Origin of the sequence: Lentzea sokolovensis, assembly GCF_033949975.1 — a bacterium.
GTDB classification, from domain to species: Bacteria; Actinomycetota; Actinomycetes; order Mycobacteriales; family Pseudonocardiaceae; genus Lentzea; species Lentzea sokolovensis.
This window is the reverse complement of the sequence record NZ_JAXAVU010000006.1, coordinates 56,965-166,888: the sequence shown is the minus strand read 5'-3', so window position 1 is coordinate 166,888 and position 109,924 is coordinate 56,965. Positions and strand designations below refer to the sequence as shown.

Sequence of the window (109,924 nt, the reverse complement as noted above, 5' to 3'; positions counted from 1 at the left end):
TAGGTCGTTCTGCCTCGAACCAAAACTAGTGCAGGTTTGAACGACCTCATGATTTCGACAGGATTCCAACAGCGAGTCCTTAGGTTCGCTGGTCCCGCTACTTCTTGAGCGTCAGGCCGGTGCCCTCCGCGTTGGTCAGGATCAGCGAGGAGCGGTTGATCTTGTAGGTGGCCTCTCCCTTGCCCAGCGCCTCCGTGACGGCCGTCTCCACCTCGTTCACCTCGCCGCATCCCTTGTCGGTGATGGGCCCGAGCTCGACCTTGATCGTCTGGCCGGCGAGTTCGTACGGCAGTTCGCTGCCGTTGAAGTTGCAGCCGGTGTCCACGGCCACGGTGCCGTTCTTGAACGAGATCGTGGCCTTCACGCCCGCGGGCACGGACGAGACGGCGTCGCGCGTGACGAGTCCGTCGACGGTCCAGGTGCCCTCCAGGGTGGCGGGCTGTTCCGTCGCGAACACGATCTCCGTGTCCGAGCCGGTGAGCACCAGGTTGGTGCCGTCGAGCTTCCAGGACGGTGTCGCGCGGAGCAGGTTCGACAGCCACTCGTCCTGTTGGTGCAGCTCGGGTTTGGGGCAGCCCATCGCGGTCATGGCGAGGTCGGAGACGGAGAGCTTGCCGTCGTCGAGCTTCACCGGGCTCTGCATCTGGTTGCAGCCGGCACTCGCTATCACCCTGCCGTCGTCGGTGAATCTCAGTTCCACCCGCGTGCCCTCGACCATGGCGCGCGGCTGGCCCTGTTCGGTGACGGAGGACGAGACGTACACCTTGCCCCGCAGGTTCGCGCCCTGCCCCGCGGAGGGGCTCGTGCAGGCGGTGGCGGCCAGCATCAGGACGGCGAGGGCGATTCGGGTGCTCATGCGAGTAGGACGGAACGTCGTGGCCCTGTGGTTGCCCGAAGGCCGGGAGCGGGATTCCCGCGCCCGGCCAACGGAAGATTCGATGTCACGGGGACAGCGACTCAGCGAAGTCGTAGAGACTCTTGATGTCGTTGTCGAAGTACGGCCCATCCATCTGGCTCGCGTCGGCGTGCCGGTGGCTGACCACACTGTTGATGTAGCCCAGCCCGTTCTGGTCGTTGTACTCCTGCAGCCACGGTCCGCCGGACGATCCGCCGGTCATGTTGCACCAGGCCCGCACCTGCTGGCTGTGGCCGTTCCAGGTCGTGCCCTGGCAGAAGTACTGCAGCTCACCGGTGAACGGCGCACCCGCGGGGTAGCCGAGGATCGTGACGGACACCGAGTAGCCCCAGTTCCAGCGCAACCCGTTGCCGCCCACGACGTTCGCGATCGAGCTGCCGCCGAGGGTCTGCATGATGACGATGCCCATGTCCTCGTCACTGTTGCTGGAGTTGATCCAGGCAGTGCGAGCCGTGAGCTGGTAGGCACTCCACGTGCCGAAGGGGCGCGCGCCGTTGCGGTAGCGAGGCACGAACACCCAGTTGCTCATCCACTGGCCTCCGGCACCGCCGTGCACGCAGTGCCCCGCCGTCTGGACCAGCTTCCTCTTGGCACTGCTCACGGTCGCGCCGGAGCAGACGTAGTTCAGGCCGTTGGCCGGGTTGGTGAAGTACACCTTTCCGACTGTCGCCGACTCGTTGAGCATCGTCCCGATGCCCTGCGCCTGCTCGGCCTTGACCTTCACCGAGGGTGCGACCCCTTCGATGCTGCCCGCACGACCCGAGGGCTGGTGTGGGGAAGCGGCCTGAACCGTGGCGGGAGCCTGAGCAGGGATCGCGGTGGCCATGCGCTCCGGAGTCCAGTACGCCTCGGCCGCGGCGGCCGACTGGATCTTGTTGTCGGAGGTTCTGGCCAGGCTGGCAGCGCTGCCGTTCGGTGCCGCCTGCGCGGTCGGCACGAGCACGGAAGCAGCCAGCAAAAATCCGAACGCTAATGAAACAGTTCTTTTCGCTCTCATTCGAAATACCTCACTAAACGAGGTTCACTTGCGGCTTTTCGAACGTAGCGATGCCTCTGACCTGGTGTCCAGCCATATTTTGAAGTTGCTCTGTTCAGCCCCGCCCCCATTCCATGCCTGCCAGAAAAAGGTCCATCCGGGCCATTTCTTCGACCGATGTGCCGGATTGGAAAGCGCTATCCAGGCAGTCGATCTTGAACTTGGGGGTTGACAGACCGCACGCTCGTCGCTGTACTTAACCCAGTGGTTAGATAACCAAGTGGTTAGGTACGAGATGGACCAGCTGAGCGCTACCTTCGCCGCACTGGCGGACCCGACCCGCCGGGCGATCCTCGCGCGGCTCACCGAGGGCCCGGCAACGGTGAAGGAGCTCTCCGAGCCGTTCGACATCAGCGGCCCGGCGATCTCCAAACACCTGCGAGTGCTGGAGAAGGCAGGCCTGATCACCCGCGGCAGGGAAGCCCAGTGGCGTCCCTGCCAACTCGACGCGACACCTCTTCGGGAGGTCACCGTGTGGGCTGACAACTACCGCCGCTTCTGGGATGCGAGCTACTCGCGCCTGGACGCACTCTTGACCGAGATGAAGGAGAACGAGAAATGACCACCGTGAAGTTCGGCACGACCGTCACCCTCCCGTCCGACACCGAGATCGCGATGTCGCGTTCGTTCGACGCGCCCGCTTCGTTGGTGTGGAAGGCTTTCACGACCCCCGAACTGCTGCGGCGCTGGTTGCTCGGCCCCGACGGCTGGGACATGCCGATCTGCGAGGTCGACCTGCGCGTGGGCGGTCAGTGGCGCTACGGCTGGGCGCAGCCGGACGGCTCCGGGGCGTTCGAGATGCACGGCGAGTACACCGAGGTCACGCCTCATTCGCGGATCGTCAACACGGAGATCTTCGAGGACAACCCTCCGGCCGTCTCGACGGTGGAGTTCGTGGAGGTGGACGGTCAGACGACGATGACCACCACGATGCGACTGGTGTCGCAGGAGGCCCGGGACGCGGTGCTGGCGACCGGCATGGCAGACGGCGCTGGCCGCAGCTACGAGCGGCTGGGCGAGGTCCTGGCCACGCTGTGACCTGTTCTGCGGAGTAGTGCGGGCAGCGATCTGGGCGATGCTCCGCGTGACCGGTCACGCGGAGGGCTGCCACGAGCCCCGGCTGACCTGGAACAGGGACGCGTCCGCACGTTCCCGATGCTCGACGAGAGCTCGATCATGAGCATGTTCGGGTTCCCAGCAGGGCCACGTGAGGTCGAGGCGGCGGGAATCGTCCACAGTGGTCGTTCTGCCGGCAACCCTTTGCCCGGCTTGAGGTTGGCGGACCGTAATCACCTTTGGTGACAACGGTTCCCCCGGTCGGGGCCCTTGGTCGTGGTTACGTTCGGGCACATGGGACGTTTCCTCGTGGCTCTGACCATCGTGCTCGGCTTCGCCGTGCTGTCCGCTCCGCTCGCCCACGCCGCTCCGGGCTCACGCTGGGACGTTGTGCCGTGCGCGTCCGGCTCGAAGGCCCTGTGGCTGCCGCGCGTCGACAAGTTCGGCACCGATCTGTCGTGCACGACCGAGGAGGCGCGTTCCGCGGCGGTGAAGGCGGCCGTGGACAGCGGGAGTCCGACTCGGATGATGAACGTCGCCATCGCGTTCGCGCAGCAACTCGCCGACAAGTCACTCACGCCGGAGTCGCCCTGCGTGCTCGGCGCGAAGGGGGCGGTGGGCGAGGCGATCGGCACCTGCGTGGCCGCCTGAGTCAGCGATCTTATCGGTGGTGTCCGGCACCATGCGTTTCAGGACACCACTTCCGGGGGGATTGCTGTGATCGTGCGAGGTTCGGGCGACCTGCCGGACGCCGACGTCGAGGCACTGGTGAACGCGGTGAACTGCGTCGGTGTGATGGGCAAGGGGCTGGCGCTGCAGTTCAAGCAGCGCCACCCCGCCTACTTCTCGGCGTACGCGGCGGCCTGTGCCGCCGAGGACGTGCGACTGGGGCGCGTGCACGTGGTTTCGCTGGACCGGCACTTCATCAGCTTCCCGACCAAGGGGCACTTCCGGTCGCGGTCGAAGCTGTCCGACGTGGCCGACGGGCTGGACGATCTGGCTCGCGTGATCGGCGAAATCGGAATCCGGTCCGTGGCGGTGCCGCCACTCGGAGCCGGGCTGGGCGGGCTCCCGTGGGATGACGTGCAGGCGTTGATCGAGGAGAAGCTCGGACGGCTGGACGCGACCATCGTGGTCTACAGCCCGGAAAGTGCCGCGCGACTTCGTCTCCAGCTCCTGCTCACCCCACGAACGCTGATCGGCCTGGAGGACGAGCCTCCAGGCCGATCGCAGAGTCGCTGACCTAGCCGTTCAGCACGGCGCGCGACATCACGACGCGCTGGACCTGGTTCGTGCCCTCGTAGATCTGCGTGATCTTCGCGTCCCGCATCATCCGCTCGACCGGGAAGTCGCGCGTGTAGCCGGCGCCGCCGAAGAGCTGCACGGCGTCCGTGGTGACCTCCATGGCCACGTCGGAGGCGAAGCACTTGGCCGCTGCGGTGATGAAGCCGATGTTCGGCTCGCCGCGTTCTGCCTTGGCGGCGGCGACGTAGACCATGTGGCGGGCCGCCTCGATCTTCATCGCCATGTCGGCGAGCATGAACTGGACGCCCTGGAAGTCCGAAATGGACTTTCCGAACTGCTTGCGGTCCTTGACGTACGCGACCGCGGCCTCAAGTGCGCCCTGCGCGATGCCCACGGCCTGCGCGCCGATCGTCGGGCGAGTGTGGTCCAACGTCTTCAAAGCCGTCTTGAGGCCCGTGCCCGGCTCGCCGATGATTCGGTTCGCGGGGATGGTGCAGTTCTCGAAGTAGATCTCGCGGGTCGGCGAGCCCTTGATGCCGAGCTTGCGCTCCTTCGGGCCCACCGAGAAGCCCTCGTCGTCCTTGTGCACGACGAACGCCGAGATGCCGGCGGACTTCTTCGCGGCGTTGGGGTCCGTCACGGCCATGACGGTGTACCAGGTGGACTCGCCGGCGTTGGTGATCCAGCACTTGGTGCCGTTGAGCACCCAGTGGTCGCCGTCGAGCAGAGCCCTGGTCCGCATCGACGCCGTGTCGGAGCCTGCCTCGCGCTCGGACAGCGCGTAGGAAGCCATGGCCTCGCCTGAGGCGATGGACGGCATGACGAGCTGCTTCAGTTCCTCGGACGCCGAGAGGAGGATCGGCATGGTGCCGAGCTTGTTCACCGCCGGGATCAGCGAGGACGACGCGCAGACGCGGGCCACTTCCTCGATGACGATGCAGGTGGCGACGGAGTCCGCGCCCTGGCCGTCGTAGGTCTCCGGCACGTGGACGGCCGCGAAGCCTGCCTTGACCAGGGCGTTGTGGGCCTCTACCGGGAAGCGCTCGTTCTCGTCGACCTCGGCCGCGTACGGCTTGATCTCCTTCTCGGCGAGCGAGCGGACGGCCTCTCGCAGCGCCTCGTGCTCCTCGGCGAGCTGATAGGTGCCGAAGCTCGGGTTCACCTTGTTACCTCCCAGTAGCGAGTACTCGTGCACGATGTTAGCGCCCGTTCACGTCGGGCGCCGCTGTGCTGTTGAGCACTCAGAGGGACTTCTGCAGCGCCGCGTCCTTGTCTAGTACGAGCTGCTCGAGTTCTGCCTGGAAGCGGGCCATGCGTTCCTGCAGTGCGACGTCCGAGGCGGCCAGCACGCGGACGGCCAGCAGGCCCGCGTTGCGCGCACCACCGACTGAGACGGTGGCGACCGGGACGCCCGCGGGCATCTGCACGATCGAGAGCAGCGAGTCCATGCCGTCGAGGTACTTCAGCGGGACGGGCACACCGATGACCGGGAGCACCGTGGCGGAGGCGACCATGCCGGGCAGGTGGGCGGCGCCGCCGGCACCCGCGATGATCACGCGCAGACCACGTGAGGCGGCCGAACCGGCGTAGTCGAGCATGCGCTGCGGGGTGCGGTGGGCGGAGACGACGCTCACCTCGAACGGCACGTCGAACTCGGCGAGCGCCTCGGTGGCCGCCTTCATCACCGGCCAGTCCGAGTCGCTGCCCATGATCACGCCAACCTGAGTCACTCCGCACTCCGCTTCTCGCCGTGAATGTCGTATCCGTCTGACCAAATGCCCGTGGACAGCCACTGAGCGGCAAGCTGCGCGCGGTGGCGGACCTCGGTCATGTCGTTGCCGAGGAACGTCACGTGCCCGACCTTGCGGCCCGGCCGTTCCTCCTTGCCGTACAGGTGCACGTGCGCGTCCGGGAACCGGGCGAACAGGTGGTGCACGCGCTCGTCCGGGCCCATCGCAGGGACATCGGAAGCCCCGAGGACGTTCGCCATCACGACGGCCGGCGCCATCAGGTCGGTGCGGCCCAGCGGGTAGTCCAGGACGGCGCGCAGGTGCTGTTCGAACTGCGACGTGCGTGCGCCCTCGATCGACCAGTGACCTGAGTTGTGCGGGCGCATCGCGAGCTCGTTCACGACCACACCGTCCGCGGTCTCGAACAGCTCGACGGCCAGCACGCCCACGACGCCCAGCGCGTCGGCGACCTTCAGCGCCAGCTCCTGGGCCTCGGCGCCGTCCAGGGCGGGGGCAGGCGCGAGGACCTCGACGCAGATGCCGTCGGACTGCACGGTCTCGACGACCGGCCACGCCGCGCCCTGCCCGAACGGCGAGCGCGCCACGACGGCCGCCAGTTCGCGGCGCATCGGCACGCACTGCTCGACCATCAGCGGCGTCCCGGCCTCCAGCAGCTCGGGAACGACGCGCTCGGCGCTCTGCGGGGTGTTCAGCATCCACACGCCGCGCCCGTCGTAGCCGCCGCGGATCGCCTTCAGCACGCACGGCCAGCCGTGGGCCGCGCCGAACCTCTGCACGTCGCGAACCTCGTGCACCTCGGCGAACGGCGGCACCGGCAGCCCCAGCTCGGCCAGCCGCACCCGCATCTTGAGCTTGTCCTGCGCGTACTGCAGCGCGTCCGGACCGGGGTGCACCTTCACGCCCTCGGCGACGAGCGCGCGCAGGTGCTCCTGCGGCACGTGCTCGTGGTCGAACGTGACGACCTCGCAGCCCTTCGCGAACGCGTGCAACGCGTCGAGGTCGGTGTGCGTGCCGAGCACCACGTCCCGCGCGACGAGGGCGGCGGGGTCGTTCTCGGAGACTGCGAGCACGCGCAGCGACTGTCCCAGCGGGATCGCGGCCTGGTGCGTCATGCGGGCGAGCTGCCCGCCGCCGATCATTCCGACGACGGGGAGACGGGTACGAGAGTCCACGGTTCAGGCATTCTACCTGCGCTTCTTTCGCGCTATCCCTCGGTCTTGACGGTGGCGGTCCCGGACGTGGCCTGGTCGCCCGGCGCGGGTTCGGAAACGCGTTCGGGTGCGGGATCCGAGGCCTCGCCGGTCTCGGCGTCCGGATCGGCGTCCGGGTCCGGGTCAGCGTCCGGGTCAGCGTCCAGGTCCTGGTCAGCGTCCGGCTCCGGCGTCACGGTGGTCTCCGGGGCCGGAAGGTCCGGCGTGGGCTCGGGCACCGGCGGACCGAGGCGGCGGTGTGCACGGGAGGGCTTCCACCCACCGCCGTTGCGCATCAGCCGGAAGAGCACGGCCAGCAAGCCCGCCGTGATCAGCGCGCACACCAGGAACTCGGCGATCTGGAACCACACCAGGCGCTCGATCGGCTGGTAATCGACGTACGTGCCGATGGCGGCGTTCGTACGGCGCATGCAGCTGGTCTCGTTGACGGGCGTCATGCAGTCGTCCCGGGCGGGCACCGGTTGCAGGTCGGACCCGGCGTAGCCGTGGCCGAGCTCCAAGCCTCGTTCGGGCACTACCGGCGTGTCCTCCCAACGGGCGATCACGCGTGCCGGTGGCCAGTAGAAGGAACGCACCCACACGGCCAGAATGATGCGCACGACCACGAAGAGCACGGTCGTCACCGCGATAGCCGTCACGACGTTCCTGCTCAACAGACCGATGAGCACGCCGATCGCGAGCCCGAGCGCGGCGTAACCGATCTGCACGAGCGAGTTGGCTTCGAAACTGTTCCACGTCCGCACGGAACCGAAGTAGCCGTCGCCGTTACCGATGAGCGCCGCCAGCAGCACGGCCAGGCCACCGAGCACGATCAGCTTGCCGCGCAACCACTGCACGGGCGTGACGTCCTGACCCCACGCCACGAAGTAGGTGCGTTCCTCCAGTTCGCGGGCGATCAGCGGAGCACCCCAGAACGCGCCGACCAACGCACCGAACGCGGTCTGCACGATCAAGGCGTAGAAGCCGCCGAGTGGCATCGAGGACTCGGCGAACTTGAGCGCCTCGATCGACCACAGGTTCCAGATGGCGATCAGCGCGACGGTCCCGACGCCGGCGATGGCCCAGCGGTGCTGGCGCCAGGTCAGCCAGATGAGTGATTTCAGGTTCACAGGTCACGCTCCAGGTGCGCCACGACCAGCTCCTCCAGCGTCACGTACCGGGCTGTCCAGGGTTCGTCGATCCGCTGGCCGCCCGATCTCACCAGGAACGACGACTGCGCCCTGCCGTGCTTCGCCAGCACCACGTGCCCCTCCACGGGCGACTTCGAGGCGTGCGGACCGGTGTAGAGGACGTGCTCTTCCAGCAGTTCGTCGGCATCGCCGTCCACCAGCAGCCGGCCGCGCGACAGCACCAGCAACCGGTCGGCCACACCCGCGATCTCCCCCACGGCGTGCGTGGAGAAGATCAGCGTCATGCCCTTGTCGTTGACCTCGGTCAGCAACTCCCGCATGACCTTCCGGCGCGCCAGCGGATCCAGTTCGGCCAGCGGCTCGTCCAGCATCAGGACGTCCGGGCGGGACCCCAGCGCCAGCGCGAGCACCACGTGCGTGCGCTCACCACCGGACAGGTCCTCGATCTGGAGCTTGCGCGGGATCCGGAACCGGTTGAGCCACTGCTCGGCCCGGTCGTGGTCCCAGACGGTGTTCATGCGCCGGCCGAACTCCAGCACGTCCGCGACCCTGAACGACTTGTACATGGGCTTGTGCTGGGGCACGTACGCCACCCGGCCCGCGATCGACGTGTGGCCCGATTCCGGCATCAGGTGCCCGGCCAGCACGTTGAGCAGCGTCGTCTTGCCGGAGCCGTTGGCTCCCACCATCGCCGTGACGCTGCCCGGCGGTAGTTCGAACGAGACGTCCCGTAAAGCCCATTTCGACACTTCGGCCGCAACGACGCTCATTGCGCTCCCCCACTCAGCACTTCGCGCACCAGCGCGTCGATGTCCTCGTCCTCCAACCCGGCGGAGCGTGCCTCCGCGACCCATGCGGCGAGCTTGGCGCGCAACGGGTCCAGGTCCTCGGGGGCGGCGGACCCCAGGGACCCTGTCACGAAGGTGCCGGAGCCCTGACGGGCTTCGACGAGGCCGGCGAGTTCGAGCTCGCGGTAGGCCTTGAGCACGGTGTTCGCGTTCACGCCGCTCGTGGCGACGACGTCGCGAACCGTCGGCAGCCGATCACCCGGCTGCAACCAGCCGAGCCTCAGGGCCTCCCTGACCTGCCTGCCCAGTTGCAGGTAGGCGGGAAGACCACTGCCGCGGTCAACGTGGAACTCGACCACGCACGCTCCCAGATTGTTCTAGTGAACTAGCACAATAGAACACTTCTCGGAGCGTTGGGAAGCCACCCCCGGTGGGGACACGGGGAGGCCGTGGGCGCGGGACAGGGGGGTCAGCGCCCAAGCGAGGTGAGGAGCGCACGCGCCTCGGCGTGCGTGTCCGGCAGTTGCTCGACCCAGACCTTGGCTGGTCCGACCGGCCGGACGTGCGGGTCGTCGGCGAGCCGGTCGGCCGCCAGGACTCTGAGGTTCGACACTCTTCGCGCCAGCAGTTCGTCACGGCGAACGAGCACCGCGGCCACGCACGGCCCGAGGGTCGCCAACGTCTCGCCACCGTCGAAAACGGTGCGCAACGCGTCGGACGCGAGCGTCATCGCGACCACACGGGACCAGCCAGAGGCCCGGTGCACGTCTAGGCGCAGCATGACCAGCGCGTAGTCGAGCGAGGCGACGGGCGTCTCCCGGTACACCTCGCCGAGCCTCGTGCGCAGGTACGCGGCGGTCGCCAGCCCGGTCAGAGGGTCCTCGGCCGCGCACTCGCCGGCCTGCTTCGTCACCACGTCCGCCCATCCCAGCGCTGTCATGCGCAACATCCGTGCGGGGAGCGAGTCGACGTCCGGTGACACGACGTGCGACACGGCGGTCAGCACGGCGTGCAACGCGGCCAGGTCCAGCAGCGTCTCGCTCAGGCCCGCTCCCGCCTCGGCACGAGCCCGGCCCAGCCGGACCAGCGCGTCGCCGGGGTCGGTGTTCTCCAGCATCGCCGCGCACACGTCGTCGACCTCGGCGAGCGGCCAGTCTGCGGGGAACGCCCAGCCTGCGGCCATGGTGGCGGTCCGCCACCTCGACTTCAGCAGGCGTTCCGCTTGTGCGACACCCACCCGGTCTCCCTTCAGCTCACCCGATTCCAGGTGGGAGACGCAGCCGTCGCTCGTTCGTGACGCAACCCGCGCGGGGGATTGAGATGACTCTGTCAGGCGCCGTAAGTCACACTGAGCGCCGCGAGGGAGGGAAACGAAGACTGTGGCAATCGTTCCTGCAGACGTCCAGGGACCCAGCGACGCCGAACTGATCGACTCAGTGCGTGGCGGGACCATCGACGCCTACGGCCAGTTGTACGAACGCCACGTCTCGGCGGCCTACAACCTCGCCCGCCAGTTGGCCCGCTCCCAGGCGGAGGCCGACGACCTCGTCTCCGAGGCGTTCGCGAAGGTGCTGGACACGCTCCGTGCCGGGCGCGGACCCGACTCGGCGTTCCGCGCGTACCTGCTCACGGCGCTGCGGCACACCGCGTACGACAAGACGCGCCGCGACAAGAAGATCGACCTCACCGAGGACATGACCGACGTCGCGCCGGCGGTGCAGTTCAGCGACACCGCGGTGGCCGGGCTCGAGAAGTCGATGGCCGCCCGCGCGTTCGCCGCACTGCCCGAACGCTGGCAGATGGTGCTGTGGCACACCGAGATCGAGGGCCAGTCGCCCGCCGAGGTCGCCCCGCTGCTCGGGCTGTCGGCCAACGGCGTGTCCGCGCTCGCCTACCGCGCCCGTGAGGGCCTCAAGCAGCAGTACCTGCAGATGCACCTGACCGACACGGAGGCGGAGCGCTGCCGCGCGACCGTCGACCGGCTCGGCGCCTGGACCCGCGCGGGCCTGTCCAAGCGCGAGGCGACCCAGGTCGAGGCGCACCTCGACGAGTGCGGCCGGTGCCGCGCGCTGGCCGCCGAACTCGCGGACGTCAACGGCGCGCTGCGGATCTTCGTCGCCCCGCTGGTGCTGGGCATCGGCGCCACGACGTACCTGATCGCCGCCGGCACCACGACGGCCGTCGTCGGCGCCGGAGCGGCCGCGGGTGGTGCGGGCGCCGTGGGTGCCGCGATCCCCCGCCAGCTCGTCACGGTCGGTGGATCCGCTGCCGCCGTGGCCGCCGCTGTGGCGATCGCGCTGGCCGCGGCCGGCGGAGAACAGCAGGCGCCCGTGGTCCAGGCCGTCGAGCCGCCGCCCTCGCAGACTCAGGTCCAGCCGCCGCGGCCGGTGCCGCCGGCCCCCGTTCCGCCCGCTCCCACGCCCCAGCCGCCGCAGCCCACGACGGAGCCGCCGCCCCCGGTGCCTCCGCCCGCGCCGCCGGCACCGGCTCCCGAGCCCCCGGCCCCCGAACCACCCGCTCCCACGCCGCCGTCGCTCACGCCGACCACGCCGAGCGGGTACACGCTGACGCCCGGCGAGGAGCCCAAGGACTTCCCGATCTCCATCCTGAACACCGGCGGCACCGCGGCACCGCCCGCGAGCATGGTGCTGAACCTGCCGCCGGGCGTCGTCTCGACCGGCGGGCCCGCGTCGTTCGGCGCCGCGCGCCTGCTGCAGCCGGACGGCGCGGCCGACCAGAGCGTGAACTGCCCCGCGGGCACCGGCACGATCACGTGCGTGACGCCGCAGGGCATCGCGCCCGGCGGGCAGGCGACGTTCCACTTCCTGCTGCGCGCGACCGACAGCGCCGTGCCCGGCACCATCACCGGCGTCATCAGCGCGGGTGCGGCGATCTCCGTCAACGTCAACGTCGCGGTCAACGTGCCGCCGGTGAACGACGACCTCGAACTCTCCGTGAAGACGTGGCAGGACGAGGTGTTCTGGGACCCGCGCGCGGACGTCGAGGTCCGCAACACGGGTCCGCGCGCCGGCACGTTGAAGCTGGACGTGTCGACGTCGGAGAACCTCGTGCTCTACACGCCGTACCGCGAGTGCACTTCGGCCGGCAAGACGACGCTCCGATGTGTCACCGACCTCGACAAGGGCGGCCGGTACCGGATGTCCCTCTGGGCGTTCGGGCATCGCGGCGGGAACATCACCGTCACGGCCACGCTGGGCAACGTGACGAAGTCCGTGACCGTGCCGGTCAAGGCCTGGCCGGACCCGCCGGGCGAGGAACCGCCGAACCCGCCGACGTCCACGACGACGACGCCTCCTCCGACGACCACCACGACAACGCAGCCCACGAAACCGACCGAGCCGACGCGGCCGACCGAGCCCTCGCCGACCAAGCCGACGGAACCCACGGTCCCCACGAAGCCGACCGAGCCGACGGTGACCTCGCCGTCGATCACGGTGCCGACGCTGCCGGACCCGTCCGAGACGCCGCCACCCCCGTCGTCGACCACGCCGCCACCGACCTCGGAGCCGTGCGACCCGTGGCCGGGACTGCTGCCGCCGCTGATCCCCGACCTGCTCGGGCGGCCGTGTCCCGCGCCGCGAAGTTGATCAAAAGTTGATCTTTGGTCGTCACTGAACGTGCAGGTCACGTGCCTCTGAGTGGCAGAAGATAACACCCGGAGGCAGTGGCCGTTACCTTGATCCGTAAGCTGGGCAGGTGCTGCCAGTCGTTCGCCGTGCCATGAGCCGGTTGCCGGAACCACTCCAGTTCCTGCTTCACAAGCACCGCGAGATCATCAGGTTCGCCCTGGTCGGCGGCACGACGTTCCTGATCGACAACGGCGTCTGGTACGCGCTCAAGCTCACCGTGCTGACCGACAAGGTCGTCACGGCGAAGGTCATCGGCGTGCTGGTGGCGATCATCGCCTCGTACGTGCTGTCCCGCGAGTGGTCGTTCCACACCCGAGGCGGTCGCGAACGCCACCACGAGGCCGCGCTGTTCTTCCTCGTCAGCGGTCTGGGTGTGGGGATCAACATCCTGCCGCTGTGGCTGTCGCGGCACCTGTTCGGCCTCCAGGCCCCGTTCGTCTCGGTCATGACCGAGGAGATCGCGGACTTCGTCTCGGGCTCGATCATCGGCATGCTGCTCGCCACCGGGTTCAAGTTCTGGGCGATGCGGCGCTGGGTGTTCCCGGACGCCGACGCGCGGCCGGACCGGCGCGTTCACCCGATCTCCGTAGACTCGTCGCGTGTCCCTAGCCGAAACAGTGGTCTCGCGGTTTCCGGAACCGATCCGGTCGATCGCGCTGAAGCATCGTGAACTAGTCAAGTTCGCCCTGGTCGGGGGCACCTGCTTCGTGATCGACACCGTCCTGTTCTTCGGGATCAAGACGGTCGTCCTGCCGAACAACCCGGTGACCGCGAAGATCATCGCGACCCTGGTCGCCACGATCGTGTCGTACATCCTGAACAGGGAGTGGTCGTTCCGCACCCGCGGCGGCCGCGAGCGTCACCACGAGGCGCTGCTGTTCTTCCTGGTCAACGGCATCGGCATCGTGCTGAACTCCGCACCGCTGTACATCGCGCGGTACGCGTTCCACCTGCAGGAGCCGCACGTGTCGCGACTCACCGAGGAGATCTCGGACTTCCTGAGCGCGCAGATCATCGGCACGCTCATCGCGATGGCCTTCCGCTGGTACGGCTACAAGAACTGGGTCTTCCCCGAGGAGAACGGCCGCAAGAAGCGGTCGATCGAGGACGAGAAGGAGCTCGGCCACTCCTAACGCGGAGTGCCCGGCGTCTTCCACGAGATGCCCACCACGTCCTGAGCCTTCGGCACCGGCAGGAACACGGCGAACGTCGCCGGCCGTGCCGTGGACAGTTCCAACCGGCCGCCGTCCGCGTCGACCAGCGCCCGTGCGAGCGCCAGCCCCACACCGGTCGAGCCGCCGCCGGAGACGCCGCGCTCGAAGATGTGCGCCGCCAGGTCGTCCGGCACGCCCGAGCCACCGTCGCTGACCTCGACCACGACCGTGCCCTCTTCGCTGCGCGCGGTGACCATGACGGACCCCTCGCCGTGACGCAGGGCGTTGTCCAGCAGCACCCCGATGGCCTCGCGCAGGCGGGCGGGGGTGGCGCGGGCCAGCAGGCCGTCCGGGACGCGGACGCGCAACGCCCTGCCCTGGCTCCTGACCTGCTCGCGCCACTCCTCGGCGATCAGGTTCAGCGCGGGCCGCAGTTCCAGCGGTTCGGCGCCGACGGCTCGGGCCGCACGGGCGGCGGCGAGGAGCTCGTCCAGCACGGCGGCGAGGCGTTCTGCCTGTTCCAGGGCCGCGCGGGCCTCGGCGGCCGTGTCGGGTTCCGGGTGCTCCGCCAGGGCTTCCAGCCGTAGCTGGAGGGCCGTGAGACGGCTGCGGAGCTGGTGGGAGACGTCGCCGACCAGCTCGCGTTCGCGCTGGACCAGGCGGGCGAGGGCCGTGGCGGAAGTGTCGAGGGCTTCGGAGACGGCGTCGAGCTCCTCGATGTTGTAGCGCTGCTCGTCGGCGCGGAAGTCGCCCGCGCCCAGCCTGGACGCGCGGGCGGCCACGTGGCCCAGCGGGCGGGCAAGAGTTTGCGCCGTCACCAGGGCCACGACGGTGCCGGTGCCCACCGAGAGCGCCAGCAGGAGCAGCACCAGTCCCGCCACCTGGGCCTGCTGCGTGTGCATCGGCCCGGAGGGGATCTCCAGGCGGACGGTGCCCTGCTGGGCGATCGTCAGTTCGACGGCCAGCGGGTCGTCGCCCGGCGAGGGTCCCGTGGCCTTGGTGACGCCTGCCGAGACGACCGTGAGGCGGCCGTCGGTCGGTATGGCGACCCGGACGGCGTCGATGTCGATGCTCTGCTGCTTGGCGAGCTGGTCGTCCAGCGTCGTCGCGATCTGCTGGGCTCGTTCGGTGAGGCTGCCGCGGGCGGTGTCCTCGACGAGTTGGAGCGCGGTGTAGCCGAGCGGGAGGCCGAGCACGAAACCCGTGACGGCGACGGCGAGCAGAATCGCCCGCAGGATCCGGCGGCGCATCAGTCGGCGTTGAAGCGGAAGCCGCGGCCACGGACGGTCGCGATGCGCTTCTCCGCCGAGTTCGGGGTGCCGTCGCTGAGCTTCCTGCGCAGCCACGACATGTGCATGTCGAGCGTCTTGCTGCCCTTGAGATCAGGGTCGTTCCAGACCTCGGACAGGATCTCGTCGCGGCTCACGACCTGCCCCGCGCGTTGGATCAGCACCTTGAGCAGCTCGAACTCCTTGTTCGCCAGCTGGATCTCGCCGCCGTCGACCGTGACGCGGCGGGCGGCCAGGTCGACGCGGACGCCGTTGACCTCCAGCGTCCCCGGCGCGCGGCGGCGCAGCAGGGCCCGGATGCGGGCCATCAGCTCGGCCAGGCGGAACGGCTTGGCGACGTAGTCGTCCGCGCCCGCGTCGAGCCCGACGACGAAGTCGACCTCGTCGGCTCGCGCGGTGAGCATCAGCACGGGCACGCTCCTGCCGCTCTGCCGCAACCTCCGGCACACCTCCAACCCGTCCATGCCCGGCAGGCCGAGGTCCAGCACCAGGAGGTCGATGCCCCCGGCGATGGCGGCTTCGAAGGCCTTTGGCCCGTCGCCCACGACCTGCACCGAATAGCCCTCCCGCATCAAGGCGCGGGAGAGAGGTTCCGCGATGGCCGGATCGTCCTCGGCCAGCAACACCACGCTCACGGGGCTCAGCGTATTCGTGGAACGATCGCCGCGTGTCACGCCACGATGCTGATCTCGAACTCGCCCTCCGACTCGCCGACGCCGCCGACGCGATCACCGCGACCAGGTTCCGCGCTCACGACCTCGCCGTGGAGCGCAAGCCGGACCGCACGCCCGTCACCGATGCCGACGTCGCGGTGGAGGACGCGGTCCGTGCCGTGCTCGCCTCCGAGCGTCCCGACGACGTCGTGATGGGCGAAGAACGCGGCGGCACGCTGGACGCGGCGCGCGTCTGGGTGCTCGACCCGATCGACGGCACCAAGAACTTCCTGCGCGGCGTGCCGATCTGGGCGACGCTGATCGCCCTGGTCGAGGATGGCGTCCCGGTCGTGGGCGTCGTGTCCGCGCCCGCCATGGGCCGCCGCTGGTGGGCCGCCGCCGGTGGGGGCGCCTTCGCGTCGGACGCGTCCGGTGAGCGCGCGATCTCCGTGTCCGGCGTGCGTTCCCTGGAGGACGCCTACGTGTCCACAACGGACATCAAGTCGTGGGTCGAGTACCACTCTCGCGAGGCCTGGCTGCGTTTGGTGGACGCGACCTGGGAGAGCCGCGCGTTCGGTGACTTCTACCAGCACTGCCTGGTCGCCGAGGGCGCGATCGACCTCGCGCCCGAGTGCGTGGCGAACCCGTGGGACATCGCCCCGTTCCAGGTGCTGGTGACCGAGGCGGGTGGCCGTTTCACCTCACTGGACGGTGAGGAGCGCTACGACGGCGGCAGTGTGCTGACGTCGAACGGCCACCTGCACGAGGCGGCGCTCAAGCTGTTGGAACGGTAAGACTTCCGCGCGCGACCTGGGCCCAGGCGAGACGGCCGAAGAGGTAGTGGCACGCCACGCTCTCGTCGTCGAACCGGGCCCAGTCGTAGCGGTTGCCCTGCTCCTGCCAGAACACCTCGTGCCCGGTCTCGTCACTGAGCAGGCACCAGCGCTGGTCCGTCTCCTCGCCGATGCTGACGACGTCGTCCGGCACGCCGATCCTGGTCAGCCACTCGGGCAGCGACTCGACGTTCATGCGGTGATCTCCGTGAGGTAGCCGAGCGCGACGAGGTCCGCGACGGGGTAGGTGGTGCGGTACCGGCTCGCCCCGCCGGGCTGGCCGAACCAGGGCGCGCTGATCGTGCGGTGCACGGGCAGGTCCTTGGTGACGCGGTAGCGCCGGTAGCCCTCGTCCGCTGCCTGGGGCGGCAGCGAGCGCTGGGCGAACGGGGTGCCCGCCGCGCTCAGGACGCGGCCCTCCGGGGTGCCGAACCTGTCCAGTTCGGCGCCTTCCTTCAGGATCTCGGCCTGGCTGTCCTCGTAGCCGCCCTCACGTTCGAGGGGCCAGCGCGGGGTGCCGTTCTCGTGCTGGAACAGGCTTTCCCAGTCGCGTTCGTGCATGCCCGCGAGCGGGTCGTGGCCCTCCAGGAGCTCCTGCACGATCGGGTGATCTTTGCCGAGGCCGCCGGACTGCGTCGACGGCCTCGGGGCGGACGTGTCGACCCGCTGCGGGTGGTCGTCGGGGGCGAACCTCGGGACGACCTGCTCGTCGGCCTGCGGGGGCGGCGGGAGCTGGCGAGCCGGCTTCCTGGCCAGGCGCGGGGCTCGGCCCGCACTCAGGAAGATCGCCATGAACCAGCTGCCGGCGGCCGCCGCGGTGTAGGTGTGGCCGATGATCTCGCCGGCGACACCGGTGGCCAGGGCCTGGTTCTCCCGGTTTTCGAGGCGGTCGCTCAGTGCGTGCGAGACCGGGTGGCCGCCGGGGTCGACGGTCGCCAGCGGTCCCGAGGTGACGGTCTCGCGCGTTCCCGTGCCGGTTCCGGCGCCAGTCGCCCCGAGGTCGACGTCCGCGCCCGGAGCGGCCGGGGTGGCGATGGTGTCGCCGACCTTCTGCGGGCCGAAGCCCGTCTCGGGATCGAAGTCGACGGACTCCGAGTCGTGGAACAGCGCGTCCTTGGCCGCCTGGTCCTTGGCCAGCGCGTCCTTGGTGACCGCGGAGGCCTGGCCGGGCTGGTTGCCGGACTGGCTCTGGCTCGGTCCCTGGTTGCCGGACTGGGCCGGTCCCTGGGTGCCGATCTGGTTCTGCGCCTGGCCTGGCTGGTTGCCGAACTGGCCGCTCAGCGCCTGAGCCGGCGCACCGGTCTTGCCCGCGACGCCCTGCGGCGCACCCGCCTTGGCCTCGCCGACCTTGGCTTCACCGGACTTGAGCTCGGCGGCCTTCGCGTCGGCTGCCTTGGCGTCGGCGGACTTGGCGGCCTGCTGGGCGGCCTGGCCCTGCTGACCTGCCTGTCCCTGCTGCGCGGGGACCTGCGCGGCGCCCTGTCCCGCGACGGCGCCGACCTGGGAGGCCGCCGCCGGAACACCACCGGCAGCGCCGCCCACGGCACCACCGACAGCACCCACGGCACCACCGATCGGGCCGCCGGCCGGGGCCGCGCCCATCGCCGGGCCCGCGGGAGCAGCGGCCGGGGCGGCAGCGGGTGCCGCGGCCTGGGGAGCGGAGGAGACCTGGCCGTGCACGTCGGAGCCGCGGACCAGCGTCGGGTCGAGCACGGCGCCGGAAGCCTGGGTCGTGCCCTCGGTGATCGGGCCGATGTTGCCGTGCACGCTCGGCATCACGTCCGCCACGACGTGCGCGACGGGCGCGGCGACCGGGCCGACCGCGTGACCCGCGTCGGCCACGACGCCGGGCAGCAGCCCCTTGCCTTCGCCTCGACCCGGGTTCTCGCCACGGGGCCCTTCACCGTTTCCGTTGCCGTTGTCGAACACCGGACCGGCGGCGTCACGGCCACCGGGCACCGCGTCGAGCACGGGATGAACCACAGCGGCGGCGGGCGCGGTGACAGGAGCGGCGGCGTCGAGGATCGGCGCGGCGGCGTCGGTGACAGCACCGACGACGGGCGCGAGCGGTGCCGTCACCGCACCGACGACCGGCGCGACCGGAGCGGTCACCGCTCCGGCGATCGGGGCCACGGCTTCGGTCACCGGAGCGACCACGGCGGCGACGGGCTCGACGATGGGAGCTACGACGGCCGCCACCGGGGCCACCACGCCACCGACGATGTTCGTGACGGGCGACAGCAGGCCACCACCGCCACCGCCGGGCCCGTGGGCGCCGGGAGCGGTGTTGACGGGCTGCGAGCCCTGGCTCATGTCGATGCCGCTGTCCAGGCGGATCGCGGAGCTCAACGTGTTCTGGAGGTTCGCGACGTTGGCCGCGGCGCCCTTGGTCAGCGTGTCGAGGCCGAGCAACGCGTTGGGGTTGCCGGCGTTGGCGGAGGCCGTCGCGGCGTCGTTGTTCTTGGCGAGGATCACGAGCTCGCGGACGATCTCGACCTTCGCGGCACCGACCTGCTTGGCGGCGTGGTCGAGACGGTCGGCGGCGGCGTGACACCCGCGGGCGGCGCGCTGGAAGTCGCCGTCCGGCGCCACGACCTTGGCCCAACGGCCACGTGCGGCGTCGCCGGTCCCGCCGGTCATGCCGCCCAGGGCACGGTTGGCGGCACCGTCGGAGGACGTTCCGAGGCTCTTGATCTTGTCGCCCGCCTCGCGCCACGCGGTGGCGCTGGAACGCATGGCGTCCTCGTCGGCCTTGGGCCAGGAGACACCGGCCTTGGCGGCGATGGCGGTGAGTTCGGCGGGAAGCTCGATGCCCATGTCAGCCCTCCAGCCTTCTGATCGAGGACGCGTTGCTCTGCTCGACGTGGCGGTACGTCTCGGCCGTCGCGGCGAGCTTGTCGCCCACGTCCCCGAGCACGGTCGCGAGTCCGGACACCGCACCCGTCGCGTCCCCGGAGGGCTTCTCGTGCGAGGCGGCGAAACTGCGCCCGACCGCGTCGTCGCCCCAGCAGGCACCGAACGCGGCCAGCGCCCTGTCGAGCGACCCCGCGATCTCGGTCGCCTGCCCGGCGAAGCCCTTCAAGTCGCGCGCCCCGGCGTCCAAGCGCTCGAGGTCGGCCGAGTACCCGGTCATCGGACCCTCCTGTTGATGAGCTCGGAGTCGAGCCAGCTCTCCCGTTGCTCGTTGTCCTCGTCGTCGTCGACACGACGGCGAACGGGCTGCCGTCCCAGATCCACGGTCTCGTACTCGTCGGACGCGTATTCCGAAGGCTGCAGATCAGCGGTACCGGCGACCACCGCGGCAGGATCCGCCGCGGCAGGCAGCACCGCGCTCAGCGCCTGATAGGTGTCCTCGGCCGCACTGGCCGCGGCCGCGGCGACGGTCTGCACGATCAACTCGGCCAGCTGCTCGGGCCGATGCCTGCGATAGGCCAGTTCGGAGAGCACGAGCCCCACGAGCTTGCCCCCGGGACCCACGGTCGCCTCGACCGTCCCGTCAGGACTGGAGGCCGTCGCGGACACGGCAGCGAGCTCGCGCTGAACCGAGGTCAGTTGCTCGCGGCTGCGCCGATAGTCGGCCAGCAGCTCCTCGACCTGCGCACGGTGGTCGTCCACCGAGTCCCCCTCACACGCATAGCCCTGGGCTCGGGCTCTAGGACGCCGTCGCCCATAGATCGGTTCCCAGCGGATTCAGTTACTAGAATCAACGACGTGATCGCCTTCGAGGATCTGCCCGCAGGCCGCATCATCCCGCTTGGCGAGGTGACCGTCGACCGGGACGACATGCTGGACTTCGCGAAGAAGTTCGACCCGCAACCGTTCCACCTGGACGAGGACGCGGGCAAGAACTCGATTTTCGGCGGTTTGTCCGCCTCCGGCTGGTACACGGCCTCGCTCTGGATGCGCAGCTGGGTCGACGCGGTGCTGTCCGACTCCACCTCCCAGGGCTCACCGGGAGGCCGTGAACTCTCCTGGCTAGCCCCGGTCTATCCCGGAGACACGCTGACGTTCGCCGCCGAGGTCCTGAGCGCGCGCCTGTCGAAGAAGCGCCCGGACCTCGGCCTGGTGGAGTTCGAGGGAACGGCGAGGCGCGGCGACGAGCTGGTCTACCGGTTCATCGCGACGGGAATGTTCACCGCGCGCGGCTGACCTACTTCGTCAGCGCGCGCACCACACGTGACGGGGACGGCCGCCCCAGCTGTTCCGCCATCCACGCCGAGGTCTCGACCAGCTTGTCCAGGTCGACGCCGGTCTCGATGCCCAGACCGTCGAGCATCCACACCAGGTCCTCGGTGGCGAGGTTGCCGGTCGCCGACTCCGCGTACGGGCACCCGCCCAGCCCACCGGCCGACGAGTCCACAGTCGTCACACCGCAACGCAAAGCGGCGAGGGTGTTCGACAGGGCCTGCCCGTACGTGTCGTGGAAGTGCACGGCCAGCCGGGAAACGTCGTGGAAGCCCTCCAGCAACGACTCGACCTGACCCGGGGTCGCCACGCCGATGGTGTCCCCCAGCGACAACTGCGAGCACCCCATCTCCAGCAACCGCTCGCCCACGGCCACGACCTGGGACCGCGCCACGGCCCCCTCCCACGGGTCGCCGAAGCACATCGACACGTACCCGCGCACGTCCAGACCCGCTGCCAGCGCACGGGACACCGTCGGCTCGAACATCTCGAACTGCGAGTCCAGCGTCCGGTTCAGGTTCCGGGAGGCGAACGTCTCCGTGGCCGAGGCGAAGATCGCGATGTGCGTGACGCCGGCCTCCAGGGCACGGTCCAGGCCTCGCTCGTTCGGCACCAGCACGGGGTAGACGACACCAGGCCGTTGTTCCAGCCCGGCCAGCAACTCGGCGGCGTCGGCCAGCTGCGGCACCCACTTGGGGTGCACGAAGGACGTGGCCTCCAAAACGGACAGTCCCGCCGAGGCCAGCCTGTCCAGGAACTCCAGCTTCACGGCCACCGGCACGACGACCGACTCGTTCTGCAGCCCGTCCCTGGCGCCGACCTCCCAGATCGTCACCCGCGAGGGCAGCGAACCGGAGCCGACGACGTCGGGCAGACCGACCTCACGCGCGCCCATCGACCACTCCGGGGTGGAAGTCGTCGTCCGGGTTGTCGTTGACCTCGCGGTACAGCATGGTGTGCACCTTCTCCACGGACGGGATGTCGTCGAACTCGAGCGGCTCGTCCGAGGCCGACTCGATGATCAGCGTGCCGCAGCCGAGCACGCGGTCGATGAAACTGTGCTCGAAGCGGACGCTGTTCACACGAGCCAAAGGGATGTCGAGGCCTGTGCGCTTGAACACTCCCTCGCGGTACATCACGCGGTCCGACGTGATGATGAAGTGCGTCGTCCGCCAGCGCGCGACCGGCGTCAGCGTCAGCCACAGGATCAGCACGACGCCGACGACGGCGAGCGCGATCCACGCGGCGGCGGCCCACGACTGGTCGCCGACCAGACCGGCCAGGTAGGTGCCGAGCGCGACCACCACCAGCAGCCAGAACACCGGGAAGATCAGCATCTTCCAGTGGGGGTGCTTGTGGATCACGACGTGCTCGCCGGAGCTCAGCAGGTCGTCGGGATAGGCCATGGGCCAACCCTAACTACGCCGGGCGCAAATGCACCACGTCACCAGCGGACACGCCGTGGTCCGCACCGTCGGCGCCGCGCACGACCAGGGTGCCGTCGGCCTCGATGCGCTGTGCCACCCCGAGAAGCTCGACACCGGCCGACAGTTCGACCCGAACCTGCGAGCCCACGGTCGACGAGTGCTCCTCGTACTCCTCCAGCACGCCGGACTCGACCGCGTCGCCGCCGTTCTTGCGCCACACGCCTTCCAGGCCCGCCAGTTCGACCAGCAGCCGGAACGCGAGCTCGCCGCGATCCAGTTCGGACGCACCCAGGTCCTCCAGCGACGTCGGCGCGAGGCCGCCCGGCGCCGGCTGGACGTCGGAGGGCAGCTTCGCCACGTTGAGGCCGATGCCGACGACGACCGCACCGTCGGCGGTGATCTCGGACAGGATCCCGGCGCCCTTGCCCGCGTCAGGGCCGAGCAGCAGGTCGTTCGGCCACTTCAGCGTCGCCTCGACACCAGCCGACTGGGCGACGCGCACCAGGGCCAGTCCGGCGATCAGGTTCAGCCACGGCAGCTTCGCGGCGGGCACGCCGGCGGGCCGGAACAGCACGCTCAGGTAGAGCCCGCCCGCGGGCGACGACCAGCTGCGGCCACGGCGGCCCTGCCCCGCGCTCTGCTCCAGCGCGATCAGCACAGTGCGGTCGGCGGCGTCGGAAGCGGCCAGATCGGCGTTCGTGGACGCCGTGGTCTCCACGACGTCGAGAGCTGCGTACGGGCCGTTGGGTGCGACAAGCCGGGAGCGCAGCTCTTCTGCGTCGAGTGCGGTGGTCATCGCGCCAGGTTATGGGAACGGAAGAGAGTACGTGCGATAAGAGATTGCCAACAGGTTGCCGTGACCTGGACAACTGCACGGGGCAGTTCAGCAATGGTCTCGTTAGGCTGCGAGCCCATGAGCAGTGCGACCGAGCCGATCGGGCACGTCCCCACCGGCGCTTCAGGCGCCCCGGACGTCCACACCACCGCGGGCAAGCTCGTTGACCTGTACCGACGCAACGACGAGGCGGTTCACGCCGGCTCGGAACGCGCGGTCGAGAAGCAGCACGCGAAGGGCAAGAAGACAGCCCGCGAGCGCATCGACCTCCTGCTCGACCCAGGTTCGTTCGTCGAACTGGACGAGCTGGCGCGGCACCGCTCCACGAACTTCGGCCAGGAGAAGAACCGCCCGTACGGCGACGGCGTCGTGACGGGCTACGGCACCGTCGACGGCCGTCCGGTGTGCGTGTTCTCCCAGGACGTCACGGTCTTCGGCGGCTCGCTCGGCGAGGTGTACGGCGAGAAGATCGTCAAGATCATGGATCTGGCGATCAAGACGGGCCGCCCGATCGTGGGCATCAACGAGGGCGGCGGCGCGCGCATCCAGGAGGGCGTCGTCTCGCTCGGCCTCTACGGCGAGATCTTCTCCCGCAACGTCAAGGCCTCCGGCGTGATCCCGCAGATCTCGCTGATCATGGGCTCGAACGCGGGCGGGCACGTCTACTCCCCCGCGCTGACCGACTTCGTCGTGATGGTCGACCAGACCTCGCACATGTTCATCACCGGCCCGGACGTCATCAAGACCGTCACCGGCGAAGACGTGACGATGGAGGAGCTCGGCGGCGGTCGCACGCACAACACCAAGTCCGGCAACGCGCACTACCTCGGCAACGACGAGGAAGACGCGATCGCGTACGTCAAGGAGCTCCTGAGCTACCTGCCGTCGAACAACCTCTCGGACACGCCCGCGTTCGAGGGCACGCTGGCCGAGGGGTCGATCTCCGACTCGATCACCGACGACGACCGCGAGCTCGACACGCTCATCCCGGACTCGGCGAACCAGCCGTACGACATGCACGAGGTCATCAACCGCGTGCTCGACGAGGGCGACTTCCTCGAGGTGCAGCCGCTGTTCGCGCCGAACATCCTCGTCGGCTTCGGCCGCGTGGACGGGCATTCGGTCGGCGTCGTCGCGAACCAGCCCACCCAGTTCGCCGGCTGTCTCGACATCGACGCGTCCGAGAAGGCCGCGCGATTCGTGCGCACCTGCGACGCGTTCAACATCCCGGTGCTGACGTTCGTCGACGTGCCCGGCTTCCTGCCCGGCACCGACCAGGAGTGGAACGGCATCATCCGGCGCGGCGCCAAGCTGATCTACGCCTACGCCGAGGCCACCGTTCCGCTGGTCACCGTGATCACGCGCAAGGCGTACGGCGGCGCGTACGACGTCATGGGCTCCAAGCACCTCGGTGCCGACATCAACCTCGCGTGGCCGACCGCGCAGATCGCCGTCATGGGCGCTTCAGGTGCGGCGAACATCGTGCACCGCAAGACTCTCGCCGCGGCGGCTGCCAACGGCGAGGACGTCGACGCACTGCGCGCGAAGCTGCAGCAGGAGTACGAGGACGCGCTGTGCAACCCGTACGTCGCCGCTGAACGTGGCTACGTCGACTCGGTGATCCCGCCGTCGTACACCCGCGGTTACGTGGCGCGGGCGTTGTCGATGCTGCGGGACAAGCGGGAGACGCTGCCGCCCAAGAAGCACGGGAACATCCCGCTGTGACCGCGCCGGAGGAGAAGCCGCTGCTCAAGGTCGTCAAGGGCACGCCGGACGACTACCAGCTGGCCGCGCTGACCGCTGTCATCGCCGGGCTGGCTTCGGCCGCGCCCGTCGAGGACGAGCCGAAGCGGCGTCCGGAGTGGGCGAACCCGGCTCGCCGGGTTCGCCGGCCGTTGCAGCACGGACCGGGCGCCTGGCGCGCCTCCGGTTTCCCCGGCTAGCAGTCGACTCTGCGGCTGGTGACGTTCAGGCCGACGGCGACCTCGCGACAGCGGGTCTCGCCGTCGACCTGCATCTTCAGCGTCCAGAACGCGCTGCCGTACGCGGAGGTCTGACGCAGCACCTGCACCCCGGCGTGGTTGAGCGGCGAGCCGGAACGCACCGCGGGCACGACCTGCGTGAGCAACGCGTTCTCCGCGCGGTCGGCGGTGTCGGCGAACGGCCAGATGGGCACTCCATAGCCGATCGGGTCACTCGCGAGCACGCTTCCAACGCCCCACGATCCAATGAGGCCGCCGAGCACGACGAGCAGTGCCGCGATCCGTCTGCGCTTGCCTTCGCGATCGGAGCCGCGTTCGGTGAGGACAAGCACCCAGCGCTTCACTCTGCCGAGAGTGCCGACCGAGGATGTGATCGCGCATCAGTAGTACTACTCGAACGGACCGCGACAACTGGCGGACCGTGTACGCGCTCTGCGTCGGGTTCTTCATGACGCTGCTGGACACGACCATCGTCAACGTCGCGCTGCAGTCGATGATCACCGATCTGAACGCCTCCCTGAACGACGTCATCTGGGTCGTCAGCGCCTACCTGCTCGCGTTCGCGGTGCCGTTGCTGCTGACGGGACGACTGGGTGACCGGTACGGGCCCAAGAGGCTCTACGGCATCGGGCTCACGTTGTTCCTCCTGGCCTCGCTGGCCTGCGGTCTCGCCACCAGTGCCGACGCGCTGATCACGGCGCGCGTCTTCCAGGGCCTGGGCGCGGCGGCCATGACTCCGCAGACGATGGCGTTCATCACGCACCTGTTCCCCCCGGCCAGGCGGGGCGCGGCACTGGGCATGTGGGGGTCGGTGGCCGGGCTCGCGACGGTCTCCGGGCCGTTGCTCGGCGGTGTGCTGGTCACGCACCTGGGCTGGGAATGGATCTTCTTCGTGAACCTCCCGATCGGGGTGGTCGCGCTGGCGCTGCTGTTCGTGTGGGTGCCCGACCTGCGGCCGAACCGCGCGCCCAGATTCGACGTGCTCGGGGTCGTGCTCTGCTGCCTCGGGCTCGGGCTGCTGGTGTTCGGGATCCAGAACGGCGAGCACTACCAGTGGGCAGGGTCGCGGGACCGCTGACGATCGCCGAGATCATCGCGGCCGGGGTGCTGTTCCTCGCGCTGTTCGTGTTCTGGCAGGCGTCCGCGCGCAACCCGGAGCCGCTGATGCCGCTGCGGATCTTCCGCAACCGCAACTTCTCGCTCGGCAACGTCGCGAACGTCGTCATCGGCATCACGGTGACCGGGGTGTTCGTGCCGCTGGCGCTGTTCCTGCAGACCGTGCCGAAGCTGTCGCCGCTGATGACGGGCCTGGTCACGGCGCCGGCGTCGCTGATGTCCGGCGTGGTGGCGATCGTCGCGGGACGGTTGTCGAACCGGGCGGACGCCAAGTACCTGCCGATCACCGGGTTCGCGCTGATGGCCGCGGGCATCCTGGCGATGACGTTCCTGCTCGGCGACGGCTCGCAGTGGGTGCTGCTGCCGTCGATGGTCGCGCTGGGCATCGGCATGGGACTCGTGTTCTCACCGCTGACGAACATTTCGACGCGCACGCTCGACAGGTCGCTGCTGGGCGCCGGGTCCGGCATCTACAACACGTCGCGGCAGTTCGGGAACGTGCTGGGCAGCGCGGTGACGGCGGCCGTGCTGCAGATCGTGCTGGCGGCCACGGGCGACTTCACCACGGCCGTGCGGGCGTCGTTCTACCTGCTGCTGGCGGTGCTGGTGGTGGGGATCGCGGCCGCGTTCGCCTTTCGGCAGGTCGCCGCCCCGAGCGTGACAGACTCGGCGCGTGCGTCTGATCCTGGCCTCCCAGTCACCCGCCCGTCTTAGCGTCCTGCGGTCCGCGGGCATCGAACCCGTCGTCCGCGTCTCCGGTGTCGACGAGGACGCGCTGATCGCGTCGCTCGACAACCCGACGCCCGAGGAGACCGTCGTCGTGCTGTCCGCGGCCAAGGCCGAGGCGATCGAGCACGACGACGACTGCGTGGTCGTCGGCTGCGACTCCATGCTGCTGTTCGAGGGCGAGCTCGTGGGCAAGCCCGGCACGCCCGAGGTCGCGCTGGAGCGGTGGCGGCGCGTGGCGGGCAAGAGCGGCGTGCTGATCACCGGGCACACCGTGCTGCGGGTCGCCGCGGGAGAGATCGCCGGCCGCGCCTCGGCCTCCGAGTCGACCACCGTGCGGTTCGGCACGCCGTCGGAGGAGGAACTGGAGGCGTACATCGCGACGGGCGAGCCGTTGCACGTCGCCGGTGGCTTCACGATCGACGGCCTCGGCGGCTGGTTCATCGACGGCATCGACGGCGACCACACGTCCGTCATCGGCATCAGCCTGCCGCTCACCCGAAGGCTGCTCAGCCAGGTGGGTGTTTCCGTGTCCACACTCTGGTAGACGCTGGTCACAGTTCACCCGATCGAGGAAGACTTCCCCTGACGCCGGCGTTGGGGGCTAGCGGTGAACGAGTACTTGACGCGTCGCAGGAACATCGACCTGGCACGCAGGACGAGCACGGGCTGTCGGAGCTGACCGCTTCCGACGCCCCCTTTCGCTCATCCCTGCCCAGGAGATGTTCCAGTGTCGCTCGTTCAGACATACCGCAAGCCCAAGGTCTTCGGACTGACAGTTCTCGGCGCGCTCGTCCTCGGCGCGCTGGCGGGCTGGCTCGGCAAGGGCACGTGGCTCGCGCCCGTCCTCGCCAAGATCGGCTCCACGTTCACGTCGCTGCTGCAGCTGACGGTCATCCCGCTGGTGTTCACGGCGATCGTCGTCGGCATCGCGTCGCTGCGGAACCTCGGCGGCGGCCGCACGGCAGCCCGTCTCGGCGGCAAGACGTTCCTGTGGTTCGCCATCACGTCGTTCATCGCGGTGCTGATCGGCATCGCGGTCGCCTCGGTCCTGCGGCTCGGTCAGGGCGTGCAGATCGAACCCGCCGCCGGAGCCGTCGACAAGCTCGCCAAGCGCGCTTCCGGTTCGTGGCAGGCGTTGCTCGACAACCTGGTGCCCACCAACATCTTCAGCTCGTTCACCGAGGGCGACGTGCTGCAGGTCGTGTTCATCGCGGTGCTGGTCGGCTTCGCCGCCTACGCGCTCGGTGACAAGGCCGCGCCGTTCACGAACCTCGTGAGGTCGTTCTTCGAGATCATCCAGAAGGTCGTCGGCTGGATCATCCTGCTGGCCCCGATCGGCATCTTCGGCCTCATCGGCAACGCCGTCGCGTCCTACGGCAACGCGTTCGTGAAGCCGCTGTTCTCGTTGATCCTGGCCGTGTACCTCGGTTCCGCTCTGGTGCTGTTCGTCGTCTACCCGGTGCTGCTGAAGTTCGTCGGCAAGACCTCGCCGGTCGAGTTCTTCCGCAAGGCCGGCACGGCGCTGCAGTTCGCGTTCGTGTCACGCTCGTCCGGTGCCACGCTTCCGTTGTCCCGCAAGGCCGCCACCGACCTCGGCGTCCCGCAGGAGTACGCGAACTTCGCCGTGCCGCTGGGCACCACGACCAAGATGGACGGGTGCGCCGCGGTCTACCCGGCCGTCGCGACGATCTTCATCGCGAACCTGTTCGGCATCCAGCTCTCGGTGTGGCAGTACGTCGGCATCGTGCTCGTGGCCGTGTTCGGCGCTCTGGCCACGGCCGGAACGACCGGCTGGTACACGATGCTCACCCTGACGCTGAGCGTCGTCGGCCTGCCGCCGGCCGTGATCGCGACCGGTGTGGCCGTGGTCTACGCGATCGACCCGATCCTCGACATGATGCGCACCGCGACCAACGTGGCCGGCCAGATCACCGTGCCGGTGCTGGTGGCGCGCAGCGAGAACCTGATCGAGGAGCCCGCCGCTCCGGCGGAGAAGGACCTCGTCAACGCCTAACTGTCAGCGCACGGACGTAGTTGCGACAACTTCGGCACCGGTGCGGGCCAGCCTGGAAGCTGCTCCCGCGCCGGTGCCGGCGTCGTGCAGCCGACGTTCGCGCCGAGGGCCGAGAACACCTGGACGAACGCGTCGTTGCACTGGCCGTCGCAGGCACGCTGGGCCGAGACGATGTCCGCCGTGCCGTCCTCGTTGACGTCGTGCAGCCCGAGGTAACCCGCACTGGACAGATAGGCGGCCTGCGCGCGCGACCACGTGCCGTCCTTGCGGAACAGCACCTCGCCGAGCACCTTGCCGCCGGCGTCCCCGCGCACGAGGCACACGCTGATCGCCGCCGCCCGGCAGTCCAGCGACTCGGCGGTCACCGTCGCGCCGGACTCCGCGATGGTCATCTCGAAGATGTACGGGCCCGACTCGCCGGTCACCCTGATCCTCCCGCCGCCGGTTCCGGCGAGCAGCTCCACGAGGTCCTTGCCGACCGATTTGCCGATGACGACCTGGCAGACGGTGGTACCGCAGCGCATTCCGGGGTCGGTGCCGGATTGACCTGAATCGGTGTTGTTCGGCCTCCGGAAATAGGCGAACGTCAGCCCCGCGACGACGACCACGACAGCGACGATGGCGATCACCTGCACGGACCTGGTTACACCCACGTCGCAGATTGTGGCCGATGGGCTCACGATTGATGTGAAGTGAGCCGTCTCTCCCTCTCGGAGTTCGTCGATTTCCGTAGACTGCGGCACCAGCCAGAGCCGTAATTAACCGGTCCAGCAGGAGGTACGACGCCGTGTCGCTGCGCAAGGTCCTCATCGCGAACCGCGGTGAGATCGCCGTCCGGGTCATCCGCGCCTGCCGTGACGCCGGTCTGACGAGCGTCGCCGTCTACGCCGAACCCGACCGCGACGCCCCGTTCGTGCGACTCGCCGACGAGGCGTTCGCGCTGGGCGGCAACACTCCCGGCGAGAGCTACCTGTCGTTCGAGAAGGTGCTGGCGGCCGCCGCCCAGTCCGGCGCCGACTCCGTGCACCCCGGTTACGGCTTCCTGTCCGAGAACGCGGAGTTCGCGCAGGCCGTGATCGACGCCGGGCTGGTCTGGATCGGCCCGACCCCGCAGGCGATCCGTGACCTCGGTGACAAGGTGACGGCGCGGCACATCGCGATGCGCGCGGGCGCGCCGCTGGTGCCCGGCACCAAGGACCCGGTCAACGGGCCGGACGAGATCATCGCGTTCGCCTCCGAGCACGGCCTGCCGGTCGCGATCAAGGCGGCGTTCGGCGGTGGCGGCCGTGGCCTGAAGGTCGCGCGCACTCTCGAAGAGATCCCCGAACTGTTCGACTCCGCGGTCCGCGAGGCCGTCACGGCGTTCGGCCGCGGCGAGTGCTTCGTCGAGCGCTACCTGGACAAGCCGCGCCACGTCGAGGCGCAGGTCCTCGCCGACACCCACGGCAACGTGATCGTCGTCGGTACGCGCGACTGCTCGTTGCAGCGCCGCCACCAGAAGCTGGTCGAGGAGGCGCCCGCGCCGTTCCTGACCGACGAGCAGCGCGCCACGATCCACTCGTCGGCTCGCGCGATCTGCCTGGAGGCGGGCTACCACGGCGCCGGCACCGTCGAGTACCTCGTCGGGATGGACGGGTCGATCTCGTTCCTGGAGGTCAACACGCGCCTGCAGGTCGAACACCCGGTGTCGGAGGAGACGACGGGCCTCGACCTGGTGCGCGAGCAGTTCCGGATCGCGGCCGGCGAGAAGCTGCGGTTCACCGAGGACCCGACGCCGCGCGCGCACTCCATCGAGTTCCGGATCAACGGCGAGGACGCCGGTCGAGGCTTCCTGCCCGCACCCGGCACGGTGACGACGTTTATCGCGCCGTCCGGTCCCGGTGTCCGCGTGGACGCCGGTGTCGAGTCGGGTTCGGTGATCGGCGGGCAGTTCGACTCGTTGCTGGCCAAGCTGATCGTGACCGGCGAGAACCGCGACGAGGCCCTGGCCCGTGCGCGGCGCGCGCTGGACGAGATGGTCGTCGACGGCATGGCGACGGTGCTGCCGTTCCACCGCGTGATCGTGCGGGACGCGGCGTTCACCGCCGAGAAGCCCGAGGGTTTCACCGTGCACACGCGGTGGATCGAGACGGAGTTCGACAACCAGATCGCGCCGTTCGCCGGTGCTGCCGAAGCGGCGGAGGAAGAGACGCCCCGCCAGACCGTGGTGGTCGAGGTCGGCGGGCGTCGCCTGGAGGTGTCGCTGCCGGGCGATCTCGCCGTCGGTTCCCGGCCTGCCGCCGCCGCTGCCAAGAAGCCGAAGACCAAGCGCGCGGGCGGCGGTTCGGCGGCCGTGTCGGGTGACGCGGTGGCGGCGCCGATGCAGGGCACGATCGTGAAGGTGGCCGTCGAGGACGGGCAGACCGTCGAGGCGGGCGACCTGATCGTGGTGCTGGAGGCCATGAAGATGGAGAACCCGGTGACGGCGCACAAGGCCGGCACGGTGACGGGTCTCGCGGCCGCGCCCGGCGACCCGATCACCCAGGGCACCGTGATCTGCGAGCTGAAGGACTGAGCTCGCAGGCTCGCGCAAGGGTCCCCTTGGGCGTTGGGTCCCCCGCGACCCAACGTACTCAGCGGGTCTGACACTCGCGGCGAGGCGAAGTGGCGGGCTGTGATGTGCGCGCTTGCCAACTGACCGGCCGGGTCGCTCACCTACGATTGGTTCGTGAGCGACCCGAGCAGGGACATCCGCATCGGTGACACCGAGCGTCAGCAGGCGTTGCAGGTGCTCGGTGAGCACATGAGCGCGGGCCGCATCGACATCAACGAGTACGGCGACCGGTCCGCCAAGATCACCACCGCGAAGACCCGCGGCGAGCTGATGGCGTTGTTCTACGACCTGCCTGATCCGCGGCCGCAGTTCGTCGCGCCCGTGCCGATGTTCAACGAGCCCGTCAGGGCGCCCGCGCGCCGGTGGGAGGGCGCGGTCATCCCCGTCGTGGGTGTGGCCGTGGCGATCGTGTTCTTCGCCTTCGTCAAGAACCCGTTGATCTTCCTGCTCATCCCCGCGGTGGCGATCCTGTGGGGCCAGTGGAACGGACGCCGGCGCTGAAACCCTTGCTGCTGCTCGATCTCGACGGTGTGGTGCGCAGGTTCCCGCCGATGCCGGCGGAGCTGGCCGCAAGAGCATTCGAGCCGTCGTTGCTGCACCGCGCGGTCACCGGGGAGATCTCCGACGAGCAGTGGCGGCAGGCGGTCGGCCCGGACTTCGCGGCCGACCCCGGCGAGGTGATCCCCGAGGCGCTGGCGCTGGTCCGCACCGCACGACGGCAGTGTTTTGTGGCGTTGCTGTCCAACGCGACCACGCGGCTGGAGGCGGACCTGGCGCTGCTCGGCCTCGACGCCGAGTTCGACGCGGTCTTCAACTCGTCCCGGCTCGGCCTCGCGAAGCCGGATCCCGCGATCTACCGCAGGGTGCTGGACGAGCTCGGCCACCCGACCGCGGTCTTCTGCGACGACACCGCGGAGAACGCGGCCGCGGCGACGGCGGCAGGACTGGACGGCGTGCACGTGCCGGACACGGCGGCGTTGCGGACGGCGCTGGCCGTGCGGGAGCTGATCCCGCCGACCGTGCTGCTGGTCCTGCCGGACCGCGACGAGGCCGAGGAGCTGGCGACGGAGTTGCTGGAGGCCGGCTGGGGCCCGTGCGCCGTGCACAGGGACATGCTGGCGGGTGAGGACGACGCCGAGGACGTGGACTGGGTGGTCGAGCTGACCACCGCGCCGGACGGTCTGCCGGCGTCCGCGCACCACGCCGAGCTCGACGAACTGGCCGAGCGGCACGACGGTTTCACCAGCGACAGTTAGTGGTGTGACCCGGCTCGTCGGCGGGTGGATCCACGCTCAGCAGGGCACCTCGCGGCGCCGCCCCCACGCCCCCGTACAACCAGTACGAAGACGTGGGGGCGACACCACGATGCACCCGTCTGACCGCGGATCCACCCGGCAACGTTCCAGGCCACACCACTAGCCTGCTGGCCGTGGAGCCAGTTGAGATCAACGCGGGCGAGTACTACCTGCGCGCCTTCCGCAGCGACGACCGCATCGACGACGTGCCGGTGCTGGCCGAGGCATTCGCCGACGCCGAGACCAAGCGGTACATGCCGCGCCTGACCGCGGACGGCGCGCCGTCCGCGGAGACGTTCGTCCTGCTGATGACCGACGGCTGGGAGAAGGACTACCGCTGGTCGTGGGCGGTCTGCGAGTCCGTCACCGCCGAGGTGATGGCCGGGATCGTCATCCACAACGTCGACCACCACCTCGGGTCCGCCGAGGTGATGTGCTGGAGTCAGCCGAAGCACCGCGGCAAGGGCGTGCTGCCGGCCGCGCTGAACTCCGTGCTCGGCTGGGTCTACGGCGCGATGGACGTGCACCGGGTCACGTACCGGCACGCGGTGTCGAACACGGCCTCGCAGCGGGTCGCGGAGAAGTGCGGATTCACCCTGGAGGGTCGTCTTCGCGAGGAGGCGATGGTCGATGATCAGCGCGAAGACCAGTTGCTGTGGTCACGGCTGGCGTCGGACCCCTTCCCCGAGCAGCTACGGTGACCGGCCATGCGGACCACGGGGCTCCTCATCGTCGCGATGGCGCTGGCCGGGTGCACGGCGGCGCCCCAGCAGAGTGCGCTGACCACCCCGCCTCCCCCACCGCCGTCACCCACGACGACGCCCTCGCAGCTTGACTTCCCGCAACGGCCGCGCGCGGTACCGCTCGACAAGGTGGACCCCTGCGCGGTGCTGACCGCCGACCAGCGCACGGCGCTGAGCCTCGACAACCCGCCCAGCGCGTACGTCGAACCGAGCTTCGGCAGCGCGAAGGCGTGCACGATCCGGAGCACGACGAGCGGGAATGTGGCGAGGATCGCACTGGTGCTCGCCTCGGGCGCGGACGTGTGGCTCTCGGAGAACGCTCAGGTGGACTACACGGTGAGCGCTATCGAGGGATTCGCGGCGATTACTGTCCGCACACCCGACGTGCACGACGTCTGCAATGTGGAAATAGACGTCGCCGATGGGCAGTTCCTCGACGTCATGTTCCGCGACGGCGGTAATTCCACTGCCGTGCAACAAGATCATCTTTGCCTCGGCGCCCAGCGGGTGGCAGAGGCGGCGATGGCCAGTTTGCTCCAGAAGCGCTGACCCACTCGGGCGGATGTCACTGTTCGCACTCCACAGCGTTACCTTCGGTGGTTAGAGTGTCGATGCGCTTGCACGTACAACCGCCGGAGGTTCCACCATGCCGCCAGGGGGACGCAGCGGGGCAGACTCCTCGCCGCCCGCTTCGCACGAGCTGAACGTGGAGCCAGAGGCGATCCCGGCGCTGCGCAACACGTTCTCGGCCGCCCTGATCAAGCTGGACAAGCAGATCGAGATGGCGATCACCGAGTTCCGCGTGCGCCCGTGGGCGGGTGACCCGGTCAGCCAGGAGGCCGCGGAGAAGTTCAACGACCGCTCGATCGCGGACGGGGACTCGGCTCTGCAGGCCCTGCTGAACTACCAGCGGCAGCTCAAGACCGCGATGGACAACCTCAACCAGATCGAACGGCAGTACAACGTGGTCGAGGGCGACAACACCGGCATGATGAACAAGAGCGGGTGCTGACCATGGCTGATCACCGCTGGCAGGGCTACAGCCACAAGGAACTGTACGAGCGCATCCACGCGGGTCCTGGCGCTTCCGCGTCGTTCGCGTCGATGGAGCGCTGGCAGGGCGTGTCGGCCGCGCTGACCGAGATCAACGACGACCTGCACTCCGGCATCGCGCTCTCGGGCGCGAAGTGGCAGGGCAAGGCCGCCGACCTCGCGCAGTCCGGCCTGAACCCGATCGCCGCCTGGGCGGACAGCGCCCGCACCGGCTCGGACGTCATGCGCTACTCGGCCGAACTGCAGGCCGGGTACGTCTCGAAGGCCCGCGCGGACATGCCGGCGCCGGTCAACGTGACCGCGGAGCAGCCGGGTGCCCTCGTCAGCGGCATCACCCACCTCTTCGGTGGCCAGACCGACCACGAGAAGCAGGAGGCGGCCCAGGACGCCGCCGAGCGCCGCGCCCGTGAGGTCATGTCCACCTACGCGTCGTCCACGACCGCGAACACCTCGACGCTCGGCCAGTTCACCCAGCCGCCGCAGCTGCAGATCAGCGGCTCCGGCACCGTGCACGGCGGTGGTGCCCAGGTGGGTGCGGCCGCGGTCTGGGGCGTCGGCCCGAACGGCACCGGCGGCAGCGCCACCCGCGGCCGCACCCCGACGGGCACGCGCGGCACCACTGCCCCGCCGCCTCGGAGCGGCACGCCCGCGCCGGGCACCACGACGCGCACGTCGAGCACGGGAACCAGCACGACTCCCGCCGTCAAGGGCTCGCAGAGCTCGGTCACGGCGACCACCACCGGTCCTGGTGGCACGGGCACGGCGGGCGTCGGCCTGCCTGGCCAGCGCACCTCCAGCCGTTCGGGTAATTCCAACGGCCAGGAGGTCAAGCAGATGGAGGACGGCGCGACCGCGGCCTCCGGTGCCGCCATGGGCACGGTCATGAACCAGGGCCACGCCGCCGGTGTCGCGAACGCGTCGGGTTCCGCCATGGGCCCGATGGGCACGGTCGGCGCCGCGAACAACGGCGACCAGGTCCACCGCAGGGCCGTGCCGATGCCGCAGTCGTTCGACCCGTTCGGCGGCATGGGCGGCGGGCGCAAGGGCGAGGAAGAGGAGGACTTGGAGCACAAGGCCGCCGACTACCTCCGCGAGCGCGACGACATCTACGGCGTGGGCAGCTACACGTTGCCCGTCATCGGGGAGAGCACGACCGACTGATGACTCTGTTCGGCTTGGACGTCGGGACGAGCGACACGCGCGACCCGGTGATCATCTCCACGCTGGAGTTCGACGTCCTCTGGGAACACCTGGGCCTGGAGATGATGCCGCTCGTCCTGAAGGTGCCCTCACCTGGCAAGACCACGGAGGAGCGCCGCGCCATCGAGGACCGGGTCTGGCTGCAGCTCGGCGCCCGCGGCCTCGGCGGCCCGCGTTCCCTGGACCCGACCCTGGAAGACCTGCTGCACGTCCTGAACCGCCCGCAGCAGGAGATCGACGCCCGGATGTGGCTGAACGAGCGCAGCCTCCGGGTGCTGGCCGCGGGCAAGGGCCAGGCGGGCGTGCTGGCGATTCTCGACGGCACCCAGCTGATCCTGCGCCCGGCGGAGGCCGACGGCCTCCCTCGTGAGGCCCTCACCGCCCTGCCGACCGCTCCGGCGGGCGAGGGCCACTCCATCACCCTGCCGTCGGCGGACCTGGACGGAGCAGCGGCCTCAGCGGCGACTCCGGAGGACCTGGAGGCCGCGCTGAGTACGACGTTGCGCGCCGGCGACGCCCACACGCTGGCCGAGATGGTCCGGGACGCCTCGAACCGCGGCCAGTTCGGCGCGGCCGCCCGCGACAAGTGGGGCAAACGCGTCCGCCCGGACCGGGTGGTCGCCTTCTACGACACGCCGAAGGGCCGCTACCTGCAGATGCGCCGCGCGGTGGACGGTCAGCCTCCGTGGTCGACCATCACGCCGGTCGACTACCGGCGCATGCACCACCACCTGGTGGAACTGCTGGCAGAGGCCGCGGGCTCCTGACCACCGGGTCAGGAGCCTCAGCGCGGGATCAGGGCCCGATGCCCGAGCAGGGCCGGGTCCGCAGGTCGTTCACGTAGTCGTCGGGCGCCCCGGCGGCTTCCGCCGCGTCGGCGACCACCCCGATGTAGCGGGCGGACGGCAGCCCGCCCTCGTAGGCGTCCAGCACGTAGAGCCAGGCGACCACGGACCCCTCGAGGGTCTGCACCCGCAACCGGATCTTCTTGTACAGGCCGAGCGCACCCTCCCACCGGTCCAGCCGCGACTCATCGCGAGGCGACACGTCGTAGAGCACGCAGAACGTCTGGTGGTCTGGCTCCTCGACGATCGTCGCGAGGGCACCCTCCCAGCCGAGGTCCTCGCCACCGAACGTCATGCGCCATCCAACGAGCCAGCCGGTCCCCGCGAGCGGGGAGTACGGGGCTCGCTCCATCATCTGGTTCGGATCCATGTTCGACCCGTACGCGGCATAGAGCGGCACGTCCGACAGCGTAGCGACACGACGATCAGCTTTCGGTACTGACGACACGGTCGATTCGGTCAACGCGTACGGTTGAGCCGCCCAACAAGCCCGTGGAAGGGGACTGATCGTGACCCGCATCGTCATCATCGGCGGCGGACCCGCAGGTTACGAAGCAGCTCTGGTCGCGGCGCAGCACGGCGCCGACGTGACCGTCGTCGAGAACGACGGGGCAGGTGGCGCGTGCGTGCTGTACGACTGCGTGCCGTCCAAGACCTTCATCGCTTCCGCGGGGGCCCGCAGCGCCTTCCGCAACGCCGGTGAGCTGGGCATTCAGACTCACAACGAACTCGCGACGGTGGATCTCCCGGTCGTGCACGGACGGGTGAAGGGCCTCGCTCTGGCCCAGTCCGCGGACGTGCGCGCACGCCTTCAGCGGGAGGGCGTGCGGCTGATCAACGGGCGCGCGAAGTTCGTCGACGACTCGCGCGGGCTCGCCCAGCACCAGGTCGTGGCGACCGGTGCGGACGGCTCCGACGAGATCCTCAACGCCGATGTGGTGCTCATCGCAACCGGTGCGACGCCGCGCGTGTTGCAGGGCGCGGAGCCCGACGGCAAGCGGATTCTCACCTGGCGGCAGATCTACGACCTGCCTGAGCTGCCCGAACACCTCGCGGTGATCGGTTCCGGCGTCACGGGTGTCGAGTTCGCCAGCGCCTACACCGAGATGGGCGTGAAGGTGACGATGGTCTCCAGCCGGGACCGCGTCCTGCCGCACGAGGACGCCGACGCGGCCGTGGTGCTGGAGGACGTGTTCGCCGAGCGCGGCACGGCCGTCGTCAAGCACGCCCGCGCGGACAAGGTCGAGAACACCGGAGACGGCGTTCTGATCCACCTGGAAGACGGTCGCACGATCGAGGCATCGCACGCCCTGATGACCGTCGGTTCGGTGCCGAACACGACCGACATCGGCCTCGACAAGATCGGTATCGAGCTCGGGCGTGGCGGGTACATCCCCGTCGACCGGGTCAGCCGGACCAACGTCAGCGGCGTCTACGCGGCCGGCGACTGCACCGGCGTGCTGCTGCTCGCGTCCGTCGCCGCCATGCAGGGACGCATCGCGATGTGGCACGCGCTGGGCGAGGGTGTCAGCCCGATCAAGCTCAAGACCGTCGCCGCGAACGTCTTCACCAACCCCGAGATCGCCAGCGTCGGCATCAGCCAGCAGGCGATCGACTCGGGTGAGGTGCCCGCGCGCACGATCATGCTGCCGCTGGCCACGAACCCCCGCGCCAAGATGGAGGGTCTGCGCCGCGGCTTCGTGAAGCTGTTCTGCCGCCCGGCCACCGGCGTGGTCATCGGTGGTGTGGTGGTGGCGCCGAACGCGAGCGAGCTCATCCTGCCGATCGCGCTGGCCCTGCAGAACCAGCTCACCGTCGAGCACCTCGCGACGACCTTCTCGGTCTACCCGTCGCTGTCCGGCTCGATCACCGAGGCCGGCCGCCAGCTCATGCGTCACGACGACCTGGACTGACCAGGGCAACCACTCCCCGGGCTCGTGCGTGTCCTTGACACAACGACCCTGGGGAGGAAGTCGTGAGAAGAAAGATCGCAACACTGCTGGCAGGGCTGAGCCTGTTCGCGGTGGTCCCGGCCGCCGCGCAGGCGCAGGACGACATCTATCTCGACATCTATCTGCGGTACACGATGCCGAGCTCCACCGTGTCGGTGACGCTGCGGGGCTGCGACGAGCCGACCACCGCCACGTCTCCCGGCTTCGTCAGCCCCGCTCGGCTGGAGCCGGACAACTCGGGCAACACGACCGGCAGCACGCAGGTCGTCCGCCAGTGGGGCACCTACACCGCGACGGCGGAGTGCGCGGGCAGGTCCTACTCGGGCGAGGTCACCGTGCACGGACCGGGCCTGAACGGCTGGAGCGTCTTCCCGTCGCTCGTCGAGCCGGGCGGAGAGATCAGCTCCAGGCTCATCAAGAACCACTGCACCGCCCAGGGGCCCATCACGTCACCCGGCTTCACCGAACCGCTCCACCTCCACGACCAACCGCGTTGGTCCGAGGGCAGGACGACAGTGATCACGAGGCCCGGCACCTACATCGCGACCCTGCGCTGTGCGGAGTCGCCAGTTCCCTTCACCAGCGAGTTCACGATCAAGGGGACTCCGAGGCCCAAGGCGCCGCGCATCGTGATTCCCCCGGGCGCCCTGTAGAGCGATCGCACCCTGCCGACGTCGGCCAAACCGTCCACTTCGGACGCAGGCAGGTCTCGTCGTGCTGGTCTGAACGGCGGACACGTTCATGATCACATTTCGATCCTGTCTTGACCGGACGAGCAACTGACCCACGAGATGTGCGTCAATGGGTCCGTGGGGACTCGTGTCTTGATCGCGGTGCTGTGTCTGACGCTGGCCACCGCCTGTTCGCAGGGGCCCGCACCGAAGCCGTCGGCGGCGACGAGCGACAGCGCGCCGCCGCCGGTGGTGTCACCGCTCGGCACCTCTGATCCGAAGGAGCTGCGGATCGAGCGGATCGGCGTGCGGTCGTCACTGGTCGCGCTCGGCCTCGACCAGCAGGGCGTCGTCCAGATGCCGCCCGCCAACGAGGGCATGCAGGCCGGTTGGTACCAAACGCAACCGCAGCAATGGATCATCGTCGGCCGGATCGAGAGCAACAAGGCCAGAGGCGTCTACTTCCGGCTGAACGACCTGCTGCAGGGCGACGTCGTCGAAGTGTCCAAGAAGGACGGTTCGGTCGCCCGCTTCACCGTGACCCGCACGGAGAGGATCATCCGCGACGACTTCTTCGCGGAGGCCGTCGCGCGGGACAAGGACGAGCAGGGGCTGCGGCTGATCACGTGCGGCACCCGCGACAACGTGATCGTGCACGCAACCCCAGCCCCAGCCCAGTAACCGTCCGCGAGCCCGCGACTTCGCGAGGTTCGCGAGTTCGCGCTGGTCATCCGTTCGCCTCTTCGTCGTGATTCGGCGAAGCCCAATCGGGGCGAAGCGGCGGGCGGATGACCAGCTTCCCGGCGAACGAGCCGGAGTCTGCGGAGCAGCGACCAATAACTCAGTCCTCGACCCAGTCGAAGGTCTTGCTCACGGCCTTCTTCCAGTTGGCGTACTCGGACGCCCGGCGGGACTCGTCCATCTGCGGCTCCCACTGCTTGTCCTGGGCCCAGTTCTCGCGGATCTCGTCCTCGGTCTTCCAGAACCCGACCGCGAGTCCGGCCGCGTAGGCGGCGCCGAGCGCTGTCGTCTCCGCGACGACCGGCCTGATCACCGGCACGCCGAGGATGTCCGCCTGGAACTGCATCAGCAGTTCGTTCACGACCATGCCGCCATCGACCTTCAACGCGGTCAGGTCGACGCCCGAGTCGGCGTTCATCGCGTCGAGCACCTCCCGCGTCTGGAAGGCCGTCGCCTCCAGCACGGCCCGCGCGAGGTGGCCCTTGTTGACGAACCGGGTCAGGCCGACGATCGCGCCGCGGGCGTCGGAACGCCAGTACGGTGCGAACAGGCCGGAGAACGCGGGCACGAAGTACGCGCCGCCGTTGTCGTCCACCGACCGGGCGAACTCCTCGATCTCGGCCGCGCTGGAGATCATGCCGAGGTTGTCGCGCAGCCACTGCACCAGCGAACCGGTGACCGCGATCGAGCCCTCCAGGGCGTAGACGGCGGGCGCCTCACCGATCTTGTAGCAGACGGTGGTGAGCAATCCGTTCTCGCTCATCACCTTCTCGGTGCCGGTGTTGAGCAGCATGAAGTTGCCGGTGCCGTAGGTGTTCTTGGCCTCGCCGGGTGACAGGCAGGCCTGGCCGAACGTCGCCGCCTGCTGGTCGCCGAGGATGCCCGCGATCGGCACGCCGGCCAGCGCACCGCGTTCGCGCACCTGGCCGTAGACCTCCGACGAGGAACGGATCTCCGGCAGCATCGACATCGGAATGCCCATGTCGGAAGCGATCGACTCGTCCCACTGCAACGTGTCGAGGTCCATCAGCATGGTGCGCGACGCGTTCGTCGGGTCGGTGACGTGCACGCCGCCGTCCACCCCGCCCGTCATGTTCCACAGCACCCAGGTGTCCATGTTGCCGAACAGCAGGTCGCCGGCTTCGGCCCGTTCTCGCGCGCCTTCGACGTTGTCGAGGATCCAGCGGACCTTGGGCCCGGAGAAGTAGGTCGCGAGCGGCAGGCCGACCTTCTGCCGGTAGCGCTCCTGGCCGCCGCCCAGCGCACCCAGTTTCTGCACGATCTTGTCGGTGCGCGTGTCCTGCCAGACGATGGCGTTGTAGACGGGCTCACCGGTGTTCTTGTCCCACACCAACGCCGTCTCGCGCTGGTTGGTGATGCCGACGGCAGCGATGTCCGAAGTGGACAGATCGGCTTTCGCGAGCGCGCCCGCGGCGACCTGGCGGGTGTTCTGCCAGACCTCCTTCGGGTCGTGCTCGACCCACCCCGCTTTGGGGAAGATCTGCTCGTGCTCCTTCTGGTCGACCGAGACCACCCGCCCGGAGTGGTCGAAGATCATGCACCGGGTCGACGTCGTGCCCTGGTCGATCGCGGCCACGTACTGCGTCATGCGAGAAGTCCTTTCAGACCGGGAGAACCAGGAAGAGCAGCGCGGCGAGCGCGCCACCCACTAGCGGGCCGACGACGGGGACCCACGAATAGCCCCAGTTGGCGTTGCCCTTGTTGTGAATCGGCATCATGAAGGCGTAGGCGATGCGCGGACCGAGGTCGCGCGCCGGGTTGATGGCGTAGCCGGTCGGGCCACCGAGCGACGTGCCGATCACCAGCACGACGAACGCGACACCCGCGTAGCCGAGCGCCGAGTTGCCGAACGTCGGCACGCCGTCCACCGCCACCTTCGCGGCCGGCGACAGCAGGATCCACGCCACGAGAACGAACGTGCCGATGATCTCGGAGACGAGGTTCCACGGCTTGTTCGGCACGGTCGGGCCGGTGGAGAAGATGCCGAGCGTGTTCTGCGGTTCGTCGTGCGTGTCGAACTGCAGCTTGTAGGTGGCCCAGCAGAGCATCGCGCCGATGATCGCGCCGACCATCTGCCCGAGGACGTAAACGGGCACATCGCCCCACGGAGTCTTGTCCGCGATCGCGAGTCCCAGCGTCACCGCCGGGTTGAGGTGCGCCCCGCTCGGGCTGGCGATGCTCGCGCCGGTGAAGACCGCGAAGGCCCAGCCGACGTTGACGAACAGGAATCCCGTGCTGTTTCCGAGGGTGTTCTTGAGCACCTGGTTCGCGACGACACCGGTGCCCAGGAGAATGAGAACCGCCGTCCCCAGCATCTCCCAGACGAAGATCGAGCCTGCGCTCATCGTCGACCTCCACTCGTTTGCGGCCAGGCAGGACGCGCAAACCCGAGGTCAGGGCCGCGCCGCCCGCCTACAACGTGCTCGGACGCTATTACCGACCTGATCAGTTGTCCACGCCAAGTGCGTGCAGTCAGGCCTTTTGCAGGCCACAAGGTTCTGGCCCGCGCGCCCGTGGGCGGACGGCGGTCGCTGAAGGTAGCGTGAGGCGAAGTCGTAGCAGGGAGGCGTCTGTCGTGGCCACGCGCAAGAACGCAGCTGCACCACCGCGAACCCATGCCGAGCCGCCGATCACCGGCCGGCTCGGTCCGGCCGAACGCGAGGAGGCCTGGCAGCGGCTGGGCGCCGAGACGTTCGACGTCGTGGTCGTCGGCGGCGGGGTCGTCGGTGTCGGTGCGGCACTGGACGCCGCCACGCGCGGACTGCGGGTGGCGCTCGTCGAGGCCCGTGACCTGGCGTCGGGCACGTCCAGCCGGTCCTCCAAGCTCTTCCACGGCGGCCTGCGCTACCTGGAGCAGCTGGAGTTCGGCCTGGTGCGCGAGGCACTGCGCGAGCGCGAACTGATGCTGACGCGCATCGCGCCACACCTGGTGAAGCCCGTCGCGTTCCTCTACCCGCTGACCAACCGCGTCTGGGAACGCCCGTACTCGGCGGCCGGCCTGTTCCTGTACGACACGATGGGCGGCGCCCGGTCCGTGCCGGGGCAGAAACACCTCACCCGAGCGGGTGCGCTCCGGCTGGTTCCGGCGTTGAAGCGCGACGCGTTGATCGGCGGCATCCGCTACTACGACGCCCAGGCCGACGACGCCCGGCACACGATGATGGTCGGCCGCACCGCCGCCCACTACGGCGCTGTGGTGCGCACGTCGACCCAGGTAGTCGAGTTCCTGCGCGAGGCGGACCGCGTGTCCGGCGTGCGGGTGCGCGACGTCGAGGACGGGCGCGAGGTCGACGTGCGGGCGCACGCCGTGATCAACGCGACCGGTGTCTGGACCGACGAGCTGCAGCGGCTTTCCGGCTCGCGCGGACGGTTCCGGGTGCGGGCGTCGAAGGGCGTGCACATCGTCGTTCCGCGCGACCGGATCGTCGCCGAGGCCGGGATGATCCTGCGCACCGAGAAGTCCGTGCTGTTCGTCATCCCGTGGCGCAACCACTGGATCGTCGGCACCACGGACACCGACTGGAACCTCGACCTGGCGCACCCCGCGGCCACCAAGCACGACATCGACTACATCCTCGAACACGTCAACTCGGTGCTCGCGACCCCGTTGACGCACGACGACATCGAGGGCGTCTACGCGGGCCTGCGGCCGTTGCTGGCGGGCGAGTCCGACTCGACGTCCAAGCTCTCCCGTGAGCACGCGGTCGCGCGGGTCTCCCCCGGTCTGGTGGCGATCGCCGGCGGCAAGTACACGACGTACCGGGTGATGGGCGCGGACGCCGTCGACGCGGCGCACGTCGACCTGCCGGGCCGGATCCAGCCGTCCATCACGGACAAGGTGCCGCTGGTCGGCGCCGACGGCTACCACGCGCTGGTGAACCAGGCCGATCAACTGGCGGCCAAGCACGGCCTGCACCCGTACCGCGTGCGACACCTGCTGGACCGCTACGGCTCCCTGATCCACGAGGTGCTGTCGCTGGCCGCGGACAACCCCGAGTTGCTCAAGCCGATCCCGGCCTCCCCCGACTACCTGCAGGTGGAGGCGGTGTACGCGGTCTCGCACGAGGGCGCGATGCACCTGGAGGACGTGCTGACGCGGCGCACCCGCATCTCCATCGAGTACGCCCACCGCGGCGTCGACTCGGCGGACGCGGTGGCCAGGCTGGTCGCGCCGATCCTCGGGTGGGACGAGGACGCGATCAAGCGCGAGGTCGAGATCTACAACGCGCGCGTCGAGGCCGAGCGCACGTCCCAGACCAAGCCGGATGACCAGGCCGCGGACGCGGTTCGTGCCTCGGCGCCGGAAGCGCGTCCTCAGTTGACCGAACCCGTGAGCTGATGTTCGGCATGCTGTAGGGCATGACTGGGGTTGGCAGACGAACTTTCCTGATCGGCGCAGCCGTGGCCGGTGCCGCTTCGACCGGTACCGCCCACGCTGCCCCTCCTGTGTTCGAGCACGGTGTCGCATCCGGCGACCCGTTGCCCGATGGTGTCCTCTTGTGGACGCGCGTGGTGACGTCGTCGCCGATCCGGTGGGAGGTCGCTCGTGACGAGGACTTCCACCGGATCGTGAAGCGCGGTGTCACCCGCACTTCCGCCGCGCGCGACCACACGGTGAAGGTCGAGGTCCACGGCCTGCGGGACAACACCCGCTACTGGTACCGGTTCCGCGTCGGCGAGGTCGTGTCGCCGGTCGGCAGGACCAAGACCGGCGGCTGCGGGTCCGAGCTGAACTTCGGCGTCACGTCGTGCGCGAACTGGTCGGCCGGGTACTTCGCCGGCTACGGGTACCTCGCCCGCCAGGACCTCGACGCCGTGATCCACCTGGGCGACTACATCTACGAGAACGTCGACGGCGAGGTCCGCGTGCAGGACCCGCCGCACAAGTGCCTCACGCTCGACGACTACCGGCGCCGGCACGCGAAGTACAAGACCGACCAGCACGTCCAGGCGCTGCACGCGGCGCACGCCATGATCGCGACCTGGGACGATCACGAATCAGCGGACAACTCGTCCAGCATCGGTTCGCCGCAACACGATCCGGCCACCGAAGGTCCGTGGGGCGCACGGCTGGCCGCCGCGACGCAGGCGTACTACGAGTGGATGCCCGTGCGCGAGGGCAGGCTCGACCGGACGTTCCGCTTCGGCGAGCTGGCCACGTTGACCATGCTCGACCTGCGTTCGTACCGCACCGACACCACGATCCTCGGTGCCGCCCAACGGGACTGGCTGATCGACACCCTCACCACCGACCGCGCCCGCTGGCAGCTCGTCGGCAACTCGGTGATGCTCAGCCCGCTGAAGGTCCCGCCGCTGCCGGGGCTCCCGCCGACGAACCCCGACCAGTGGGACGGCTTTCCCGCAGACCGGGAGCTGGTGCTCAGGTCGTTGGGCGAGCGGAAGAACACGGTGTTCCTGACCGGCGACATCCACAGCTCGTGGGCCAACGACGTGCCGCTCGGCGATCAGTCGGTGGCCACCGAGTACGTCGTCACGTCGCTGACGTCGGACAACTTCGACGACCTGCTGAAGGTGCCGCCGCGCACGGTGGCGTTGCAGGTCGAGGCGCAGTTCCTGGCGCTCAACCCGCACGTGCGGTTCGTGGAGCTGGACTCGCACGGCGTCTCGACGCTGCGGGTCACCGCGGACGAGGTGCGGTTCGACTGGCACTACGTGGTGGACAAGAAGAACCCGGACAGCGTTGTGGCGCGTGCGCATTCGTTCCGCACGCGCCACAACACAGCTCGAACTGAAAGGGTAGTTCTCTAGGCGAGAGCAGCCAGCGCGGTGTGCACCATCACGCGGACGCCCACGAGGAGCGCACGCTCGTCGAGGTCGAACGTCGGCTGGTGCAGGTCGCGCTGCTTCTCCTGACCGTTCCACACGCCGAGGCGCGCGAACGAGCCGGGCACGTGCTCCAGGTACCAGCCGAAGTCCTCACCACCGGACGACTGCTCGGTGCCTGCGAGCGCGTCGTCGCCCAGTGCGGCTTCGATGCCGGCGCGCAGGATCTGGGTCGACTCGCGCTCGTTCACCACGGGCGGCACGCCGCGGCGGTGGTGCAGGTCGAAACCGACGCCGGTCGGGGCCAGCAGGCCCGTCACGAGGTCCTTGACCAACGGCTCCAGTTCGGCCCAGATGTCCCGGTCGCCGGTGCGCAGCGTGCCGCGCACCAGACCCTCCTGAGGCACCGCGTTCGGCGCCTCACCCGCGTGCACCGCGCCCCACACCAGGACGGTGCCGGAGCGGGGGTCGACGCGGCGCGACAACATCGTCGGCAGGCCGGTGATGACCGTGCCGAGCGCGTGCACCAGGTCCGCGGTGAGGTGCGGGCGCGAGGTGTGGCCGCCCGGCGACGACAGCCGCAGCTCCAGCAGGTCGGAGGCCGACGTGATGGCGCCGATGCGCGTGCCGATGCGGCCGACCTGCAGACGCGGGTCGCAGTGCAGACCGAAAATTCGCTCCACGCCGTCCAGTCCGCCCGCGGCCAGCACGTCGAGCGCGCCGCCCGGCATGACCTCCTCGGCCGGCTGGAACACCAGCCGGACGCGGCCGGGCAGTTCCGTCGCCGAGGCGAGGGCCAGCGCGGTGCCGAGCAGGACCGTCGTGTGGGCGTCGTGACCGCACGCGTGCGACACACCGTCCACAGTGGACCCGAACGGCAGGCCGGTGTTCTCGTGCAGCGGCAGGGCGTCCATGTCCGCGCGGAGAGCCACGCAGCGGGGGCCGTGGCCGATGTCGCAGATCAGGCCCGTGCCGCCGGGGAGGATGCGCGGCTTGAGGCCGACCTCGCGCAGCAGCTTCGCGACGAGTTCGGTGGTGTTGTACTCGCGCCGGGAGAGCTCGGGGTTGGCGTGGATGTGCCTGCGCCAGGCGACGACGTCGGCGGAGTTCGCCTTCAGCCAGTCGTCGAGCCAGGCGGGGCCACGGCCTTCTCCCAGATCATCCACAGGAGACATGCTCACCCCGGTGGGGTCCACGAGCATCTCGGTGGACGTCTTCACAGTTGAGGAGCCCGAGGGCCGGGAGTCCAGAACCGTCATGCCGCACCTCCGCGGGCCAGCAGCCGTGCTCGCTGCTGGGAATCGGTGGCTGTCGCGATCGTCGTCCAAGCCATGGCTAGTGCTCCGTCGAGGAGCGCACGGTCGGCCGACGCCGAGGCACAGGCGGTCGCGAACTCTAGTTGGTGGTTCACCGCGTCTCCGCAGTCGATTGCGATGGTCGGGTGGATTGCGGGCAACACTCTGGTGACGTTGCCCATGTCGGTGCTCCCGATCTTCTCTCGTTGTTCCTGTTCGGGCGAGAGCGGTCGTCTTCCCAGCTCAGTGGCCGCACGCCGGTAGGCGTCCGCGAGCCACGGATCAGGAGTCAACTCGGCGTAGATCGGTGAGACCTGCACCACCTCGTGGGTGCAACCGGTCGCGAGCGCGCCGGCCGAGAAGCAGTCGCGGATCCGGTTCTCCAGACGCTGCAACGATTCCAGGTTCTCCGCCCTCACATCGAACATCGCTGATGCGCGGGCGGGTATTACGTTCGGCACGGTGCCGCCGTTGGTGACGATCCCGCTCACCATCTGGCCGGGCTCGAAGTGCTGCCGCAGCAGACTGATCGAGATCTGCGCGACGGTCACCGCGTCCGCGGCGTTGATGCCCAGGTGCGGGGCGGCGGCCGCGTGTGACGGCTTGCCCGTGTAGCGCACCTCGAGATCGGTGATGGCGAGCGATTTGGCGGCGCACGACTCGTACGGCGCCGGGTGCACCATCATCGAGAGCGAGACGTCGTCGAACACGCCCCGTTCCAGCATGAGCACCTTGCCGCCACCGACCTCTTCCGCTGGAGTTCCGATCACCTTGATGGTGATACCCAGCTGGTCGGCGATGTCACGCAGAGCGAGCGCGGAGCCGACGGAAGCGGCGGCGATGACGTTGTGCCCGCACGCGTGCCCGACTTCGGGCAAAGCGTCGTATTCGGCACAAAGCCCCAGCACCAGCTCGCCGTCGCCGTACGTCGCGACGAACGCGGTGTCGAGATCCGCGACCCCGCGGTCGACCTTGAAGCCCTCGCGGGCGAGCAGAGAGGTGATCTTCTCGACGCTGCGGTGCTCCTCGAAGGCCAGCTCAGGCTCAGCGTGGATCGAGTGCGACAGGTCCAGCAGCGCGTCCGAGTACCGCTCGACGGTCGAGCGTGTGCTGATCTTCAAGTCGGTACCCATTTGCCACCATCCTGCATCACCACTCATAAGACGCAGCGCGCTGATGATGATCAACCGGACGGCCGGTCGCGGCGCTGCGCCAAGCGGCGAGCGAGTTTCGGTCTGACCGATCAACGATGACGCAGATGGTCGCGAGACACGCTTAATTTTGACTATTACGTCCCAACATGTGGGACGTGGCGTCTCAGCTCTCCGACCGTTCGGCTAGCCCTTCTTGGCAGCCCGTTCCTTGCGCCACTTCGCCCACCGCTTCTTGTTGCGGTAGTAGACCAGCACGAACAGCAGCACGGCGATGCCGCCGATCGTCAGCTTGCGCTTGGTCTCTTCACGGGTCTCAGGCGACGGCGCCTGCGGCGCGTTCACGTCGGGAGCCGGGTTCACGGTCGTCTGCTGCGCAGCCGCCACAGGCGTGTTCGCCGCCTCTTGCGCGGACGCCACTCCGGCGATCCCGAGAACGCTCAACAGCGAGAACACGCAGGCCAGCAGCAACCTCGACATGGCCTGAACTCTACCTCGAATACCACGATCGAAGGTCACCCAAACTAGTTAAGCGCCTACCGTGAGTCCGATTGGAACGCCTTCAAAATCTGCTCGGCCGCCAGGGTGGCGGTGAGCTCTCCGAGGCGGACCTTCTCTTCGAGAGAGGGAGCGAGGGTACGTACAGCGGTGCTCTCGCGCACCTGCCGCCACAGTTCGTCGTGGACCATCATCCAGGTCCATTCGACCTGCTGACGGCGACGGCGTTCGTCCAGTTCCCCGGCCTCTTTCAGGGTCCGCCGGTGTTTCAGCACTCGGGACCACAGCTCGTCGAGGCCGGCCCCGGTGAGACCCGAGCAGGTGAGGACCGGCGGGTGCCACAACGCGTCCGGCGGGCGCAGCAGCTTCAGCGCCCCGGCCAGTTCGCGGGCGGCCTTGCGGGCATCGAGCTCGTGGTCGCCGTCGGCCTTGTTGACCGCGATGACGTCCGCGAGCTCCAGAATGCCCTTCTTGATGCCCTGCAACTGGTCGCCGGTGCGCGCGAGGGTGAGGAACAGCGAGCAGTCCGTCATGTTCGCGACGGCCACCTCGGACTGCCCGACGCCGACGGTCTCGACCAGCACCACGTCGAACCCTGCGGCCTCGACCAGCACGATGGTCTCGCGGGTGGCCTGCGCGACGCCGCCGAGCGTGCCGGAGGTCGGCGAGGGCCTGATGAACGCGTCCTGGTTCACCGACAGCCGCTGCATCCGCGTCTTGTCGCCCAGAATGCTGCCGCCGGTGCGGGTCGAGGACGGGTCGACGGCGAGCACCGCGACCCGGTGCCCCTGCTCGGTCAGCGTGGTGCCGAGGGCGTCGATGAACGTCGACTTGCCCACGCCGGGCACGCCGGTGATGCCGACCCTGATCGCGTCGCCCGACTTCGGCAACAGCTCGATCAGCAGCTCCTGGGCCTTGGCCCGGTGGTCCGCACGCGTCGACTCGACCAGCGTGATGGCCCTGGCCAGCACACCGCGATTGCCGTCGAGGACGCCCTTGGTGTACTCGGCGACATCGATCACCCTAGCCATTGTGGCCAAGCTGAGCTGCGAGTTTCACCAGTAGATCCTTGGCCGCGTCCGCGATCACGGTGCCGGGCGGGAAGATCGCCGCCGCACCCGCCGCGTACAGCTCGTCGAAGTCCTGCGGCGGGATCACGCCACCGACGACGATCATGATGTCCTCGCGGCCGAGCTTCGTCAGCTCCTCTTTGAGCGCCGGGACCAGCGTGAGGTGGCCGGCGGCGAGCGAGGACACGCCGACGATGTGCACGTCGGCCTCGACGGCCTGGCGCGCGACCTCGTCCGGCGTCTGGAACAGCGGGCCGACGTCGACGTCGAAGCCGAGGTCCGCGAACGCCGTGGCGATGACCTTCTGACCGCGGTCGTGCCCGTCCTGGCCCATCTTGGCGACCAGAATGCGCGGCCGGCGGCCTTCCTCCACCGCGAAGGCCTCGACGACCTCGCGGCAGGCGTCCACGTTGGACACCGATCCGACCTCCTGCCGGTAGACACCGGAAATGGTGCGGATCTGGGCGGTGTGCCGCCCCCACACCTTGCCGAGCGACTCGGAGATCTCGCCGACGGTCGCCTTCGCGCGGGCGGCGTTGATCGCCAGCTCCAGCAGGTTGCCGCCGTTGTCCGTCGCCCTCGTCAGCGCGTCGAGCGCACTGTCCACTGCGGACTGGTCGCGTTCTTCCCTGAGCCTGCGCAGCTTTTCGAGCTGCTGCGTGCGCACGCCCGCGTTGTCGACCTTGAGGACCTCGATCTGCTCGTCGGTGCCCACCAGGTACTTGTTGACGCCGATGACGGGTTGCCGTCCGGAGTCGATGCGCGCCTGGGTGCGGGCCGCCGCTTCCTCGATGCGCAGCTTCGGGATGCCCTCGTCGATCGCGCGGGCCATGCCGCCGGCCTTCTCGACCTCGCTGATGTGCTCCCACGCCTTGGCGGCGAGCTCGTTCGTGAGCCGCTCGACGTACGCGCTGCCGCCCCACGGGTCGATCACCCGCGTCGTGCCGGACTCCTGCTGGAGCAGCAGCTGCGTGTTGCGGGCGATGCGCGCGGAGAAGTCCGTGGGCAGCGCCAGCGCCTCGTCGAGTGCGTTGGTGTGCAACGACTGCGTGTGGCCCTGCGTCGCCGCCATCGCCTCGACGCACGTGCGCGCGACGTTGTTGAACACGTCCTGCGCGGTGAGGCTCCACCCGGACGTCTGGCAGTGCGTGCGCAGGCTGAGGGACTTCTGGCTCTTCGGCTGGAAGTCGTTCACGAGCTTCGCCCAGAGCAGACGTGCGGCCCGCATCTTGGCGATCTCCATGAAGTAGTTCATGCCGATCGCCCAGAAGAAGCTCAGCCGCGGCGCGAACGCGTCGACGTCCAGCCCCGCTTCCTTGCCGGCGCGGATGTACTCGACGCCGTCCGCGAGCGTGTACGCCAGCTCCAGGTCGGCGGTCGCCCCGGCCTCCTGCATGTGGTAGCCGGAGATCGAGATGGAGTTGTACTTCGGCATGTGCCGGCTGGTGTAGCTGAAGATGTCGGAGATGATCCGCATCGACGCCGCGGGCGGGTAGATGTAGGTGTTGCGGACCATGAACTCCTTGAGGATGTCGTTCTGGATCGTCCCCATGAGCTGCTCCGGCTTCACCCCCTGCTCCTCCGCCGCCACCACGAACAGCGCGAGAATCGGCAGCACCGCGCCGTTCATCGTCATCGACACGGACATCTTGTCCAGCGGAATGCCGTCGAACAGCGTGCGCATGTCGTAGATCGAGTCGATCGCGACACCGGCCATGCCGACGTCACCGGCCACGCGCGGGTGGTCCGAGTCGTAGCCGCGGTGCGTGGCGAGGTCGAACGCGACGCTCAGGCCCTTCTGGCCGGCCGCGAGGTTGCGGCGGTAGAAGGCGTTCGACTCCTCGGCGGTGGAGAAACCCGCGTACTGGCGGACGGTCCACGGCTGGTTGACGTACATCGTCGGGTACGGGCCGCGGAGGAACGGCGCCACGCCGGGGTAGGTTCGCAGGAAGTCGAGACCGTCCACATCGGACGGCCCGTAGACCGGCTTGACCGCGATGCCCTCCGGCGTCTCCCACGGCGGCAGGTCGGTCTCGTACTTCGCCTGCGGGAGCGGGCCGAGGTCGATGTCCGCGAAGTTGGGGATCATCGCTCCACTCCCAGAAAGCCGTAGGTGTCGTTGAGGATTTCGAGCGCCGGGCATCCCATGTGGACGAAACCGTCGACGATCGCGTCTGTCTTCTTGCCCGCCAGGAGTACCCGCTCGGCTCCGGCCTGACGCAGCGCCTCGACGGTCGGGACGGCCTGGTCGGCGTAGCTGGTGTCACTGCCGCACAGGACGGCGACCTTGGCGCCGGACTCCTTGAACTTCTGGGCCACGTCTTCAGGGGTCCTGGTCGCGCCCGCGTTCGGGGTGGCGAAACCGCCGGCGTTGAAGAGGTTGGCGGCGAAGGTGGCCCTGGCGGTGTGGGCGGCGATCGGGCCGAGGGTGGCCAGGAAGACCTGCGGCCGTTCGGGCTGGGCGTCGGCGAGGTCGCGCAGCTCCTCGAAGGCCTGTGCGTAACGGACCCGCGGCAGCCCGAAATTGTCGGACCTGCCTGAGAAACTTGGGATGGGGGGTGTTTCCCCCCAGGGGGCCTGCGAATCCGGATCGATTCCGAGCGCGGGCTCGCGGACGACCGGCTTCTCGCCGAGGTTCGGGAACTCGCTGACGCCCGTGATCGGGTCGCTGCGATCCGCGAGCCTCGCCGACCGCGCCGCCCAGGTGGCAGCGATGCGCGAGGCCACCAGCGAGCGCGCCTCGTCCAGTCCACCCGCCCGTTCGATCTCCTGGAACCACGCCCAGGCCTCGACGGCCAGCGAGTCGGTCAGCTTCTCCACGTACCAGGACCCGGCCGCGGGGTCGATCACCTCGCCGAGGTGCGACTCCTCCAGCAGCAGGTTCTGCGTGTTGCGCGCGATCCTCCTGGCGAACTCGTCCGGCAGCCCGATCGCCGCGTCGAACGGCTGCACGGTCACCGAGTCGGCGCCGCCGAGTCCCGCGGACAGGCAGGCCACGGTGGTGCGCAGCATGTTCACCCACGGGTCGCGGCGGGTCATCATCGCCGACGACGTCACCGCGTGCTGCACCTGCACGGCGTCGGAAACACCCGACACCTCGGCCACGCGCGCCCACAGCCGCCGGGCGGCGCGCAGCTTGGCGATCGTCATGAACTGGTCGGCCGTCGCGGCGTAGCGGAACTCCAGCTGCGCGAACGCGGCAGACGCGTCGAACCCGGCGGCGGTCAGAGCGCGCAGGTGCGAAACCGCGAGCGCGAGAGAGGCGCCCAGTTCTTCGGAGTCGGAGCCACCTGCGTCGTGGAACGGCAGCGCGTCCACCACGACGGTCCGCAGCCCCGGGAACTGCGAGCGGGCCTGCTTGATGACGTCGAGAGCTTCACCCGATGGCGTCAGCGCCAGGTTGCCGCGCACCTCGTCGGCCAGGATCGGCGCCTGGTCGTAGATCCGCAGCATCGCGCGTGCGGCGTCCACGGAACCATCGAGCACGATCGGCGCGAGGTCGAGGTACACGCCGTCGAGGAGGCCTTCCAGCGACGAGGCCGGCACGGCGAGCCACAGCGAGGTGACGCCGCCCTCCAGGTCGTTCATCAGAGCGACCGGATCGGGCACGGCGTGGCGCTGCCGGATGTCCCAGCCCTGCTTCACCGGAGCGAGCGCGTAGGGCTCCAGGGCGTCGTCGAGGGTGTAGAGCGGCTGGAGTTCGATGCCGTCGTACGTCTTCGTGACCAGGGAGTCGAAGCTCGCGCCGGTCTTGCGGAGCACGGCGTCGACCAGCTCACGCCATTGTTCCCTCGACGCTGAGGGGAACTCGTTCGGGCGGAATTCGGCGGTCAATGCCAACTCCATCATGCGTTGCAGTGTTACCGACCAGTACCGACACGGCTATGTGAGGTTCACCGCCGTTAACGATGCAGTCAGTGTGTCAGGAACAATTAAGGCGTGGACAAAGGTGACCTGAAGCGCCTGATCGCGGATCGATATCGGCTGCTGCACGTGCTCGGTCAGGGCTCGATGGGCACCGTGTGGGCCGCTCACGACGAGGTGCTGGGCAGGCAGGTCGCGGTGAAGGGCATCCTGCAGACCCCCGGCATGCCCGAGGTCGAGGCCGCTCAGCTGCGCGAACGGACCATGCGCGAGGCGCGTGCCGTCGCCGCGTTGTCCCACCCGAACCTCGTCACGCTCTACGACGTCCTGCAGCAGGACGGCGACCCGTACGTGGTGATGGAGCTGGTGCCGTCCCGCAGCCTCGGCGAGGTGCTGCAGGAACAGGGCTGCCTCACCGAGAAGCAGGGCGCGGCGGTGCTGGACGCGGTCGCGGCGGCGCTGGCGTCGGCGCACCGGGCCGGCATCACGCACCGGGACGTGAAGCCAGGCAACGTGCTCATCGCGGACGACGGACGGGTCAAGCTCACGGACTTCGGCATCGCGCGCAACGTCGCCGAGGCCACCATGACCGCGCGTGGCATCACGCTCGGCACTCCCGCGTACATCGCGCCCGAGGTGGCTCAGGGCGGTGACGTGTCGGCGGCCGCGGACAGGTGGTCGCTGGGCGCGACGATGTGGGCCGCGATGGCCGGCGAGCCGCCGTACGTGGGCCGCAACGTCATGCAGACGATCAACGCGGTGATCCACGGCGACGTGCCGGTGCCGGCGGGTGCCGGACGCCTCGCGCCGGTGATCAGCGGGTTGATGCAGAAGGATCCGGCCGAGCGGCTGTCGCTGGTCGACGTGCGCAGGCAGGTCTACCCGCTGCTGCCGGAGCCGGGCACGGACGCGTTCGAGGTCCGCGAGTCGGTGCAGGTGCCGATCATCGTGCGGCCCAAGCCGAAGATCGAGCCGGACGCGCCACTGGCCGACGACCCCGGCCCGTTGCCGTTCATGATCACGAAGCCGATCGCGCCGGAGAAGCGACGCGGGCGCGTGGCCACGACGTTCGTCCTGGCGGCGGCGCTCGTGCTGTTCGTGGCGGGCTCCGGCGGAGGGTTCGCGCTGACCAGGATGGCCGCGGGCGCGCCACTGCTGCCGCCGGCCGAGCAGACGCTGCCCACCCTGCCGACCCTGCCCACGTCGGCGACCCTGCAGCCCCGCACCGTCTCGGCCGTGCTGGCGAACGGCGACCAGGGCGGCAGGTTCACGCTGAACGTCGAGCAGAGCTGGTCGGTCTACACCGAGCAGCGTGCCGCCGACCAGCGGTTCCCGGTCTCGGCGATGGTGCACTTCGTGTCGGGCAGCGGCGCGTACGAGGTGGCGGTGCAGCGGTTCCCCGAGTACTACCCGAAGCGCGACATCGACGCCTACGTGGCCGGGGTGCAGGGACGCTGGCCCGGCAGGTTCTTCGGCGGCGAGACCACCTCGACGGCGGACCTCGCGGGACCGCGCAGCGAGAACAGCGTCCAGTTCGTCTACAAGACGGTCGAGGGTGACGAACCCAACGCGTTGCGCCGGTCGCACTTCTCCCGCCTGCTCCCCTACGGCAACGACCTGTGGGTGGTCGAGGTCGTCGTGCCGACCGAGCAGGAGGACGAGGCGCGCGTGCGGCTGTTCGACGCGATCGCCTCGACGTTCGCACCGGTTTAAGCTCTCGCGGTGACTCCAGAAGAGCTGGCCGGCAAGGCCGCGGAAGAGATCCAGAGCCGCACCGGCAACGCGAAGCACGACATCGCCATCGTGCTCGGATCGGGCTGGCGGCCCGCCGCCGACGTGATCGGCGAACCGGTCACGGAGATCCCGGTGGGCGAGCTGACGGGCTTCGAGGCGCCGACCGCGCTCGGCCACGGCGGCACCATCCGTTCCGTCGAGGTCGGTGACAAGAAGGTCCTCATCGTTCTCGGCCGCACCCACGGCTACGAGGGCAAGGGCGTCCAGAAGGTCGTGCACGGCGTGCGCACCATCGCGGCCGCGGGCGTGTCCACGGTCGTGCTGACCAACGCGGCCGGTGGCCTGCGTCAGGGCATGTCCGTCGGGCAGCCCGTGCTGATCTCCGACCACCTGAATCTGACCGCGGTGTCGCCGCTGGTCGGCGCACGATTCGTGGACCTCACGGACCTGTACTCGCCGCGGCTGCGCAAGGTCGCGCAGGCGATCGACCCGTCGCTGGAGGAGGGCGTGTACGCGGGACTCCCGGGCCCGCACTTCGAGACGCCCGCCGAGATCCGGATGCTCCGCACGATGGGCGCGGACCTGGTCGGCATGTCGACCGTGCACGAGGCGATCGCCGCGCGTGCCGAGGGCGTCGAGGTGTTCGGTCTGTCGCTGGTCACGAACCTCGCGGCGGGCATCACCGGCGAGCCGCTGAACCACCAGGAGGTGCTGGAGGCGGGCGCCGCCGCTGCCCAGCGCATGGGCACGCTGCTGCGTGAGCTGGTGGACCGCGCATGAGCCTGGCGCCGGCACTGCGTGACGCGACGTTCCGGTGGATCGCTGACGACCCGTCGGACGCGACTCGAACCGAGCTGCAGGGCGTGTTGGCACGGGCGATGGGCGGCGACGCCGCTGCGTTGGAGGACCTCCAGGACCGCATGGCCGGTCCGCTGACGTTCGGCACCGCCGGGCTGCGCGGACCGGTGCGGGCGGGCACGAACGGCATGAACGTCGCCACGGTGGTTCGCACGACCGCCGGTCTGGCGTCGTGGCTCGGCACGTCCGGCCTGGTGTTCGTGGGCCGGGACGCACGGCACGGCTCGGAGGACTTCGCCGTGGCCGCCGCCGAGGTGATGGCGGCCGCGGGCTTCGACGTGCGCGTGCTGCCAGGGCCGTTGCCGACGCCTGTGCTGGCGTACCTGGTGCGCGCACATGGTGCGGTGGCGGGCATTCAGATCACCGCGTCGCACAACCCGCCCGCGGACAACGGCTACAAGCTCTACCTGACCGGCGGTTCGCAGATCGTGCCGCCCGCGGACGGCGAGATCGAGAAGGCGATCGAGGCCGTTCCGGCCGCGGTGTCCGTGCCTCGCAACGTCACCTACACCACGGTTTCCGACGCCGACGTGGACGCGTACCTGGAACAGGTGGCGTCACTGCCTCGCGGCAACTCACGTTCGCTGAAGATCGCGCTGACGCCGATGCACGGCGTGGGTGGCGCGTTCGCCGTGGAAGCGTTGCGGCGCGCGGGTTTCACCGACGTGCACGTGGTGCGGTCGCAGGCGGTGCCGGACCCGGACTTCCCGACCGTGGTGTTCCCGAACCCGGAGGAGCCCGGCGCGTCCGACGAGCTGCTTTCCCTTGCGGCGTCGGTGGATGCCGATCTGGCCATCGCGCTGGACCCGGACGCGGACCGGTGCGCGCTCGGCGTCAAGGACGGCGAGACGTGGCGGATGCTGCGCGGCGACGAGACGGGTGTGCTGCTCGGCTCGCTCGTGTTGTCTACCACCGAGTCCACGGATCCGTTGGTGGCGACGACGATCGTGTCGTCCTCGCTGCTGAAGTCGATCGCGGCCGCGCACGGCGCCCGGTACGCGGAGACGTTGACGGGCTTCAAGTGGCTGGCGCGCGCGGGCGAGGGTCTGGTGTTCGCCTACGAGGAAGCGCTCGGCAACTGCGTCGATCCCGTGCACGTCGCGGACAAGGACGGCATCTCGGCCGCCGTCGTCGCCGCTGACCTGGCCGCCGGTCTGAAGGCCTCCGGCCGCACGTTGCTGGACGCGCTGGACCAGCTCGCGACGGACCACGGCCTGCACCTGACCGACCAGGTCTCCCTGCGGTACACCGACTTGAGCCTGATCGGCGCGACGATGGCCCGGCTGCGCGCGAACCCGCCCGCGGACTTCGCGTCCGAGGACCTGCTGCCCGGCGCGGACGTGCTGCGGTGGACGGCTGAAGGTGTGCGCGTGATCGTGCGCCCGTCCGGCACCGAGCCGAAGCTCAAGGCCTACCTGGAGGTCGTGGAACCGGTCACGGACGGACTGGAGTCCGCCCGTGCGTCAGGTAGGGCCCGGTTGGCTGAACTGCGGGAACGGGTGACGGCGCTCGTCAGCTAGACATCAGCGCGATCGTCAGTGCGAGCACGGCGAGTGCGAAACCCCCGCCGGCCACGAAGTAGGCCCTTCTGGTCGGCGGGGACACCGCGTTGCGACGTCCCTCGGTGACCGCCGCGACGGCGATCCGCCCGAAGATGTACGCGATCGCGCAGAGCCCCACGCCGAGTCCGAGCAACATCGTGTTGACGTCCCACGGGCTGTGGTCGAACCCAGGCCACAGCGACGCGAAAAGGGGCCCGATGCCGATCATCCCGATGCTGATCGCAAGGCCGAAACCCCAGGTGATGCGGCGCTGACGAGGGCTGGTGTGCATTAGGGCGGTGGTCTTCATGGTCCCTCCTGTGTACACCCTTCAGGACGTGCTTCCCGTGGCGGGGTTCCGTTTCTGGAGCAACAAGAACGCCTGCGGCCCGCCTTCGTCCACACCCTTCTGACGTTGCAGGCGTGCCACTTCGTTGAACCCGGCTTCGGTCGCGTTGCTCACGGTCTCGTCGATGTCGTGCCAGTGGACGTAGAGGTCCACGTCGTGGCCGTACGCGTGCGTGAGGTGTCCCTTCCGATCACCCAGTTTGAAGGCGTGCAACAGGTACCCGCCAGGCTTGACGACCCGGTGGAACTCCTGCCACGGCACCTCGCTCGCGGGCATGTGGACCGTGGAGTACCAGACGACGGCGCCGCCGAGGCTGTCGTCGTCCAGGTCCAGCTTCGTGATGTCGCCCTGGGTGAACGTGAGGTGTGGGTACAGCTTCCTTGCCTGATCGAGCATGCCGTCGGACAGGTCGATGCCGAACGCGTCGAGGCCGAGTTCGTGCAGGTGCTGCGTGATGCGGCCGGTGCCACAGCCGAGGTCCGCGACCGGATTGCCGGTGAGTTCGGCGAACGCGCGCATGATCGCGGCGTCGAGCGGGCGGCCGTCGTGCGCGTCCGGGATGAGCTGGGCATAGCTGGCGGCAACAATGTCGTAGGAGGCGCGGGTCATGGTCATCTATCTTGCCGCTCATGGACTACACGCGGCGTGATCTCGCGCAGGCGGTGCTCGACGCACACCCGGACTGCAAGAGCGGCCTCGACACCTTCCGCAGCGGGTTCAGCGATGCCATGAAGACGCACCAGGAACGCGTTCGCGACGGCCTGCTGAAAGCCTTCGGCGTCGACCTCGAAGCCCACCCCGCGCTGGCGTTCATGCTCAGCAAGACCGCCAGGACCAACGCCGTGATCACCTCGCCGGGCGACGGCTTCGGCGAGGCGGGCCTGCTCGTGCGGCGGCTGGAGCACACCGGGGTGCTCGACCGCATCGGCGACATCATGAAGCTGAACGAACAGTCGAGGGAGGCCCACCTCGACATCGCCGACGAGCTGATCGGCCTCATGGGCCCTACCGTCGAGAAGGTGACCTCAGCCGACCTGCTGGCGCTCGGCGTCGACGACACCCCGCCGGACAGCTCCGACTACGAGATCGACTACTGATGGCGCGCCTGCTGATCGTCCACCACACGCCGTCGCCCGCCGTCCAGGCGATGTTCGAGGCCGTGGTCGCCGGCGCGTCCACACCCGAGATCGAGGGCGTGGAGGTGGTCAGACGAGCCGCGTTGTCCACAACCGCTGTGGATGTCCTGGAAGCCGACGGCTATCTGCTGGGCACACCCGCGAACCTCGGCTACATGAGCGGTGCGCTGAAGCACTTCTTCGACACCGTCTACTACCCGTGTCTCGACTCCACGCGCGGCAGGCCGTTCGGGCTCTACGTGCACGGCAACAACGACACGACGGGTGCGGTGCGCAGCGTGGAGACGGCCACGACCGGGTTGGGCTGGGAGAAGGCGGCGCAGCACGTGGTCGTCACGGGCGAGCCGTCCAAGGCCGACCTGGAGGCGTGCTGGGAGCTCGGCGCCACCGTCGCGGCCCAGTTGTCCACATGAACCCAGGGTTGTCCACAGCCTCTTGTCCCCAACCTGTGGACAACCCTGGGGATATGTTCGAACGTATGTTCTAGCGGCCGATCGAGCTCATGTCCGGATACCGGTCTCCGGCCACGGCCGAAGCGGGCACAGCGGCCTCGATCGCGGCGAGATCGTCGGCGGACAGCTCCAGCGACGCCGCCGCCACGTTCTCCTCCAGGTACTTGATCCGCTTCGTCCCCGGGATCGGCACGACGTCCTGCCCGCGGTGCTGCACCCACGCCAGCGCCAGCTGACCGGCGGTCACGCCGCGGTCCGCCGCCAGAGCGCGCAGCGCCTCCACCATCTTGAGGTTCACGTCGAGGTTCGAGCCGGTGAACCGCGGCTGCGCGACGCCCCGGAAGTCCCCGGCGCCGAAGTCCGCGGCGGAGGTGAAACGACCGGTCAGCACGCCACGGCCGAGAGGCGAGTACGGCACGATGCCGACGCCGAGCTCACGGGCCGTGGGCACGATCTCGGCCTCGATGTCGCGCGACCACAGCGACCACTCGCTCTGCAGAGCGGTGATCGGGTGCACGGCGTGGGCGCGGCGCAGCGTGTCGGCGCCCGCCTCGGACAGGCCGAGGAACCGCACCTTGCCCTCGGTGACCAGCTCGGCCATCGCGCCGACGGTCTCCTCGATCGGGGTGTCCGCCGGCACTCGGTGCAGGTAGTAGAGGTCGATCGCGTCCACGCCGAGGCGCTTCAACGAACCCTCGACCGACGACCGCACGTACGCGCGGTCGCCACGCACAGCACGGCCCCCGCCCTCTTCGCGGACGATGCCGAACTTCGTGGCCAGCACCACCGAGGAACGACGGTCCGCGATCGCGCGGCCCACCAGTTCCTCGTTCACGTGCGGCCCGTACATGTCGGCCGTGTCGATCAGCGTCACGCCGAGCTCCAGGGCCCGGTGGATCACCGCGATCGACTCCGACTCGTCGCCGGCGCCGTAGAACTCCGACATTCCCATGCAGCCGAGCCCCTGCGGCCCGACCTCCAGCGATCCCACGAAACGGCTCACGCCGTCGCCTCCAAGTCCTGCTCGACCACCGCGTAGTGGTCGATCTTGTAGTCGAGCACCTCCAGGCACGTCTGCAGCTCCGCGATGCGGGCGCGGACGTCACCTCGGTGCTCGACGAGAATCTGCTTGCGGCGGCCTGCCGTCAGGTCGCCGTGGTGTCTGAGCTGCGCGAACTCGCGCATCATGCGGATCGGCATGCCGGTCGTGCGCAGGCGCGTCACGAAGGCCAGCCAGCCGAGGTCCTCCTCCGAGTAGCTGCGACGGCCGCCCGAGTCACGCGCCGGCGGGTCGACGAGCCCGATTCGTTCGTAGTAGCGCAAGGTGTCGATGGACAACCCACTGCGCTGCGCGGCTTGGGCTATCGAGTAACTCACGGGTTCGACGCTAAGACCTGGAGTGCACTCTAGGTCAAGCGGAATCCTTCGGGAGTCCCCACGCTTCGAGATGACCGGCCATCTCCGGGACGTCGATCTTGTCGCGACCCAGGGAGCGGACGAGGTCGAGCGCGTCGTCCTCGTCGGCGTCGATCCAGTAGCCGTTGATGTCGCACATCGTGACGGCGGCGACCCAGGCGAGCCGCCAGTTGCCCTCGACCAGAGGGCGGGTTCGGACGATCGAGTCGAGCAGGGCGGAGGACTTCAGCCACAGCGTGTCGTAGGCCTCCACGCCGAGCACGGTGGCGCGGGGACGGTAGGCCGCCGTGTCCAGCAGGCCGATGTCCCTGACGAGGAGATCGCCACCGGTCACGGCCGTGGCCAGCACTAAGAGGTCCCCGGCGTCGAGGTAGGAGATCACGGCACCCAGTTGATCACAGAGGTCTGACAGATTCAGGAAGAACCGAGCCTATCCAAAAGACTTCTGTACTTCGGCAGGACTCGCCCGAGCACCTCGCCGAGCTTCTCCTCCTGCTGCATGCGCTGGTAACGATCCGCGATCGCCAGCCGCACGACCTCCTGCTTGGAGCGCCCCTCGGACTGCGCCAGTTCAGCGAGCCGCAGGTTCTCCTCCTCGGTCAACCGCAAGGTCATCGCCATGGGGGTGACGGTATCAACCTGATACCACCCAGGCCAGCGGCCGATAGGATTGCGTGATGCCCCGGCCCAAGACCCACGACGACGCTCTGCGACGGCGCCTGCTCGAACGAGCGGGCGAGTTGCTCAGCACCGAGGGCCCCGCCGCGGTGAGCCTGCGCAAGATCGCCACGGACGTCAACACCTCGACGACGGCGGTCTATTCCCTCTTCGGCGGAAAACCAGCGCTGCTCGAGGCGCTCTACGACGAGGCGTTCACCAGGTTCGGCAAGAACCTCGCGGCGGTGCCCGTCACCGGCGATCCCGCGGAGGACCTGCTGCAGATCGGACTCGCATATCGGCGCAGCGCGCTGGAGGACCCGCAGTTCTACTCGGTGCTCTACTCGAAGGTCGTCGAACCGACGAAGGAGATGAGTCGCGCGGCGGGCAGGACGTTCGCGCCGGTGATCAACGCGGTGCGGCGCGCGGTGGAGCAGGGCGTCTACCTCGCGGAGGATCCCGAGCAGATCGCGATGTCGATGTGGGGCGTCGCGCACGGCCTGGTGAGCCTGGAGCTCAACGGGAACCTGCCGTCCGGCATCGACGCGGCCGCCACGTACGAACTGGCGTTGCGCGCGCACGGCAGGGGCTGGCGGGCGGAGACCGGGAAAACACTGTGAACACCACGGAATCCGGGGAGGCGGCCGCCGCGAAACCTCCCCGGACCCGCTGAACTGTCCGGTTAGGACAGTCCGTCTCGGTGGTGCGGCCTTACTTCAGGGCCCCGTCGAGCGCCTTGATCAGTTCGCCGTCGGCGGTGTCGCCGTCGAGCGACCAGATCATCGCGCCGCCGAGCTTGCGGTCGTTGATGTAGCGAGCCTTGCGCTTCATCTCGGTCGCGTCGTCGTAGGTCCACCACGTCTTGCCGTCGTAGATCCACGCGAAGCCGGCCCGCTCGTCGCGGTAGATCTTGTACGCGTTGCCGGGCTCGGAGAGCTTCGCCTTGATGCGGTGGAAGTCCTCGTAACCGGCCTCGTACTTGGCGGGCGCCGGCACACCGGTGCCGAACAGGCCGTTGCGCTTGCCAGGGGCGACGCCGTCCCAGCCGCGGCCGTAGAACGGAACGCCGAGCACGGCCTTCGACCGCGGAGCGCCGCGACGGAGCCACGCGTTGACGGTCACCTCGGAGCTGAACTCGAACTCCGACGGGTCGCCCTTGGGCACCCGCAGCGCGGACTGCTGGTTCGCCGGGGCGTCCCAGGCACCGTGGTAGTCGTAGCCCTGCAACGTGCCGAAGGTGAGGTAGGTGAACACCTTCGCGACCTCGAAGCCGCGGTCCACCTGCGCCGGGTCGGCCGGCAGGAACGCCGTCAGGTCGCGGTTCCAGCCCATCTGCTTGCGGTACTCGGCGAGCAGCTTGGTGAAGTTCTGCTTGTCCTCGGGCCGAATGACGTTCGGCGGGGTCGGGTTGCCCGCGCTCGACGGCCACTCCCAGTCGAGGTCGACGCCGTCGAAGACGCCCTTCGCGGCACCCGCGGGCAGACCGGGCAGGTCACCCTTGATCCACATGTCGGTGCACGACTTGACGTGCGCGGCACGCGACTCGGGCGTCAGCGCGGCGTTGGAGAAGTAGCGCGAGCCCGTCCAGCCGCCCAGCGAGATGTTGATCCTCAGCTTGGGGTACTTGGCCTTGAGCTGCTTGAGCTGGTTCAGGTTGCCCATCAGCGCCTGACCTGCCTCGTCCGCCTTGCCGCTGACGGACTGCTCCGCGGTGTGGGGCATCTGCCAGTCGGCCCACGGGTCGGCGCTGACGCACTTGCCCGCCTCGTCGAGGAAACCGAAGGCGTAGTTGAGGTGCGTGAGCCGCGCGGCGGCCCCGCTGTCCACCAGGTTCTTGACGCGGAAGTTCCGGTCGTACACGCCCCACTGGATGAAGTACCCAACGGTGCGGGTCTTCGAGTAACCGTGGTGCCCATTGGTCTCGACGTCGGCGTTCGCGGGCGCAACGGCCAGCGACGCGGACAGGGCGCCGACCGCGAGAGCGGCGACACCCCATCTCCGTCTGGACATGAGTCTCCTTGATCGTTCGCGGCAGCGGCGATGTGTGGTCCACAGCACGATAGGCCTGAGGTCTAGACCACTGCTACGTCCGATCGGAGGTATGTCCTAAACCGCCCCGTACAGTCGGTCACCGGCGTCGCCCAGGCCCGGCACGATGAACCCCGAGTCGTTCAGCCGCTCGTCCACCGAGGCCGTGATGAGACGGCACGGCAGCTTCGAGTCCTCCAGGTGATTGATTCCCTCGGGCGCCGCGAGCACGCACACGGCTGTCACGTCGGTCGCGCCGCGCTGGGTCAGCAGGCGGATCGTGTACGCCATCGAGCCGCCGGTCGCGAGCATCGGGTCGAGCACGAGCACCGGGCGTCCGGCGAGGTCCTCCGGCAGCGACTCCATGTACGGCGTCGGCTGCAACGTCTCCTCGTCGCGGGCCAGGCCGACGAACCCCATCTGGGCGTCCGGGATCAGCTTGTGCGCCTGGTCGGCCATGCCGAGCCCGGCCCGCAGCACCGGCACCAGCAGCGGCGGGTTTGCGAGCTTGTAGCCGGTGGTACGAGCTACCGGTGTGTGCGTGCGGTCTTCCTTCAGCGGCGCCTCGCGCATCGCTTCGTAGACCAGCATCACGGTGAGTTCCTGCAACGCGGCGCGGAATGCGGCATTGTCCGTGCGCGCGTCACGCATCGTTGTGAGTCTCGCCTTGGCGAGTGGATGATCGACGACCAGGACGTCCATGCTCGACACCGTAACCCGCTGGGAGGAGCTAGGGGTGTTCGAAGAGATCTACCGCGAGGCACGTCAGCGCGTCGTCGGCCTGACGATGGGCCTGACCGCCGACGAGCTCGCACGGACCGTGCCCGCCTGTCCTGAGTGGACCGTGCACCAGGTGATCGCGCACCTGTCGGGCCAGTCGTCGGATCTGGTCACCGGACGCATGGAGGGCGCACCGTCGGACGAGTGGACGGCGCGGCACGTCGCCGAGCGCGCGGGCGTTCCGGTGGACGACCTGCTGGAGCAGTGGAACGTCTTCGGCGACAAGATCGGCGAGATGCCGCGCATCCCGTTCCAGCTCGCGCTGGACGCGATCACGCACGAGGCCGACCTGCGCGCGGCTCTCGGCCGGGAACGCCTGCCGGACGCCGTGTGGCAGCCGACCCTGGTGTGGATCGCACCGCGCAGGCTGACGGACGTGACGGTGAAGACCGAGTTCGGCGACGTCGGCGACGGCCCGATCACGCTGGAGGTCGAGGGCTACGAACTGTGGCGCGCGTTCTTCGGCAGGCGCTCGCGCGCCCAGATGGAGGCGTGGAACTGGTCGGACCGGTCGCCGATCGAGAAGATCCCGTTCTTCCCCCCGCGAGAGACCGACCTTGTGGAGTAAACGCCGTTAACTGAAGAGGTGTAGGGTCGGCCGCGTGACAGACCACGTGCGCATCGGAGTGCTCGGCGCGGCCATGATCGCGCCATCCGCTGTCATCCGTCCGGCCCGCTCTTCGACCGTCGCCGAAGTCGTGGCCGTGGCCGCGCGATCGGCCGACAAGGCCAAGGCCTTTGCCGACAAGCACGGCATTGCGCGCGTGCACGGCTCGTACGAGGACCTGCTGGCGGACCCCGCGGTCGACGCCGTCTACAACCCGCTGCCCAACGGCCTGCACGGCAAGTGGACGCTCGCCGCGCTGGAAGCCGGAAAGCACGTGCTGTGCGAGAAGCCGTTCACCGCGAACGCCGCCGAAGCCGCTTCCGTCGCCAAGGCCGCCGACGCGTCCGGCCTGGTGGTGATGGAGGCGTTCCACTACCGCTACCACCCGCTGGCGATGCGCGTCGCCGAGATCATCTCCTCCGGCGTGCTCGGCCCGTTGCGGCACGTCGAGGCCTCGGTCTGCTTCCCGCTGCCGATGTTCTCCAACATCCGTTACGACTACTCGCTCGCGGGCGGCGCGATGATGGACGCCGGCTGCTACGCCGTGCACATGGCGCGGCTGCTGGGCGCAGAGGAACCCGAGGTGCGGTCCGCGAAAGCGTTGCTGCGCGGGCCTTCCATCGACCGCGCGATGCGTGCCTCGCTGCGGTTCCCTTCCGGTCACACGGGTTCCGTGCACGCCTCGCTGTGGTCGTCGACGATGTTGAAGCTGTCGATGAAGGCGATCGGCGAGAACGGCACGTTGAGCGTCTTCAACCCGCTCGGCCCGCAGACGTTGCACCGCTTGTCGTTGAAGCTCAAGGACAAGAAGTCGTCGGAGACCTTCGGGAAGCGCGCGACGTACGCCTACCAGCTCGACGCGTTCACCGACGCCGTGCTGCACGGCAAGCCGTTCCCGACGACCGCGGACGACGCCGTGAAGAACATGACGGTGATCGACTCGATCTACCGGGCGGCCGGACTGCCGCTGCGCCAGCCGACTCCGTGACCCAGGTCACCCAACCTCCCCCTCGCCGCGCCGTGTCTTGAGTGCGGACGAAAGGGGGGTTGGCTGACGACGAGTACACCGAGTACGTCACGGCGGCATTGCCTTGGTTGCGGCGCACGGCGTATCTGCTGTGCGGCGACGTGCACAGCGCCGATGACGTCGTGCAGGTCGCGATCACGAGGCTCTACACGAATTGGCGAAGAGCCAAGGCCGCCGACAACATCGACGCCTACGTGCGGACGATCCTCGTGCGCACGTTTCTCAACGAGCGCAGGCGGCCGTGGAGCCGGGTGCGCCTGCTGGACCGGGTCGACGAGCTGCGCGCCGCCGCGAACCCGGACGTCGAGACCCGTGAGGAAGTCCGGGTCGCCCTCATGCGCCTGGCACCGGGCCAACGCGCGGTGCTCGTCCTGCGATTCCTGTTCGACCTGCCCGTCGCCGAGGTCGCGTGTGCCCTGAAGTGCTCGGAAAGCACCGTGAAGAGCCAGACGTCGGCCGGGCTCGCCATCCCGCGCGCACAGTTGGGAGTGACTCAGTGATGTCCGAAGAGGACGGTGCCCGGCTGCTCGGGTCGCTGCGGACCGTGGAGGTGCCCGCGTCGGACGGGGTCAGCGTGTCGCGGGCGATCAGGACCGGGAAGCGCGCGAAGTCGTTGCGGGTGGCGGCGGCCGGGGCGCTCGTGCTGCTCGTCGCCGGCGTGGTGCCGTTGCTGATCCGGCCGGACGCGGCGCCTCCCCCGGCGACCGCCGTGACGTTCGATCCGTCGGTGCGCAACATCAGCGTGGGTTCGGTTCCCGGGCTGAAGCCGGAGACCTACACCACCGAGCGCACGGCGCAGAAGATCGCGCTCGTGGGCACCGGCGGCCAGTCGGCCTACGTCACGGTCCTCAAGGCGGGCACGATCAAGCCGCTACCGGGTGACGCGGTCCCGGACGTGAACGGCAAGCGCGCGATGCGGAACGACGCCTACCTGGCGTTCGAGTGGGAGCCCGGTGCGTGGGCGACGGTTCAGGTGCGAGGGTTCCCGGACAACGAGGACCGGGCGCGCAGGCTCGCGGAGAGCCTGAGGTTCGACGAGCAGATCAAGATCAAGGTGACGTACACGGTCCAGACGTCGTGGGAACTGGAAAGCGTCCGCGACACCCGCGGCAACGTCGAGCTCGTCTTCACCAACGCGGTGCGTCTGTCAGTGCAGCGCGGTGTCGCCGTCACTCAGGGCGGGAGGGCGTCTGAGGCGGAACTCGACGCGCTGAAGGCATCGGTGCGACTGACGAACCCTCCGGTGACCAACCCGTTCCGATGACCACCTGATCAGGGGCCCGCACAACCCGATCCGGGAGTAAAGAACCGCCGGAGCAGCTCCGAAGAGTCTCGTAGCCAGTTGAGACGCGGAGGTGCGAACGGTGACGATCGAACAGAAGCCCGTCCAGCAATTGTGTGAATCCCCGCTGGTCATCCTGGGTGTTTCGGGGTCACTCGCCGTGTTGATCGGTGTGCTGCCGCTGACGTGGGGCTACAGCCCGGCCCTCGCGGCGGCGCTCGCCGCACTCCTCGTGATCGCTTTCGCGATCACCGTCAAGTACGCACCGAACCGCAAGTGAGCGTTCTAGACTCGATCGGGTGAGCGACGAGCTGGTACCGGCTGACCAGAGTCACATGCGGGCCTCCGACGCGGACCGGGAACGGATCGCGCAGGTGCTGCACAAGGCGACCGCCGAAGGCCGCCTCGACATCCACGAGCTGGACGAGCGACTCGTGGCGGTCTACGCCGCGAAGACGTACGGCGAACTCGTCCCCATCACCGCCGACCTGGTGCTGAGCGGCCTGCCGCAGAACCCGGCCGTGCCGCAGTACCAGCCGGCGGTGAGCGACCGCATCGGCGGCGAACCCGGCAGCGCGGTGTCCATCGCCTTCTGGTCCGGCGTCAACCGCAAGGGCCAGTGGGTCGTCCCGCGCCTGCACAACGCCGTCGCCGTCATGGGCGGCATCGAGCTGGACCTCACCCACGCGAGCTTCGCCGAGGCCGAGGTCACCATCAGCGTGTTCGCGTTCTGGGGCGGCGTCGAGATCCGCGTGCCCGACGACATCAACGTGAAGGTCGACGGGTTCGGGTTCATGGGCGCGTTCGAGGACCGCGCGCCTGGGCGCCGGTACATCCCCGGCGCGCCCACGGTGCGGATCACGGGGCTGGCGCTCATGGGTGGCGTCGAAGTGAAGGGCCCGAAGAGGAAGAAGTCGAGCATCCTGCGCGAACTGCTCGACTGATGCTGCTGGCCGAGTTCGTCGAACTGGCGGAAATGGCCGGTGCGCGCATCTGGCTCAAGATGGACGGCGAACGCGTCACCCACCGGTGGACCGTGATCATCTCCGAACCGCGGGCCGACCTTCGCCACCGGCGTGACGTCAACCGCCTCGACCACGTGCTCAAGATCGTGCGCGACGAGCTGGCGAAGCTGCCGGGCGACTGGTCCTGGCTGCACGAACCGATCGAGGACCTGAACGACGTCGCGGAGTACTACGAGGAGCTCGGCAGGGCCGGGGAGATCGTCATCATCGACCGGCCCGAGCTGTTGCGGTGAAGGGGCTTCCGCTGAGCGGCGCAGCCGGTTAACCTCCGGCGTCCGCTCGCCACTCCCCCGCGAAGGTCATGACGACTCCCTCTGACAGACCTGTGTTCGTTGATCCGAGTGGCCGCCGCCGCAAGGTGATGCGCATCGCCATGGGCGCGGTCGCCGTCGGCGTGCTGGCCTACCTGGTACTTCTCGTCGTCGCGCTCGCCGGCGGGCCCGTGAACCCGACGACGCTGCTGCCGATCCCCGAGGCCGCCGAACCCGCCGTCATCACCACGACGGATGCCCCCGCGTCGTCACCCGAAGCAACATCGTTGCCACGCAACGAAACCACCACCACGCCACCGGTCACCACGACGCCTCCGGTGACGAACACGACCACGACGACCACCACCGCCGAGAACGGCAACAAGCGGACCGATCCGCCCGGCGCGTCGAACCGGCCGAGCGGGCCCGGTCAGGGCAAGCCGTGAGGCCTCAGCCGCGCGCCCACTGGGTGCTGCTGGCGTTGAGCGTGGTGGTGCTGCTCGGCGCGCTGTTGCTGGACACGTTCGTGGTCGGCCGCGTCGGTCAGGGCGCCCAGCCGACGGCGGGGCCCTCCGGCACCGTGCCGGAGACCCTGCACCAGGGCGGTCCGCTGGTCGGTGCCACGGGCTCCGGGCTCAGCTCACGCACGACGCCGGACCGCACGGTGGTGCTGACGTTCGACGACGGGCCCGACCCCGAGTGGACGCCGAAGATCCTCGACGTGCTGCGGCACAACGAGGTCAAGGCCACCTTCTTCGTGACCGGCGCGAACGCCGCACAGCACCAGGACGTGCTGGAACGCGTCCACGCCGAAGGTCATGAGGTGGGGCTGCACACCTTCACCCACGTCGACCTGGGCAAGGTCGGTGAGACCCGCGCCCGCGTCGAACTGGGGCAGACCGGGCTCGTCGTGGCGAGCGGCACCGGCGAGTCCAGCCGTCTCGTGCGGCCGCCGTACTCGAACCGGCCGGACGCGGTGGACGACGAGGACCTGGTCGGCATCGAGCGGATCACCGCGGCCGGCAACCTCGTGCTGCTCTCCGACCTCGACAGCGAGGACTGGCGCAGACCCGGCGCGGACGCCGTCATCGCGAACGCCACGCCGAAGGACGACAAGGGCGCCGTGGTGCTGATGCACGACGGCGGTGGCGACCGGTCGCAAACCGTTGCGGCGCTGGAGAAGCTGATCCCGAGCCTGAAGGAGCGCGGGTTCGCGTTCCAGACCGCCCGTGACGCGTTCGGCGTGCCGCAGGCCTCCCGTCCGGCGACGGCGACCGAACGCGCCGAGGGCACCGCCGTGTCGCTCGCGGTGCGGTTCTCGCGGTTCGTCACGGAGCTGCTGACGTGGCTCGTCGTGATCTCCAGCGTGCTGGCGCTCGCACGTGCGGCGGTGCTGCTGGTGACGACCGCGATCCACGCGCGGCGCAAACCGGGCAAGCACGCGCCTCGATTGCGGCCGCAGATGGTGACAGTCCTGGTCCCCGCGTACAACGAGGAAGCCGGCGTCGAGGCGACCGTCCGCACGATCCTGTCCAGCACCTGGCCAGTGCACGTGATCGTGATCGACGACGGCTCGACCGACCGCACCTCCGAGGTGGTCGAAAGCCTGCGGCTGCCCAACGTCTCGCTGGTGCGCCAGCGCAACGCGGGCAAGGCGGCGGCGCTCAACACCGGTCTGCGGCACACCCGCACCGAGCTCGTCGTGATGGTCGACGGCGACACGGTGCTGGAACCGGAGACCGTCGCGAACCTCGTGCAGCCCTTCGCCGACCACGAGGTGGGCGCGGTGTCGGGCAACGCCAAGGTGGGCAACAGGTCCGGCCTGCTCGGGCGCTGGCAGCACATCGAGTACGTGATCGGCTTCAACCTCGACCGGCGGATGTACGACGTCATGCAGTGCATGCCGACGGTGCCGGGCGCGGTCGGCGGTTTCCGGGTGGAGGCGTTGCGCGAGGTCGGCGGTGTCCCGGAGGACACGCTGGCCGAGGACACCGACCTGACGATGGCGCTGGAACGAGCCGGGTGGTCGGCGGTCTACGAGGAGTCGGCGCGGGCGTGGACGGAGGCTCCGGCCAGCCTCGGGCAGCTCTGGCGGCAGCGTTATCGCTGGTGCTACGGCACGTTGCAGGCGATGTGGAAGCACCGCGGCGCGGTCTTCGAACGTGGCCTTGGCGGCAAACTCGGCCGGCGCGCGCTGCCGTACCTCTTCCTCTACCAGATGGCGTTGCCGATGCTCGCGCCCGCGATCGACGTGTTCGCGGTGCTGAGCCTGTGGACCGATCCGGTGGCCGGCGCGCTCGCGTGGCTCGGGTTCCTGGTGCTGCAGCTGATCCCCGCGGTGATCGCGTTCCGGCTCGACGGCGAACGGCTGCGGCCGCTGTGGGCCGTCGCGCTCCAGCCGATCGTCTACCGGCAGCTCATGTACCTGGTCGTGATCCAGTCCGTGATCACCGCGCTGGCTGGTGCGGTGCTGCCGTGGCAGAAGCTCAAGCGCACGGGCAGCGCCGCCCAGGACGCACCGGAAATCGACGAGCGAACGGTGCCGCTAAGCCGTGTTGACCTGCAGAAATCGCCTCACTTAGGACGGGCGTCCCATTCCGCTTAGACTCCCAGGCATGGCTGCTCCAACGACACTGCCGTCGGCCCTGGCTGACGCCGTGCGCGACGAATCGTCGCTGCGGCGTTTCCTGCACGGGCTCCCCGGCGTCGACCAGGTCGGCGTCGAGCAACGAGCCGCGGGCCTCGGCACGCGGAGCATCAAGAAGGCCTCCAAGCTGCACGCCATCGACCTGGCGATCAGCATGGTGGACCTGACCACGCTGGAAGGCGCTGACACTCCCGGCAAGGTGCGCGGTCTCGCCGCGAAAGCCCGCAGGCCCGACCCCGAGCGGCCCGACGTGCCGAAGGTCGCGGCGGTCTGCGTCTACCCGGACATGGTGAAGACGGCGGCCGACGACCTGGTGGGCACGGGCATCAACGTCGCCAGCGTCGCGACGGCGTTCCCCAGTGGCCGCAGCACGATGGACATCAAGCTGGCCGACACCCGGTTCGCCGTCGAGCAGGGCGCGGCCGAGGTCGACATGGTGATCGACCGCGGTGCGTTCCTGAGCGGCCGGTACGGGCAGGTGTTCGAGGAGATCGTCAAGATCAAGGAAGCCTGTGGGGACGCGCACCTCAAGGTCATCCTGGAGACCGGCGAGCTCGTGACGTACGACAACGTGCGCCGCGCGTCGTGGCTCGCGCTGCTGGCCGGTGGCGACTTCATCAAGACGTCGACCGGCAAGGTGCAGCCCGCCGCGACGCTGCCGGTGACTCACGTGATGCTGCAGGCCGTGCGGGACTGGAAGGACCAGACGGGTGAGCTGCGCGGGGTGAAGCCCGCCGGTGGCATCCGCACGACCAAGGACGCGATCAAGTACCTGGTGGCCGTGCACGAGGTGGCCGGTCCGGAGTGGCTCGACCCGCACCTCTTCCGGTTCGGCGCGTCGACGTTGCTCAACGACCTGCTCATGCAGCGTCGGACCCAGTTGGACGGCCACTACAGCGGCCCGGACTACGTGACGGTGGACTGAAGACATGTGGGAATACGCCCCCGCGCCCGAGTCGCGGGACATCGCGAACCTCAAGCCGAGCTACAAGATGTTCGTCGACGGCAAGTTCGTCGAGGGCACCGGCGAGCCGCTCAAGACCATCAACCCGGCCACCGAGGAGGTGCTCGCGGAGGTCTCGACGGCGTCGCAGTCCGATGTGGACACCGCGGTCAAGGCCGCGCGCAAGGCCTACGACCGCGTGTGGTCGAAGATGCCTGGATCCGAGCGGGCCAAGTACATCTACCGGATCGCGCGGCAGATCCAGGAACGCGGCCGTGAGCTCGCGGTGCTGGAGTCGCTCGACAACGGCAAGCCGATCAAGGAGTCGCGCGACACCGACATCCCGACGGCGGCCTCGCACTTCTTCTACCACGCGGGCTGGGCGGACAAGCTCGGCTACGCGGGCTACGGGCCGGACCCGAAGCCGCTGGGTGTCGCCGGTCAGGTGATCCCGTGGAACTTCCCGCTGCTGATGGCCGCGTGGAAGATCGCGCCGGCACTGGCGTGCGGCAACACCGTCGTGCTCAAGCCCGCCGAGACCACCCCGCTCACCGCGCTGGTGCTGGCGGACATCATCCAGCAGTGCGACCTGCCGCCGGGCGTCGTGAACATCATTCCGGGCGCCGGTGACGTCGGCGCCGCGCTCGTCGGGCACGAGGACGTCAACAAGGTCGCCTTCACCGGCTCGACCGACGTCGGCAAGATCATCCAGGGGCAGCTCGCGGGCACGTCGAAGAAGCTCACGCTGGAACTGGGCGGCAAGGCGGCGAACATCGTGTTCGACGACGCCCCGCTCGACCAGGCCGTCGAGGGCATCGTCAACGGCATCTTCTTCAACCAGGGCCACGTCTGCTGCGCCGGATCCCGCCTGCTCGTGCAGGAGTCCATCGCCGACGAGCTCCTGGAGAAGCTGCACGCGCGCGTCTCCACCCTGCGCGTGGGCGACCCGCTCGACAAGAACACCGACGTCGGCGCGATCAACTCCCGCGAGCAACTCACCAAGATCAAGGAGCTGACCGAGTCGGGCGAGGCCGAGGGCGCCACCCGCTGGACGTCCTCCTGCCCGTTGCCGGACAAGGGTTTCTTCTTCGCCCCGACCGTGTTCTCCGGTGTGTCGCAGGCGATGCGCATCGCACGTGAAGAGATCTTCGGCCCGGTGCTGTCGGTGCTGACGTTCCGCACGCCGGAAGAGGCCGTGGCCAAGGCGAACAACACGCCGTACGGCCTGTCCGCCGGTATCTGGACGGAGAAGGGCTCGCGCATTCTCTGGATGGCACAACGCATGCGCGCCGGCGTCGTCTGGTCCAACACGTTCAACCGCTTCGACCCGACCGCCCCGTTCGGCGGTTACCAGGAGTCGGGCTTCGGCCGTGAGGGCGGCCGCACCGGTCTGGAGGCCTACCTCGATGTCTGATCGACTCACGGTCGCGAAGACCTACAAGCTCTACATCGGTGGCAAGTTCCCGCGCTCCGAGTCGGGCCGCAGCTACCCGGTGACCGACGCGAAGGGCACGTTCCTCGCCAACGCCGCGCAGGGCTCCCGCAAGGACGCCCGCGACGCGGTTTCCGCCGCCCGCAAGGCTTTCGCTTCGTGGTCCGGCGCCACCGCCTACAACCGCGGCCAGATCCTGTACCGCGTGGCCGAGGTCCTCGAAGGCCGCCGCGAGCAGTTCATCGCCGAGGTCGCCACCTCCGAGGGCGTCCCGGCGAAGAAGGCGCAGTCCCTTGTGGACACCGCCATCGACCGCTGGGTCTGGTACGCGGGCTGGACCGACAAGATCGCGGCCGTCCTGGGTTCCTCGAACCCGGTGGCGGGCCCGTACTTCTCGTTCTCCACGCCGGAACCGACGGGCGTGGTCGCCGTCCTGGCCCCGCAGCAGTCGTCGCTGCTCGGCCTGATCTCGGTGATCGCACCGGTGATCGCGTCCGGCAACACCTGCGTGGTCATCACCTCGCAGGACCGGCCGCTCCCCGCGATCACGCTGTCCGAGGTGCTGGCCACCAGCGACGTCCCCGGCGGCGTCGTCAACATCATCACCGGCCGCACCGCGGAGATCGCCCCGTGGCTGGCCTCGCACGGCGACGTGAACGCGCTGGACCTCACCGGTGCGCCGGAGTCGATCCGCGCGGACCTGGAGCGGTCGGCAGCCGGCACCGTGAAGCGCGTGCTGCGCAACAAGCCCAGCGAGGACTTCACCGTCACGCCGGACATGTCGCGCCTGCGCGCGTTCCTGGAGACGAAGACCGTCTGGCACCCGATGGGCGTTTAGGGCAGCTAGTCGGCGGCGTAGGCCTTGCCCTGCGCCGCCAGCTCCTCGCCGAGGATCCTGATGGCCTTCGGGCCGACGCCGTGGATCTTCAGCAACGTCTTCGCGGACACCTTCGTCAGCGAGTCGAACGTCGTGTACCCGTGGGCCGTCAGCTCACGGGTCGCGACCTTGCCGATCGAGGCCGGGAACTCGGCGGTCACGAGTTCACCAGACCCGCGCGCCACGCCCAGGAAGCGATCCCGACGCGGTTGCGCACGTTCAGCTTGGTCTGCACGGAGGCCAGATGGGTCTTCACCGTGGACAGCGACAGGAACAGCGACGAAGCGATCTCCTGGTTGCTGAGCCCTCGCGCCACCTCCCGGACCACGTCCTGCTCGCGAGCCGTGAGCAGCGACAGGTCAGGCCGCTGAGCGGGCCGGGCGAAGTGCTCCAGCATCCGCACGGTGACCTGAGGCGAGATCAGCGCGTTCCCCGCGGCGGCGGCGCGAACGGCCTCCACCAGCAGAGCCGGCCCGGCGTCCTTGGTCAGGAACCCGGAAGCCCCGTTCTCCAGCGCCGTGTGCACGTACTCGTCCAGGTCGAACGTCGTCACGACGACGACCTTCGTCGTGGGCGACAGCTTCTTGGTCACTTCGAGCCCGTCCATCCCGGGCATGCGGATGTCCAGCAGGGCCACGTCGGGGTTGTGCTCACGAGCAGCCGTGACGGCCGAGATCCCGTCGGGAACGTCGGCGACGACGGTGATGTCCGGCTGCTTCTCCAGGATCATCCGAAACCCGACGCGGACCATCTCCTGGTCGTCGGCGATGAGGACCGAGATCACTTGGTTCCTTCCAGGGGTAGCTCGGCGAGCACCTGCCAGCCGTGCTCACGCGGACCCGCGGAGAACAGGCCGCCCAGCAGGTCGACCCTCTCACGCATACCTACGAGACCGTAGCCACCCTGGTTCAGCTCGTGCAGCTGCCCGTCGTCGGCGACGATCACGCGCAACGCCCCACCGGGCGTCCGGGAGATCTCCACGTCGATCATCGTGGGCGACACGGCGTGTTTGTGCACGTTGGTGAGCGACTCCTGGACCAGGCGCAGCACCGACCGGCCGAGCTCCGGCGGCACCTCGTCGGGCAGGTCGATGCGCAGGCGGGTGTCGAAGCCGAGCTCGCGGGTGCGTTCGACGGCCGAGATGACGTCGGCGGCCAGGTCGGTGGTGGCGGCGTCGTTCTCGCCCTGGCGCAACGTGCCGACGAGGCGGCGCATCGCGCCCAGGGCTTCGGTGCCTGATCGGACGATGCCGGGCAGCAGGCGGTGGGCGGCCCGCGGGTCGTCGTCGGAGACCTCCAGCGCCGCCTGGGCCTGCACGAGCATGCCCGTCACGTGGTGGGCGACGACGTCGTGCAGTTCGCGGGCCAGGGCGATGCGTTCTTCCTTCTGCGCGTCGGTGACGGCGGCGGCGATCAGGCGGCCGCCCTCGGTGTCGCGGGCGCGGAAGTACAGGCCGGTGCCGACGGCGGTGAAGCCCAGCACGAGCGAGCCGAGCATCTCGTTGTAGTTGCTCGACGAGATCCAGTTGTCGCGGACGATGGCGGCGAAGAAGCTCACGGCGACCAGCCAGCCGACCGACCACGTGGCGGCGCGGCGAGGTTCCTCTCGCACGACGACGGCCGTGATGACCAGGCACGCGGCGGTCTCGGCGACGGTCAGCGGACTCAGCAGCGTCGGCAGGTTCACGTTGAAGAGCCGGATCACGAACGACGACAGGAAGATCGACACGACCGCCACCGGGATGGTGAAGGCGCGCGACTTGAACGACGTGACGGCAACGATGCACACCGGCACGGTCATCAGCCACACCAGCGCCTCCGGGCTGCCGCCCCCGCTCATCAGAAAGAGCTCGCCGAGCATCAGCAAGGCGAGAACGGCGGCGATCGGCCATTGGCCCCGATGACTGTCCACGGGAGACAACGGTAGGACCACCACACCTCTACGGCCTCGGTCATCCGGCTGATCCGGTGTGTCGTCAAGGCTGAGGTTTTCCGGCTCCGCGCACGGCACCTTGAGGAACATGAATTCGGTTCTGGCCGCTCGTGGCCTGGTCAAGACCTACGGCGACGTGCACGCGCTCGCCGGGGTGGACATCGACATCAAGGCCGGGGACGTGCTGGCGGTCGTCGGTCCGTCCGGATCCGGCAAGACGACGCTCCTGCACGTGCTGTCCGGCATCCTGCGCGCCGACGGTGGCGAGGTGTTCCTGGACGGGCGGGCGATCGGCGAGCTGAACGAGACGGGGCGCAGCGCGCTGCGGCGGACGGCGTTCGGGTTCGTGTTCCAGTCGGGGATGCTCGTGGCCGAACTGACCGCCGAGGAGAACGCGGCGCTGCCGATGCTGCTCGCCGGCGGGTCGCGGGAGGAGTCGCTCGGCGCGGCCAGGCTGTGGCTCGCGCGGCTGGGCCTGCAGGGTCTGGAGAAGCGGCTGCCGAGCCAGTTGTCGGGCGGGCAGGCGCAACGGGTCGCGATCGCGCGAGCCCTCGCCCACCGGCCGCGCGTGATCTTCGCGGACGAACCGACCGGTGCCCTCGACACCCGCACCGGCCAGGAGATGATGACCGCCCTCCTGCAGGCCGCGGAGGAGACCGGCGCGGCCATCGTGATCGTCACGCACGACAAGGCGATCGCCGACCGGGCGTTGCGCGTCGTCGAGATCCAGGACGGCAAGATCGCCCAGAGGATCAACACCGGGGTGTCCGCGTGAGGATCGCTCTCGCGGTGCTGCGCAGGGACCGCCGCAGCCAGGTCGCGACGGTGCTGGTCTCGCTCGGCGTGATGATCGCGGTGTCGCTGGTCCTGTGGCTGCTCGCCGCACCGAACGGCCTGCAGGCGCGCGCCGACCGCACGGCGTGGCGCGACGGAATCGGCCAAGCCGACAAGGGTGCCATTTCCGTTGCCATGAACCAGGATTCCTACGACGGCAAGCTCATCGAACGGTTCGACGTAGCTCGCACCGAACAGGGCGCGATCCCGGTCGCGGCCGGCATCGCCCAGTTCCCGGAGGCGGGCGAGGTGCTGCTGTCCCCCGCGCTCGCGGACCTCGTGCGGAACACCCCGCCGGAGGAGCTCGGCAACCGCTTCCCCGGCAGGCAGATCGCGGAACTGGGGCCGGAGGCGCTCAAGTTCCCCGGCGAGCTCGTCGCGATCATCGGCCACGAGAAGGTCGGGAACGGCTATCCCGCGGCCGATCTGCGGGGCGGCGCCGGCTCGTACCGCGACGACTACCACGGCATGCTCTACCTGCTCACGCGCGTCGGGCTCGTGGTGCTGGTCGTGCCGTGCCTGGTGCTGGTCGCCTCGGCGGCCAGGCTGACCGCGGCGAAACGGGAACGGCGTCTCGCCGCGCTCAGGCTCGCCGGCGCCAGTCCGCGGCAGGTCGTGGTGATGACCGCCGTCGAGACCGCGATCGGCGCGGTCGTCGGCAGCGTGCTGGGTGTGGTGCTGGCGCAGCCGTTCAGCCACGTCACCGCGAAGGTCCCGTGGGAGGGCGGCACCTGGTACCCCGGCGACTTCGTGCCGGAACCCGCGGTCGTGGCGGTGGTGGCCGTGCTCGCGCCGTTGCTGGTCGTCGGTGCCGCGATCATGGGACTGCGGCGCGTCGTGAACCAGCCGCTCGCGGCGGAGGCGAAGCGCAAGGTCAGGTCGTGGCGGCTGCTGACGATCGCCGGCGCGCTGGGCGTGTTCTTCCTCGGCGTCATGTACGCGCAGCAGGCCAGCGGCGACGGCCAGTTCACCGTCGTGCTCCTCGGTCTCGGTGCGGTGGCGCTCGCGCTGGTGCTGGCAGGACCCGTGCTGACCGCGTGGGTCGGCAGGTTCTTCGTCGGGCGGTGGCGCAGACCGTCGACGTTGCTGGCCGGACGCAGGCTCGCCGGTGACCCGGTGGCGGCGTTCCGCGGCTCGGCGGGCGTGGTGATCGCCGTGTTCACCGGCTCGATGGCACTCACGATGCTGCCGGGGCTGGAGAGCCAGGTCCCGTACCGCGACTCGACGTGGCTGGAGAACGCGATCGTGGCGGAGCAGGTGACGCACGACATCACGCCGTTGCGCCTCACGACTTCGGCACCGATCGTCACGATGCTCGACGGCACGATCAGGAGTGGCGACTACGGCACGTACGTCGTCGTCGGTGACTGCGCCGACGTCGCGAAGGTGCTGACCGGCCTCCACTGTCAGGCGGGACCCGCCGTCTACGCGCCAGGACCGTTGCAGGGCAACGAGTTCAGGTCAAGCGACAAGGACACGCTGACCGCGCAGTTGCCGGCGCGGTACGAGACGCGGCCTTTCGAGGGCAGCGGCCGGGTGAGCGCGGTCATCGACCGCGGCCTGCTGCCGTCACTGGCGAGCGAGGTGTCGATGGTCGGCGTGCCGACGACGCCGGAGAACCGCGACGCCGTGCACACCGCGTTGATCGGCACGCTGCCGGGCGTGCGGCTCGTGGACGGCGAGCAGCGGGACCTCTTCGGCGACACGCTGCTGGCGGACCTCCAGCGGGCCACGATCATCGGCCTCTCCATCGCGGCGGTGCTCGGCGGCATCGGCGCGGCGGTGGCCGCTGCCGGGTCGGTGATCGACCGCAGGCGCACTTTCGGCGCGTTGATCGCGGCGGGAACTCCGATTCGCGTGCTGGCTCACGCTTTGCGCCGAGAAGTGATGTTGCCGGTGTTCGCCGTCACAATCGCGGCGTGCGGTGCGGGAATTGTCGTGGGCCTCGGACTGCTCACTCTGGCGCGCGGACTGGTGGGCCACGGCGAAATGCCGATCACGCCCTGGGTGATCGCCCCGGTGGGCGTCGGCATCGTGGTCGCGCTGGTAGCGGCCCTGGCGTGCGGCCCGGTACTACGCGGCATCAGCCCTCGGGATTACGCGGCGGAGTAGCACTCGGCCGGAAGTACGAGGATGGAACTGGCCCTCAGCGCGATGTGCGCTGAGGGCCTTTTTCATAACTTTGATTCATGACGAATGCACAGCTCGCGAGCATCCAGTGGGGCGTTTTCCTGTCGATTGTCTTCCTGCTCCCGCAGCTGCTGTTCCGTCAGCTCACCTTCCGCGGCGCCACCGTCACCGTCTACGCGAGCATGCTGTTCTCGGCGACGTTCCTGCCGGTGCAGACCGCGCCGCCGCGCCAGTCCGTGCAGCTCGTCCCGTTCCAGTGGATCGCCGACACCTTCCGCGACGGGCAGATCGCGTTCGACCAGATGACGTTGAACGTGCTGCTGTTCGTGCCGCTCGGCGCGATGCTGATGTTCTGGGGCAAGCGCACGATCGGCCAGACCGCGCTGATCGGTTACGGCGTCTCGCTGCTGATCGAGGGCTCGCAACTGATGTGGGCCAACCGGATCTTCGACGTCGACGACCTCATCACCAACACCACCGGCGCCGCGCTCGGCTGGCTCGGCGCGCTGGCCGCCGTGAAGGTCTACGCCCGCGTGAAGACCGTTGTGCCGCAGCGCGAACTCGTCAGCGCACGCTGACCTGGGGATTCCAGAAAGCCTGCAAGGAGCGTGTGGATCCTTCTTCCCATGCGTGCCAGACGAACGATCGCCGTGATCACCGCCTTGCTCGGCCTCATCCTGACAACAGCGGCTCCCGCCCACGCGTTGTCGCCAGGCACCTGGCGTCCCTACGGCAACAAGAACCCGATCACCACGAGCTCCAGCCAGTGGAGGTGCGCCTCCAGCGTCGAGATCGCCTCCAGCGTGGCGGCGCAGGTCTGCGCGATCAGGTCGGGAGGCGGGCACGGATGGGACGTGCAAGGGGCGGTGATCGTGCGCAACAACCGATCCACCGCCTTCTCCACGACGGCGTCGGTGACGGTGTACGACCGCTTCAACGTCGAAGAGATCGACACGTGGGGCTGTGGGTCGTCCGGGGTCGCCGCGAACTCGTGGTCGGTGTGCTTCGGCGAGACCTTCCTACGGCACACGATCTTCTCGGAGGGGTTCGCCAGGGGCGTCGACCTCGGCCAGACCGGCGACCTCTGAGCCGGTCCACGTTCACCCGGCGGCGTGAGGTGACGCGCGCCGCCGGGCCCACCCCCTGATCATGGCCGCCATGAAGTTCGTGGAGGCGTTCAGCATCCTGGTCGCCGTGGTCGGCCCGCCGAAGATCCTGCTGGCGTTCCTGATGGACACCGAGGGCGCCGACTCCCGGACGCGCTGGCGGGTGGCGTTCACCTCCACCGCGATCGCGCTGGGCGTCGGCCTGTTCGTGGTGGTGGCCGGACGGGCGTTGCTCTCGGTCTTCCACATCAGCGAGGGGGCGCTCTACCTCGCGAGCGGCGTCATCCTGTTCGTGCACGCGCTTGATCTCGTGCTCGGACGCAAGCAGGAACCGACGCACGACGAGACGCGCGGCACGCACGAGTTGGCCACCGCCTACTACGCGAACCCCGTGGCGCTGGCCTACCTGTTCCTGCTGTCGGACACGAAGTCGATCGAGACGACGTTCGTGCTGGCCGGCGGGTTCGCGGCGGTGATCGCGCTCGACCTGGCGGCGATCGCGGTGCTCGGCATCGCGCTGCGCTGGGTGAAGATGACCTACGCCTGGGTGCTCGTGCGGGTGCTGGGCGTGCTGCTCGCGGCGCTGGGCGTCGACCAGATCGTCGAGGGCCTGATCACCCTGGGGATCCTCGAACGGGTCTAGTGGCACGCCCGAGGACCATCGGCGAGACGTGAGCCGCCGCCGTGCCGCACTCGCGCCAACCCGGCCCACGACACCCCACGACCCGCTTAAGGTGCCGGAATGGCGGATGACGGGTTCGTACGCGGGGCCAACCGGGGCAACAACGTGTTCCTGCACCTCTTCGCCGTGGCGTTGATGGTCACCGGACCGATCGTCTACGCGGCCAACGACGGCGGCACCGTCGGCATCGTGCTCACCGTGGTGCTGCTGCCGCTGGGCATCGCCGTGTGGCGCGGTATCGCGCGCGCCAAGCGGCGGCTGCTGCGTCTGGACGAGGTGGGTCTGCCCGCGACCGCCGTGGTCCTGTCCGTGGAGCCGATCAGCGAGGACCCCACGGTCCGCGTCCGGCTCCTGATCAAGGGCCCGGACGTGCCCGAGTTCGTGACCGAGCACGACGCCAGGCACGACCCCGTCCTGAAGCCGGGGAACAAGCTCGTCGCGGCGGTCAATCCCGACGACCACCACGACTTCGAACTGGACTACTAGGCAGCACTAGCTGGTCCGCCAGCCCAGTTCGCCCGCGGAGTTGACCTCCGGGAAGCAGTGCCCGACCACGCTGCGCGTCTCCAGAGCCGTCGCGACCTGGTCGAACATCTCCACGATCGACGTCCACTCCGGCTTGACCATCTCGTTGCGCTCCTGGTCCCACTCGACCACGCAGCCGCGCAGCACGCCGGGCCGGAGATCTACCGCGAGCACGTCGCCGGTGCCGTCGAACGCGATCGGCAGCCACTCGGGGTGGAAACCGGTCGTCGGCGCGCCTGCCTCGGAGGCGTCGACGGGCTTGCTCACGTGGGTGTCCCTGAGCACGAACGCGCGATCGGCGCCCAGCGGCGTGTAGAAGGGCGGCAGGATCTCGGCGAAGCGGCCTTCCTCGGTGCCGCCGTAGACGCTCCACCACAGCTGGAGATCGATCGGAACCCGAAGCTCCGGCAGCGCGTCATACCTCGGCCGCAGCACGGCACGGGTGGCCGGAGCGTGCTCCGCCAGCCATGCCAGGATCCGGTTCCAGTGCTCGATCACACCCACCGTTCCATGATCTTGGCGGAACGTCGGGCGAGGTACCGCCCATCGGGGCAGGATCACGGCGAACAGGTCACTACTGGGGGAAGAGCTTTCAGATGGCGGAACAAGGCCTCAAGGTCGACTTCGACGCCTTGACCGGGTACGCGTCCGCGGTGAGCGGTCTGGCGAGCGAGGTCGGGACCGTCGGCACCGGCACGTTGAACGGCACCACCAGCCTTCCTGGCGACTGCTTCGGCAAGCTGGGCAACGAGGTCGGCCTGAACGCCGCCTTCCAGACGGCCGCGCAGGCGCAGCTCGACGCGCTCAAGGCCGCGTCGACGGGTCTCGCCGGTCTCGGCACCGCGGTCTCGAAGGCCCGCGAGTCGTACATCGCCCAGGATGAAGCGCACAAGGCGGCGATCACCAAGGCGGGACAGGCATGAGCGTCGAGGGGCTGCTGAGCCAGTTCATCGCGCCCATGAAGGAGGATCTGGCCAAGCTGGACGGTGACACCGGCGGCGCCACGCGTGCCGGGGACGCCTTCGGCCGCGCCCAGACCGCGATGACCGACCTGGGCACGCGGCACGGTTCGGCCTCCACGGCCGTGCTGAACACGTGGTCCGGCGACAAGGCCAACGCCTTCACGGCCCGCGTCTCGACCTTCGCCTCGGCCGCGAACCTGTTGTCCTCCAACGCTTCCACGCTCAAGACCGCGGCCTCGACCGGGGTGTCCGCGGTGACCGGCGGCCGCACCGCGATCCAGGGCCTCATCGACGAGTTCACGTCCAAGGCGACGCCGAAGCTCGCCGCGGCGCTCGCCCTGTCGCTCGTGGCAGGGCCCGGTGTCGTGCTGGCGGCCGTGGCCGACCTCGCCGGAATGGCGTCCGGTTATCAGAGCAAGACCTCCGCCGAACTGCAGAAGGTGCGCGACCAGCTCACGCAGCTCGTCGGGCAGCTCAACGGCCTGCAGAAGCCGGACGCGGGCGCGCTGGCGAAGCTCGGCGACCCGCTCGGCGGCGACGAGGGCACCACCTCGACCTCCGGCGCCTCCGACACCCCGAAGCAGCAGGAGTCCGGTCCCGGCTCCAACAACGGCGGCGGCTCCGGCTCGGGCGGCGGTGGCGGCAGCGGTTCCGGAGGCGGCGGCGGTGGCGGTGGTTCGGGCAGCGGTGGAGGTGGCGGCGGCTCCGGCCCGCGCCTGCCCGTCGCGATCCCGCCGCAGCCCGGTGAGGGCGTCGGCGTGAACCTGCCCGACGGCAGCAGCGCCGAGGCACCGAACGAGACCGCGGCCAAGGCCGTGCGCAACGCGTTGTCCGCCCTGGGCACCCCGTACGTGTGGGGCGGCGCGAACCCGCCCCAGGGCACCGACTGCTCGGGCCTCACGCAGTGGGCGTACGGGGGCGCGGGCTTCGACATCCCGCGCCCGGCCTCGTCCCAGGCCATGGGCGCCTCGGTGCCGGCGGACCAGGTGCTGCCCGGCGACCTCGTCGTGTGGGACGGGCACGTGGCGATGATCATCGGCAACGGCCAGATGGTCGAGGCCGGCGACCCCGTGCAGGTGCAGCCGATCCGGACGACGAACAGCGGGATGTCGTTCTACGGCTTCTACCGCCCCACGGGGTGAGCTACTTCGCGGCCTGGGCCGCGGCCTTCAGGTCGGCGAACTTCACGATCTGACCGCCCGCGCCCCAGGTCCCCTCTGGCTGCTCGTGGATCAGCACCCACACCCGCAACGCGTCGGCCTCACCCAGTCCGGCGGCCTCCAGCACCAGCGCGGTCGCCTCCTGGACGAGACCTGCCTTGCGCCGGTCGGACAGCGCGCCCACGGGCACCCGGACGTCCACCCGGAACCGCGGGGCGTCGTCCTGCGCCGTGGTCTGCGCGCCCGCAGGGAGTTCGTGCAGGTAGGTCCAGGCCACGGAGCGGAAGAACTCGTTGTCCGGCGCGCCCTCCCACTTCAACAGCAACGCGGCCAGGTCGCGCTGCACGCTCTTGCGGCCCGCGTCCGTCAGCGATCCGGCCGGCGCGGTCAGTTCGATCATCGGCATGACGTTTCCCCGATCTATGACGACTGTTATAAACCCAGGCGGACGCTAACCTATGACGAGCGTTATAGCCAGAGAGGCCTGAGATGTCCCGAGAGCAGATCGTCACCGGTGCGGCCGACATGATCCGGCGGCGCGGCCTCAACGCGACGAGCATCCGCGAGGTCGCCAAGCACGCGGGCACGCCGCTCGGCTCGACCTACCACTACTTCCCCGGCGGCAAGACGCAGCTCGCGACCGAGGCGGTGCAGTGGGCGGCGGAGACCGTCTCGAAGGTGCTCACGGCGAAGCTCCGCAAAGGACCGGTCGACGGGCTGAAGGCGTTCTTCGCGCTGTGGCGGCAGATCGTCACCGAGACCGGTTTTCAGGCCGGTTGTCCCGTGCTCGCGGTGTCCATCGAGGAGAACGCCAGCCCGCAGGCGCTGATGGCCGCGGCGGACGGGTTCCGGACGTGGTCGGCTCAGCTGGCCGCGTCCCTGGAGGAGCATGGCGTCTCGCCAGGCCGTGCGCGCAGCCTCGCCCACCTCTGCGTCTCGGCGGCGGAAGGGGCCGTCGCGATGTGCCGGGCCGAGCGCAGCATCGAACCCCTCGACAACGTGGCCGCCGAACTCACCGCGTTGCTACATGCCGCCACCGAAGATCCTGGAATGCGGCACACTGTCCCCACCAGGGGGTGATCGGAGTGGACGACGACGTCCAGCGCGCCGCGCGGAAGGTGCGCGAGGTCGAGCAGGCCGTGTCGGAGCACGTCACGCGCAGTGGTCCCATCACGGGACGAGCGTCCTCTCCGGACGGTGCGGTGACGGTGGTCGCCACGCCCGGTGGTCCGCCGCAGCAGATCGCGGTGAGCCCGGCGGCGTTGCGGATGGGCCCGCACGGGCTGGCCGCCGAGATCATGCGCATCGCCGACAAGGCCCAGCGCAACGCGAACACCCGCCTGCACCAGACCCTGGACCGCGTGGTCGACCCGCGTGAACTGACGGCCATGGGCCTCGAACGCGGCCCCGACGAGGACGAACCCGGGTGGCGGCGGTGAACGAGGAACGCCTGCAGGCGACCGAGCGGCTTCAGCACGAGCTCGCGGCCCTCACCGCCACGGTCGAGCACCCGAACGGCCTGTGCATGGTCACGGCGTCGCCGAAGGGCGAGATCAAGGCGCTGCACCTGCACCCCGCGCTGCTGAACCAGGGCGCGCAGGCCGTCGGGCAGGTCGTCACCGAGACCGTCCAGCTCGCGACGAACGCGGCCGTGCAGGTCAGCTTCAACAAGATGGCGCTGGCGCTGGGTGACGGAATGGCGATCGACGTCGAGTCCATCGCCGGCGACTCACCCTTCCGGTCGACGTGGAACCCCGTCGTGCCACCCAAACCGCCTGCTGAGCAGGCATCACCGGAGCGCAGGCAGCGGGCGCCGCGCGTCGAGGACACCGACGACGACGCTTTCTTCGAGAACCCCTCGTGGCTCCGGTGATCAGCACCGTTAGGCTCGACGACGGCATCAGGCAGGCGTGACCGGGAGGTCAGGATGGCGCAGGACATCGTCCCCATCGAGCTGGGGCTGACGCAGGGTGACGTAGTCACTCTGTGGGCACCCCGCTGGCGCGAGAAGGGCGAGGAGTGGGAGGCGTTCCTCGGCGACGAGGAAGACCTGTTCGTCTTCCCCGACGCCGCGCATCTCGCCGCCTTCGTGCGCACCGCCGAGGAGCACGACCTGACCGATCACCCTGCGTGGCCGGTCGTGCCGTCGCTGGGTGTCGCGGACCTCTCGCCGGACGACAACCACCAGTTCGACCTCGTCGGCGTGCCCGAGCTCGTCGCGGAGGACCCGGACACCTGGACGATCGGCGAGCTCGCCGACGTCATCGCGATCGTGCGCGCCCTCGCGGACGTCTGCGACCTGGAGAAGGTCCACGAGGTGCTCGACAGCGCCGAGGGCTTCTCCCTGCTGCCGCAGGGCACGCTGCCGTTCAGCGGCCGTGACGGCGGCAAGCTGTGGGGCGAGCTGTCCGAGGTCGTCTCCGAGAAGTGGGACGAGGTCCTCGACGCGATCGACAGCGTGGTGAACACGCCGGAGGTCCCTGAGAAGGAGCTCTCCGTCGCGCAGGACGAGCTCGCCGCGCTGGAGGCCGCCACGGCCGCGGCCGCCGTCGACTCCCCCGCGGACGAGGACTCCGACGAGGACAAGGCCGAGCCCACGGGCTTCTGGGCCGAGGTCGGCGTCGACCCCATCAAGATCATCACGTCGGCCGGCGAGTTCTACACGCTGCGCTGCTACCTCGGCGACGACCCGGTGTTCCTGGGCCGCCGCGGCAAGATCGAGGTCTTCACCTCGCACCGCGGCCTGAGCCGCTTCGTCGCCGAGAACGACGAGCACGACCTGGCCGAGGTCGAGACCTGGAACGACATCAAGGTCAAGGCCACCGCGGGCGAGCTCGACGTCGACGTGGACGACGACAACGTCTACGTGCTCACCGGCATCGCCGAGGACATGGAGGAGGGCCCCGACTCCCTCGACCCGCAGCAGCTCGACCTCGCCGTCGAACTGTTCGAGGACGCGGCCGAGTGGGCGGAGGACGAGTCCGTGAAGGACGCGCTCGCCTCGTCCGAGTCGCTGGGCTGGCTCGTGTCGTTCGTCGTGTCCCCGGACCCGACGCGTCTCGCGCCGTCCGCCCCGTACGACGCCGAGGTGGCCGCGTTCCGCACGCTGCAGGCGACGTTCGAGGACCGGCTCAACACCAACTGAGTCCGCTTTCACGAAGGGGCCGCTCACTTCTGGTGAGCGGCCCCTTTTCGTTGGCGTCTAACGGACTCGGTAGCTCACCGCGGGGAACGGGAAGTTGCCCTGGTGCAGGCTGCCGAGGACGTAGTAGAGGTCGCTGGGCTGACCAGGACTCCCCTTCTGGCAGTCCGCGTTGAAGAAGACCTCGATGTCGGCGGCCGAGATGTTGGCCGCGGACTTCGCGGGCGTGATGTTCACGCACTGCTTGTTCGTGAGGTCGACCGAGTGCTTGGTGCCGGTCAGGTCCGCTCCGGCGTAGAAGGCGGCGTTCTCCCAGGAGTCGGCGCTGGCGGGCAGGGCGAGGGCCATCGAGGCGAGGACCGCGAGTCCTCCGGCGATCAGTGCAGGGCGCATGGGACCAACTCTTCCAGCGGGAGCTGTCGATCAGCTGTCACGCACGACCGGAACCACATCCGGTTGCAACACCTGTATGATACAGGTTTATGACAGGTTCTCGATCGCAGCGTCTCGCCGCTGAGCTGCGGGAGCGCATCACGCTCGGCGACTACGGTCCGGCCGGGTCGATCGAGAGCGAAGCCGAACTCGGCCGCCGCTACGAGGTCAGCCGCGTCACCGTGCGCCGCGCACTGGAGCAGCTTCGCGACGAAGGCCTGCTGGCGTCGCGAAAGGGCGCCGGCTGGTACGTGGTGTCGTTCGCCCAGCCGCTCGCGCTCGGCACGTTCCAGCACGCGCAGTCGGCCGTCGCCGAGGCCGGTGTCGCGCTGGTGCGGTCCGTCCTGGAGTACGGCTACCGCGAGGCTTCTGCCGGTGTCGCTTCGACACTGGGCTCCGGCGAGATGCTGCGCGTGCGTTCGTTGCGCCGCACCGGAGACACGCCGCTCGACGTCGTGACCGAGTGGGTGCCCCTGGCGTTGGCCGCACCGGTGAGCCGTGCCGACGCCGAGTCGCCCGGAACCTGGGAAACGTTGCGCCGCAACGGAAACCAGATCGCCGTCGTGCGGCAGAGCATCGCGGCCGTCGCGGCGGGCGACGTCGGTCCCCTGCTCGGCGTCACGGCCGCCACACCGGTGCTGCTGGTACGCCGCATCGCGCTGGACGCCGCGGAGCACCCGATCGCCTTGTCCGAGCACCACTACCTGGGCCACCGGTTCCAGCTGGAGGTCGAGTTCCGCGGCTGGCCCGGCGCGGAACCTCCTGGCGTCGCAGCGATCCCCTCGGAGGACTGACCATGCGCGTGCTCATCACCGGCGCGGCCGGGTTCATCGGCTCGCACTTCACCCGCTACTGGCTGCGCGAACACCCGGCGGACGAGGTCATCGCCCTCGACGCGCTGACCTACCGCGGCACCCGCGCGAACCTGCCCGCCGACGTGCCGTTCGTGCACGCGGACATCGCCGAGGCGGACGTCGAGGGCATCGACGTCGTCGTGAACTTCGCCGCCGAGTCGCACAACAGCCTCGCCGTGCTGGATCCCGGCCTTTTCTTCCGCACGAACGTCCTGAGCACCCAGGCGTTGCTGGAGTCCTGCCGTCGTGCGGGCGTCCAGCGGTTTCACCACGTGTCGACGTGCGAGGTGTACGGCGACCTTGCGCTCGACGCCACCGAGGCGTTCCACGAGGGCTCGCCCTACCAGCCGCGCACGCCGTACAACGCGTCGAAGGCCGGCGCGGACCACGCGGTCCGCTCGTACTTCGAGACGTTCGACCTGCCGGTGACGATCACCAACTGCGCCAACAACTACGGCCCCAACCAGTTCCCCGAGAACGTCCTGCCGCTGTTCACGACGCGTGCTTTGGACGGTGAGCAGCTGCCGGTGTACGCGTCGAGCGACAACCGGCGCGAGTGGATCCACGTGCTGGACCACTGCCGCGCGATCGACGCGGTGCTGCGGGACGGCGAGATCGGCCGGACCTACCACGTGGGCACGGGTGTCGAGGCGAGCGTCGACCAGATCGCCGACCTGGTGCTGGACGAGCTCGGCCTGCCGCAGTCCCGGAAGTCGGTCGTCGCCGACCGCCCCGGCCACGACCGCCGCTACCTGCTGGACTCCAGCAGGATCGGCCGGGAGCTCGGATGGCGCCCGAAGATCGGCTTCGAGGCCGGAGTCCGGGACACCATCCGCTGGTACGCCGCCAACCGCGCGTGGTGGGAGCCGTTGCTGAAGCTCAGCGCGATCGACGAGAGCGCGTGGGCGGCTACGACTGGGCGGTGAGGGCCGCGTAACCCGGCTTGACCAGCTCGTTGATGATCGCCAGCCGCTCGTCGAACCCGAGGAACGCCGACTTCATGGCGTTGATCGTGAACCACTGCAGGTCCGCCCACCCGTAGCCGAACGTCTCGGCCAGCGCGGCGAACTCGCTCGACAACGTGCAGTCGCTCATCAGGCGGTTGTCGGTGTTGACGGTGACGCGGAACCGCAGCTTCGCGAGCAGGCCGATCGGGTGGTCGGCGAGCGTCGGGGCGGCGCCGGTCTGCAGGTTCGAGGTCGGGCACATCTCCAGCGGGATGCGGCGGTCGCGGACGTACGCGGCCAGGCGGCCCAGCTGGACGTCACCGTCACCGGAGACCTTGATGTCGTCGACGATCCGCACGCCGTGGCCGAGGCGTTCGGCGCCGCAGTGCTGGATCGCCTCCCAGATGGACGGCAGGCCGAACGCCTCACCGGCGTGGATGGTGAAGTGCGCGTTCTGCTGGCGCAGGTACTCGAACGTGTCGAGGCCCCTGGTGGGAGGGAAACCGGCCTCGGGGCCCGCGATGTCGAAGCCGACGACGCCCAGGTCGCGGTAGCGGACCGCGAGCTCGGCGATGCGCAGCCAGCCCTCGTTCTGGCGCATCGCGCACAGCAGGGTGCCGATGCGGATCTTGCGGCCGGTCGCGGCGACGCGCTGCTCGCCGACGCGGAAGCCCTCCTGGACGGCCTCGACGACCTGTTCCAGCGAGAGGCCCTTGTCGGTGTTGAGCTCGGGCGCGTAGCGGATCTCGGCGTAGACGACGCCGTCCGCGGCCAGGTCCTCCACGGCCTCGGCGGCGACTCGCACCAGCGACGCCTCGTCCTGCATGACGCCGCACGTGTGGGCAAAGCCTTCGAGGTAACGCACGAGGGAGCCGGAGTTCGCGTTGTCGCGGAACCAGCCGCCGAGGACGCCCGCATCGGTGGTGGGCAGGCCCTGGTAGCCGGTGGCATCGGCGAGTTCGATCACCGTCTGCGGGCGGAGGCCACCGTCGAGGTGGTCGTGCAGCAGCACCTTCGGCGCGCTGCGGATGGACTCCAAGGTAAGCGGCGTGGACATTGCTACACGTTACTCCAGGCGACACGCCGCTTCAGTGCTGGCCAAAATGATCTTGCCGCCGATATGATCATTTGCTGCGTCAACGTCGTTGCAGATCCGTGATCAGCAACTTTCTGCAACCAACGCGAGGCTTGAGTCACCCCAAGGTAGGAACATCATCGGTGGCTACTGCCTGCTTTCGGCTGGTCACTTGGCGTTCAGAGTAGTCGGGTAACCTGATCGGGTTAGTTGCCCGTCCGCACCCGGCCATTTTCTGGCGGGGGTGGTACAGCGACGTCCCGTGACGCGGATAGGCTCCCGTGGTCTCCCCCTCCCCTGGACGAAGGCACTCAGCCGTGACAGAGAACAACAACTCCACGATGTCCTTCGATCGGATGCGCAACATGCTCACGCGCGCCGCGGAGATCCGTGAGAGCGAGCAGCAGCAGATCTTCGACGCGCTGGACGAGATCCACGCCCGGATGTCGCCTCTGGAGTCGCTGGGTTCGGTTCGCAAGCGCCTGTCGGAGCTGCCGGACCGCACCGAGGTCAGCGTTCTCGCTGAGCGCCTGGACGAGGCCCTCGCCAAGCTGGAGGCCCAGGACAACGCCGTCGCCGACATCGGTCGCGCGGTCGACGCCCTGGTGGACAAGCTCGCCAAGCCCTTCGCCCAGCTCGACGGCCGCCTCGACGGCGTCGCCGGCCGCTTCGAGGGTGTCGCGGGCCGCATGGACGGCCTCGAGGACAAGCTCTCGAGCATCCACAAGCGCATCGACGACCTCGACGGCCACCTGGACAAGCAGGACGGCAAGGTCGACGCGATCCCGGCCGCCGTCACGAACCCCCTGCGCGAGCGCGTCGAAGCGCTGGAGGCCGCGCTGCGTGGCCGTCTCGACGAGGTGGACGAGGGCGTGCACGAGCACCTCGACGGCACCCGCGAGGCCCTGCAGAAGATCCTCGCCGAGTCCTTCACCAGCGTGCACGGCCGCGCCGACGAGCAGCGTGACGCCCTCGCCGCTGCCCGCAGCGAGCTGGTCACCGCCATCGCCGAGAGCCGCGGGGAGCTGGCCGGGGCGATCGCGGACAGCCGCGAGAAGCTGACCTCCACGGTCACCGACCGCCACAACCAGCTGGCGGCGTCGCTCACCGAGACCCGCACCGAGCTGTCCGGCGCCGTGGCGGAGACCCGCGGCGAACTGGCAGGCGTCGTGGCGGAGACCCGCGACTCCCTCGCCGGAACGCTGGCCGAGACCCGCGACGCGCTCGTCGGCTCGCTCGCCGAGACCCGCACCGAGCTGTCGACGGCCGTCGCCGACACCCGCGAGGTCGTCAACGGCAAGCTGGACGAGGCCCGCACCGCCCTGTACGCGGCGATCGAGCAGTCCCGCGACCAGGTCGACTCCGCCGACCGCCTCGAGTCCCTGGCCCGCCGCCTGGAGCTCGTCACCTCGCAGCTCGACAACATGACCAACCGCCTCGACAAGGTCGAGGACGGCTTCGCCAGCCGCATCTCCGAGCTCGGCGGCACGGTCGACGCGAGCCTCACCAAGGTCGCCGAGACCGTGGGCGCCCGCCCGGACGCCGACGCGCTGCAGTCCCTGGTCCGCAAGTCGAACCAGGAGTCCGAACTGCGCATCGGCGGCCAGCTGGACGAGGCCATGGCCACCTTCGCCGAGCTCATCCTCGGCGGCGGCTCGCCCACGCCTCCCCCGCCGCCCACCGCCCTGCCGCGCCCGCAGCGCCGCACCCGCAAGAACGGCGGCCCGAAGCCGGCGAACGGCGGCAAGGACATGGACGACGACGACCTGGCGGCCGAGGGCGCCTGATCGCCCTGAACCGCCTTGCCTGACGAACGGCCCCGGAGCTGCTGCTCCGGGGCCGTTCTGCGTCTTGAGGTGAACCCGCGGCCGGTCCGACACGTGACCATGACGAGAGCGCTCACACGGCCGTCGTTATGCTCGCCGGAATCTGGGGGCGTCCAGAAGGGATAGTCCGTGCAGCAACAGCGACTTGTCGCCAACCGCTACGCACTGCTCGCGGAGCTCGGCCGCGGTGCGATGGGCATCGTGTGGCGCGCCCAAGACCAGGTGCTCGGCCGCGCGGTGGCCCTGAAGGAGCTGCACCCGCCGCAGGGCATGGCAGCCGCGGAGCGCACCGTGCTGGAGGAGCGCATGCTCCGCGAGGCGCGGACCGCCGGCCGGCTGAACCACCCCGCCGTGGTGACGGTCTACGACATCGTTCGCGAGAACGACCGCACCTACCTCGCGATGGAACTGGTCGACGCGCTCGACCTCTCCACCATCGTGCAACGGCACGGGCCTCGCGACTCGACCTGGATGGCGAACGTGGCGCTGCAGGTGCTGGGCGCGCTGGAGACCGCGCATCAGGCCGGCATCGTGCATCGGGACGTCAAGCCCAGCAACATCATGGTGCGGCCGGACGGCGCCGTGAAGCTCACCGACTTCGGCATCGCGCAGGCCATGGACGACCCCCGGCTCACGCACAACGGCGGCATCGTCGGCTCGCCCGCGTACATGTCGCCGGACCGGCTCAGCGGGTGGGAGGCCTCGCCCGCGTCGGACCTGTGGGCGCTCGGCGTCACGATGGCGCACGCGGTCGAGGGCATCAGCCCGTTCGAACGCACCTCCACGGCGTCGACGCTGCACGCGGTCATGAACGAGCCGCCCGTGCTGCAGCGCGCGTCGCCCGCACTGGCCCAGGTGATCCGCGGGTTCCTGACCGTCGACGTGGCGCGCCGGCTGACCGCGCCCCAGGCTCGGCAGATGCTGGCCGCGATCAGCCAGGGCGCCACCCAGGTCTCGTTGCCGCACCACAACGGCGGCAAGAAGAAGGGCACGGCGGTCAAGATCGCCGCTGTGGTCGTGGGCATCGCCGTGCTCGCGGGTGCCGCGTTCGCCGGCTACCAGGTCTTCAGGCCGAAGAACTCGACCACGAACAACGCGAGCCCGAGCACCAGCCAGACCAGCGAGAACTCCACCGAGTGGACCGACGCCGCGTCGCTGCCGGTGGGTGCGCCGTTGCCGTCACGCCGCATCGCCACGTTCGGACGCGGGGGTGACGTGCCCGAGTGGAACCTCTCCGGCACGCAGTGCGCCAAGGACTTCCTCACGCAGGGGTCGCCGGTGCGGGCCGAGGTGCCGTGCAGCGGGCCGCACGGGATTCAGCTCTTCTCCGCCGCGACGCCGTTGTGGGACAAGCCGAAGGACATCGCCTACCCCGGCACGCAGTGGCTCGCCGACTTCACCAAGAACTACTGCACCGAGCAGTTCAAGGCCGTCGAGCCGAACTCCAAGGAGGTCCTCGGCTTCACCGGCCTCGTGCCCACGCAGAAGGAGTGGGAGGCCTACAAGGACGCCGCGTCGCCGGGCCGCCAGGAGGTCCTGTGCGTGCTGTGGAAGCAGGACAGGTCGCCCCTGGCGGGTTCGCTCGTCGGCTAGCCGCGGATGGTGTCGATCACCAGCGGTGAACGCTCCGGCGCGGAGTCGGTGACCGAGTAGGCGCCTTCCAGCGCCTGCAGAGCACCGTCGACCGCGTCCGGGGTGTCGGTGTACAGCTCCAGCAACGGCTGGCCCGCCTCGACGGAATCCCCCGGCTTGGCCAGGCAGAGCACGCCGGCACCGAACTGCACCGGGTCCTCCTTGCGCGCGCGGCCGGCACCGAGCCGCCACGCCGCCACACCGACGCCGTAAGCGTCCAAAGTGGACAGCACGCCGGAAGCAGGCGCCTCCACCACGTGCTTGTGCGAGGCGACGGGCAGGGCGGCATCCGGATCGCCGCCCTGGGCACGGATCATCCGCGCCCACACCTCATACGCCTCACCGGACGCCAGCACGGCAGCCGGATCGGCCGAAATCCCTGCCAGCGACAACATTTCGGAAGCCAGCGCAACGGTCAGCTCGACCACGTCGGCAGGTCCGCCGCCGCGCAGCACGTCGACGGACTCGGCCACCTCGACCGCGTTGCCGACAGCCCGGCCGAGAGGCACGGACATGTCGGTCAGCAGAGCCGAGATCCGCACACCGTGCTGAACACCGATGGCCACCAACGCCTCGGCCAGCGCGCGTGCGGACGCCAGGTCCTTCATGAACGCGCCGGAGCCGACCTTCACGTCCAGCACCAACGACTCGGCGCCCTCCGCGATCTTCTTCGACATGATCGAGGACGCGATCAGCGGAATCGCCTCGACCGTTCCGGTGACGTCCCGCAACGCGTAGAGCTTGCGGTCGGCCGGAGCAAGTCCTTCGGTGGCAGCACAAACCACAGCGCCGACCGAGGACAACTGCGAAAGAATCTCCGAAGTGGACAGTGCGGCCCGCCACCCCGGGATCGACTCCAGCTTGTCCAGGGTTCCGCCGGTGTGGCCGAGGCCGCGGCCAGAAAGCTGTGGCACGGCAGCACCACACGCGGCGACGAGAGGCGCCAGCGGCAGCGTGATCTTGTCGCCGACACCGCCCGTCGAGTGCTTGTCCACGGTCGGGCGGTCGACGTGCAGCGAGAGCCGTTCGCCGGACGAGATCATCGCCTGCGTCCAGCGCGCGGTCTCGGACGACGTCATGCCGTTGAGGAAGATCGCCATGGCCAGCGCGGACATCTGCTCGTCCGCGACGGCGCCGTGCGTGTAGGCGTCGATGACCCAGTCGATCTGCTCATCCGACAACGCCAAACCGTCGCGCTTGGCGCGAATGACGTCCACGGCGGAGAAGCTCATGGCAGATCCTCCGGTCCGAACGCGTCCGGCAGAACCGACGACATCGGCAGCACACCGGACGGCGTGTCCACCAGGCAGTCCCGGCCGCCCAGTTCGTAGAGAACCTGACGGCAGCGGCCGCACGGCATCAACAGCTCACCGGCACCGGACCGGCAGGCCACCGCGACGAACCGGCCGCCGCCCGTGAGCTGCAGCTGACCGGCCATCGCGCACTCGGCGCACAAACCCACGCCGTACGAGGCGTTCTCGACGTTGCAGCCCACGACGATGCGGCCGTCGTCGCACAGCGCCGCGGATCCGACCTGCAGCCCCGAGTACGGGCAGTGGGCGAACGACGCCGCTTCCACCGCCCGCGCCCGGAGCAGGTCCCAGTCGACCTCAGCCACGGCGGTACACCAGACCGTCGGCGGCCGGCATTCGCAACCGCTGCGATGCCACGGCCAGCACGGCCAGCGTCACCATGTGCGGCGCGTAGGACACGAACTCGCTGGGGATCTCGTCGAGGCTGATGTACAGCAGGTACATCAGCACGGCCACGACGATCGCCGCCGCCGCGGAGAACCACTTCCGGCGGATGAGCTGCCAGACCACGATCACGCCGAGCAGCAGCACCACGCCGTAGACCAGCGCCAGCACCGTTTCCCCGCCCGAACGCAGCTGCAGGCCGTCGGCGTAGCCGAACAACGCCGCACCACCCAGCAGGCCACCGGGCCGCCAGTTGCCGAAGATCATCGCGGCGAGGCCGATGTAGCCGCGGCCGCCGGTCTGGCCCTCCAGGTAGGACAGCTGGCCGGGGTTGAGCACCAGCGCGGCGCCACCCAGGCCAGCGAGACCACCGGAGACGATCACGGCGACGTACTTGTGGAAGTACACCTTCACGCCCAGCGAGTCCGCCGCGTGCGGGTTCTCGCCGACCGAGCGCAGGCGCAGGCCGAAGCGGGTGCGCCAGAGCAGCCAGTACGACAGCGGCAGCAGCAGGATCGCGATCATCGTCAGCGGCGAGACGCCGGTGACGAGGCCGCGCAGGATGCCCGCGACGTCCGAGATGAACAGGCGCTGGTCGGCTTCGAGCTCGCCGAGCCAGTCACCGAGGCCCGCCGCCGAGAACGTGTCGAACGACTGGACCGGCGGCGACTGCCGCGGGTTGTTCGACAGCGGCAGGAAGATCAGCGTCGACAGGTACTTCGTCAGACCAGCGCCGAGCAGGTTGATCGCCACACCGGAGACGATGTGGTTGACGCCGAACGTGACCGTGGCGATCGCGTGCAGCAGGCCGCCCAGCGAACCGAACACGACGGCCGCGACGAGAGCAGCCCACGGACCCCACTGGTACCCGGCCCACGCCGCGCCCCAGGTGCCCATGATCATCATGCCTTCGAGGCCGATGTTGACCACGCCGGCGCGTTCCGCCCACAGGCCGCCGAGACCGGCGAGCAGGATCGGCAGCGCGAGCCGGACCGCCGTCTGGGTCGTGCCCGACGACGTCAGCTGCGGGAAGTTCGTCTGGTACGAGGTGATCGAGAGCAACGCGATCGCACCCGCCACACCGAGCATGGCCACGGCCCAGCCGGGCACCTTGCGCTTGCGAGGCGCCGCCGGGATGTGCGGCTTCTCCTCCAACGTCGAGATCACGCCGCACCTCCGACAGTTCCGAGCTCACGGCCGACGCGACGCTGCTCCGAGGCGAGCTCGAAGCGGCGCACCACCTCGTAGGCGACGACGACCGACAGGACGATCGAGCCCTGCATGATGGTGACGATCTCCCTGGGCACACCGACGTTGTCGAGCGCGAGACCCGACTTGTCGAGGAACGCCCAGAGCAGCGCGCCGAACGCGATGCCACCGGGGTGGTTGCGGCCGAGCAGCGCGATCGCGATGCCCGAGAAGCCGATGCCGGCGGAGAAGTTCAGGCTGAACGTGTGGTCGCGGCCGAGCAGTTCCGGCAGCGAGATCAGGCCCGCGATGGCGCCCGAGAGCAGCATCGAGACCAGGATCATCTTCTTGGCGTTGACGCCACCGGCCGACGCGGCGGTCGAGGACTCGCCGGAGGCGCGCAGCTCGAAGCCGAACCGGGTCTTGTTCATCATCACCCAGTAGCCGATGCCGAGGGCGATGGCCACGAAGATGAAGCCGAACATGGTGCCGCTGCCGCCGAACGAGATGCCGGGCATCCAGCCGCTCTCCGGGATCTCGGCGGTGCGGATGTTGTTGCCCCGCAGCTCACCGAAGACGTCGCGGCGGATCAGGTAGGCGGACAGGCCGATCGCCAGGCCGTTCATCATGATCGTCGAGATGACCTCGTTGACGCCGCGCGTCACCTTGAGGATCGCGGGGATCGCGGCCCAGGCGGCACCGGCGATCGCGGCCACGATGATGATCACCATCGTGTGGATGCCCGTGGGCAGCGCGATCGAGCCGCCGACCACCGCGGCGATCACGGCCGCGACGCGGTACTGGCCCTCGACGCCGATGTTGAACAGGTTCATCTGGAACCCGATCGCCACCGCGAGCGCCGCGATGTAGTAGATGCCCGTCGAGTTGAGGATGTCGACGAGCGTCGTGCCCTTGCCGACCTGCGTCACCATCGCACCGAACGCGCTGAGCGGGTTCGCGCCGGAGATGATGAGCGCCACGCCGCACAACAGCAGTGAGAAGACGATCGCCAACGCGGGCGGCAGGAGTTTGCCGCGCAGGTGTCCCATCAGTTCTCGCCTTCCTCGACGACAGCGGTCTCCTGGACCGCTGCGCTCGTGCTGCCCGCACCGGTCATCGCGCTGCCGAGGTCCTCGGGCGTGACGGTGTTCGGGTCGGCGTCGGCCACCAGGCGGCCGCGCAGCATGACCTTGATCGTGTCCGACAGGCCGATCAGCTCGTCCAGGTCGGCGGAGATCAGCAGCACGGCGAGACCGGCGGCACGGGCGCGCTTGATCTCGTCCCAGATCAACGCCTGCGCGCCGACGTCCACACCGCGGGTCGGGTGCGAGGCGATCAGCAGCACGGGGTTGCCGGACAGTTCGCGGCCGACGACGAGCTTCTGCTGGTTACCGCCCGAAAGCGCGGCGGCGGGCACGTCGATGCCGGGCGTGCGGACGTCGAAGTCCGCGACGATCCGCTCGGTGTCCTTCTTCGCGCCGTCGGTGTCGAGCCAGATGCCCCTGGCCGTGGGCTGACGGGTCTGGTAGCCGAGAATCCGGTTGTACCAAAGGGGTTGTGTGAGCAGCAGGCCGTGACGGTGGCGGTCCTCCGGCACGTAGCCGATGCCCGCCTCGCGCCGGGCCAGCGTCCCGAACTTGGTGAGGTCCTTGCCCTGCAGCGTGATCGTGCCGCTGCCGGCCTTGCGCATGCCCATGATCGTCTCGACGAGCTCGGTCTGGCCGTTGCCCTCGACGCCGGCGATGCCGACGACCTCGCCGGAGCGGACCACCATGTCGATGTCGTCGAGGATCGGACGGGAACCGTCGGGCGTCATCAGCCTGAGGCCCTTGACGTCCAGCACGACCGTGTCGGTGACGGTGGACTCGCGGGTCTCCGGGCTGGGGAGCTCGCTGCCGACCATCATCTCGGCGAGCTGACGGGAGCTGACGGTCTTCGGGTCCGCGCTGCCCACGGTCGTGCCGCGGCGGATCACCGTGACGGAGTCCGCGATCGCGCGGACCTCGTCGAGCTTGTGCGAGATGAACAGGAACGTGTAGCCCTGCTCCTGCATGCCGCGGACGGTGTCGAAGAGCTCGTTGACCTCCTGCGGCACGAGCACGGCGGTGGGCTCGTCCAGGATGATCACCTTGGCGCCGCGGTAGAGCACCTTGAGGATCTCGACGCGCTGCCGGTCCGCGACGCCGAGCTGTTCGACCAGAACGCCTGGGTCGACGTTGAGCCCGGTCTTGCCGGAGAGCTCGATGATGCGCGCGCGGGCCTTCTTGCCGATGCCGTGCAGAGCCTCGGCACCCAGGACCACGTTCTCCTGGACGGTGAGGTTGTCGGCCAGCATGAAGTGCTGGTGCACCATGCCGATGCCGGCCTTGATGGCGTCGGACGGGGTGCGGAACCGCACCTGCTCGCCGTTCACCTCGATGGTGCCCTCGTCCGGCGGCTGCATGCCGTAGAGGATCTTCATCAGGGTGGACTTGCCCGCGCCGTTCTCACCGCACAGGGCATGTACCTCGCCACGGCGGACGGTCAGGTGCACGTCGCTGTTGGCGACCACACCGGGGAATCGCTTCGTGATGCCGGTGAGCACCACCGCGGGGGGATCATCCGTCCGTGCGGACGTGGAACTGCTCATCGTCGAGTGCTCCTCCTACCACGCACCAGGCCCTGTGAGGGCAGATCCTCACAGGGCCCGGCAACGTGCAAACGACTTGAACGGCAGACGGACTACGGCTTGTCCGCGACCTTGATCTTGCCCTCGATGATCTGGGCCTTGTAGCCCTCGAGGATGCCCTGCAGCTTCGCGTCGATCTTGCCACCCGAGGTGGAGTAACCGACACCGTTCACCTTGAGGTCGAAGACCTTCGGCAGCGAGCTGAGGTCGTTCTTCGCGACGGCCTTGATGAAGTCGTAGACCGCGACGTCGACGCGCTTGAGCATCGAGGAGACGATGACGTCCTTCGTGTCGGCGACGGTCGCCTGGTTGTACTGGTCGGAGTCGACGCCGATGGCCAGCACGCCACCCTGCTTGGCGGCCGAGAAGATGCCCTTACCGGACGCGCCCGCGGCCTGGTAGATGACGTCGGCGCCCTTGTCGATCTGACCCTTCGCGGCTTCCTGACCCTTCGGGGCGTCCTGGAAACCGGTGAAGTCACCGGCCGGGGTGATGTACTTCTTCTCGACCTGGATCTTCGGCGCGGCGGCCTTGGCACCCTGGATGTAGCCGGCCTCGAACTTCTGGATCAGCGGGATCTCGACGCCGCCGACGAAGCCCACGTGGCACTTCTTGCTCTGGTACGCGGCGATGACGCCCGCCAGGAAGGAGCCCTCCTGCTCGGCGAACACCAGCGGCGTGACGTTCGCGGCACCGTCGACAGCCGAGTCGACCAGGCCGAACTTGACGTTCGGGAACTCCGCGGCGACGAGCTTCATCGACTCGGCGTAGGCGAAGCCGACACCGATGATCGGGCTGAAGCCCTCGGAGGCCAGCTGACGCAGACGGGTCTGCTTGGCCGACTCGTCCTCGCTCGGGGCGGCGGACAGCTCGCGCGTGTTCTCCTTCTTCACACCGAAGTCGGCGAGCGCCTTGTCGAGACCGGCGGCGGCGGAGTCGTTGAACGACGCATCGCCACGGCCACCGATGTCGTAGGCCAGACCGACCTTCAGCGTGCTCGCGTCCACCTTGTCACCGTTGGCGGCGCTGGTGTTCGAAGTGGCAGGCGCGGTCGGGGCCTCGGCGAACTCGCAAGCGGCGCCAGTGCCCGTGCCCGAGCTGGTGTTGCCGCCACCCGAGTCCTTCGCGCAGGCGGCCATAGTCATCACGCTGGTCAACGCGATCGCGGCGACCGCGACACCCCGCATACGACGACGCACGGCTCGTCTCCTCCCTGAGTTTCCTCCCCAACGACGTTGTTGGGTCCTAGACGCGGCACCGTACCTCTTAGTAACCAACCCCGTTGCCGTCAGCACCTACAAAGACCCCTATCGGTTACGCATTCGACGCTTTGGCCGTACCAGTGGTGATCACTCGTGTTCGGCGCGTGGCGAAAACCCCTCTTCGACCGCTTCCTCGGTCCGATCTTCGTCCGAACGGCCCAGTTCCGCGCGCCAGGCCCACCGCTCCAACGCCCCCGACATGCCGGAAACCGGGCCGCCCGCAGGCCAGCCCGACGAGTTGTCCCTCCCCATGGCGCCCAGGATGGGTCGGCGCGCTGCCGTGCCGCTGACTCCGGAATGTCATTCCGCGTTGAACCGGTCGCGAGCCTCCCGACGTGTACGGGGTGGCAAGTGCCCTTGCCGACGACGGCGGCCCGGACCAAGGCGGAGGTCCTGGCCGCCGTCCTCTTTTGCCGTTTTGTGGCGTGGACCGCATTTCGGAATCGATCAAGACCGCTTGGTGGATCGACAGCGTGTCTCATCGATCACAGAGCGGGTGCGCCTGCTGGGTCGGTTCCAACGTGCGGGACTAGGATTTTCCGGTCATGGTCGGGAAGAACTGTTGCCGACCCACCACCACTGACGTTGGAGGTCGCGGCGCATGACCAGCGCAGGCGCACCCGAGCGGTCGGGCACCACCCGAGGGGGTGGGACGCTCTACCGCGGTGATCTGGGCATGTGGTCCTGGGTCGCCCACCGGATCACCGGTGTCCTCACGTTCTTCTTCCTCTTCACCCACGTGCTCGACACCGCACTCGTGCGCGTGTCGCCCAACGCGTACGACGCGGTGATCGAGACCTACAAGAACCCGATCGTCAACCTCTTCGAGGTCGGCCTCGTCGGCGCGGTGCTCTACCACGCGCTGAACGGCATCCGGGTCATGCTGGTCGACTTCTGGGAGAAGGGCGCCAAGTACCAGCGGGTCATGCTCTGGACCGTGCTGGCCGTCTGGGTCGTCGTGATGATCCCCGGCTTCTACTTCATGATGGAGCGCACGATCTCCGACCTGGTTGGGGGTCACTGACCATGTCACTCGCACTCGACAAGCCCCGCCAGCCGCGCCGTCCCGCGGCCCGCCGCAGCAACGGCGAGCTCTACAGCTGGCTGTTCATGCGCCTCTCCGGGCTGCTGCTCGTGGTTCTGGTCCTGGGCCACCTGTTCATCATGAACATCCTCGACGGCGGCGTGCACAAGATCAACTTCGGCTTCGTCGCCGGCCGCTGGGCGTCCCCGTTCTGGCAGTTCTGGGACCTCGCGATGCTCTGGCTCGCGCAGATCCACGGCGGCAACGGCGTGCGGACGGTCATCAACGACTACGCCCGCAAGGACTCCACCCGGTTCTGGTTGAAGATGCTGCTCTACGTCTCGATGGTGCTGATCATCTCGCTCGGCACGTTCGTGATCTTCACCTTCGACCCGAACATCTCGAACTGACCCGCGCGGGGAGCCCACCACAATGCAGTTCCACAAGTACGACGTGATCATCATCGGCGCTGGTGGTGCCGGAATGCGCGCGGCGATCGAGTCCGGCCAGCGCGCCCGCACCGCGGTGCTCACCAAGCTCTACCCCACGCGTTCGCACACCGGCGCGGCCCAGGGCGGCATGTGCGCCGCCCTCGCCAACGTCGAGGAGGACAACTGGGAGTGGCACACCTTCGACACGATCAAGGGCGGCGACTACCTGGTCGACCAGGACGCCGCCGAGATCATGGCGAAGGAGGCGATCGACGCCGTTCTCGACCTCGAGAAGATGGGCCTGCCGTTCAACCGGACGCCCGAGGGCAAGATCGACCAGCGCCGGTTCGGCGGCCACACGCGCAACCACGGTGAAGCCGCCGTGCGCCGCGCCTGCTACGCCGCGGACCGCACCGGCCACATGATCCTTCAGACGCTCTACCAGAACTGCGTCAAGCACGGCATCGAGTTCTTCAACGAGTTCTACGTGCTCGACATCTGCCTGACCGAGACGGAGAACGGCCCGGTCTGCACCGGCGCCGTCGCCTACGAGCTCGCGACCGGCGAGATCCACGTCTTCCAGGCCAAGTCCGTCGTGTTCGCGACGGGTGGTTTCGGCAAGGTCTTCAAGACCACGTCGAACGCCCACACGCTGACCGGCGACGGCATGGGCATCGTCTTCCGCAAGGGCCTGCCCCTGGAGGACATGGAGTTCTACCAGTTCCACCCGACCGGCCTCGCCGGTCTCGGCATCCTGCTGACCGAGGGTGCGCGAGGCGAGGGCGCGATCCTGCGCAACGCCTCGGGTGAGCGGTTCATGGAGCGCTACGCCCCGACCATCAAGGACCTGGCGCCGCGCGACATCGTGGCCCGCTCGATGGCCCTTGAGGTGCTGGAAGGCCGTGGCGCCGGCCCGAACAAGGACTACGTGCTCCTGGACTGCACGCACCTCGGTGCCGAGGTCCTGGAGACGAAGCTGCCGGACATCACCGAGTTCGCCCGCACGTACCTCGCGGTCGACCCGGTCGTCGAGCCCGTCCCGGTGTACCCGACCGCGCACTACGCGATGGGTGGCATCCCGACGAACATCCACGGCGAAGTGCTGCGGGACAACGACAACGTCGTTCCGGGCCTGTACGCCGCGGGTGAGTGCGCCTGCGTGTCCGTGCACGGCGCGAACCGCCTCGGCACGAACTCGCTGCTGGACATCAACGTCTTCGGCCGCCGCGCGGGCATCGCCGCCGCGGAGTACGCGCTGTCGCGCGAGTCCCACGTCGACCTGCCGGAGAACCCGGCCGCGTCGGTCGAGGCCCAGGTCGCCCTGGCGCTGTCGGAGCACGGCCAGGAGCGCGTCGCGGACATCCGCACCGAGCTGCAGGCCACCATGGACGCCAACGCGTCCGTGTACCGCACCGAGGACACGCTGAAGAAGGCACTGCACGACGTCCAGGCCCTGAAGGAGCGCTACGCGCACATCCAGGTGCAGGACAAGGGCAAGCGCTTCAACACCGACCTGCTGGAGGCCGTCGAGCTCGGCTTCCTGCTGGAGCTGGCCGAGGTGCTCGTGCACGGCGCACTGGAGCGCAAGGAGTCCCGGGGCGGTCACGCCCGCGAGGACTACCCGAACCGCGACGACACGAACTTCATGCGCCACAGCATGTTCTACAAGCAGGGCGACGGTCTCACCGCGGACATCCGCATGGACTACAAGCCCGTGACCTTTACCCGGTACAAGCCGATGGAGCGCAAGTACTGATGACCGCCACCGCTGAAACTACTGCTGGCTCGCGCGGCTCGCAGCCGCCGGTTCCGGACGGCGCTGTCACGGTCACCGTCAAGATCCGCCGGTTCAACCCGGAGATCGACGACGAGCCGCGCTGGGACTCGTTCGACATCCCGGCCCTGCCGTCGGACCGCGTGCTGAACCTGCTGCACCACATCAAGTGGTACGTGGACGGGACTTTGACGTTCCGCCGCTCGTGCGCGCACGGCATCTGCGGCTCGGACGCGATGCGCATCAACGGCGTCAACCGCCTGGCGTGCAAGGTGCTGTTGAAGGACCTGCTCGAAAAGGGCGACAAGCACACCACGATCACCATCGAGCCCATCAAGGGCCTGCCGGTGAACAAGGACCTGCTCGTCAACATGGAGCCCTTCTTCGAGGCGTTCCGCGCCGTCAAGCCGTACCTCGTGACCTACGGCAACGAGCCGACGCGCGAGCGCATCCAGTCCGTCGCCGACCGCGAGCGGTTCGACGACACGACGAAGTGCATCCTGTGCGCCTGCTGCACCACCTCGTGCCCGGTCTACTGGTCCGAAGGCTCGTACTTCGGCCCGGCGGCGATCGTGAACGCGCACCGGTTCATCTTCGACTCGCGTGACGAGGGCGCTGAGGAGCGGCTCGACATCCTCAACGACATCGACGGCGTGTGGCGGTGCCGGACCACGTTCAACTGCACCGACGCTTGTCCGCGTGGGATTCAGGTGACCAAGGCGATTCAGGAAGTCAAGCGGGCGTTGCTGTTCAAGCGCGTTTGATGGTTTTTGGGCTGGGTTGAGGCGCCGCGTTCCCGTTGGGGGCGCGGCGCTTCGCCGTTTGTCGGGGTGATGGCGTGGGCGGGCGGGTGCGGGCGGGCCGGGGGCGTGCGGGTTCCGTTGCGGGCGTTCGTTGCGTTCCAGCGGGGTTGGTCGCGTTCCGGACGTTCAGTCGCCTTGCGAGGGTGGTCCCTCGGGTCGTGACGAAGTGCGGGGTTGCGATTGGGGCTTGACCTTGAGCCTCTGGCGGGATGCTTGACGGCCGGAAAGGGCCGGGCTGAAAAGCGCCCGGCCGTGCCCATGAGGGGAGCATCCCGCCCCCTCAAGATAAAGCCCCAATCGCCATGAGCGGGGTACACCGCTTACCCGGCGCCCTAGGTTCAGACGGCTCGCTTCGCATCGCCACGCCCGGCTTCGTACGTGGTTGCTGTGCGATGTCGGCTGTCCGGGTGACACCGCGCGCCAGACCTTCGTAGGTGGTCACCATGCGTTGGCGAGCGCCGGATGGCACCACGCGGGTCGTTTTGCGTTGGCGGGCCTCGGCCGTGCGGGTCGGCTTGCGTTGGCTCGTCGCGTTCCAGCGGGGTGATCGCCTGCCGTGCTTGCGTCGCCTTGCGTGCGTTGATCGCGTTTGGACGTTCAGGCGCCTTGCGCCTCCACTACGTACACCGGTGGGCGGGGTCTTGCCTCGGCTGCCTTGTGCGCGGCTTTCAGTTCGCGGGCCACCGCGTCCGGTTCGTTCCGCAGGCGGGTTGGGAGCGTCTGCACCACGAGGATTCCCGCTGCCGCGTAACGACTGTTGCGGGCGAGGGTGCGTTCGTAGTCGCGCGGTCCGAAGTGGAACGCCTTCGAGTCGATCTCCCAGGCCAGGCCCACGTCGTCGTACCAAGCGTCGGGTCTGCCGATGAGCACGCCGTCGGCACCCGTGATCGTGGCGTTCCAGTGGGGTGTGGTCAGGCGGATTCGACGGGAGAGGCGGCGGGCGTCCCGTTCTGCCACGGATTCGGCTCGGCCCAGTTCGCGGAGGACGGTGCGGACCAGCTTGGTGCCGAAGCGGTTGGTTCGGGTCTCCGCTTGGAGGTCATGCGGGGTGCAGCGGCCTCGTTGGACGGCTGCGGCGATCAGGGCGGTGGCCTCGTCCTCGGAGCGCAGGAAGCGGCAGGCGTCGACTACGGCACGGGCCGCGGACACCACCGGGTAGCCGCCCACGTCTGAGGAGGCGGGCATGGGTGAGGCTCGTTCGAGGATCAGGGTGCCGCTGCCTCTGGCCGTGCCTGGGACCAGGACGCGGATTTCCGGGGCTCGGGCCGGGAGGCCGTGGCGGCGGCAGGCTTCTGCTCCGGTGACCACGGCTCCTGGGCCCGCGCGCAGGAGGGCCGCGGTCAGCTGTTGGTCCGGGGTGGGCGGGCCGTTGTGCAGCAGCACCACGCCTGGGTACATGCGCTGCCACGGCCCGCCCGCGGTACATCGTCGCCACGGATTGGTGACGCCCAGTGACTTCAGGGCGCCGGCACTGATCACGCCGAGATCGCTGCGTTCGCGCAGGTGTTCGATTCGCACGTCACCAGTGTGACGAGGGACACCGACAGTTTTCGGGGATCAGCGCCGGGAAGGTCGCCTGGCGCGGTCGAGCAACATCAGAGCCGTGCCGCCCACGAGGAGCAGCACGCCGAGCAGGAGCAGCCACGTGGTCGAGGCGCCGGTGTTGGCCAGGCGGTTGTCCTGGTGGACCGGGGGCTTCGCCACCGGCGGAGTCGCTACCAGCGGCTTCGTCGTGTGGGGTGTGGTGGTCTGCGGGGTGGTCGACGTGGTCGAGTCCGGCGGCGTCCACTTCGTGGTCGACGTCGTCGAACCTGGTGTCGTCGTGGTCGTCGACGTCGTCGAGCCCGGTGTCGTCGTGGTCGTGCTCGTGGACGTCGACGTCGTGGTGGTGGTGGTGGTGGTCGTCGAGTTCGTCGAACCCGGCGGCTTCTCGGTGGTCGTGGTCGTCGTGCAAGGGGTGGTGGTCGTTGTCGTCGGGGTGGTCGTGGTCGACGTCGGAGGCTCTTCACCTCTCGGCGACGGCGCGCGCCAACCTGGGCGTACTTTCGGGCACCACGCAGCGGCGCACACCTGGCCATCCCCGGAGGCCGAAGCTTCCGGGGCGGCACCGTGCAGTGAGACGAGCGTCAACACTGCCCCGGCGGTGAGCACACCGATATAGGCGATACGTGACATGCCTCGGATGGTTGCGCGCGGGTACAGCGGGTCGGGCGAAAAGCACGCACACGTCACCCGCCAGAGCCGGCGACATCCCCCGATCAGGTCCAGAAGACCGCGATGCCCACGTTCAGCACGACCAGCGACGCGGCGGTCGGCAGCAGCCAGGACGGGGCCTTCGGCTTGCTGACGTTGATCGCCACGACGGCGGCGATGGCCACGACGACCAGCAGCTTCACGCCGATCTTGACGTGGTCGTACTTCACCGAGTCGACCAGCGGGTCGATGGCCACCAGCGCAACGCCGGTCAGCAGCTGCAAGGCCGCTCCGTGCAGCCAGCCCTTGTTGACCGGCGCGTCCTTGCCGGCCCTGGCCTGCAACATGATCATCGCGACGAGCATGCCCATGCCGAGCAGGTGCAGGAACACCAGCAGCAGGCGTACGAACTCCACAGCGTTTTCCTTATCGACGTCGAGTGGCCAGGAATCCCCGCACGCCCAGCACGCCGATGACGGTGCCGAACACGAGCGAGGCGATCACGAGCACCAGGTGGACCGTGAAGAACGCGGTAGGTCCGTCGCTGAACGAACGGGGGTCGTTCCAGATGTTCTTCAGGAAAGTGGGCCAGATCACCCACGACCACAGTCCGAAAGCCACCAGGAAGAGTGACATCGGGCGCGAGAGCTTCACACCGACCAGTATCAGACGTGGTGCGTGCAAGCGGCTAAACGGGGGTGGATAGCCTGAACGTGTGCCCTTCCCAAAACGGCTCATCGTCGCCCTGGTCCTAGCAACGGCCACAGCCGCGTTCGCCGCACCGACGAGCACCGCACAGCAAGCCGCCGGCTCGGCTCAGTGTGAGAACCGCGAGACCCCACCTCCACCGGTGGACACGTCGGAGCAGCCGGCGCCCGGTCAGAAGGCCCCGGCCGCACTCGAGGTGCCGGAAAAGCCCATCGGCGGTGACCGGCTGGGCGAGTGCGGCCTGATCCTGCCGCCGAACTCCGGCCAGCCGCCCAGCGGCATCACCGCGGCGTCGTGGCTGCTCGCGGACATGGACAGCGGCGCCGTCATCGCCGCGTACGACCCGCACGGCCGTCAGCGTCCCGCCAGCGTCATCAAGGTGCTGCTCGCGATGGTCGTCGCCAAGGAACTGCGGGGCGACCTCGTCGTCACCGCCAGCGCTGAGGACACGCAGCAGGAATGCACCTGCGTGGGCCTGAAGGACGGCGGCCAGTACACCGTCCGCCAGCTGCTGCACGGCCTGCTGCTCACCTCGGGCAACGACGTGGCGCACACGCTGGCCCGTCAGCTCGGCGGCGTGCCGAACGCCCTGCGCAAGATGAACGCCATGGCCAAGGAGCTCGGCGCCCTCGACACCCGCGCCGTGACGCCGTCGGGCCTCGACGCCCCCGGCACCAGCACCTCGGCCTACGACGTCGGCCTGATCTTCCGCGGCGCGATGAAGTACGAGGAGTTCTCCTCGGCCATCAAGCTGCAGCAGTCGCAGTTCCCCGGCCGCAACGGCGGAACGATCATGCTGCAGAACGACAACCGCCTGCTCACGAACTACGAGGGCGCGCTCGGCGGCAAGACCGGCTTCACCGACGACTCCCAGCACACGTACGTGGGCGCCGCCGAACGCAACGGCCGCCGTCTCGTCGTCGTCCTGCTGCGCGGTCAGCAGACGCCCACGCGCATCGACGCCCAGGCCTCGAAGCTGCTCGACTACGGCTTCGCCATGGGCCCCGGCGGCGTCGGCAAGCTCGTCGACGGAGCCCCGCAGCCGAAGCCGAACGTCGTCCCCACCCAGGACAGCGCCGACGCCCAGGACGTGGCGGTCACCGACCCGCGCACCGGCCGCCCGACGCCGACCGCGTTCGGCACCGTCGGCCTGCCCATCACGGCCGTCGCGGTCCTCGGCCTGCTGGCCGGTCTGGTGCTCTTCATCCGCAGCAAGCGCGCCAAGGCGGCCAGGGCACGCCGTCAGGCCGCGCAGGCGGCACAGAGCGTCTGAGACACCGAAGAAGACGGCCCCAGCGCAGACGCGCTGGGGCCGTTCTCGTTCTGCACGCTATTTGCGGCGCCACCGGAGGCCGAGCAGCGCACCGGCCACCGCGCCCGCGCCGATCATCAACGACGGCGAAGGCCCGGACCGCACGGAGACCACGGGCGCAATCACCGCGGGCGGGGGCGCCTTCACGACCTCGGGCTCGCGGTTCTCCTTCGCGGTGGCCGTCCAGGCCGTGATGAACAGGACGAACTGCGCCACGAGGTTCGCGAACACCAGCACACCGATGACGGACCCGAACGCGGCCGAGGTCGGCGACTTGGTCGTGAACGACAGGAAGATCGTCGCCGTCTGCTTCAGGATCTCGAACCCGACCGCTCCGGCGAACGCCCCGCGGATCGCGCTGCGCCACCCGACGGGCTTGCGCGGCAGCCGCGAGAGCACCCACAGGAACACGAGCCAGTTCGCGAGCAGCGACAGGATGATCGTGCCGATCCGCAGCAGGACGTGCGCCCAGCCGGCGTTCTCCAGGCCCATCCACCGCAGGATGAGCTCGGCGAACCCGGTGCCCAGCGCGGTGATGCCGAACGACAGCACGATCGCGAGTCCCAGGCCGATCAACGCCAGCAGGTCGCGCCACAACGTGCCGAGGAACGGCAGGTTCTCCTTCGCGTGGCCCCACTGCGCGGTCAGGGCGTCGCGGAGGTTGCCCATCCAGCCGAGACCGGAGTAGGCGGCGCCGATCAGGCCGATGATGCCGACCGTGCCCTTGGACTCCAGGGCGGTGGTGACGGCGTCGTTGAGCTGCTTGCTCAGGTTCGGGTCCGGCACCGCCTCGGTGATGGCCCCGCG

Annotated in this window: 124 protein-coding genes (1 of these 124 cut by a window edge); 68 read left to right on the top strand and 56 right to left on the bottom strand. The window is 69.2% G+C overall.

From position 1 onward, the window contains the following. Positions 1-97 precede the first annotated feature (97 nt). Positions 98-856 (bottom strand): META domain-containing protein, encoded by a 759-nt coding sequence (locus SK854_RS12095; RefSeq protein WP_319975152.1) that lies wholly within the window; start codon positions 854-856, stop codon positions 98-100. 85 nt (positions 857-941) lie between these two features. Continuing rightward, the gene (locus SK854_RS12090; protein WP_319975151.1) at positions 942-1,874 is read right to left on the bottom strand and encodes a trypsin-like serine peptidase; all 933 of its coding nucleotides are present in this window, start codon (positions 1,872-1,874) and stop codon (positions 942-944) included. Between the two features lie 313 nt (positions 1,875-2,187). Between SK854_RS12090 and SK854_RS12085 the strand changes: the two genes are divergently transcribed. The 4 genes from SK854_RS12085 (at position 2,188) to SK854_RS12070 (ending at position 4,250) form a co-directional block, all read left to right on the top strand. Next, positions 2,188-2,514 carry an ArsR/SmtB family transcription factor gene (locus tag SK854_RS12085; protein ID WP_319975196.1) on the top strand — a complete coding sequence of 109 codons (327 nt, stop codon included), beginning with the start codon at positions 2,188-2,190 and terminating at the stop codon, positions 2,512-2,514. Next, a complete protein-coding gene (locus SK854_RS12080) occupies positions 2,511-2,990 on the top strand; it encodes an SRPBCC family protein (protein WP_319975150.1) in 480 nt (159 codons plus the stop codon). Before SK854_RS12085 ends, SK854_RS12080 begins: the two co-directional genes overlap by 4 nt. Positions 2,991-3,302: 312 nt before the next feature. Then, on the top strand, positions 3,303-3,659 hold the full coding sequence (locus SK854_RS12075) for a hypothetical protein (protein ID WP_319975149.1): 357 nt from the start codon (positions 3,303-3,305) through the stop codon (positions 3,657-3,659). Positions 3,660-3,725: 66 nt separating this feature from the next. After that, positions 3,726-4,250 carry a macro domain-containing protein gene (locus tag SK854_RS12070; protein WP_319975148.1) on the top strand — a complete coding sequence of 175 codons (525 nt, stop codon included), beginning with the start codon at positions 3,726-3,728 and terminating at the stop codon, positions 4,248-4,250. A 1-nt stretch (position 4,251) separates the two neighbouring features. Here SK854_RS12070 and SK854_RS12065 read toward each other — a convergent pair whose 3' ends face one another. The 7 genes from SK854_RS12065 to SK854_RS12035 all read right to left on the bottom strand — a co-directional run bounded on the left by SK854_RS12065 (position 4,252) and on the right by SK854_RS12035 (position 10,370). Continuing rightward, positions 4,252-5,415 carry an acyl-CoA dehydrogenase gene (locus SK854_RS12065; protein WP_319975147.1) on the bottom strand — a complete coding sequence of 388 codons (1,164 nt, stop codon included), beginning with the start codon at positions 5,413-5,415 and terminating at the stop codon, positions 4,252-4,254. Between the two features lie 79 nt (positions 5,416-5,494). Next, positions 5,495-5,983 carry a 5-(carboxyamino)imidazole ribonucleotide mutase gene (gene purE / locus SK854_RS12060; protein ID WP_319975146.1) on the bottom strand — a complete coding sequence of 163 codons (489 nt, stop codon included), beginning with the start codon at positions 5,981-5,983 and terminating at the stop codon, positions 5,495-5,497. Further along, positions 5,980-7,176, bottom strand: coding sequence for a 5-(carboxyamino)imidazole ribonucleotide synthase (locus SK854_RS12055; RefSeq protein WP_319975145.1), 1,197 nt, complete (start codon positions 7,174-7,176; stop codon positions 5,980-5,982). The genes purE and SK854_RS12055 overlap by 4 nt, the downstream gene beginning before the upstream one ends. Before the next feature lie 32 nt (positions 7,177-7,208). After that, the gene (locus SK854_RS12050) at positions 7,209-8,324 is read right to left on the bottom strand and encodes an ABC-2 transporter permease (protein ID WP_319975144.1); all 1,116 of its coding nucleotides are present in this window, start codon (positions 8,322-8,324) and stop codon (positions 7,209-7,211) included. Continuing rightward, positions 8,321-9,115: an ABC transporter ATP-binding protein gene (locus tag SK854_RS12045; protein WP_319975143.1), complete on the bottom strand. Its 795-nt coding sequence runs from the start codon at positions 9,113-9,115 to the stop codon at positions 8,321-8,323. The genes SK854_RS12050 and SK854_RS12045 overlap by 4 nt, the downstream gene beginning before the upstream one ends. Further along, positions 9,112-9,492, bottom strand: a complete 381-nt coding sequence (locus SK854_RS12040; RefSeq protein ID WP_319975142.1) for a GntR family transcriptional regulator — start codon at positions 9,490-9,492, stop codon at positions 9,112-9,114. Before SK854_RS12040 ends, SK854_RS12045 begins: the two co-directional genes overlap by 4 nt. 110 nt (positions 9,493-9,602) lie before the next feature. Beyond that, positions 9,603-10,370, bottom strand: coding sequence for a GGDEF domain-containing protein (locus SK854_RS12035; protein WP_319975141.1), 768 nt, complete (start codon positions 10,368-10,370; stop codon positions 9,603-9,605). A 142-nt stretch (positions 10,371-10,512) separates the two neighbouring features. Here SK854_RS12035 and SK854_RS12030 point away from each other — a divergent pair, with 142 nt between their 5' ends. The 3 genes from SK854_RS12030 (at position 10,513) to SK854_RS12020 (ending at position 13,916) form a co-directional block, all read left to right on the top strand. Further along, positions 10,513-12,741: a sigma-70 family RNA polymerase sigma factor gene (locus tag SK854_RS12030; protein ID WP_319975140.1), complete on the top strand. Its 2,229-nt coding sequence runs from the start codon at positions 10,513-10,515 to the stop codon at positions 12,739-12,741. 112 nt (positions 12,742-12,853) lie between these two features. Further along, entirely contained in the window at positions 12,854-13,453 is a 600-nt protein-coding gene (locus tag SK854_RS12025; protein WP_406601766.1) for a GtrA family protein, read from the top strand. Further along, on the top strand, positions 13,383-13,916 hold the full coding sequence (locus SK854_RS12020; RefSeq protein ID WP_319975139.1) for a GtrA family protein: 534 nt from the start codon (positions 13,383-13,385) through the stop codon (positions 13,914-13,916). Before SK854_RS12025 ends, SK854_RS12020 begins: the two co-directional genes overlap by 71 nt. On the opposite strand, the gene SK854_RS12015 is transcribed toward SK854_RS12020, so the two are convergent. Then, positions 13,913-15,187 carry an ATP-binding protein gene (locus SK854_RS12015; RefSeq protein ID WP_319975138.1) on the bottom strand — a complete coding sequence of 425 codons (1,275 nt, stop codon included), beginning with the start codon at positions 15,185-15,187 and terminating at the stop codon, positions 13,913-13,915. The genes SK854_RS12020 and SK854_RS12015 overlap by 4 nt on opposite strands. Further along, a complete protein-coding gene (locus SK854_RS12010) occupies positions 15,187-15,861 on the bottom strand; it encodes a response regulator transcription factor (RefSeq protein WP_319975137.1) in 675 nt (224 codons plus the stop codon). Before SK854_RS12010 ends, SK854_RS12015 begins: the two co-directional genes overlap by 1 nt. Positions 15,862-15,893: 32 nt before the next feature. Here SK854_RS12010 and hisN point away from each other — a divergent pair, with 32 nt between their 5' ends. Further along, a complete protein-coding gene (gene hisN / locus SK854_RS12005) occupies positions 15,894-16,673 on the top strand; it encodes a histidinol-phosphatase (protein ID WP_093591777.1) in 780 nt (259 codons plus the stop codon). Here hisN and SK854_RS12000 read toward each other — a convergent pair. From SK854_RS12000 to SK854_RS11985, 4 genes are read right to left on the bottom strand one after another with little or no spacing between them, the layout of a single operon-like run. Continuing rightward, positions 16,654-16,908 carry a hypothetical protein gene (locus SK854_RS12000; RefSeq protein ID WP_319975136.1) on the bottom strand — a complete coding sequence of 85 codons (255 nt, stop codon included), beginning with the start codon at positions 16,906-16,908 and terminating at the stop codon, positions 16,654-16,656. The genes hisN and SK854_RS12000 overlap by 20 nt on opposite strands. Beyond that, positions 16,905-19,529: a TNT domain-containing protein gene (locus SK854_RS11995; protein ID WP_319975135.1), complete on the bottom strand. Its 2,625-nt coding sequence runs from the start codon at positions 19,527-19,529 to the stop codon at positions 16,905-16,907. Before SK854_RS11995 ends, SK854_RS12000 begins: the two co-directional genes overlap by 4 nt. Position 19,530: 1 nt before the next feature. Further along, a complete protein-coding gene (locus SK854_RS11990) occupies positions 19,531-19,845 on the bottom strand; it encodes a WXG100 family type VII secretion target (protein WP_319975134.1) in 315 nt (104 codons plus the stop codon). After that, a complete protein-coding gene (locus SK854_RS11985) occupies positions 19,842-20,327 on the bottom strand; it encodes a YbaB/EbfC family nucleoid-associated protein (protein WP_319975133.1) in 486 nt (161 codons plus the stop codon). The genes SK854_RS11990 and SK854_RS11985 overlap by 4 nt, the downstream gene beginning before the upstream one ends. A 96-nt stretch (positions 20,328-20,423) precedes the next feature. Between SK854_RS11985 and SK854_RS11980 the strand changes: the two genes are divergently transcribed. After that, a complete protein-coding gene (locus SK854_RS11980) occupies positions 20,424-20,861 on the top strand; it encodes a MaoC family dehydratase (protein ID WP_319975132.1) in 438 nt (145 codons plus the stop codon). 1 nt (position 20,862) lies between these two features. Here SK854_RS11980 and SK854_RS11975 read toward each other — a convergent pair whose 3' ends face one another. The 3 genes from SK854_RS11975 to SK854_RS11965 are packed head-to-tail and all read right to left on the bottom strand — an operon-like array spanning position 20,863 to position 23,120. After that, on the bottom strand, positions 20,863-21,792 hold the full coding sequence (locus SK854_RS11975; RefSeq protein ID WP_319975131.1) for a hydroxymethylglutaryl-CoA lyase: 930 nt from the start codon (positions 21,790-21,792) through the stop codon (positions 20,863-20,865). Beyond that, positions 21,779-22,303 carry a PH domain-containing protein gene (locus SK854_RS11970; protein WP_319975130.1) on the bottom strand — a complete coding sequence of 175 codons (525 nt, stop codon included), beginning with the start codon at positions 22,301-22,303 and terminating at the stop codon, positions 21,779-21,781. Before SK854_RS11970 ends, SK854_RS11975 begins: the two co-directional genes overlap by 14 nt. Before the next feature lie 13 nt (positions 22,304-22,316). After that, positions 22,317-23,120, bottom strand: coding sequence for a biotin--[acetyl-CoA-carboxylase] ligase (locus tag SK854_RS11965; RefSeq protein ID WP_319975129.1), 804 nt, complete (start codon positions 23,118-23,120; stop codon positions 22,317-22,319). Between the two features lie 117 nt (positions 23,121-23,237). Between SK854_RS11965 and SK854_RS11960 the strand changes: the two genes are divergently transcribed. Next, positions 23,238-24,884: an acyl-CoA carboxylase subunit beta gene (locus tag SK854_RS11960; RefSeq protein ID WP_319975128.1), complete on the top strand. Its 1,647-nt coding sequence runs from the start codon at positions 23,238-23,240 to the stop codon at positions 24,882-24,884. Further along, the gene (locus SK854_RS11955) at positions 24,881-25,102 is read left to right on the top strand and encodes an acyl-CoA carboxylase subunit epsilon (RefSeq protein WP_319975127.1); all 222 of its coding nucleotides are present in this window, start codon (positions 24,881-24,883) and stop codon (positions 25,100-25,102) included. Before SK854_RS11960 ends, SK854_RS11955 begins: the two co-directional genes overlap by 4 nt. Here SK854_RS11955 and SK854_RS11950 read toward each other — a convergent pair. Beyond that, positions 25,099-25,485, bottom strand: a complete 387-nt coding sequence (locus SK854_RS11950; RefSeq protein ID WP_319975126.1) for a hypothetical protein — start codon at positions 25,483-25,485, stop codon at positions 25,099-25,101. The genes SK854_RS11955 and SK854_RS11950 overlap by 4 nt on opposite strands. Before the next feature lie 104 nt (positions 25,486-25,589). Here SK854_RS11950 and SK854_RS11945 point away from each other — a divergent pair, with 104 nt between their 5' ends. The 4 genes from SK854_RS11945 (at position 25,590) to SK854_RS11930 (ending at position 29,000) form a co-directional block, all read left to right on the top strand. After that, the gene (locus SK854_RS11945; RefSeq protein WP_319975125.1) at positions 25,590-26,219 is read left to right on the top strand and encodes an MFS transporter; all 630 of its coding nucleotides are present in this window, start codon (positions 25,590-25,592) and stop codon (positions 26,217-26,219) included. Next, positions 26,195-26,971, top strand: a complete 777-nt coding sequence (locus SK854_RS11940; protein WP_319975124.1) for an MFS transporter — start codon at positions 26,195-26,197, stop codon at positions 26,969-26,971. The genes SK854_RS11945 and SK854_RS11940 overlap by 25 nt, the downstream gene beginning before the upstream one ends. After that, positions 26,931-27,530, top strand: a complete 600-nt coding sequence (locus SK854_RS11935) for a Maf family protein (RefSeq protein WP_319975123.1) — start codon at positions 26,931-26,933, stop codon at positions 27,528-27,530. The genes SK854_RS11940 and SK854_RS11935 overlap by 41 nt, the downstream gene beginning before the upstream one ends. A 183-nt stretch (positions 27,531-27,713) precedes the next feature. Then, positions 27,714-29,000: a dicarboxylate/amino acid:cation symporter gene (locus SK854_RS11930; protein ID WP_319975122.1), complete on the top strand. Its 1,287-nt coding sequence runs from the start codon at positions 27,714-27,716 to the stop codon at positions 28,998-29,000. On the opposite strand, the gene SK854_RS11925 is transcribed toward SK854_RS11930, so the two are convergent. Then, entirely contained in the window at positions 28,997-29,653 is a 657-nt protein-coding gene (locus SK854_RS11925) for a hypothetical protein (RefSeq protein ID WP_319975121.1), read from the bottom strand. The genes SK854_RS11930 and SK854_RS11925 overlap by 4 nt on opposite strands. Positions 29,654-29,787: 134 nt before the next feature. Here SK854_RS11925 and SK854_RS11920 point away from each other — a divergent pair, with 134 nt between their 5' ends. From SK854_RS11920 to SK854_RS11885, 8 genes are all read left to right on the top strand, one after another. Beyond that, complete coding sequence (locus SK854_RS11920) at positions 29,788-31,554, top strand: acetyl/propionyl/methylcrotonyl-CoA carboxylase subunit alpha (protein WP_319975120.1); 1,767 nt, start codon at positions 29,788-29,790, stop codon at positions 31,552-31,554. Between the two features lie 153 nt (positions 31,555-31,707). After that, positions 31,708-32,094, top strand: coding sequence for a DUF1707 SHOCT-like domain-containing protein (locus SK854_RS11915; protein ID WP_319975119.1), 387 nt, complete (start codon positions 31,708-31,710; stop codon positions 32,092-32,094). Further along, positions 32,073-32,849 carry an HAD-IA family hydrolase gene (locus tag SK854_RS11910; RefSeq protein ID WP_319975118.1) on the top strand — a complete coding sequence of 259 codons (777 nt, stop codon included), beginning with the start codon at positions 32,073-32,075 and terminating at the stop codon, positions 32,847-32,849. Before SK854_RS11915 ends, SK854_RS11910 begins: the two co-directional genes overlap by 22 nt. 173 nt (positions 32,850-33,022) lie before the next feature. Continuing rightward, complete coding sequence (locus tag SK854_RS11905; RefSeq protein WP_319975117.1) at positions 33,023-33,589, top strand: GNAT family N-acetyltransferase; 567 nt, start codon at positions 33,023-33,025, stop codon at positions 33,587-33,589. 6 nt (positions 33,590-33,595) lie between these two features. Next, complete coding sequence (locus tag SK854_RS11900; RefSeq protein WP_319975116.1) at positions 33,596-34,180, top strand: DUF3558 domain-containing protein; 585 nt, start codon at positions 33,596-33,598, stop codon at positions 34,178-34,180. A gap of 97 nt (positions 34,181-34,277) precedes the next feature. After that, a complete protein-coding gene (locus tag SK854_RS11895) occupies positions 34,278-34,643 on the top strand; it encodes a transcriptional regulator (protein ID WP_093591718.1) in 366 nt (121 codons plus the stop codon). 2 nt (positions 34,644-34,645) lie between these two features. After that, positions 34,646-35,845 carry a PPE domain-containing protein gene (locus tag SK854_RS11890; RefSeq protein ID WP_319975115.1) on the top strand — a complete coding sequence of 400 codons (1,200 nt, stop codon included), beginning with the start codon at positions 34,646-34,648 and terminating at the stop codon, positions 35,843-35,845. Further along, on the top strand, positions 35,845-36,651 hold the full coding sequence (locus SK854_RS11885; RefSeq protein WP_319975114.1) for an ESX secretion-associated protein EspG: 807 nt from the start codon (positions 35,845-35,847) through the stop codon (positions 36,649-36,651). Before SK854_RS11890 ends, SK854_RS11885 begins: the two co-directional genes overlap by 1 nt. 28 nt (positions 36,652-36,679) lie before the next feature. Here SK854_RS11885 and SK854_RS11880 read toward each other — a convergent pair whose 3' ends face one another. Further along, on the bottom strand, positions 36,680-37,129 hold the full coding sequence (locus SK854_RS11880; protein ID WP_319975113.1) for a gamma-glutamylcyclotransferase family protein: 450 nt from the start codon (positions 37,127-37,129) through the stop codon (positions 36,680-36,682). A 109-nt stretch (positions 37,130-37,238) separates the two neighbouring features. On the opposite strand from SK854_RS11880, the gene SK854_RS11875 reads away from it, so the two are divergent. The 3 genes from SK854_RS11875 (at position 37,239) to SK854_RS11865 (ending at position 40,033) form a co-directional block, all read left to right on the top strand. Then, positions 37,239-38,642, top strand: a complete 1,404-nt coding sequence (locus tag SK854_RS11875) for an NAD(P)H-quinone dehydrogenase (protein ID WP_319975112.1) — start codon at positions 37,239-37,241, stop codon at positions 38,640-38,642. A 62-nt stretch (positions 38,643-38,704) separates the two neighbouring features. Beyond that, complete coding sequence (locus SK854_RS11870; protein WP_319975111.1) at positions 38,705-39,334, top strand: hypothetical protein; 630 nt, start codon at positions 38,705-38,707, stop codon at positions 39,332-39,334. 156 nt (positions 39,335-39,490) lie between these two features. Next, entirely contained in the window at positions 39,491-40,033 is a 543-nt protein-coding gene (locus SK854_RS11865; protein ID WP_319975110.1) for a sortase domain-containing protein, read from the top strand. A gap of 160 nt (positions 40,034-40,193) precedes the next feature. Here the strand turns inward: SK854_RS11865 and glpK are convergent, their stop codons facing one another. Further along, positions 40,194-41,702, bottom strand: coding sequence for a glycerol kinase GlpK (gene glpK / locus SK854_RS11860; protein ID WP_319975109.1), 1,509 nt, complete (start codon positions 41,700-41,702; stop codon positions 40,194-40,196). Positions 41,703-41,715: 13 nt separating this feature from the next. Then, entirely contained in the window at positions 41,716-42,459 is a 744-nt protein-coding gene (locus SK854_RS11855) for an MIP/aquaporin family protein (RefSeq protein ID WP_319975108.1), read from the bottom strand. Between the two features lie 284 nt (positions 42,460-42,743). On the opposite strand from SK854_RS11855, the gene SK854_RS11850 reads away from it, so the two are divergent. Beyond that, the gene (locus tag SK854_RS11850; RefSeq protein ID WP_319975194.1) at positions 42,744-44,453 is read left to right on the top strand and encodes a glycerol-3-phosphate dehydrogenase/oxidase; all 1,710 of its coding nucleotides are present in this window, start codon (positions 42,744-42,746) and stop codon (positions 44,451-44,453) included. Positions 44,454-44,473: 20 nt separating this feature from the next. Next, on the top strand, positions 44,474-45,883 hold the full coding sequence (locus tag SK854_RS11845) for an alkaline phosphatase D family protein (protein ID WP_319975107.1): 1,410 nt from the start codon (positions 44,474-44,476) through the stop codon (positions 45,881-45,883). Here the strand turns inward: SK854_RS11845 and SK854_RS11840 are convergent. The 6 genes from SK854_RS11840 to SK854_RS11815 form a co-directional block, all read right to left on the bottom strand. Further along, entirely contained in the window at positions 45,880-47,157 is a 1,278-nt protein-coding gene (locus SK854_RS11840; protein WP_319975106.1) for a M20 family metallopeptidase, read from the bottom strand. The two genes, SK854_RS11845 and SK854_RS11840, sit on opposite strands and share 4 nt — an antisense overlap. Next, on the bottom strand, positions 47,154-48,326 hold the full coding sequence (locus tag SK854_RS11835; protein ID WP_319975105.1) for a M20 family metallopeptidase: 1,173 nt from the start codon (positions 48,324-48,326) through the stop codon (positions 47,154-47,156). Before SK854_RS11835 ends, SK854_RS11840 begins: the two co-directional genes overlap by 4 nt. A gap of 204 nt (positions 48,327-48,530) precedes the next feature. Beyond that, positions 48,531-48,824 carry a hypothetical protein gene (locus SK854_RS11830; RefSeq protein WP_319975104.1) on the bottom strand — a complete coding sequence of 98 codons (294 nt, stop codon included), beginning with the start codon at positions 48,822-48,824 and terminating at the stop codon, positions 48,531-48,533. 56 nt (positions 48,825-48,880) lie between these two features. Next, positions 48,881-49,873, bottom strand: coding sequence for a methylmalonyl Co-A mutase-associated GTPase MeaB (meaB, locus tag SK854_RS11825; protein WP_319975103.1), 993 nt, complete (start codon positions 49,871-49,873; stop codon positions 48,881-48,883). Continuing rightward, a complete protein-coding gene (gene scpA, locus SK854_RS11820) occupies positions 49,866-52,001 on the bottom strand; it encodes a methylmalonyl-CoA mutase (RefSeq protein ID WP_319975102.1) in 2,136 nt (711 codons plus the stop codon). The genes meaB and scpA overlap by 8 nt, the downstream gene beginning before the upstream one ends. Then, positions 51,998-53,761, bottom strand: a complete 1,764-nt coding sequence (locus SK854_RS11815) for a methylmalonyl-CoA mutase family protein (RefSeq protein ID WP_319975101.1) — start codon at positions 53,759-53,761, stop codon at positions 51,998-52,000. The genes scpA and SK854_RS11815 overlap by 4 nt, the downstream gene beginning before the upstream one ends. Positions 53,762-53,851: 90 nt before the next feature. Here SK854_RS11815 and SK854_RS11810 point away from each other — a divergent pair, with 90 nt between their 5' ends. From SK854_RS11810 to SK854_RS11800, 3 genes are read left to right on the top strand one after another with little or no spacing between them, the layout of a single operon-like run. Continuing rightward, positions 53,852-55,489 (top strand): serine/threonine-protein kinase, encoded by a 1,638-nt coding sequence (locus SK854_RS11810; RefSeq protein WP_319975100.1) that lies wholly within the window; start codon positions 53,852-53,854, stop codon positions 55,487-55,489. A 9-nt stretch (positions 55,490-55,498) separates the two neighbouring features. Further along, a complete protein-coding gene (locus SK854_RS11805; protein WP_319975099.1) occupies positions 55,499-56,290 on the top strand; it encodes a purine-nucleoside phosphorylase in 792 nt (263 codons plus the stop codon). Continuing rightward, positions 56,287-57,888 carry a phospho-sugar mutase gene (locus SK854_RS11800; RefSeq protein WP_319975098.1) on the top strand — a complete coding sequence of 534 codons (1,602 nt, stop codon included), beginning with the start codon at positions 56,287-56,289 and terminating at the stop codon, positions 57,886-57,888. The genes SK854_RS11805 and SK854_RS11800 overlap by 4 nt, the downstream gene beginning before the upstream one ends. Here SK854_RS11800 and SK854_RS11795 read toward each other — a convergent pair. After that, positions 57,881-58,219, bottom strand: coding sequence for a hypothetical protein (locus SK854_RS11795; protein ID WP_319975097.1), 339 nt, complete (start codon positions 58,217-58,219; stop codon positions 57,881-57,883). The genes SK854_RS11800 and SK854_RS11795 overlap by 8 nt on opposite strands. 21 nt (positions 58,220-58,240) lie before the next feature. Then, on the bottom strand, positions 58,241-58,867 hold the full coding sequence (locus SK854_RS11790; protein WP_319975096.1) for a class I SAM-dependent methyltransferase: 627 nt from the start codon (positions 58,865-58,867) through the stop codon (positions 58,241-58,243). A gap of 20 nt (positions 58,868-58,887) precedes the next feature. Between SK854_RS11790 and SK854_RS11785 the strand changes: the two genes are divergently transcribed. Both SK854_RS11785 and SK854_RS11780 read left to right on the top strand, forming a co-directional pair. After that, positions 58,888-59,355 (top strand): hypothetical protein, encoded by a 468-nt coding sequence (locus SK854_RS11785; protein WP_319975095.1) that lies wholly within the window; start codon positions 58,888-58,890, stop codon positions 59,353-59,355. Further along, on the top strand, positions 59,355-59,807 hold the full coding sequence (locus SK854_RS11780; protein ID WP_319975094.1) for a flavodoxin family protein: 453 nt from the start codon (positions 59,355-59,357) through the stop codon (positions 59,805-59,807). The genes SK854_RS11785 and SK854_RS11780 overlap by 1 nt, the downstream gene beginning before the upstream one ends. A gap of 70 nt (positions 59,808-59,877) precedes the next feature. Here SK854_RS11780 and SK854_RS11775 read toward each other — a convergent pair whose 3' ends face one another. Genes SK854_RS11775 through SK854_RS11760 form a run of 4 tightly spaced genes read right to left on the bottom strand, consistent with a single transcriptional unit; the run spans position 59,878 to position 61,883 of the window. After that, on the bottom strand, positions 59,878-60,798 hold the full coding sequence (locus SK854_RS11775) for an aldo/keto reductase (protein WP_319975193.1): 921 nt from the start codon (positions 60,796-60,798) through the stop codon (positions 59,878-59,880). 47 nt (positions 60,799-60,845) lie between these two features. Continuing rightward, the gene (locus SK854_RS11770) at positions 60,846-61,223 is read right to left on the bottom strand and encodes a MerR family transcriptional regulator (protein WP_093591660.1); all 378 of its coding nucleotides are present in this window, start codon (positions 61,221-61,223) and stop codon (positions 60,846-60,848) included. 34 nt (positions 61,224-61,257) lie between these two features. Next, the gene (locus tag SK854_RS11765) at positions 61,258-61,644 is read right to left on the bottom strand and encodes a type II toxin-antitoxin system death-on-curing family toxin (RefSeq protein WP_319975093.1); all 387 of its coding nucleotides are present in this window, start codon (positions 61,642-61,644) and stop codon (positions 61,258-61,260) included. 32 nt (positions 61,645-61,676) lie between these two features. Continuing rightward, positions 61,677-61,883, bottom strand: a complete 207-nt coding sequence (locus SK854_RS11760) for a ribbon-helix-helix protein, CopG family (RefSeq protein WP_093591654.1) — start codon at positions 61,881-61,883, stop codon at positions 61,677-61,679. A 56-nt stretch (positions 61,884-61,939) separates the two neighbouring features. On the opposite strand from SK854_RS11760, the gene SK854_RS11755 reads away from it, so the two are divergent. Next, positions 61,940-62,539, top strand: a complete 600-nt coding sequence (locus SK854_RS11755; protein WP_319975092.1) for a TetR/AcrR family transcriptional regulator — start codon at positions 61,940-61,942, stop codon at positions 62,537-62,539. 91 nt (positions 62,540-62,630) lie between these two features. Here SK854_RS11755 and SK854_RS11750 read toward each other — a convergent pair whose 3' ends face one another. Beyond that, a complete protein-coding gene (locus tag SK854_RS11750) occupies positions 62,631-63,929 on the bottom strand; it encodes a glycoside hydrolase family 18 protein (protein WP_319975091.1) in 1,299 nt (432 codons plus the stop codon). 96 nt (positions 63,930-64,025) lie between these two features. Further along, on the bottom strand, positions 64,026-64,649 hold the full coding sequence (upp, locus tag SK854_RS11745; protein ID WP_319975090.1) for a uracil phosphoribosyltransferase: 624 nt from the start codon (positions 64,647-64,649) through the stop codon (positions 64,026-64,028). Between upp and SK854_RS11740 the strand changes: the two genes are divergently transcribed. The 12 genes from SK854_RS11740 to SK854_RS11685 all read left to right on the top strand — a co-directional run bounded on the left by SK854_RS11740 (position 64,648) and on the right by SK854_RS11685 (position 74,779). Further along, on the top strand, positions 64,648-65,295 hold the full coding sequence (locus tag SK854_RS11740; RefSeq protein ID WP_319975089.1) for a maleylpyruvate isomerase N-terminal domain-containing protein: 648 nt from the start codon (positions 64,648-64,650) through the stop codon (positions 65,293-65,295). The two genes, upp and SK854_RS11740, sit on opposite strands and share 2 nt — an antisense overlap. A gap of 34 nt (positions 65,296-65,329) precedes the next feature. Then, the gene (locus SK854_RS11735) at positions 65,330-66,322 is read left to right on the top strand and encodes a Gfo/Idh/MocA family protein (RefSeq protein ID WP_319975088.1); all 993 of its coding nucleotides are present in this window, start codon (positions 65,330-65,332) and stop codon (positions 66,320-66,322) included. Positions 66,323-66,381: 59 nt separating this feature from the next. After that, positions 66,382-66,861 carry a SigE family RNA polymerase sigma factor gene (locus SK854_RS11730; protein WP_319975087.1) on the top strand — a complete coding sequence of 160 codons (480 nt, stop codon included), beginning with the start codon at positions 66,382-66,384 and terminating at the stop codon, positions 66,859-66,861. After that, positions 66,861-67,625: a hypothetical protein gene (locus tag SK854_RS11725; protein WP_319975086.1), complete on the top strand. Its 765-nt coding sequence runs from the start codon at positions 66,861-66,863 to the stop codon at positions 67,623-67,625. Before SK854_RS11730 ends, SK854_RS11725 begins: the two co-directional genes overlap by 1 nt. Before the next feature lie 100 nt (positions 67,626-67,725). Next, positions 67,726-67,923 carry a hypothetical protein gene (locus tag SK854_RS11720; RefSeq protein WP_143138612.1) on the top strand — a complete coding sequence of 66 codons (198 nt, stop codon included), beginning with the start codon at positions 67,726-67,728 and terminating at the stop codon, positions 67,921-67,923. A gap of 19 nt (positions 67,924-67,942) precedes the next feature. Beyond that, positions 67,943-68,587 (top strand): DUF1707 SHOCT-like domain-containing protein, encoded by a 645-nt coding sequence (locus SK854_RS11715; protein WP_406601762.1) that lies wholly within the window; start codon positions 67,943-67,945, stop codon positions 68,585-68,587. Next, entirely contained in the window at positions 68,587-68,901 is a 315-nt protein-coding gene (locus tag SK854_RS11710) for a hypothetical protein (RefSeq protein ID WP_319975085.1), read from the top strand. The genes SK854_RS11715 and SK854_RS11710 overlap by 1 nt, the downstream gene beginning before the upstream one ends. A gap of 128 nt (positions 68,902-69,029) precedes the next feature. Then, positions 69,030-69,365 carry a hypothetical protein gene (locus SK854_RS11705; protein ID WP_319975084.1) on the top strand — a complete coding sequence of 112 codons (336 nt, stop codon included), beginning with the start codon at positions 69,030-69,032 and terminating at the stop codon, positions 69,363-69,365. Beyond that, entirely contained in the window at positions 69,362-71,524 is a 2,163-nt protein-coding gene (locus tag SK854_RS11700; protein ID WP_319975083.1) for a bifunctional polysaccharide deacetylase/glycosyltransferase family 2 protein, read from the top strand. The genes SK854_RS11705 and SK854_RS11700 overlap by 4 nt, the downstream gene beginning before the upstream one ends. 10 nt (positions 71,525-71,534) lie before the next feature. Beyond that, positions 71,535-72,491, top strand: coding sequence for a deoxyribose-phosphate aldolase (gene deoC, locus SK854_RS11695; RefSeq protein ID WP_319975082.1), 957 nt, complete (start codon positions 71,535-71,537; stop codon positions 72,489-72,491). Between the two features lie 4 nt (positions 72,492-72,495). Further along, the gene (locus SK854_RS11690) at positions 72,496-73,923 is read left to right on the top strand and encodes an aldehyde dehydrogenase family protein (protein ID WP_319975081.1); all 1,428 of its coding nucleotides are present in this window, start codon (positions 72,496-72,498) and stop codon (positions 73,921-73,923) included. After that, positions 73,916-74,779 (top strand): aldehyde dehydrogenase family protein, encoded by an 864-nt coding sequence (locus tag SK854_RS11685; protein WP_319975080.1) that lies wholly within the window; start codon positions 73,916-73,918, stop codon positions 74,777-74,779. Before SK854_RS11690 ends, SK854_RS11685 begins: the two co-directional genes overlap by 8 nt. Before the next feature lie 5 nt (positions 74,780-74,784). On the opposite strand, the gene SK854_RS11680 is transcribed toward SK854_RS11685, so the two are convergent. The 3 genes from SK854_RS11680 to SK854_RS11670 are packed head-to-tail and all read right to left on the bottom strand — an operon-like array spanning position 74,785 to position 76,729. After that, positions 74,785-74,979 carry a helix-hairpin-helix domain-containing protein gene (locus tag SK854_RS11680; RefSeq protein ID WP_319975079.1) on the bottom strand — a complete coding sequence of 65 codons (195 nt, stop codon included), beginning with the start codon at positions 74,977-74,979 and terminating at the stop codon, positions 74,785-74,787. Further along, positions 74,976-75,602 (bottom strand): response regulator transcription factor, encoded by a 627-nt coding sequence (locus SK854_RS11675; protein ID WP_319975078.1) that lies wholly within the window; start codon positions 75,600-75,602, stop codon positions 74,976-74,978. Before SK854_RS11675 ends, SK854_RS11680 begins: the two co-directional genes overlap by 4 nt. After that, positions 75,599-76,729 carry a sensor histidine kinase gene (locus SK854_RS11670; protein WP_319975077.1) on the bottom strand — a complete coding sequence of 377 codons (1,131 nt, stop codon included), beginning with the start codon at positions 76,727-76,729 and terminating at the stop codon, positions 75,599-75,601. Before SK854_RS11670 ends, SK854_RS11675 begins: the two co-directional genes overlap by 4 nt. A 109-nt stretch (positions 76,730-76,838) precedes the next feature. On the opposite strand from SK854_RS11670, the gene SK854_RS11665 reads away from it, so the two are divergent. From SK854_RS11665 to SK854_RS11640, 6 genes are all read left to right on the top strand, one after another. Beyond that, on the top strand, positions 76,839-77,525 hold the full coding sequence (locus SK854_RS11665) for an ABC transporter ATP-binding protein (RefSeq protein ID WP_319975076.1): 687 nt from the start codon (positions 76,839-76,841) through the stop codon (positions 77,523-77,525). Continuing rightward, a complete protein-coding gene (locus SK854_RS11660) occupies positions 77,522-79,696 on the top strand; it encodes an FtsX-like permease family protein (protein ID WP_319975075.1) in 2,175 nt (724 codons plus the stop codon). Before SK854_RS11665 ends, SK854_RS11660 begins: the two co-directional genes overlap by 4 nt. Positions 79,697-79,773: 77 nt before the next feature. After that, a complete protein-coding gene (locus tag SK854_RS11655) occupies positions 79,774-80,292 on the top strand; it encodes a VanZ family protein (RefSeq protein ID WP_319975074.1) in 519 nt (172 codons plus the stop codon). 48 nt (positions 80,293-80,340) lie between these two features. Next, on the top strand, positions 80,341-80,802 hold the full coding sequence (locus SK854_RS11650) for a hypothetical protein (protein WP_319975073.1): 462 nt from the start codon (positions 80,341-80,343) through the stop codon (positions 80,800-80,802). A gap of 70 nt (positions 80,803-80,872) precedes the next feature. Further along, positions 80,873-81,463, top strand: a complete 591-nt coding sequence (locus SK854_RS11645; RefSeq protein ID WP_319975072.1) for a MarC family protein — start codon at positions 80,873-80,875, stop codon at positions 81,461-81,463. Positions 81,464-81,562: 99 nt separating this feature from the next. Further along, a complete protein-coding gene (locus SK854_RS11640; RefSeq protein WP_319975071.1) occupies positions 81,563-81,988 on the top strand; it encodes a hypothetical protein in 426 nt (141 codons plus the stop codon). Positions 81,989-81,994: 6 nt separating this feature from the next. Here SK854_RS11640 and SK854_RS11635 read toward each other — a convergent pair whose 3' ends face one another. Then, positions 81,995-82,531 carry an SMI1/KNR4 family protein gene (locus SK854_RS11635; RefSeq protein ID WP_319975070.1) on the bottom strand — a complete coding sequence of 179 codons (537 nt, stop codon included), beginning with the start codon at positions 82,529-82,531 and terminating at the stop codon, positions 81,995-81,997. A 92-nt stretch (positions 82,532-82,623) separates the two neighbouring features. Here SK854_RS11635 and SK854_RS11630 point away from each other — a divergent pair, with 92 nt between their 5' ends. Next, a complete protein-coding gene (locus SK854_RS11630) occupies positions 82,624-82,950 on the top strand; it encodes a hypothetical protein (protein ID WP_319975069.1) in 327 nt (108 codons plus the stop codon). After that, positions 82,947-84,131, top strand: a complete 1,185-nt coding sequence (locus tag SK854_RS11625) for a C40 family peptidase (protein ID WP_319975068.1) — start codon at positions 82,947-82,949, stop codon at positions 84,129-84,131. Before SK854_RS11630 ends, SK854_RS11625 begins: the two co-directional genes overlap by 4 nt. A gap of 1 nt (position 84,132) precedes the next feature. Here the strand turns inward: SK854_RS11625 and SK854_RS11620 are convergent, their stop codons facing one another. Beyond that, the gene (locus tag SK854_RS11620) at positions 84,133-84,555 is read right to left on the bottom strand and encodes a tautomerase family protein (protein ID WP_319975067.1); all 423 of its coding nucleotides are present in this window, start codon (positions 84,553-84,555) and stop codon (positions 84,133-84,135) included. Between the two features lie 83 nt (positions 84,556-84,638). On the opposite strand from SK854_RS11620, the gene SK854_RS11615 reads away from it, so the two are divergent. Genes SK854_RS11615 through SK854_RS11600 form a run of 4 tightly spaced genes read left to right on the top strand, consistent with a single transcriptional unit; the run spans position 84,639 to position 87,294 of the window. After that, complete coding sequence (locus SK854_RS11615) at positions 84,639-85,229, top strand: TetR/AcrR family transcriptional regulator (protein ID WP_319975066.1); 591 nt, start codon at positions 84,639-84,641, stop codon at positions 85,227-85,229. Between the two features lie 5 nt (positions 85,230-85,234). Beyond that, positions 85,235-85,588 (top strand): YbaB/EbfC family nucleoid-associated protein, encoded by a 354-nt coding sequence (locus tag SK854_RS11610; protein ID WP_319975065.1) that lies wholly within the window; start codon positions 85,235-85,237, stop codon positions 85,586-85,588. After that, positions 85,585-86,022 carry a YbaB/EbfC family nucleoid-associated protein gene (locus SK854_RS11605; protein WP_319975064.1) on the top strand — a complete coding sequence of 146 codons (438 nt, stop codon included), beginning with the start codon at positions 85,585-85,587 and terminating at the stop codon, positions 86,020-86,022. Before SK854_RS11610 ends, SK854_RS11605 begins: the two co-directional genes overlap by 4 nt. 54 nt (positions 86,023-86,076) lie before the next feature. Beyond that, positions 86,077-87,294, top strand: a complete 1,218-nt coding sequence (locus tag SK854_RS11600; RefSeq protein ID WP_319975063.1) for a primosomal protein — start codon at positions 86,077-86,079, stop codon at positions 87,292-87,294. Between the two features lie 57 nt (positions 87,295-87,351). Here the strand turns inward: SK854_RS11600 and SK854_RS11595 are convergent, their stop codons facing one another. Beyond that, positions 87,352-87,684, bottom strand: a complete 333-nt coding sequence (locus SK854_RS11595) for a hypothetical protein (RefSeq protein ID WP_319975062.1) — start codon at positions 87,682-87,684, stop codon at positions 87,352-87,354. 89 nt (positions 87,685-87,773) lie between these two features. On the opposite strand from SK854_RS11595, the gene SK854_RS11590 reads away from it, so the two are divergent. Both SK854_RS11590 and SK854_RS11585 read left to right on the top strand, forming a co-directional pair. Further along, on the top strand, positions 87,774-88,517 hold the full coding sequence (locus tag SK854_RS11590; protein WP_319975061.1) for a GntR family transcriptional regulator: 744 nt from the start codon (positions 87,774-87,776) through the stop codon (positions 88,515-88,517). Positions 88,518-88,519: 2 nt separating this feature from the next. After that, positions 88,520-89,503, top strand: a complete 984-nt coding sequence (locus SK854_RS11585) for a dTDP-glucose 4,6-dehydratase (RefSeq protein WP_319975060.1) — start codon at positions 88,520-88,522, stop codon at positions 89,501-89,503. On the opposite strand, the gene SK854_RS11580 is transcribed toward SK854_RS11585, so the two are convergent. Continuing rightward, positions 89,487-90,581 (bottom strand): adenosine deaminase, encoded by a 1,095-nt coding sequence (locus SK854_RS11580; protein ID WP_319975059.1) that lies wholly within the window; start codon positions 90,579-90,581, stop codon positions 89,487-89,489. The two genes, SK854_RS11585 and SK854_RS11580, sit on opposite strands and share 17 nt — an antisense overlap. Positions 90,582-90,955: 374 nt before the next feature. Between SK854_RS11580 and SK854_RS11575 the strand changes: the two genes are divergently transcribed. Both SK854_RS11575 and SK854_RS11570 read left to right on the top strand, forming a co-directional pair. Beyond that, positions 90,956-92,386, top strand: coding sequence for a hypothetical protein (locus SK854_RS11575; RefSeq protein ID WP_406601765.1), 1,431 nt, complete (start codon positions 90,956-90,958; stop codon positions 92,384-92,386). A gap of 168 nt (positions 92,387-92,554) precedes the next feature. Next, positions 92,555-94,018: a serine/threonine-protein kinase gene (locus tag SK854_RS11570; RefSeq protein ID WP_319975057.1), complete on the top strand. Its 1,464-nt coding sequence runs from the start codon at positions 92,555-92,557 to the stop codon at positions 94,016-94,018. Here the strand turns inward: SK854_RS11570 and SK854_RS11565 are convergent. From SK854_RS11565 to SK854_RS11535, 7 genes are all read right to left on the bottom strand, one after another. Further along, positions 94,015-95,289 carry a thymidine phosphorylase gene (locus SK854_RS11565; RefSeq protein ID WP_319975056.1) on the bottom strand — a complete coding sequence of 425 codons (1,275 nt, stop codon included), beginning with the start codon at positions 95,287-95,289 and terminating at the stop codon, positions 94,015-94,017. The two genes, SK854_RS11570 and SK854_RS11565, sit on opposite strands and share 4 nt — an antisense overlap. Next, positions 95,286-95,675, bottom strand: coding sequence for a cytidine deaminase (locus SK854_RS11560; RefSeq protein WP_319975055.1), 390 nt, complete (start codon positions 95,673-95,675; stop codon positions 95,286-95,288). The genes SK854_RS11565 and SK854_RS11560 overlap by 4 nt, the downstream gene beginning before the upstream one ends. Beyond that, positions 95,668-96,921: an ABC transporter permease gene (locus SK854_RS11555; RefSeq protein WP_319975054.1), complete on the bottom strand. Its 1,254-nt coding sequence runs from the start codon at positions 96,919-96,921 to the stop codon at positions 95,668-95,670. Before SK854_RS11555 ends, SK854_RS11560 begins: the two co-directional genes overlap by 8 nt. Continuing rightward, on the bottom strand, positions 96,918-97,991 hold the full coding sequence (locus tag SK854_RS11550) for an ABC transporter permease (RefSeq protein WP_319975053.1): 1,074 nt from the start codon (positions 97,989-97,991) through the stop codon (positions 96,918-96,920). The genes SK854_RS11555 and SK854_RS11550 overlap by 4 nt, the downstream gene beginning before the upstream one ends. Further along, positions 97,991-99,571, bottom strand: a complete 1,581-nt coding sequence (locus tag SK854_RS11545) for an ABC transporter ATP-binding protein (RefSeq protein ID WP_319975052.1) — start codon at positions 99,569-99,571, stop codon at positions 97,991-97,993. The genes SK854_RS11550 and SK854_RS11545 overlap by 1 nt, the downstream gene beginning before the upstream one ends. A 92-nt stretch (positions 99,572-99,663) precedes the next feature. Beyond that, positions 99,664-100,797 carry a BMP family lipoprotein gene (locus SK854_RS11540; protein ID WP_319975191.1) on the bottom strand — a complete coding sequence of 378 codons (1,134 nt, stop codon included), beginning with the start codon at positions 100,795-100,797 and terminating at the stop codon, positions 99,664-99,666. 162 nt (positions 100,798-100,959) lie between these two features. Beyond that, positions 100,960-101,124: a hypothetical protein gene (locus tag SK854_RS11535; RefSeq protein WP_319975051.1), complete on the bottom strand. Its 165-nt coding sequence runs from the start codon at positions 101,122-101,124 to the stop codon at positions 100,960-100,962. Positions 101,125-101,473: 349 nt separating this feature from the next. Between SK854_RS11535 and sdhC the strand changes: the two genes are divergently transcribed. From sdhC to SK854_RS11515, 4 genes are read left to right on the top strand one after another with little or no spacing between them, the layout of a single operon-like run. After that, positions 101,474-101,896: a succinate dehydrogenase, cytochrome b556 subunit gene (gene sdhC / locus SK854_RS11530; protein ID WP_093591546.1), complete on the top strand. Its 423-nt coding sequence runs from the start codon at positions 101,474-101,476 to the stop codon at positions 101,894-101,896. Positions 101,897-101,898: 2 nt separating this feature from the next. After that, entirely contained in the window at positions 101,899-102,306 is a 408-nt protein-coding gene (locus tag SK854_RS11525) for a succinate dehydrogenase hydrophobic membrane anchor subunit (RefSeq protein ID WP_086660969.1), read from the top strand. Between the two features lie 22 nt (positions 102,307-102,328). Beyond that, entirely contained in the window at positions 102,329-104,083 is a 1,755-nt protein-coding gene (gene sdhA, locus SK854_RS11520) for a succinate dehydrogenase flavoprotein subunit (RefSeq protein WP_319975050.1), read from the top strand. Then, the gene (locus SK854_RS11515) at positions 104,083-104,865 is read left to right on the top strand and encodes a succinate dehydrogenase iron-sulfur subunit (protein ID WP_319975049.1); all 783 of its coding nucleotides are present in this window, start codon (positions 104,083-104,085) and stop codon (positions 104,863-104,865) included. The genes sdhA and SK854_RS11515 overlap by 1 nt, the downstream gene beginning before the upstream one ends. Before the next feature lie 636 nt (positions 104,866-105,501). Here the strand turns inward: SK854_RS11515 and SK854_RS11510 are convergent. Beyond that, on the bottom strand, positions 105,502-106,422 hold the full coding sequence (locus tag SK854_RS11510) for a hypothetical protein (RefSeq protein WP_319975048.1): 921 nt from the start codon (positions 106,420-106,422) through the stop codon (positions 105,502-105,504). Between the two features lie 39 nt (positions 106,423-106,461). After that, positions 106,462-106,539 (bottom strand): hypothetical protein, encoded by a 78-nt coding sequence (locus SK854_RS48215; protein WP_406601764.1) that lies wholly within the window; start codon positions 106,537-106,539, stop codon positions 106,462-106,464. Between SK854_RS48215 and SK854_RS11505 the strand changes: the two genes are divergently transcribed. After that, positions 106,508-107,065: a hypothetical protein gene (locus SK854_RS11505; RefSeq protein ID WP_319975047.1), complete on the top strand. Its 558-nt coding sequence runs from the start codon at positions 106,508-106,510 to the stop codon at positions 107,063-107,065. The genes SK854_RS48215 and SK854_RS11505 overlap by 32 nt on opposite strands. Positions 107,066-107,162: 97 nt before the next feature. Here SK854_RS11505 and SK854_RS11500 read toward each other — a convergent pair whose 3' ends face one another. Both SK854_RS11500 and SK854_RS11495 read right to left on the bottom strand, forming a co-directional pair. Continuing rightward, complete coding sequence (locus tag SK854_RS11500) at positions 107,163-107,513, bottom strand: hypothetical protein (RefSeq protein ID WP_319975046.1); 351 nt, start codon at positions 107,511-107,513, stop codon at positions 107,163-107,165. Positions 107,514-107,523: 10 nt separating this feature from the next. Then, positions 107,524-107,751: an SCO4848 family membrane protein gene (locus SK854_RS11495; protein ID WP_319975045.1), complete on the bottom strand. Its 228-nt coding sequence runs from the start codon at positions 107,749-107,751 to the stop codon at positions 107,524-107,526. Positions 107,752-107,947: 196 nt separating this feature from the next. On the opposite strand from SK854_RS11495, the gene SK854_RS11490 reads away from it, so the two are divergent. Then, positions 107,948-109,078: a D-alanyl-D-alanine carboxypeptidase family protein gene (locus SK854_RS11490; RefSeq protein ID WP_319975044.1), complete on the top strand. Its 1,131-nt coding sequence runs from the start codon at positions 107,948-107,950 to the stop codon at positions 109,076-109,078. 57 nt (positions 109,079-109,135) lie between these two features. On the opposite strand, the gene yhjD is transcribed toward SK854_RS11490, so the two are convergent. After that, positions 109,136-109,924 carry the 3' portion of an inner membrane protein YhjD gene (gene yhjD / locus SK854_RS11485; RefSeq protein WP_319975043.1) on the bottom strand. It continues 198 nt past the right edge of the window, so the window shows 789 of its 987 coding nt (coding positions 199-987); the start codon falls outside the window, past its right edge — the gene reads right to left on this strand; its stop codon occupies positions 109,136-109,138.

What these genes read in the sequence shown, in the direction of transcription:
- SK854_RS11575 (WP_406601765.1), top strand. Translation starts at nt 90,956, where the DNA reads ATGCGCAACATGCTCACGCGCGCCGCGGAGATCCGTGAGAGCGAGCAG.
- SK854_RS11545 (WP_319975052.1), bottom strand. Translation starts at nt 99,571, where the DNA reads ATGAGCAGTTCCACGTCCGCACGGACGGATGATCCCCCCGCGGTGGTG.
- SK854_RS11650 (WP_319975073.1), top strand. Translation starts at nt 80,341, where the DNA reads ATGCGTGCCAGACGAACGATCGCCGTGATCACCGCCTTGCTCGGCCTC.
- SK854_RS11840 (WP_319975106.1), bottom strand. Translation starts at nt 47,157, where the DNA reads ATGACGGTTCTGGACTCCCGGCCCTCGGGCTCCTCAACTGTGAAGACG.
- SK854_RS12015 (WP_319975138.1), bottom strand. Translation starts at nt 15,187, where the DNA reads ATGCGCCGCCGGATCCTGCGGGCGATTCTGCTCGCCGTCGCCGTCACG.
- SK854_RS11525 (WP_086660969.1), top strand. Translation starts at nt 101,899, where the DNA reads ATGTCACTCGCACTCGACAAGCCCCGCCAGCCGCGCCGTCCCGCGGCC.
- SK854_RS11540 (WP_319975191.1), bottom strand. Translation starts at nt 100,797, where the DNA reads ATGCGGGGTGTCGCGGTCGCCGCGATCGCGTTGACCAGCGTGATGACT.
- SK854_RS11945 (WP_319975125.1), top strand. Translation starts at nt 25,590, where the DNA reads ATGACGCTGCTGGACACGACCATCGTCAACGTCGCGCTGCAGTCGATG.
- SK854_RS11845 (WP_319975107.1), top strand. Translation starts at nt 44,474, where the DNA reads ATGACTGGGGTTGGCAGACGAACTTTCCTGATCGGCGCAGCCGTGGCC.
- SK854_RS11710 (WP_319975085.1), top strand. Translation starts at nt 68,587, where the DNA reads ATGCTGCTGGCCGAGTTCGTCGAACTGGCGGAAATGGCCGGTGCGCGC.
- SK854_RS11755 (WP_319975092.1), top strand. Translation starts at nt 61,940, where the DNA reads ATGCCCCGGCCCAAGACCCACGACGACGCTCTGCGACGGCGCCTGCTC.
- SK854_RS11830 (WP_319975104.1), bottom strand. Translation starts at nt 48,824, where the DNA reads ATGTCGAGGTTGCTGCTGGCCTGCGTGTTCTCGCTGTTGAGCGTTCTC.
- SK854_RS11970 (WP_319975130.1), bottom strand. Translation starts at nt 22,303, where the DNA reads ATGGCCTATCCCGACGACCTGCTGAGCTCCGGCGAGCACGTCGTGATC.
- SK854_RS11640 (WP_319975071.1), top strand. Translation starts at nt 81,563, where the DNA reads ATGGCGGATGACGGGTTCGTACGCGGGGCCAACCGGGGCAACAACGTG.
- SK854_RS11760 (WP_093591654.1), bottom strand. Translation starts at nt 61,883, where the DNA reads ATGGCGATGACCTTGCGGTTGACCGAGGAGGAGAACCTGCGGCTCGCT.
- SK854_RS11630 (WP_319975069.1), top strand. Translation starts at nt 82,624, where the DNA reads ATGGCGGAACAAGGCCTCAAGGTCGACTTCGACGCCTTGACCGGGTAC.
- SK854_RS11785 (WP_319975095.1), top strand. Translation starts at nt 58,888, where the DNA reads ATGGACTACACGCGGCGTGATCTCGCGCAGGCGGTGCTCGACGCACAC.
- SK854_RS11895 (WP_093591718.1), top strand. Translation starts at nt 34,278, where the DNA reads ATGCCGCCAGGGGGACGCAGCGGGGCAGACTCCTCGCCGCCCGCTTCG.
- SK854_RS12085 (WP_319975196.1), top strand. Translation starts at nt 2,188, where the DNA reads ATGGACCAGCTGAGCGCTACCTTCGCCGCACTGGCGGACCCGACCCGC.
- SK854_RS12080 (WP_319975150.1), top strand. Translation starts at nt 2,511, where the DNA reads ATGACCACCGTGAAGTTCGGCACGACCGTCACCCTCCCGTCCGACACC.
- SK854_RS11965 (WP_319975129.1), bottom strand. Translation starts at nt 23,120, where the DNA reads ATGACCACCGCACTCGACGCAGAAGAGCTGCGCTCCCGGCTTGTCGCA.
- SK854_RS11625 (WP_319975068.1), top strand. Translation starts at nt 82,947, where the DNA reads ATGAGCGTCGAGGGGCTGCTGAGCCAGTTCATCGCGCCCATGAAGGAG.
- sdhC (WP_093591546.1), top strand. Translation starts at nt 101,474, where the DNA reads ATGACCAGCGCAGGCGCACCCGAGCGGTCGGGCACCACCCGAGGGGGT.
- scpA (WP_319975102.1), bottom strand. Translation starts at nt 52,001, where the DNA reads ATGATCCCCAACTTCGCGGACATCGACCTCGGCCCGCTCCCGCAGGCG.
- SK854_RS11835 (WP_319975105.1), bottom strand. Translation starts at nt 48,326, where the DNA reads ATGGGTACCGACTTGAAGATCAGCACACGCTCGACCGTCGAGCGGTAC.
- SK854_RS11515 (WP_319975049.1), top strand. Translation starts at nt 104,083, where the DNA reads ATGACCGCCACCGCTGAAACTACTGCTGGCTCGCGCGGCTCGCAGCCG.
- SK854_RS11535 (WP_319975051.1), bottom strand. Translation starts at nt 101,124, where the DNA reads ATGGGGAGGGACAACTCGTCGGGCTGGCCTGCGGGCGGCCCGGTTTCC.
- SK854_RS11790 (WP_319975096.1), bottom strand. Translation starts at nt 58,867, where the DNA reads ATGACCCGCGCCTCCTACGACATTGTTGCCGCCAGCTATGCCCAGCTC.
- SK854_RS11800 (WP_319975098.1), top strand. Translation starts at nt 56,287, where the DNA reads ATGAGCCTGGCGCCGGCACTGCGTGACGCGACGTTCCGGTGGATCGCT.
- SK854_RS11690 (WP_319975081.1), top strand. Translation starts at nt 72,496, where the DNA reads ATGTGGGAATACGCCCCCGCGCCCGAGTCGCGGGACATCGCGAACCTC.
- SK854_RS11995 (WP_319975135.1), bottom strand. Translation starts at nt 19,529, where the DNA reads ATGGGCATCGAGCTTCCCGCCGAACTCACCGCCATCGCCGCCAAGGCC.
- SK854_RS11795 (WP_319975097.1), bottom strand. Translation starts at nt 58,219, where the DNA reads ATGAAGACCACCGCCCTAATGCACACCAGCCCTCGTCAGCGCCGCATC.
- SK854_RS11665 (WP_319975076.1), top strand. Translation starts at nt 76,839, where the DNA reads ATGAATTCGGTTCTGGCCGCTCGTGGCCTGGTCAAGACCTACGGCGAC.
- SK854_RS11655 (WP_319975074.1), top strand. Translation starts at nt 79,774, where the DNA reads ATGACGAATGCACAGCTCGCGAGCATCCAGTGGGGCGTTTTCCTGTCG.
- SK854_RS11775 (WP_319975193.1), bottom strand. Translation starts at nt 60,798, where the DNA reads ATGGGAATGTCGGAGTTCTACGGCGCCGGCGACGAGTCGGAGTCGATC.
- SK854_RS12000 (WP_319975136.1), bottom strand. Translation starts at nt 16,908, where the DNA reads ATGAACGTCGAGTCGCTGCCCGAGTGGCTGACCAGGATCGGCGTGCCG.
- sdhA (WP_319975050.1), top strand. Translation starts at nt 102,329, where the DNA reads ATGCAGTTCCACAAGTACGACGTGATCATCATCGGCGCTGGTGGTGCC.
- SK854_RS11740 (WP_319975089.1), top strand. Translation starts at nt 64,648, where the DNA reads ATGCTCGACACCGTAACCCGCTGGGAGGAGCTAGGGGTGTTCGAAGAG.
- SK854_RS11615 (WP_319975066.1), top strand. Translation starts at nt 84,639, where the DNA reads ATGTCCCGAGAGCAGATCGTCACCGGTGCGGCCGACATGATCCGGCGG.
- SK854_RS11780 (WP_319975094.1), top strand. Translation starts at nt 59,355, where the DNA reads ATGGCGCGCCTGCTGATCGTCCACCACACGCCGTCGCCCGCCGTCCAG.
- SK854_RS11990 (WP_319975134.1), bottom strand. Translation starts at nt 19,845, where the DNA reads ATGACCGGGTACTCGGCCGACCTCGAGCGCTTGGACGCCGGGGCGCGC.
- SK854_RS11595 (WP_319975062.1), bottom strand. Translation starts at nt 87,684, where the DNA reads ATGCGCCCTGCACTGATCGCCGGAGGACTCGCGGTCCTCGCCTCGATG.
- SK854_RS12045 (WP_319975143.1), bottom strand. Translation starts at nt 9,115, where the DNA reads ATGAGCGTCGTTGCGGCCGAAGTGTCGAAATGGGCTTTACGGGACGTC.
- SK854_RS11685 (WP_319975080.1), top strand. Translation starts at nt 73,916, where the DNA reads ATGTCTGATCGACTCACGGTCGCGAAGACCTACAAGCTCTACATCGGT.
- SK854_RS11855 (WP_319975108.1), bottom strand. Translation starts at nt 42,459, where the DNA reads ATGAGCGCAGGCTCGATCTTCGTCTGGGAGATGCTGGGGACGGCGGTT.
- SK854_RS12075 (WP_319975149.1), top strand. Translation starts at nt 3,303, where the DNA reads ATGGGACGTTTCCTCGTGGCTCTGACCATCGTGCTCGGCTTCGCCGTG.
- SK854_RS11565 (WP_319975056.1), bottom strand. Translation starts at nt 95,289, where the DNA reads ATGAGCTTCTCCGCCGTGGACGTCATTCGCGCCAAGCGCGACGGTTTG.
- SK854_RS11580 (WP_319975059.1), bottom strand. Translation starts at nt 90,581, where the DNA reads ATGTCCACGCCGCTTACCTTGGAGTCCATCCGCAGCGCGCCGAAGGTG.
- SK854_RS11960 (WP_319975128.1), top strand. Translation starts at nt 23,238, where the DNA reads ATGAGCAGTGCGACCGAGCCGATCGGGCACGTCCCCACCGGCGCTTCA.
- deoC (WP_319975082.1), top strand. Translation starts at nt 71,535, where the DNA reads ATGGCTGCTCCAACGACACTGCCGTCGGCCCTGGCTGACGCCGTGCGC.
- SK854_RS11705 (WP_319975084.1), top strand. Translation starts at nt 69,030, where the DNA reads ATGCGCATCGCCATGGGCGCGGTCGCCGTCGGCGTGCTGGCCTACCTG.
- glpK (WP_319975109.1), bottom strand. Translation starts at nt 41,702, where the DNA reads ATGACGCAGTACGTGGCCGCGATCGACCAGGGCACGACGTCGACCCGG.
- SK854_RS11645 (WP_319975072.1), top strand. Translation starts at nt 80,873, where the DNA reads ATGAAGTTCGTGGAGGCGTTCAGCATCCTGGTCGCCGTGGTCGGCCCG.
- SK854_RS11750 (WP_319975091.1), bottom strand. Translation starts at nt 63,929, where the DNA reads ATGTCCAGACGGAGATGGGGTGTCGCCGCTCTCGCGGTCGGCGCCCTG.
- SK854_RS11620 (WP_319975067.1), bottom strand. Translation starts at nt 84,555, where the DNA reads ATGCCGATGATCGAACTGACCGCGCCGGCCGGATCGCTGACGGACGCG.
- SK854_RS11885 (WP_319975114.1), top strand. Translation starts at nt 35,845, where the DNA reads ATGACTCTGTTCGGCTTGGACGTCGGGACGAGCGACACGCGCGACCCG.
- SK854_RS11585 (WP_319975060.1), top strand. Translation starts at nt 88,520, where the DNA reads ATGCGCGTGCTCATCACCGGCGCGGCCGGGTTCATCGGCTCGCACTTC.
- SK854_RS11590 (WP_319975061.1), top strand. Translation starts at nt 87,774, where the DNA reads ATGACAGGTTCTCGATCGCAGCGTCTCGCCGCTGAGCTGCGGGAGCGC.
- SK854_RS12095 (WP_319975152.1), bottom strand. Translation starts at nt 856, where the DNA reads ATGAGCACCCGAATCGCCCTCGCCGTCCTGATGCTGGCCGCCACCGCC.
- SK854_RS11890 (WP_319975115.1), top strand. Translation starts at nt 34,646, where the DNA reads ATGGCTGATCACCGCTGGCAGGGCTACAGCCACAAGGAACTGTACGAG.
- SK854_RS11975 (WP_319975131.1), bottom strand. Translation starts at nt 21,792, where the DNA reads ATGGGCGCGCGTGAGGTCGGTCTGCCCGACGTCGTCGGCTCCGGTTCG.
- SK854_RS11815 (WP_319975101.1), bottom strand. Translation starts at nt 53,761, where the DNA reads ATGATGGAGTTGGCATTGACCGCCGAATTCCGCCCGAACGAGTTCCCC.
- SK854_RS11550 (WP_319975053.1), bottom strand. Translation starts at nt 97,991, where the DNA reads ATGGGACACCTGCGCGGCAAACTCCTGCCGCCCGCGTTGGCGATCGTC.
- SK854_RS11725 (WP_319975086.1), top strand. Translation starts at nt 66,861, where the DNA reads ATGTCCGAAGAGGACGGTGCCCGGCTGCTCGGGTCGCTGCGGACCGTG.
- meaB (WP_319975103.1), bottom strand. Translation starts at nt 49,873, where the DNA reads ATGGCTAGGGTGATCGATGTCGCCGAGTACACCAAGGGCGTCCTCGAC.
- SK854_RS11600 (WP_319975063.1), top strand. Translation starts at nt 86,077, where the DNA reads ATGGCGCAGGACATCGTCCCCATCGAGCTGGGGCTGACGCAGGGTGAC.
- upp (WP_319975090.1), bottom strand. Translation starts at nt 64,649, where the DNA reads ATGGACGTCCTGGTCGTCGATCATCCACTCGCCAAGGCGAGACTCACA.
- SK854_RS11900 (WP_319975116.1), top strand. Translation starts at nt 33,596, where the DNA reads ATGCGGACCACGGGGCTCCTCATCGTCGCGATGGCGCTGGCCGGGTGC.